Source organism: Stenotrophomonas sp. 89682_Sma, assembly GCF_056481405.1.
Window position 1 is genome coordinate 508,120 of record NZ_CM151147.1, and the last position, 111,902, is coordinate 620,021.

The window sequence follows — 111,902 nt, forward strand, 5'->3', positions numbered from 1 at the left end:
CGGTGCAGCTACCGGTGCCGGTTCCAGTTCCGTTGCGGGTCCCGGTACCCACCCCATCCCCATTCACTTGGCGTTAGCGGGCGTGGCCGGATCATCCGGCCGCCATGTCCCGTCGCCCCTTCCTGCTCGCACTGTTGCTGCTGTCCAGCCTGTGGCCGGGGCTGGCCGCCGCGCGCACCGTCTACCGCTGCGTGCAGGGCAACACCGTGAGCCTGGCCACTGCCCCGGAACCCGGCTCACGTTGCACCCCGAAGGAAATCGACGACAACGCCATCCAGGCCCCGAACCTGTGGGGCAACATGGGTGTGTTCAGTGGTGTGCTGTACGAGCGCGAGCAGGATGGCGTGCTGGTCTATTCCACCCGCAACCTGCCTGGTTCGCGGGTGTTCCTGAAGTTCACCGTGGCCACGCCGCCGGGTGAGCCCGCCCACGAGGGCCTTGGCAAGGTCGGCAAGCCGCAGCTGGCCCAGCATGCCAAGCAGTTCAAGGCCGCCGCCAAGGCCACCGGCGTCGACGACGCCTGGCTGCGTGCAATTGCCCATGCCGAGAGCAATTTCGATGCGCTGGCGGTCTCGAGCAAAGGCGCGCAGGGCGTGATGCAGTTGATGCCCGAGACCGCGCAGGAATTCGGTGTGCGCGATCCGTTCTCGCCGCAGCAGTCGATCGAGGGTGGCGCGCGCTACATGCGCGCGCTGCTGCGCCGCTACAACGGTGACAGGCCGCTGGCGGCAGCGGCCTACAACGCGGGCATCGGTGCGGTCACCCGCTACAAGGGGGTGCCGCCGTATGCCGAAACCCTGGCCTATGTGGACAAGGTGATGGCGCTGTACGCACGCTACCGCGAAGCGATGGGCATCCGCGCCGAGGTGCCCGCGCGCTAGGCAGGCGGTGCTGTGCGCGCGGTTGCGGGGGGTGTTGCAGAGCCGAGCATGGGCTCGGCTCTACACAAAAGCCGCTCAGCGCGAGGTCGAGGTACTGACCAGTTCGTAGCGCTCGATCCGGCCGACGCGTGCAACTTCGGCCTGCACATCGGCGCGTTGCTTGAGCGCACGCCAGGCCGCATCGATCTTCACGTCGCCCGGCAATGACGGATAGGTGCGCATCTCCTGCAGGCTGGCCAGCGTCTCGCCACGGTCGGTGGGGGAGCGCAGCTGTTCGATCAGCACTGCGGCTGCGCCGTCCAGGTTGCCTTCGTCCAGCAGCATCTCGCGATGGAACAGGCGCGCGTCGTCGCGCTGGGCGAGGATCACCGAGCGTGCGGCTTCCATTGCCTGGGCATCGCCGCGTTCGCGGGCGGCAGCGAACTGCACCAGGGCTTGTGCGGCTTTGCCGTAGGCGCCGAGACCGGGGAGGTCCTTCACGGCCTGCGCTGCATCCTGCATGCGGTCCAGCGAGGTGAACACGAAGGCGACATTCAGCCGGTGCTCGATGTCGTCCGGGCCGAGTGCGCCGATGCGGGCCGCCTGTTGCGCCGCCGCCAGGGCATCGTCGGTGCGGCCCAACCGGCGCAACGCGGTGAACCGGCTGTTGAGCAGCCACGCCACCCACTCGGCTTCCTCCGCCGACGGCGATTCACCTTCCGCGGCCGCACGGGCCATGCCGTCGGTCAGTGCCAGCACTTCTTCATTGCGGTCCAGCATCAGCAGCGTGACGCTGAACTGGGCCATGCGCGCGTCCAGCTTGCGATCAAGCAGGCCGGACACCCGCAGGTCGTCCAGGTGCTTCTGCGCGACCTGTACCGGGTCGAAGCGCGGATCGGCACGGTCGACATAGCGGTCGAAGCGCTTGTCGCTGCGCAGCTGGATGATCTCGGCGGGGCTGTCGATGCGGGCCAGCGTGGCCGGGATCGCATCGCCGCGACCGTTCTCGGCCTGCAGCGTGGCCAGCGCCAGCCACAGTCCGGCCGGCTCCAGGCCACCGCTCTTCCAGCCGTTGTCGAACAGCGCCTGCAGCAGGTCCATGCGCTGTCGTGGCTGATCGTGCAGGCGATACTGCAGGTAGCCGATCGTCTGGTGATCGAGTGGCACGGGCCCGTCGGCATGTTTCAGCGCCTGCACCAGATAGCGGGTGGCCGCCGCAGGCTGGTTCTCGGACAGTTCCACCGACATCAGGGTGAGCAGGATCTGCGTATCGTCGGGCAACGCTTCCATCGCCCGCTGCAGATAGCGGCGGGCCTGGGCCGGCTTCTTCTGCATCAGTGCGGTCCAGCCGGCCACCTGCGAGGCACGGCCCCGTCGCTCGGCGTCGAAGTCGTCCAGCAGCGGATCCTCCATCAGCCGCTCCATGGCAATCAGCGCCCCCAGCGTGTTGCCGCTGCGCGACTGCTGGATCGCCTCATCCCAGCGCGTGGCGTAGGCCATGTGTACCGCGTCGCTGGTAACCGACGGCTTCTGGGGTGCCACCGTGATCGAGGCGGACACGGGCGTGCTGGCCAGCGTGGCGATCAGCAGGGCGGCGAGGGGGAGCGTGCGGGGCATGGAGGTTCTCCATCCGTGGGAACCGCATTGAACCTGCTGTGGCCAACGAGAACAAGCGCGGTGCATGGAACTCTGGTATCCGGCCGCACGATTGGCCGTGGCGCATCCCGTGCGCAGCGTCTATTGTCGGTACCTCTTCAGACAGCAGCAGGTAGTGCAGCGCGATGGCACGGTGGCAATGGATGGCGGCAGGCGTGGCGTTGGCAACGGCAGTGGCACTGGCGGCGACCTGGTGGGAGGCACCGCTGCACACGCTGGCTGAACCCGCAGGCCCCGCGCCCACGCCGCTGGCCTGGACTGCGCAGATCGAGCCGCTTGCCGGCGATGGTCATCCGGGTGACCGCGACGGTGCCGCCGCGCAGGCCCGCTTCGCCGACCCGTATTCACTGCTGCGCGGTGCCGATGGCAGCATCTACTTCACCGATGCCGGCGACAACAACCGGATCCGCCGCCGCCTGCCCGATGGCCGCGTCGAAACCGTAGCGGGGCAGGGCGAGGGACGCGTTGATGGCCCGGCGTTGCAGGCCAGCTTCAATACGCCTTCGGGCATCGCGGCCGATGCGCAGGGCAACCTGTACGTGGCCGACACCGGCAACCATGCGATCCGCCGCATCGGCACCGATGGCCAGGTCAGCACGCTGGCCGGTGGCGAACAGGGCCATGCCGATGGAGTGGCCGCGCAGGCACGCTTCGATGCACCGATGGGCATCGCGGTGGACGCGCAGGGTCAGGTCTACGTGGCCGATACCTACAACGACCGTATCCGGGTGATCGGTACCGACGGCACGGTGCGCACCCTGGCCGGTGGTGAGCGCCCGGGAATGGCCGATGGCGTGGGCGCCGCGGCGCGCTTCGATACGCCGGTGGCAGTGGCCCTGGACGCGCAGGGGGCGTTGCTGGTGGCCGACCTGTTCAACAATGCGGTGCGCCGCGTCGGTGCCGATGGCACGGTCAGCACCGTGGTGGGTGGTGGTGGCGTGATCAACGGGCCGCTGTCGTTGGCCACCACCCACGATGGCGTGCTGTACGTGGGCGACATGGATGGCCGCATCGTGCAGGTGACGCCGCAGGGCCATCAGATCGCGCTGGTCGGCAACGGTCGACTGCCACGCCTGGCCCGCCCCAGTGGGCTGGCGATGGACGCCGACGGCAGCGTGCTGGTGGCCGACGCGACGGCCTATCGCCTGCACCGCCTGCGCCCGCTACCGGTGGGGGAACTGCCGGCGCCGGCGCTGGTCGGCCCGGCCGCCGATGCCGCGCTGCCCGATACCGGCGGACGCTGGCCGCTGGCGCCGCAGCAGGGCTGGCACGAAGTGGTCGGCACGCTCGGCGAAGTGCGTGGAAACTTCAAGGGCGAGAGTCGCCATCACCTGCACGGGGGCTTCGACGTGCGCGGTGATGTGGGCCAGACCGTGCTGGCGATCGCCGATGGCAAGATCAGCAGCCCGATGGCGGCCTGGAGTCTGGGTGAACAGGCCGAGGGCCTGGCGGTGGACCGCCTCAAGTACATCCACATGCGGGTGGGCCGCACCCCACGCAATGAACCGTTCGATGCGCGCTGGCAGGCGCTGTACGACGAACAGGGCAGGCTGGAGCGGATGCGCGTGCGGCGTGGCATGCGCATCCGCGTCGGTGACCGCCTGGGCAGCATCAACAACCAGGCGCACGTGCACCTGGCCGTCGGCACCGGAGGTTTCGAGACCAATGCCGTGGCACTGGGCTTCCACAACTACGCCGACCACTTCGCACCGCGCATCACCGATGTGGCGCTGCTGGACGACAACGACCAGCCAATGGCCGCAGGCAGCGATGGCGTGGTGATGGTGGCGCGCCAGGGACGCGGTGTGCAGATCGTGGTGGAGGCCTGGGACCAGGTCGACAACAATCTGCCACGACGCCGCCTGGGCATGTACCAGGTGGGTTACCAGATTCTCGATGCGGGCGGCCAACCGCTGCAGGGCTACGAGCAGCCACGCTGGAACATCGTGTTCAACCGCATGCCGCCGCAGCGGGAGGCCGTGCGCGTGGCCTACGCGCCGGACAGCGGCATCACCGTGCATGGCAGCGCGGTGACCCGTTTCCGCTATCTGGCGACCAACACCGTGCGCGATGGCCTGATGGAAACCGGCCGCTGGCAGCCGGCAGCGCTGCCGCCGGGCGAGTACGTCGTGCGTGCCAGCGTGCGCGATTACAGCGGCAACGAAGGCATCGGCCCGCGCGAGATCAGGGTGCGGCTGCTGCCATAGCCGCAGCCGGGGCACCGCAGCGTTCGCGCTCGGCGTCCATGTCTTCCAGCGGCCGCACTTCGATGCTGCCGAAGCGTGCCCACGGGAAGTCGCGGGCGATGCGCATGGCTTCGTCGCGGTCGCGGGCGACGATCAGGTTGAAGCCGGCCAGCAGTTCGCGGGTTTCGGCGAACGGGCCATCCAGTACGCGGCTGTGGCCATCGCGCACGCGCAGGGTCTGTGCGGTATCGACCGGCTGCAGTTTCTGCGCTACCAGCAGCGTGCCCTCGGCCTGCAGCTTGTCGGCGTGCGCGAGGCAGTCGCGCATCAGCGCATTGAATTCCTCGAGGGGCAGCGCCTGCAGCAGGGCAGGCTCGATGTAGATCAGAAGCAGGTACTGCTGCATGGCACGGTCCTGGCGGGGGCGGGGTGCCCATGATGGCGCAGGATTGCGCGTGGGCATGCTGCAGCGCGGGAGGCGCGCCTTCGGCGGATCGGCGAACGGCGAAGCCCCTCCGTGGTGGGGTTGGGTTGGTCGCTGAACGCTGGGTTTCTGGCGATTGGCCGGGTGGGGAGGCAGGGCAGGGGGCGCTGCAAGTACGTCCATGTAAGCTCGGTCGCCGCATCCATGCGGCTCACGCCCCTGCCCTGCCTCCCCACCCGGCCTTGGACAGATCTCTGCGGCTGACCCACCACGGGAAATCACAAGCAAGAGCAAAAGCGGGTCGCTTCGCTCACAAAGCCGAGGCCGCCAGCCATCCGCCGTTGCTGCTGACGTTGCTTTTGCTTTTGCCTTTTTTCCTTGATCTTCCCGTGGTGGGTACCGCAGGCAGGAAACTGTCCAGGGCCGGGTGGGTAGGCGGGGCGGGGGTGTCCGCGGCATGCATGCCGCGGTCAAGCCCCCAGGGATGGGTTTACGGCGTCCCCCGACCCGTCTACCCACCCGGCCAAACCCATGAACCCAGCGTTCAGCGACCAACCCAACCCCACCACGGAGGGGCTCCGCCGTTCGCCGACCCCCGCCGAAGGCACGCTTTCCGCGGAAGAAAAAAATTCCAACAGACCTGTCGATTCCCAGCCCCCTGGTTCGTTGTACCCAGTGAAGGGCACGCATCACGCGTCCCCACGGGAGACTGCAATGAAAGTAATGGTGATCGTGAAGGCCAACGCCGACTCCGAAGCCGGCCGCATGCCCAGCGAACAGGAACTGTCCGAAATGGGCGCCTTCAACGAACAGCTCGTGGCCGCCGGCATCATGCTGGCCGGTGAAGGCCTGCACGCCACCCAGCGCGGTCGCCGCATTCACTTCGGCAGCGGCGCGCCCAAGGTCGAGGCCGGTCCGTTCGGCCCCGCCGGCGACCAGATCGCCGGCTTCTGGCTGTGGGAGGTGCGCTCGCTGGACGAGGCCGTCGAGTGGGCCAGCCGCGCGCCGTTCGGCAGTGGCGGCACGCTGGAACTGCGCCCCCTGATCACCGCCGAAGACTTCGGTGAAGCCTTCACCCCCGACTTACAGCAGCAGGAACAGCGTCTGCGTGCACAGCTGGAAGGTTGATCCGATCCATTTCCCCGCCGGGCATGGCCCGGCGATGCCGCCCTGAAACCCTCAACGGAGTAGTGCCATGAAACTGATTCCCTTCCTCGGCTTCAGCGGCCAGGCCCACGATGCGATGGCGTTCTACGCCAAGGCACTCGGTGGCCAGGTCACGTCGGAAATGAAGTACCGCGACATGCCGCCCTCCGATGGCTCGCCGGGCTGCAACGAGATGCCGCCGGAAACCCTCGACCACGTCGCGCACAGCCAGCTGGAGATCGGCAACGCCATCCTGATGGCCGCCGATGGCCCCGGCGGTGGCGAGGGGGGCTCGACCACCATCAATGTCGATGTCGACAGCGTCGAAGAAGCCGAGCGCGTGTTCGCCGCGCTGGCCGAAGGCGGCCAGGTGCAGATGCCGATCGCCGAAACGTTCTGGGCGCACCGCTGGGGCATGTTGATCGATCGCTACGGCAAGCCGTGGATGGTCAACTGCATGAAACAGCCCTGATCCCTCTTTTCTTCATCCACAAGGAGCTTCACCGATGAGTACACCGCAACCGCAGATGATCTTCGTCAACCTGCCAGTGCAGGACCTGGAGAAGTCGAAGGCGTTCTTCACCGCGTTGGGATACAGCTTCAATCCAACCTACACCAATGACGATGCGGCCGGCATGGTCATCAGCGAGAGCATCTACGTGATGCTGCTGACCCAACCTTTTTTCCAGCAGTTCACCAACAAGCCGATTGCCGATGCGCACACCCACACGGAAGTGATCAATGCGCTCTCGGCACCCAGTCGCAAGGCCGTTGACGAGTTGGTGGACAAAGCACTGGCCGCCGGCGCCAGCGAACCGCAGCCGGCGCGCGACCTGGGCTTCATGTACCAGCGCGGCTTCCAGGATCTGGACGGCCATCTCTGGGAAATCGCACACATGGACGGCGAGCCGGGCTGACGGTCGCCGCAGGGAGAACCCTCATGGCTTACGTGGATGCTTACGTTCTGCCGTGCGCGCAGGACAAGGTGGCGGCTTACCGCCGCCTTGCCCGCAAGGCCGGCGCGGTGTGGAAGGACCATGGCGCGCTGCAGTACATGGAGTGCGTGGCCGACGACGTGGAACCAGGCAAGAGCACGTCGTTCCCGCGCGCGGTGAAGGCCAGGCCCGGTGAAACGGTGATCGTCGCCTTCGTGGTGTTCCGCTCGCGTGCGGCACGCGACCGCATCAACGCGAAGGTGATGGCCGACCCACGGTTGGCGTCGCTGGGCCCGAAGGACATGCCGTTCGATACCAGGCGCATGTTCTGGGGTGGCTTCAAGCCGATTGTGGAAGCGTGAGTTGCGGCGCTTGTGCGGGCCGGGCGTGCGTGCTGTGATCGGCGCATGCTCGATCCCGCACTGACACAGCGTCTGGAAACCCTCTGGCGGATGGAGTCGCCGGTGTTGATCGCGCGCCTGGCGCGGCTGCTCGGGGGTGATGTCGGCCGTGCCGAGGAGCTTGCCCAGGACACCTGGCTGGCCGCGCTGGAGCGCTGGCCGGAGCAGGGCATCCCGGACAATCCCGGAGCCTGGCTGATGACCACTGCGCGCAACCGTGCCATCGATGTGCTGCGCCAGCACCAGCGCGTGGCGCAGCAGCATGCGCAATGGGGCGAGGAACTGCATCCGGCACCCCTGCCAGCGCCGGATGACAGCCAGGCGCTGGAAGATGACCTGGGTGACGACCTGCTGCGCCTGATGTTCGTGGCCTGCCACCCGGTGCTGCCGGCCGATGCGCGCGTGGCACTGACCCTGCGCCTGCTCGGTGGCCTGACCACCACCGAGATCGCGCGCGGCTTCCTGCAGCCCGAACCGACCATCGCCCAGCGCATCGTGCGTGCCAAGCGCACCCTGGCGCAGAAGCAGGTGCCCTATGAAGTGCCGCGCGCGGAAGCGATGCCCGAGCGGCTGGCTTCAGTGCTGGAGGCGATCTACCTGGTCTTCAATGAAGGCTATGCGGCCAGCGCCGGCGATGACTGGATGCGACCGGCGTTGTGCGAGGAAGCGCTGCGGCTGGCGCGCATCCTGGCACATCGGCTGCCGGTACCGCCGGTTCTGGGCCTGCTGGCGCTGATGGAACTACAGGCGTCGCGCGCTGCGGCACGGACCGACGCGCAGGGCGCGCCGGTGCTGCTGGACCAGCAGAACCGAGCCCGTTGGGACTGGTTGCAGATCGAGCGCGGGCAGCAGGTGCTGGCGCGCGCGCTGGCGGCCGGTGGCGACGACGATCCCTACGTGCTGCAAGCGCGCATTGCCGCCTGCCATGCGGCTGCGCGTCGGGCTGAAGCCACCGACTGGCCGCGTATCGCTTCGCTCTATACCCAGTTGCTGCAGGTGATGCCTTCGCCGGTTGTCGCATTGAACCGGGTCGTGGCGGTGCTGCGCAGCGAGGGCGCGTTCGCTGCATGGGTACAACTGCAGCCGCTGCTGGTTGATGCACGCCTGCGCGACTATGTCCCTTTGCAGGTGGTCCGCGGGGAGGTACTACAGGCGCTGGGGCGTGACCTCGACGCACGTCACGCTTTTGCCGAGGCCGCCAGGCTCAGCCAGAACCAGGCGGAGCGGGGCCTGCTGCGGCAACGGGCCGGACTGCCGCCCCAGGAGTGACTGCGACGAACGCAGCACTTGTCGGCAGGCGCGTGAGCGGCTATGTTTCGCGCCCAGTGGGCGCATGAGCGTCCACGTTCCGTGCGTATTGACCGAGGAGCGGTTGGATGTATTCAAGGACGAAGAGCGCATCGCGCGCTTTTGCGCGCCTGCTTGCCTGTGCCCTGTGCCTGGCCGTATGGCCGATCGCCGCGCAGGCTGCAGACAAATCGCAGCAGGCCTACTGGGCCGGTTTTGCCTATACCGCTGATGCCGCTGCCGTGCAGGCGACCACGCCGCATGCGCATGCTGTGCTGGAAAAGCGCGGCCTGATTCCGCTGAACCAGACCCTGGCGCAGGCGCTCAAGCGCCGGCCGCCGGCGAACCTGGAACTGATCGACCAGCCGGTGGCGATGCTCGACGGCACCACCAGCGCGACTGTGCTGGCCGCCGCGCTGGACCGCGAGCTGGTTTCGGTCGAGCCGATCGGCAACCAGTACAAGGTCCTGGTGGAAGTGGCCCTGCAGGCGCTGTTCTTCGATTTCCGCGAGCGCCAGGTGATCGCGTCCTATCCGCTGACCCTGCAGCGCATCGACGTGCAGGATTACCGTCCGGACAACGACGATATCGACGCGATCGTCGCCGATCTGCTGTACGGCAATGCTGGCACCAGCCTGTCCCAGGTCCTGGCCACCAGCCTCACCCAGGCCCGCCTGCCCGACGCGGCGGTGCGCCGCCTGCAGGTAGGCGGCGTGACGCTGTCCGATGCGGCACGCGGCAAGCTGCCGGACCCGAAGTGGGAAGGCCCGCTGCGTGCAACGCTGGCCCATGAGCTGTCCAAGACGCTGTCGTCCAATACCGGCGTCGGCCTGCTGCCGCCGGCCTCGGGCCAGGCGATCGGCGGTGCGATGGCCGCGCGCTTTGCCGACGGCAAGGTCTACCAGCTGAAGATTCCCGAGCCCGACTACGTCATCAGCGTGCAGGTCGATGCGCTGAAGAACGGCGTGATTGAAGAAACCCCGGCGATGAAGACGATGCTGTTCGGCGCCTTCTTCACCGCGAAGGTGACCGAGCCGTTCTCCGGCAAGGTCTATTTCGAACAGCCGCTGCGCAAGGGGGCCACCAAGGTGGTACCGGTCACGCAGTGGCAGGTCGACCAGTGGTCGGCCAGCTACGAAACCCTGCTGGCCGGCTTCGACGCCTTCGCCGGCGCCGCCGCCAAGCGCGCCGATTCGCGTGCTTGGCTGGACGAACAGAAGCCGGGCGGCCGCCCGTTGCAGCAGCAGACCCAAGCCCTCCAGGAGTTGATCAAGTCATGTCGTTGATGCGTACCATCCTGCTCATCCTCATCGCCCTGGTGGTGGCCTCGCCGGTCGCCGCACAGACCGCCAGCTCGCGTGGTACCGGTTCGGCCAGCTATGGCCTGCGCCTGAGCGCCGATACCCGCGCCCAGGCCCTGAACAAGGCCAAGGTCAATGCACTGGAGGCGTACATCGCTGAAACCGGTGCGGCCAAGCTGCGCCTGTTCGAAGCCCGCCGCGCCGAGTTCATCGGCGAGATCGACCGCTATGTGCTCAGCGCCGTGCCGCTGTCGGACACCGAAGACAAGAAGGCCAAGACCTACACCGTCACCGTCCGCGCCGAGATCAACACCACGTTGCTGCAGACCAAGCTGGACGCGGGTTCGGCCGTGGCCGGTGCCACCGCCGCGCAGCGCTCGCTGCTGACCTTCCTGTTCATGGCACGCTCGCAGGACACCGTGCAGTCGTTCCAGGACAAGGAATACCGCCGCGTCGACGCCAGCAGCAGCTACAGCGAGAACACCCGTGAAGGCGACAGCTTCCGCGGCAACTCGGTCAGCACCAACGGCAGCATCAACCAGAACGGTTCGGTGTCGGTCACCAGCGGCGGCAGCACCACCCAGCGCAGCGACAACATCAGCTGGAAGGTGGCCAACGCGGCCGAGGTCAACACTGCGATGACCGGTGCCTTCAGCGCTGCCGGCTACGAAGTGGTTGAAGCCGAGTACGTGGAAGGCGAATCGCGCGGCCTGCTGAGCATCGAGCGCATCCGCAAGGATTTCAGCACCGGCAACGACCTGTCTGCCGCCACCCTGCGTGACACCGCCAACGGCATCCGTGCGGCCAACATCCCGTACATCGCCGTCGGTACCCTCGACGTCGGCATGCGCGACCGCGATCCGGCCAGCGGCAATACCCGCGTGTTCGTCACCGTCACCGGCAAGGTGCTGGACGTGACCGGTCGCTTCCCGCGCACCGTGTCGTCGGTGGGCCCGGTGCAGTTCTCCGGCACCGGCCCGAATGAAACCGTCGCCCGCACCAACGCCCTGCAGCTGGCCGCCGAGAAGGCCGCCCAGCAGATGATCAACGAACTGAACGTCAAGGCAGTCCGCTGATCCGCCACCCCGGTGGGTGCCGAGCTCGCTCGGCATCGCCCTGGGGTTACCGATTTCCCACGTGCCGCTTCGCGGTCGTCTCTCCCAAAGGACTCTTCCATGATCCGCAATACCGCTCTTGTCGTGGCCATCGCTGCCGCCACCCTGTCGATGCCGGCCCACGCTGGCCTGGGCAAGCTGAAGGACCTGGCTGGTGCCGCCACCGGTACCTCCAGCAGCAGCGCCTCCAGCGCCGCCGCTCCGGACGAAGCCGCGCAGGAAGCGCTGGTGCGCCGTTTCGTCAGCTCGCAGTCGCACTCGCTGCAGGCCCAGACCTCGTTCGCCCGCGCCTTCGGCCTGGCCGAACAGGTGCAGCTGCTGGAAGCCGAGCGCCAGGCGCTGTCGTCGGGTTCGGTCAGCGTCGATGCGATGAAGAAGTCGGTGTCGGTCAGCGAAGCTGCGCAGGCCGCGATCAACGAGCGCCAGGCCGCACAGCCGGAACTGAATGCTGAATCCAAGCAGCACTACGCCGAAGGCCTGGTCTCGCTGCTGTCTTCGGCTGCCGAAGCGCAGAAGCTGGGTGGCGAAGCCAGCAACTTCACCGCCGGCATGAAGAACCTGGGCGCGACCCAGATGGCCACCGTCGGCCGCAAGCTGGCCGCCGGTGCATGGGTGGCCAAGGAATCGCCGGGCTTCATCCAGGGCCTGTACGGTTCGACCAAGTCGGCCGTGACCTTTGCAAAGAAGAGCAAGGTGAAGGTGCCGTCCAACGCCGATTCGATGCTCGACTCGATCTGATCCGAGGCGAATCTCCATGCGTACGACAACCCGTTTGATCGGCCTGGGCCTGGTCGCCGCGCTGCTTGCAGCCTGCGGCAAGCAGGACACCCCGGCCACCGCGCCTGCACCCGCCAAGGACAAGGCAACCAGTGCGCTGGCCAGCAATGCGCCAGTGGAAGCAGCGCCCCTGCGTGGCACGCCGGATTTCGGCGGCACCACCCAGGTTGCGCGTGAAGCCGACGGCATCGGCAGCACCCCGGAACTGGCGGTGCTGGCAGCGCTGCAGTCGGCGGTGGCGCAGGTCAACGGCGTACGCGTGGCCAGCCAGATGCAGAGCCTGCGTGCAGGCCTGCATGTGGATGTGGATGGCGAACACGTCGGCGATATCCGCGCCGACGCGTTCACCCAGCAGATGATCGCCGGCTCGCAGGGCGCGGTGCTGGGTTATGAAATCCTGTCGCAGGATGAAGTGCGGCAGCTGGATGAGGAAACCATCGCCCGCGTGCGCGCCAGCGATGAAGGCTGGAGCTTCAAGGGCTCGGCGTCGGCCAATGCGTCCGGTGAAGCCTCGGCCAAGAGCGGTTCGGCCTCGGCCAGCGTCAGGGAAAGCTACGACGAGAAGGTCAACGTCGATGCCAAGCGTGGCGCCAGTTCGTTCGATTCCGACGTGACCCATCGCAGCATGCGCAGCTACTGGAAGGTGCGCGTGCGCGCGCAGATCGCCCAGTACCGTGCGCCGGACGAGCAGGGCAAGCCGAAGATCGTGGTCGCCCTGCCGCGTACCAAGGCCGGTAGCTACGCCGTGGGCGATGGCCGCGTGGATGCCGATGAAGTGGCCGACGCGATCCGTGCGCGCCTGTCCGACACGCTGACCCAGACCCAGCGCTTCATCGTGCTGGACCGCGAGTTCGGCGACGAACTGCAGGCCGAGATCGACCACATCAACAGCGGCAACGTGCGCCTGCAGGACACCGCACGCGTGGGCCAGCAGCTGGCGACCGACCTGATCCTGATCCCGACCATCGAACGCTTCGAGTACCCGCGCAGCGTGCGCAACCTGCGCATGTCCGACCGCCAGGTGACCTCGTATTCCGGTGGCGGCCGCATCACCCTGCGCCTGATCAACGCCACCACCGGCCAGGTGGTGATGTCCGACAGCTTCGACCACCAGCTGGCCTCGACCGGTCCGAGCACCCTGCCGCGTGTGGTCAACGGTCGCAACATGGCGGCGGCGATGATGGAGTCGCTGTCCGGCCAGATCGGCACCACCATCGTCACCACGCTGTTCCCGGTGTCGGTGGTCTCGGTGGACGGCGACCAGGTGGTGCTGAGCCAGGGCGGCGAAACGCTGCAGGCGGGCCAACGCTGGCAGGCCGTGCGCCTGGGCGAAGAACTGAAGGACCCGCAGACCGGCCGCTCGCTGGGCCGCAGCGAACACCCGTGCTGCACCATCCGCATCGACCGCGTGGCCGCACAGACGTCCTACGGCACCATCGAAGACGGCGTCGACGCGATGCGCGGCGGCTTCCGCCCGGGCCAGATCGAACTGCGCCAGAAGCTGGGCAGCAAGCCGGCAACGGCCGCCGCAGGCGCGACCGCCTCGGCCGCTCCCGCCGCCGCACGCCCGGCCGCCAAGCCGAAGCCCAAGGCGGCCGCCGCCCCGGCCGAAGACCCGAACTGGTAACAGACTCAAGCAACATACAGATGGGGTCAGAGCCCTTTCCCGGCGGGAAAGGGATCTGACCCCTTCGTGTTTCCGTCCGTGTCGACCAAGGTCGACACCCACCAACAGCAGCAGAAATCTGTCGAAGGCGGGGTGGGTCCGGTTGCGGGGGTGTCCGCGGCATGGATGCCGCGGCCAAGCCCCCATGGATGGGTTTACGGCGTCCCCCGCAATCGGACCCACCCCGCCATCCCACGGGATGCCGCTGTTGCTTTGGCTTTGGCTGCTGCCCTGGCCTCTGCAGGTGCAGGGCGCAGCCCCGCCGAATCCCATTACACTCCAGAGAGATTTCCCTGCTGGAGAGAGCAATGAAACGAGTAGCACTGGGCCTGCTGGCCCTGTCAGTGTCGAGCGCACTGATGGCGGCCACCCCGAAATTCGACGGCGCGCGGATCTCCGCCGACGTCAAGGAACTGGCCTCCGACGCCTACGAAGGCCGCTCCCCGGCCACCGCGGGCGAAGAGAAGACCATCGCGTACCTCAGCAAGCAGTTCGCCGATGCCGGCCTGCAGCCCGGCGGGGATCTCAAGGACGGCCAGCGCCTGTGGACCCAGGCTGTGCCGCTGCGCAAGGGCGACATCGTCGGCGCACCGCAGCTGGCGCTGCACCAGGGCGGCAAGACCCTGCCGCTGGAGCAGGGCAAGCAGATCGCCGTGCGCGCCGCCATGAACGGCGCCAGCAACGTCGACATCAGCAAGGCGCCACTGGTGTTCCTCGGCTACGGCGTGAAGGCGCCGGAGCGCAACTGGGACGACTTCAAGGGCGTGGATCTGAAGGGCAAGATCGCCGTGGTGCTGATCAACGACCCGGACTTCGAAACCGGCCAGGGCGATTTCGACGGCAAGGGCATGACCTACTACGGCCGTTGGACCTACAAGTACGAGGAAGGCGCACGCCAGGGCGCGCTGGGCGTGCTGATCGTGCACGAGACCGCACCTGCGTCGTATGGCTGGGCCACCGTGGCCGGCTCCAACACCAACACCATGTTCGATGTGGTGCGCGACAACCCGGCGGAAAGCCACCCGCTGCTGGAAGGCTGGATCCAGCGCGACCTGGCGGCGGAGCTGTTCCGCTCGGCCGGCCAGGATTTCGAGGCGCTGAAGAAGAAGGCGCAGCAGCGCGACTTCACCCCGGTTCCGCTGACCGGCGCCAGCCTGGACGCGAAGTATGCGGTGAAGACCGAAGTGATCACCTCGCACAACGTGGCCGCGCGCCTGGAAGGCACCCGCCATCCGGACGAGACCATCATCTACAGCGCGCACTGGGACCACATCGGCGTGGGCGAGCCGGACGCACGCGGCGACCGCATCTTCAACGGCGCACTGGACAATGCCAGTGGTACCGCCTCGCTGATCGAACTGGCCCGTGGTTTCGCCAAGGCCAAGCGCCCCGAGCGTTCGGTCCTGTTCCTGGCGGTGACCGCCGAGGAGAAGGGCCTGCTGGGTTCGGAGTATTACGCCACGCACCCGCTGTATCCGCTGGAAAAGACCGTGGCGGTGATCAACATGGACGGCATGGCGCCGTTCGGCCCGTCGCGTGACTTCGGCATCTACGGTGCCGCGCGCTTCGAGCTGCTGGACCAGCTGAAGGACGTGGCCAAGGGCTGGGACATCCGCTACACCCCGGACCCGAAGCCGGAAGCGGGCCTGTTCTTCCGCTCCGACCACTTCCCGTTCGCCAAGCGTGGCGTGCCGGCACTGTCGTGGTCGGCCGGCCAGGACTGGGTGGACGGTGGCGTGGCCGCAGGCAAGAAGGCCTCCGAGGACTACACCGCCAAGCGTTACCACCAGCAGGGCGACGAATGGCAGCCGGACTGGGTGTTCGCCGGTGCCGCCCGCGACCTGGAAGTGCTGTACACGCTGGGCAACCAGCTGGCCAACACGCGCAGCTGGCCGAACTGGAGCAAGGACGAATCGTTCCGCGCCGTGCGTGACGCCAGCGCCGACCAGCGCAAGTAAGGGCATGCGCCGGGTTCGCCCGGCGCCTCCCGGGTAGTGCCGGCCGCTGGCCGGCATCCCTGTGATGCATGCGGAGAAAGTGGGGAGCCGGCCAGCGGCCGGCACTACCAGATGGCCTTCCATCCCCGCTTTTCCCGCCTTCGTCGCAGCCCGCTTGTTTGCCCGGCGGGCCGCCCTATGCTCGCCTCACCCCCTTCCTCCAAGGCGCCGCCGTGTTCGCCAGCCTCTCTCTCCTGATCCGCCACCTGCTGGCCTGGGCCGCCGCGCTGGTTGTCGCCGGCATGGTCTGGAGCGGCATCTTCAGCGGCATGAACGATGGCCCCGGCTGGGTGTTCGGCCTGCTGGCGATGTTCCTGATGATTTCTGCGCTGGGCAGCGCGATCACCCACGTGCGGCGTGTCTGGCTGGTGGCCGGCCGGCTGGATTCGACCACGCTCTCGGGCCGCCAGCGCCGCCAGGTGGAACTGCCGATGGATGCCGGCCAGGCCTACGCCGTGGTGGAAGCGGCGATTGCCGAGCTTCCGCGCGTGGAGGATGTGGAAAGCTCGGCCGGCAGCCTGCAGGTACGCGCCTACGTGCGCCGGGTCGATCTCTGGAATGGCCGCCAGCCCTCGCGCTGGAACCTGCCGGCGCGGCTGGCGATCAAGCGCAACAGCGTGCTGGCCACGGTCACGCCGGGGCAGGGCACCAGCACTGTCACTCTGTTGTTCGAACCGGACGCTGGCTGGTGGGCCGATCTGCTCGCGCTGGATGAGGGCAGCAACTTCGAGAACGCCGAGGCGGTCACCCGCGCGATCAGCCGCCGCGTGGCCGACCAGCGCCGCGATGAGCAGGCGGCGGCCGAACAGACCCAGGTGGAAAAAGAACTGTCGGTGGCGCGCTTGAACCTGCTGCACGCGCAGGTGGAACCGCACTTCCTCTACAACACGCTGGCCAACGCGCAGGTACTGACCCGTACCGACCCCGCGCGCGCGGAGCAGATGCTCGGCCACCTGATCCAGTACCTGCGCAGCTCGTTGCCACAGGTGGATGAATCGGTGTCGACGCTGGGCGTGGAGCTGGAGCGTACGCGCGCCTACCTGGAGATCCTGCGCATCCGCATGGGCGCGCGGCTGGCGGTGGAGGTGCAGGTGCCGAATGAGCTGCACGGCGTGCACCTGCCGGCGATGGCACTGCAGACGCTGGTGGAGAACGCGATCAAGCACGGCCTGGAACCCAAGCCCGGCGGTGGCACGATCTGGATCCTGGCGCGTGGCTTCGATGACCACGTAACGGTGACCGTGGCTGACGATGGCCTCGGCTTCGGCCAGGGCACCAGTGGCACCGGCATCGGACTGAAGAACCTGCGCGAGCGCCTGCGCCTGACCTGTGGCGAGCAGGCCGGCGTGGCGATCGTTGCCAACTTCCCCAGCGGTGTGGCCGCGACCATGACCCTGCCGCAGACACACAAGGAGCGCAGCCATGCCGCTTGAAGCCCTCATTGCCGAAGACGAGGAACTGCTGCGGCAGTCACTGGTGGAACAGCTGCGCCGGTTGTGGCCGGAGCTGAAGCTGGTGGCCGAGTGCGAGGACGGCGCCAGTGCGCTGGAGCAGCTGGCCGAGACGCAGCCGGACATCGCTTTCCTCGATATCCGCATGCCTGGCATCAGTGGCATCGAAGTCGCGCGTTCGCTGTCCGAGCTGAGCCCGCGCACCCAGGTGGTGTTCGTCACCGCCTACGACCAGTACGCCATCGACGCGTTCGAGCAGGGCGCGATGGATTACCTGCTGAAGCCGGTCAGTGACGAACGCCTGCTGGCGACGCGTGAGCGCATCCTGTCGCGGCTGCCATCGACGCGTCAGGATGACGCCGTGCTTGAACGCCTGCTGCAGCGGCTGGGTCCATCGCAGGGTGCTGCCGAACGCCCCCCGCTGGCCTGGATCACAGCCAGCAACGGCCGCGAGACGCAGCTGATCATGCTGGAGGACGTTGCTTATTTTCGTGCCGACAACAAGTACACCACCGTGGTGACCGCGGCCGGTGAGAGCCTGCTGCGCACGCCGTTGCGCGAGCTGCTGGAAGTGCTCGACCCGCAGCACTTCCGCCAGATCCACCGGTCGACCATCGTCAACATGAAGGCGGTGGCGGCGGTCAGTCGCGACGATACCGGACGCGGTGTGCTGCGGCTGCGAGGTCGCACGGAAACGCTGGTGGTCAGCCAACCGTTCATGAGCCTGTTCCGCGGCATGTGATCCACCCAGGCCGCTGAAAGAACAATGCCACCGTGATCGCGCAGGGTGGCATTGTGGGTCCCCCCGCTTTCCTCAAGGGTCAGTAGGCAGGCTGCAGTGTCAGGTCGTGGTGGTGCTCGTTCTCGCCCACGTGGTTGAGGCGGCCGACCAGTTCGGAGTGCTGCTTCATGCGACCGATCTCGGTCATGATGCGGATGTCCTCGTGGCGCAGTTCGCGCTTGGCGGTGACCGCCTGCTTGTAATCGAGTACTTCCGGGTAATGCTCGGCCAGGTCCAGTGCTTCGGCCACGTGCTCGACACTGTCGGCCTTGGAGCTGATGCGGGCGCGGCTGTTGAACGCCTTCATCCAGCGTTCGAAACCGGCGGTGCGGTCGAACATGTTGGCCATGAACCAGATCACGAACAGGATCGAGATCCATGAACCGAACACGACGACCACGCGGGTGAAGGTGATGTGGTAGTCGTCGCGCCACAGGTAGTTGGTGATCAGGCCGAGGATCAGCAGCGAGGCCGCCTGCCAGCCGACGATCGAGGCGATCAGCCACTGGCACTTGGCCTGGGCCAGCACAGCCACTTCATCGCGGATCTGCTGCTCGCTGAGGCTGCGCCAGTGCGCGACCTGTTTTTCGAACGGGCTGCTGTAGAGCTCGTTGTCGCGAAGCAGTAGTCCCAAACCCTTGAACAAAGCAATCATGGCTGGCTCCTTGTGGAACGTGCGTCGATCAGCATTGGACGGTGTGGCGGGTTCAGTTCTAGCACTTCCAGCGAGCCGTGCAATGGGCGCAATGCCTAGCGGCGTAAGGGTTTTGTCTGAATGGGTGAATGTTGGTGCGCTGCAGCATCGCGGCCGCAGCCTGCGACAGGATGTCGCAGGGTGAAATGTGCTGCGGCCGCACATGAAACCGTGGCTGAGCGCGGAGACTCGCCGCCGGCGTCGTGATCGCCCAGAATCGGGGCCGACCGCGCAACGCGCGGCCGTACTTCCGCCGTTCCTGGACCTGTGATGCCGGCTCTGCTGCAGCGACTTTCCCGCCCCGTCACCGCGCCGATCCGGCGCTGGGTGCTGGAGGCCTTCCCCCGTGGCCAGAGCGGCATTGATTACGACCACCCCCTGGGTGACCCGGGCTGGTTCGGCCCCGACAGCGTCACCTGGCGGCTGCATGCGGAATTTCCGTCGATGCTGGCCGGCGGGTTGTGCGCGCTGATGCTGCAGACCCTGCACCCGCGCGCGCTGGCCGGGGTCTACGACCACTCCAATTTCCGCCAGGACCTGGTGGGGCGCCTGCGCCGCACCACCGCCTTCGTTGCCGGCACCAGCTATGCGCCCAGCGGCGAGGTGGAAGCGCTGGTGGCCAAGGTGCGCCGCATCCACGCGCAGATCCGTGGCCAGACCGCGCAGGGCGAGCCGTACGCCGCCGATGATCCGCAACTGCTGACCTGGGTGCACGTGACCGAGGCCTTCGGTTTCCTGCAGGGCTTCCGCCGCTACGGGCGCGGGGTGCCGGAGCACATCGCCGATCGCTACTACGACGAGTACCGCTGCGTGGCCGAGGCGCTGGGCGCGGTGGATGTGCCGCGCAGTGAAGCCGAGGTGGCGGCGTACTTCTGCGCACGGCAACCGGAGCTGCGTGTGGACGAGCGCTCGCGCGAAGTGCTGGAGGTGTTGTCCAGCGTGCGCCTGCCGGTACCGGTGCCGGGGCTGTCGCGCGAAGTGTTCCTTGGCGCGGGTGCGGCACTGCTGCCGGACTGGGCCGAGGGCATGCTGGAACGCACTGGCCGCCAGCGTGCGCAGGCCGCAGCCTCTGCGAAGCTGATGCAGGGCATGGCACCGTTGTTCCGCCGTGCGCTGCCCGATGGCCTGGCCAGTCGCGCCTGCACGCGCATGGGCGTGCCGGTGGACGTCCTGCGCGAGTGGCCCGAAATGCTCCGGTAGGTGCCAACCAAGGTCGGCCGCTACCGGAACGTGAAACGGGCGCCTTGCGGCGCCCGTTCCGTTACATCACCACACCTTGACCCGCTTGTCCGGGGCCAGGTACAGCTTCTGGCCTTCCTTCACTTCGAACGCCGGGTACCAGGCGTCGATGTTGCGCACGGTCAGTGCGCGGAACTGGCCCGGTGCATGCACATCGGTCAGCAGCGAATTGCGCAGCGCCTGCTCGCGGCTCTTGCTGCGCCAGGCCTGGGCGAAGCCGAGGAAGAAGCGCTGGTCCGGGGTGAAGCCTTCCAGGGTCTGGCCCGGCTTGCCCTGCAGCGACAGCTGGTAGGCGTCGTAGGCGGTGCCCAGGCCGGCCACGTCGGCGATGTTCTCGCCCAGGGTCAGCTTGCCGTTCACATGCACGCCCGGGAACGGCTCGTAGCTGCTGAACTGCGCGGCCAGCGCATCGCCAGCAGCGTTGAACTGCTTCAGGTCCTCGGCGGTCCACCAGTTGTGCAGTTTGCCGGTTTCATCGAACAGCGCACCGGCGTTGTCGAAGCCGTGGCTGATCTCATGGCCGATCACCGCGCCGATCGCACCGTAGTTCACCGCGTCGTCGGCAGCGCCGTCGAAGAACGGCGGCTGCAGGATCGCCGCAGGGAACACCAGGCGGTTCTCCAGCGGCACGTTCATCGCATTGATGGTCTGCGGCAACATCGCCCACTCGCTGTGGTCGACCGGCTTGCCCAGCTTGGCGATGTTGCGCTGGTACTCGAACAGCTCGGCGCGCTGTGCATTGCCCAGCGCGTCATCGCGGCGGATCTCCAGGCCGGTGTAGTCGCGCCACTTCTCCGGGTAGCCCATGCCCACGGTCAGGCCGGCCACCTTGGCCTTGGCATGTGCCTTGGTCTGCGGCGACATCCACGACAGTGCATCGATGCGCTTGGCGAAGGCGGCGATGATGTTCTTCGCCATCTCGTCTGCGCGCTCCTTGGTCTTCGCGTCGAAGTGCTTCTCGACGTAGCGCTTGCCGATGGCTTCGCCGACGGCATGGTTGGCATCATCCACGGCGCGCTTCCAGCGGTCGCTCTGCTGCGGTGTGCCGCTCAGCGCGGTGCCATGGAAGGCGAAGCGGGCATCGGCGAACTTCTTCGGCAGGTAGGCGGCGGCACGGTCCAGTGCGTGGAAGGCCAGGTAGTCCTTCCAGGCGTCCAGCGGCTCGGTGGCGACCAGCTTGGACAGGCCGGCCACGGCCTTGGGCTGCCACACGATGAAGTCCTGCTGGTCGCCCAGCGCGGCGGCATCAAGGAAGGCGTTCCAGTCCATGCCCGGTGCCTTGGCGTTGAAGTCGGCCTGGGTCCACGGGTTGGCACCCTTGGTCACGTCGTTGGTTTCTTCCTGGGTGGCATGCGCCTGCGCGATCTTCGTTTCCAGCGCGAGGATGCGCTGTGCCTTGCCGGCCGGGTCGGCCACGCCGGCCAGTTGCAGCATCTGTGCGATGTAGGCCTGGTACTGCTTGCGCAGCTCGGCCATGCGGCCGCCGCCCAGGTAGAAGTCGCGGTCGGGCATGCCCAGGCCACCCTGCACGAGGTACGGCGCGGTGCGGTCCGGCTGCAGCATGTCCACCGACACCCACAGGCCGAACAGGCGGTCGGTGTAGAAGTTGGTGGCGTTGAGCAGGTCGACGTCGGCGCGCATGTCGCCGCCGAGGGTGCGGGCCAGGCCGGCCTTGTCGGCGATCGCATCGATGGCCTTCAGCTGCGGCTGCACCGGGGCGATGCCATGCTGCTCGATGCCGGCTTCATCCATGTAGGCGGCGTAGTAGTCGCCAATCAGCTTGTCGTCACCGCTGGCCTGCGCATTGCCGGCCGCGCCTTCGAGGATGGCGCGGGTGTCGGCCAGGGTCTTTTCGGCGATGACGTTGAAGCTGCCGAAGCGCGAACGGTCGGCCGGGATCTCGGTGTTCTTCACCCAGGCGCCGTTGGCGAAGCCGAAGAAGTCATCGCCGGCGGCGATGCTGCGGTCCATGCCGCTGGCATCGAAGCCGAAGCTGCCCAGCATCGGCTTGGCCGCAGCGGGGGCGGCCTCGGCGGGCTTGGCGGTGCCAGCGGCCGGATCGGCCGGACGGTCGCAGGCAGCCAGGGACAGGCTGGCAACGATGGCCAGTGCCAGGGTGGGACGGCGCAGCTTGGACATGGACTTCTCTTGCAGCGGAAAACCCCAAGTCTAATCCGCCGCGGCCCGGCTGGCCGTCCCTGTGGCTGGCCGGTCCTGTGCAGGATCTGGCTGAACGCGCCCAAGCGATCTTCACGCCGTCACCGGGGTGGTGCATGCTGGGCCCTGGAGCCCTGCGCGGACACGGGGAGGTGGCCATGCAGGACGGGGTCAGGCGTCAAGAATGGCGTTCGCCGGCCGTTGAGGTCGGGGATGTGGAGGATTCGTTCGCGCATGAAGCCAGCCGACTGCACAAGGAAGATCGACCGATGCCCGCGTTGAAGCGGGCGTTGGCCCGTCCGTTGCGCGCCATCACCTGGGGCGGCGTGCTGCTTGGCCTGTTGCTGGTGGCCGGATTGGCCACCATGCTGGCCAACGACCATCACCGTCGCCTGGAGGCCGCGCAGCGGCAGAGCCGGGCGCTGGCGGTGGGCAGCGAGCGCCTGCTGGCGCTGGAGCTGCGCAACCTGGAGCGGGCGATGTCCGGCATCGCCGCCGATGCCGCTGAACTGTTCCGCACCGTGCCGTCACAGGCGCCGGCACTGCTGGATGCCGCCATCGGTGGCGTGCTGCGCCGCCACGCTGAACTGCACAGCATCGTGGTGCTGGACAGCCACGGGCGCGCGCTGACCGCCGGCCGCGGCGACCTGCAGCTGCCGCTGTGGACCGACCCGCTGCGCCGCGGGCAGGGCAGCGCGATGTACATCGGGCCGCCGCAGCGGGCCAACGATGGTGGCTGGGTGGTGCCGCTGGCACTGCCGATGGCCGGTGAACGCTGGCTGTTGGCGCGGCTGCGCTGTGGTGAACTGCAGCGCATCGCCGGTGGCCTGGATGTGGGGCCCAACGGGCTGGTCTCGATCACCGATGCCGAGGGTTACATGCTGGCGCGCGTGCCCGATCCGCATGGCACCGTCGGTCGCCGCTACGACCTGCCGCGGCGTGACCTGCTCGGCAAGCAGGCGGTGGTCGAGCTCGGCAGCCTGCCCGGCGTGGTCGATGGTGTGCCGCGCATCACCACCATCAGCACGCTCGACCGCAGTCCGCTGGCGGTGCAGATCGGCCTGGCCGATGAAGACGTGCTGGCGCCATGGTGGCCCTACCTGCAGGCGTCGGTGGTGATTGTGCTGGCCTACATCGCGGTGCTGCTGGTGCTGCTGTACGCGGTGCGCCGTACGACCCGGCGCCAGCAATCGATGGCCGAGGAACTGAAGGCGGGCCATGCCGAGCTGCGCCTGGCCCATCAGGTCGGGCGTGTCTGTACTTGGTACGTGGACGAGGATGCCGCGCTGCTGCGCTGGTCACCGCTGGCACGCGAGATCTTCGGTGTGCAGACCGATGCGCTGCCGGTAGCCGATTTCTTCGCACGCGTGCATCGCGATGATGCCGCGCGCCTGCAGCAGGCCTTTGACCAGGCCTTCGCCGGTGGTGCAGTGCTCGACCAGGTGTTCCGCCTGGTGCTGCCCGGTGGTGAAGTGCGCTGGGTGGGTGCGCGCGGGCAACGGGTGGAGGTGGCCGACAGCGAGCGCCGCATGATCGGCGCGCTGACCGACCTGAGCGAGCGCTACCAGGCGCGCGAGCAGATGAGCGAAGTGGAACGCCGCTTCCGCCTGCTGTTTGATCGCAACCCGGCGCCATTCTGGGTGTTCGACCCGGATACGCTGCGCTTCATCGAGGTCAACGACGCCGCGGTGCGCCAGTACGGCTACAGCCGCGAGGAATTCCTGGCGATGAGCATCCTCGACATCCGCCCGCGCGAGGGCTGGGACGAGGTGAAGGGGGCGATCGCCAAGGCCCGCGTTGGCGAGCTGCAGGATGCGGCCGTGCGGCTGCATCGGCGCAAGGACGGCAGCGTGTTCGAAGTGCGCGCGCACCTGTCCAAGCTCGATTTCGATGGCCAGCCGGCGTGCCTGGTGCTGGCCGAGGATGTCAGCGAACGGCTGGCCTACGAGCGTGACCTGGCCTACCAGGCGCGGCACAACCCGGCCACCGGCCTGCTCAACGTGCGTGCATTGACCGAACAGCTGGACGAGCAGGACGAGGGTTACACCATCGCCTTCGTGCAGCTGCGGGGCCTGCAGCTGGTGGCCGATACGCTGGGCCGCGAGATCGGCGATGCCGTGCTGCAATCAATGGCGACCCGCTTGGGCGGGTTGGGCGCACGCTGCGGCACGCTGGCCTTCCAGCCGGCCGAGGACTTCGTGTTCGCCATCGGTGCCGAACACGATACCCAGCGCGTGCTGGACGACCTGCTGCAGATCGTGTCGGCGCCGATGCGCGGCAAGGATTCACTGCACCAGTTCGAGCCGCGCATCGGCGTGGCAGTGCACGTCGCCGGTGACGGCCACAGCGCCGAGCAGGTGATCGGCATGGCCGCGCAGGCCGCGCATGCGGCGCGTGCCGAGGGCAACGTGGTGGTCTGGTTCGACGCAGCGGTGACCACGCGGCTGGCCGACCGGCTGCGCCTGGCTGGGCGCATCCATGCGGCCATCGACAACGAATTCCAGCTGTATTTCCAGCCGATCCGGCATGCCAGCGATGGCAGCCCTGCGGCGTTGGAGGCGCTGCTGCGCTGGCCGCAGGCTGATGGCAGCTTCATCCCGCCCAATGAGTTCATCCAGCTGTGCGAGGAGACCGGGTTGATCCTGGCACTGGGCCGCTGGGTGATCCGCGCGGCAGCGAAGGCGCAGCGGCGGTTGGTCGAGGCCGGCTGGGGCGAGCTGCCGATTGCCGTCAACGTCTCGGCCGTGCAGTTCTTCAACAGCGACCTGGTGACCGAGTTCACCCGCGCCCAGCAGGAGTTCGGGTTGGCGCGGGGTGCGCTGCATGTGGAGCTGACCGAGAGCAGCCTGATGCGCAAGCCGGCGCAGGCGATGCAGACCATGCAGCGCCTGCACGAGCAGGGCATCAGCGTGTCGCTGGATGACTTCGGCACCGGCTATTCCAGCATGTCCTACCTGCAGCACCTGCCGCTGGACATCCTGAAGATTGATCGGAGCTTCGTGGCGGACGTGGAAACCAATCCGCGCAATGCCTCGATCTGCCGCGCGCTGCTGTCGCTGGGCCACAGCATGGGGCTGACCATCATCGCCGAGGGCGTGGAGACGCCGGGGCAGCTGGACTGGCTGGCAGCGCACGGCTGCGACCAGGTGCAGGGCTACCTGCTGGGGCGGCCGGCACCGCTGGAGCGGATCATCGATGCGCTGGATGAAGTCCCCGCCTGATCGGGTTTCGTATTTGCCGGCCAGCGGCCGGCACTACCGGTCTGGTAGTGCCGGCCGCTGGCCGGCAAACGCCAGACTCGGCTACACCCCGGTTTCCACCAGGTGATCGATGAAACTGCGCACCTTCGGTGCCAGGTGGCTGCGGCTGGTGTAGACCGCGAAGATGCCGATCGGCGCGGCCTCCCAGTCCGGCAGGATGCGCACCAGCCGGCCATCGGCCAATGCGTCCTGCAGCAGGAAGTCCGGCTGCAGGATCACGCCCATGCCTGCAATCGCCGCTTCGCGCAGCACGTCGCCGTTGTTGGCGTGCAGCAGGCTGCTCACCGCCACCTTCACTTCACCGCCGGGCCCCTGCAGTGGCCAGTTGTTGCCTGCGGCCCAATAGCTGTAGCTCAGGCAGGCGTGCGCCTGCAGTTCCTGCGGGGTCTGTGGCGTGCCACGCGCGGCCAGGTAGGACGGTGCGGCGCACAGGCTCACCCGCGATTCGCCCAGGCGGCGCGCGATCAGCGTCGGGCTGGGTTCGCGGGTGATGCGGATGGCCACGTCGTAGCCTTCCTCGACCATGTCCACCAGTCGGTCGGACAGGGCCAGGTCGAGCTCCACCTGCGGGAAGCGCTGGCGGTAGCTGGCCAGCAACGGGCCGAGGCGGGCGATGCCCCAGCTGACCGGTGCGTTGATGCGCAGCGTGCCCGAAGGCTCCAGCGCCTGCGCGCCGATGCTGGCTTCCAGCGCGTCGAACTCGGCCAGCAGGCGCACGCACTGGGCGTAATAGGCAGCACCGGCGCTGGTGGGGCTCACCCGGCGCGTGGTGCGGTGAAGCAGGCGGGTGGACAGGCGCTTTTCCAGCGCGGCGACCTGGCGGGTCACCCCGGCAGTGGACATGTCCAAGGCCTGGGCGGCGGCACTGAAGCCGTTGCGTTCGACCACCGCCACGAACACGCGCATCGCCTCGAGGGTGTCCATTGTTGCGCCTTTTGAAATAAATACGGTCAAACGATCGTATTTATCGGTCCGTGAAGGCGCAATAACCTGTGCCTACTCCCTTCGAGGTGTCTCCCATGCACACCCCCTCCGCTCCTGTTTCTCCGCTGGCCCCATATGGTGCCACCCTGCTGCGCCTGGCCCTGGGCGTGCTGTTCCTGGTCCACGCGCTGACCAAGCTGCTGGTCTTCACCCCTGCCGGTACCGCCGCCTTCTTCGAATCGCTGGGCCTGCCCGGCGTGTTGGGCTACCTCACCATCGCCGTCGAGCTGGCGATCACCGCTGCGCTGCTGCTGGGCATCTACGCGCGTTGGGTCGGCCTGGTCGGCGTGCCGCTGCTGCTGGGCACCATCGTCACCGTGCACGGCGCCAACGGCTTCAGCTTCGCCAACGCGGGCGGCGGCTGGGAATATCCGGCGTTCTGGGCGTTGGCACTGGTGGTGCTGTTCCTGGTCGGCGACGGCAAGTGGACCCTGCGTTCGCGCTGATCGCCGCCTGATCCTGCATTTGGAGAATTCCATGACCCGTCTGCCTTCGCTGTACATCTCCCATGGCTCGCCGATGACCGCCCTGCATCCGGGCCAGGTCGGCGTGCGCCTGGCCGAGCTGGCGCAGGATCTGCCGACTCCGCGCGCCATCGTGATGGCCTCGGCGCACTGGCTGGGCCGGCAGCCGCTGGTCGGCGCGCATCCGCAGCCGCCGACCATCCACGACTTTGGTGGCTTCCCGCGCGCGCTGTTTGAACTGCAGTACCCGGCACCGGGTGATCCGGCGCTGGCCGAAGAGGTGGCCGGCCGCATCGCCGCCGCCGGGCTGCCGGTGGCCATCGACCCGCAGCGTGGCCTCGACCATGGCGCGTGGGTGCCGCTGCGCCTGCTGCGCCCGCAGGCCGATATCCCGGTGGTGCCGCTGTCGATCCAGCCGTTGCTCGGCCCCGAGCACCAGTTCGCGCTGGGTCGCGCGCTGGCGCCGCTGCGCGGGCAGGGCGTGCTGCTGGTCGGCTCGGGCAGCATCACCCACAACCTGCACGACTGGGGTGACTACCAGGACGGCAAGGAAGCGCCGTATGTGCGCCCCTTCATCGAGTGGGTGGAGCAGCGGCTGGCTGCCGACGACCGCCCGGCCCTGCTCGACTATCGCCGGCAGGCACCGTTCGCCGAGCGCGCGCATCCGACCGACGAACACCTGCTGCCGCTGTTCTTCGCGATGGGCGCGGCGGGCGAGGGCGGCTTCGGTGCACGTCGCATCGATGCCGGCATCGACGCCGGCTTCCTGGCCATGGACCTGTACCGCTTCGACGGGGCGGCATGAGCCGGGGCTGACGCCGGGCCATCCCCGTCGTCGCGCCTGCAGCCGCATGTGGTAGTTTTTTCCGGGTTTCCGGCGCTGGCTCCCGAGCCTCCCCACGCGCCGCTTCCTGGAAGAAGCATGCATACCATTGAAGTCGTCCTGGCGATGCTGGTGGCCGTTGTCGCCAGCGGCTACCTGGTTCGCGTCCTGCCGTTCTCGTTGCCGCTGCCACTGGTACAGATCGGCCTGGGCGCGGTCATCGCCGGGGTGTTCAACCGCGGCCACGCGCTGGAGCCGGAAGTGTTCTTCCTGCTGTTCCTGCCGCCGCTGCTGTTCCTTGATGGCTGGCGCATTCCCAAGCAGGGCCTGTTCCGCGACAAGGGCGCGATCCTCGAGCTGGCGTTCGGCCTGGTGGTGTTCACCGTCATCGGCGCCGGCTTCCTGATCCACTGGCTGATTCCGGTGATGCCGCTGGCGGTGTGCTTTGCACTGGCGGCGATCGTGTCGCCCACCGATCCGGTGGCGGTCGGTGCGATCGCCTCCAAGGCGCCGATCCCCAAGCGCCTGATGCACATCCTGGAAGGCGAGTCGCTGCTGAACGATGCATCGGGCCTGGTCTGCTTCCGCTTCGCGGTGGCGGCGGTGATGACCGGCACCTTTTCGCTGGCCACGGCGTCGCTGACCTTCGTGTGGGTGGCGGTGGCCGGCCTGGCGGTGGGCGTGGCGGTCACTTTGGGTGTGTCCACGTTCCAGCGCTGGCTGTGGCGCCGCTTCGGTGAAGAGCCCGGCGCGGCGATGCTGGTCAACCTGCTCATTCCGTTCGCGGCCTACCTGCTTGCCGAAGAGATCCATGCCTCGGGCATCCTCGCCGCGGTCGCCGCCGGCATCGCGATGAGCTATGTCGAGCTGACCGGCCGTGTCTCCGGCAGCATGCGCGTGCAGCGCGCCGGGGTCTGGAACATGCTGCAGTTCAGCTTCAACGGCATCATGTTCGTGCTGCTGGGCGAGCAGCTGCCGGGCATCGTCGAGCGCGCCACCACCACCATGAACGAGAGCGGCCACCAGAGTGCGTGGTGGCTGCTGGTGTACGTGGTGGTGATCAACCTGGCGCTGGTGGTGCTGCGCCTGTTGTGGGTGTGGCTGTCGCTGCGCTGGAACCTGCTGCGCGCGCGGCGCCGAGGCCTGGAGCGCGGCGAGGCGCCGAACTGGCGCATCGTGGTGGCGACCTCGGTGGCCGGCGTGCGCGGTGCGATCACGCTGGCGGGTGTGTTGACCCTGCCGCTGTTCCTGCCCGATGGCAGTGCGTTCCCGGCGCGTGACCTGGTGATCTTCCTGGCCGCGTCGGTGATCCTGTTCTCGCTGCTGGGCGCCAGCATCGCGCTGCCACAGCTGCTGAAGGGCCTGCAGCTGCCGGCCGATTCGGGCGAACGCAAGGAAGAGGACCTGGCGCGCCGGCTGTCGTCGAAGGCTGCGCTGGCCGGGGTCGAGCGCATGCGCCAGCAGCTGGTGATGAACCAGAACACCGAGAACGTGCAGCTGTACAACGACGCTGCGTCGCGGGTGAGCCTGCTGTACCAGCGCCACCTGGAGCGCGACAGCGAGGGGCCCGACGTGGACCCGGAGAAGGTGCGGCGCATGGAAATGGGCTACCGCCAGCTGCGCAGCGCCGGCCTCAATGCCGAGCGCGAGGAGCTGTTCCGGTTGACCCGGCGCGGGGTGATCTCCGATGAGATCTCGCGGCGCCTGATCCGCAACCTGGACCTGCTGGAGTCGCGCAAGCGCGAATGATGCCCGGGCCGGGCCCTGCTGGCGCCGATGCGGATCCGGCCTTGGAATGTAGAGCCGAGCCTATGCTCGGCTGCTCTTGCTTCAGGCGTCATGAACCCGGAACGAAAAGCAGCCGAGCATGGGCTCGGCTCTACATGCCGGTGCTGCTTACTCCGGCTTCTGGTCCAGGAAATACGCCTCGACCTTGCCCTTGACCTTGATGGTCATCGGGTTGCCGCGGCGGTCGCGGGCCTTGCCGGCCTGCACGCGGATCCAGCCTTCGCTGACCGAGTATTCCTCGACGTTGTCGCGCTCGACGTCGTTGAAACGCACGCCGACGCCGCGCTCCAGCGCCTGCGCATCGTGGAAGGGGCTGGCCGGGTTGATCGCCAGGTGGTCGGGAGGGGTATCGCTCATCGCTTCATTCACAGTGACGGCCACCAAGGCCGGCTTCAGCGGCACAGGATAAACCGTAGAATGCCGGCCTGCCCCAGAGGAAGCTCCGCCATGCCCGACAACAGCGACTATTTCGACTTCGAGGAAGACATCCACGACTTCGACGAAGATGGCTTCGAGGCGCGGGTCTGGAACCTGCTGGTGCTGATCAACCCGGGCGACGAGGAACTGGCCCTGCAGCAGTTCAACCGCTGGCGCGAGCATCTGGCCGAGGACGGGCAGCCGCTGGAAGCGGACAGCGACTGGCTGCCGGCGCTGTTCACGGCCATTGCCTGGCAGTCCGGTTTCGAGGTTGAACGTGATGACCTGGAATCGCTGCAGTCGGCGGTGAACGAGCTGTCGGCGCGCTTCAACCTGCAGCTGGACTGGGGCGGCGACCTGGACGACGAGGACTTCGCTGAAGGCCTGGACGGTGTGCAGCTGATGTCCACCGCCTTCGACCGCCTGCGCGAGCACAACTACACGCTGTGGAGCGTGGATGCAGGCAGCGACGGCTTCACCGGCGTAATGGCGCTGACCCGCGACGACGACGCGATGCTGGCGCTGTGCTCGCTGCTGAACGTGGAAATCCGGCTGGGCAGCGACCCGTTCTGAGCGATGCCGATCCGCCCGGCACGACCCGGCGGGGACGATCTGCTGGGCGCGGCCTGATGGGTTGATCCGCTGGAGACGACCCGACGGGGTAGAGTCGACTGTTAGTCGACTATCGCGCGCAGCGCGGGGTTCTCGCGGCCGGATGGGAGAGCAGTCGACTGACAGTCGACTCTACCCAGTCGGTGCCGGTTGGTGTCCGGCGAACCCGCGACGTGGCCTACGGCCGGTACTGCGCCCTGGCGTTGGCAATCACCGCTTTGACCAGGTCACGGTTGGTGTGCCGGGAAATGGCCCGCGCGCCGAGCGCGATCGCCTGTGCACGCAGCTCGGAAGTGACATCGTAGTGGGCACCGCTGGCCTTGTTCTGGAAGGCACGTGGTGGAATGCCGAGCTGCGCCGCCATCGCGTGCAGCTCGGGCAGGGTGTCGGCCATCAGGTGCGCCCAGCGCTGTCCGCGCCAGGGATGCACCGCGTCATCGACGTAGACCGTCACCGCCGCGGCCGGTTCAGGCCTGCGGCTTGCTGTCGCTGTCAGCGGCCGGGGTGGCCTCGGCATCGGCAGCAGCTTCAACCACGTCACCTTCGGCGGCCTCGGCGGCTTCGCCTTCCTCGCCTTCAGCAGCGTCGACGCCTTCGAACTCGGCGACCAGCTTGTCGAGGTACTCGTCAGCGGTCTGGCCGGACTCTTCGGCCAGGGTGTCCAGCAGCTTCTGCAGCAGTTCGGAATACTCCAGGTTGACCTTGCGGCCTTCCTTCTCCTGCACGTTGGACAGGTGCTTGAGCATGGCCAGCATCGGCACCGGGTTCTCGGCGTTGCCCATGGTCTGGCCGCCGATGGCCAGCAGCCACTCACGGCCCTGCAGGCCGATGGCCGCAACCACCTGGCCGTCTTCGTTGGTCAGCACGGCATGGTTCTGCACCTGCTGCTGGGCGTTCAGGCGCAGGAACGGACGCTTGGCCTGCTGCTTCTTGCGCTTGTCGCGCTTGGCCTTGGAGTTCTGGGACATGGGGTGGGGTCACCTGGAAACGGAAAGACCGCCATTGTAGCGGGTGCTGCAGGGTGCGCTCGCCGGGCATGGCTTTGGTGGGTGCGGACCTTGGTCCGCACGCTCTGTGCCCGATGTGCGGACCAGGGTCCGCACCTACCAATTACTTTGCCGGCCCCTGCGCCGCCTGCACGTCCGGGTCGACGGTCGGCGCCGACAGCCCCACCTGCGGGCCGGCACCGGCCAGGGCGGCCTCCTCGGCGGCCTGGGTCATTACTACGATGCTGATGCGGCGGTTGATCGGGTTCTGCGGGTCGGCCTTGTCGAACAGCACCGACGAGGACAGGCCGACCACGCGGGTGATCTTGCTGTCATCGAGGCCGCCATCGATCAGCGCGCGGCGTGCGGCATTGGCACGGTCGGCGCTCAGTTCCCAGTTGCCGTAGCCGCGCGCAGTGGAATAGGCGGTGATGTCGGTGTGGCCGGTGAGGCTGATCCGGTTCGGCACATGGTTCAGGTATTCGGCCAGCTCGTGCAGGATCTGCTGCGTGTACGGCTTCAGCGTGGCACTGCCAAGGTCGAACATCGGCCGGTTCTGCTTGTCCACGATCTGGATGCGCAGGCCCTCCGGTGTCAGGTCCAGCAGCAGCTGGTCCTTGAACGGTTCCAGCGCCTGGCTCTTGCTGATCGCTTCCTGCAGCTCCTTCATCAGCTGTTCCAGCTGCTGCTTGTCGCGCTGCTGCTGGTCCACCGGCTGTGGCACGGCTTCCTTCTGGTTCTGGAAGGGGTCGTTGCTGTTGCCACGCGAGATGTCGGTGGCACCGCCCAGCTTGATCATCGAAGTACTGGCGCCGCCCGGGCCGGCCATGCCGGGCGCCGGCGTGGCGTTCTGGCCACTCAACGGGCTGGGGTTGCGGAAGTACTCGGAAATGGCGGCACGGTCGTTCTTGTTGGTGGTGGCCATCAGCCACAGCACCAGGAAGAAGGCCATCATCGCGGTCACGAAGTCGGCGTAGGCCACCTTCCACGAACCGCCGTGGTGGGCGGCGTGGCCGGCCTTCTTGACCCGGCGGACGATGACGGTGGGCTTGTTCTCAGCCATGGCTTACTTGACCGTCTTCAGGTGCTGCTCGAAATCTGAGAAGGCCGGGCGCACGTTCGACGGCAACGTCTTGCGGGCGAATTCCAGCGCGATCTTCGGGTTGTAGCCGCGCAGGCAGGCCAGCAGGGCGGTCTTCACCGATTCGTAGATGCGGCTGTCCTGTTCGGCGCGGGCTTCCATCGCCGCCGCCATCGGGCCGACGAAACCGTAGCCCAGCAGGATGCCGAGGAAGGTGCCGACCAGCGCACCGGCCACGTGGCCGCCCACTTCGACGATGTCGCCGCCGATCGAGCCCATGGTGATGACGATGCCCAGCACCGCCGCCACGATGCCGAAACCGGGAAGTCCGTCGGCGACCTTGGTCAGCACCTGCGACGGCGCCATGGCTTCGGCGTGGTGCTTTTCCAGCTCCAGTTCCAGCAGCGGTTCCAGCTCGTGCGGCTCGATGTTGCTGCCGATCATCAGGCGCAGGCAGTCGGTGATGAAGTCGATCAGGTGGTGGTCGGCCTGCACCTTGGGGTAGTTGCCGAACAGCGCGCTCTCGGCTGGGCGCTCGACATGGTCTTCCAGTGCCATGAAGCCTTCGCGGCGCGCCTTGTTCAGCAGTTCATAGAGCAGGCTGAGCACATCGATGTAGTCCTGCTGCTTGTAACGTGGGCCCTTGAACACGCCCACCATCGCCTGCAGGGTCTGCTTGACCGTCTTGGCGGGGGTGCCGACCAGGAAGGCGCCGAGTGCGGCGCCGCCGATGATGACCAGTTCGTAGGGTTGCCAGAGGGCACCCAGGCGGCCGTGGGCACCGAGGTAGCCCCCGATCACGCTGATGATGACGACCAGGAATCCAACGATGATGAGCATGGCGCGACGCAAGGAGAGGGGATATCTCCTTGTCGGCCCGTCGCCTGGTTTTCTGAAGAGGGAATTCTGTGAAATCGGTCAGCGGGGTATTTCAGCCCGCCACGCCGGCCTCGGCACCGCCACGCTGCAGTGGATCGGGCCAGGGCTCGCCATTGCCGGTGAACGAAAGTGAGACGGAGTTCAGGCAGTGGCGCTCGTAGGTGGGCGGCGGACCGTCCGGGAATACGTGGCCGAGGTGGCTGCCGCAGCGCGCGCAGGTGATCTCGGTGCGCACCATGCCGTGGCTGGTATCGCGGATCTCGCGCACGTGCGCCGGATCGAACGGGGCAAAGAAGCTGGGCCAGCCAGTGCCGGAATCGAACTTGGTACTGGAGCGGAACAGCGGCAGCGCACACAACCGGCAGCAGTAGACGCCCTCGCGCTTGTTGTCGAGGAACACCCCGCAGAACGGTGCTTCGGTGCCGTGCTGCAGCAGCACGCGGCGCTCCTCGCTGCTGAGGCCGGCGACCAGCGCCTCGGTCTGGGTGGCGGTGGGGGGCGTCAGATCGAAGGCAGTCATGGCGGCGCTCCGTGGGGTCGATGGCCTGGGGATGCCGGAAAACGTGGGGGTGCCGGCGCGCGCTTGCAAGTGTGATGGCCGTTCATGGGCGGCACACAGGTGCAGGCGCAAGGTGAATGCGATCCACGCCGGAGCGTGACATGAAACCGAGCCTTCCCCTGCTGTTGATGGGCCTGCTGCCCCTGGTTGCGCAGGCCCAGGTACCGACGTCGTCGAGCCCGACCGCCACCCGCAGTGCCACCACCGTGGCACCGCAACCGGTGGCACCTCCGCCACAGGCCGCCCGCCCGCAGCCGCAGGTGCTGCCGTCGCCGCAGCCGGCACAGCCGATCAAGTCCACCGGCCCTGCCCGGATCGCGCCGGCGCCGGTACCGAAGCCGGCCGACAAGGTCTATGACCGCAATGGCCGCATCGTGCCTGGCGTGCGCCCGGCCGGCCCGAACCGCGTGTTCGACTCGCGTACAGGCCGTTATTACGACAGCGTGCCGGCCGGTGATGGCCAGCAGATCAAGCGCTGACCTATGGGCCAAGCAAGGTTGGCAGCTCCTGCGCGTCGTGCGGGCTGAACGCACGAAAACAGCCTCTTGGCGATCACTGCTTTTTCGCCTGCGATTAACCGTTCCGGGACCACCGTGGCCCTGCGCCGGCATTCCGCCGCCGCATGTCCTTCGTCCACTGGATCGCGATCATGAAAAACCAGCAGAACCGTCATCCCGGCAAGGAACCGCAGGGCCGCAACCCGCAACAGCAGCAACAGCAGCAACAGATGGAGCCGCAGCAGTCGCACAAGGGCGGCAGGCAGCAGGAGCAGCGCTCGCAGAAGCATCCGCAGCAGCGCTGACGGTCGCCATGGCCGGGGTCAGAGCCCGTTGCACGGGATCCGACCCCCTTGCCGATTCCTGATCGGGGTCGGATCCCGCACAGCGGGCTCTGACCCCACCCCCGCAGCGGCCTCAGTCCGGAATCGGCAGGCTCAGCGTTTCCTTCACCTCTTCCATCACGATGTAGCTCTTCGACTCACGTACATGCGGCAGCGTCAGCAACGTGCTGCCGAGCAGCTTGCGGTAGGAGGCCATCTCGCTGATCCGCGCCTTCAGCAGGTAATCGAAGTCGCCCGACACCAGGTGGCACTCCAGCACGTTGGGCAGCTTCAGGGCCGCGCGGCGGAATTCCTCGAAGATGTCGCCGGACTTGTAGGCCAGGCTGATCTCCACGAATACCAGCAGGCTGGCCTTCACCGCCGCAGGGTCGAGATGGGCGTGGTAACCGGTGATCACCCCCTCGCGCTCCAGCCGGCGTACGCGCTCGGTGCATGGGGTGGTGGACAGGCCGACCCGCTCACCCAGTTCGGTGAAGGAAATACGGCCCTCGGCCTGCAGGATGCGCAGGATCTTGCGGTCGATCTTGTCCAGTTCGCGGGTCCGGGTGGCCATGGTCGTCAACCTCGGGGAGTGAATTGCAGGAGAACATCCTGCCGGTTGATTGAAAATCAGGCAAATCAACTGGTATCGGCTGTCTATACTTCCCCAATTATGGCCCCGGCACGCTCCAGTGCAGGGAATGATCGGGTTGGAGAAGTCCCATGCGAGTCCTAGTTCTCGGCAGCGGCGTGATCGGCACCACCAGTGCCTGGTACCTGCGACAGGCCGGGTTTGAAGTCACGGTCATCGACCGCCAACCCGGCCCGGCGCTGGAGACCAGCTTCGCCAATGCCGGCCAGCTGTCGTTCGGCTATACCTCGCCGTGGGCGGCGCCGGGCGTGCCGAAGAAGGCGATCGGCTGGCTGTTCGAGAAGCACGCGCCGCTGGCGATCCGGCCGGGCATGGACCTGGCCCAGTACCGCTGGCTGTGGCAGATGCTGCGCAACTGCACCCACGAGCGCTACGCGATCAACAAGGCGCGCATGGTGCGCATGTCCGAGTACAGCCGCGACTGCCTGAACGAGCTGCGCGCGCAGATCGGCATCGAATTCGAAGGCCGCGACCTGGGTACGACCCAGTTGTTCCGCACCCAGCAGCAGCTGGACGCCTCGGCGCAGGACATCGAGATCCTGGCCCAGTACGGCGTGCCGTACGAGGTGCTGGACCGCGCCGGCATCATCCAGGCCGAACCGGCCCTGGCCCACGTCGACGGCCTGGTCGGCGCGCTGCGCCTGCCGCGTGACCAGACCGGCGACTGCCAGCTGTTCACCCGCCGCCTGGCACAGATGTGCGTGGATGCCGGCGTCGAATTCCGCTTCGACCAGGACATCACCGGCCTGGAGTTCGATGGCGACCGCATCACCGGCGTGCGCATCGACGGCAAGCTGGAAACCGCCGACCGCTTCGTGGTCGCGCTCGGCAGCTACTCGCCAGCGCTGGTCGCGCCGCTGGGCATGCGTCTGCCGGTTTACCCGCTGAAGGGCTACTCGCTGACCCTGCCGATCACCGACCCGGCGATGGCACCGACCTCGACCATCCTCGATGAGAGCTACAAGGTGGCGGTAACCCGCTTCGACGACCGCATCCGCGTCGGTGGCATGGCCGAAGTGGCCGGCTTCGACCTGTCGCTGTCGCAGCGCCGCCGCGAGACGCTGGAGCTGGTGGTCAGCGACCTGTACCCGAAGGGCGGCGACCTGTCGCGCGCGCAGTTCTGGACCGGCCTACGCCCGGCCACGCCGGACGGCACGCCGGTGATCGGCGCCACGCCGTTCCGCAACCTGTACCTCAACACGGGCCACGGTACGCTGGGCTGGACCATGGCCTGCGGCTCGGGCCGCTACCTGGCCGACCTGATGAGCGCGCGCCAGCCGCAGATCAGCACCGAAGGTCTGGATATTTTCCGCTACGGCCAGTACGGTCACGCGCCGCAACACGAGAACCGCACATGCGTCCTGCCCGCGCGCTGATCGATCTGGGCGCTCTGCGCAGCAACTACCGGCTCGCCCGTGAACTGGGCGGTGGCAAGGCCCTGGCGATCATCAAGGCCGATGCCTATGGCCATGGCGCGGTGCGCTGTGCACAGGCGCTGGAAGACGAGGCCGATGGCTTCGGCGTGGCCACCATCGAAGAAGCGCTGGAATTGCGCCAGGCCGGCATCCGTGCGCCGATCCTGCTGCTGGAAGGCATCTTCGAACCCAGCGACATGGCGCTGGTGGCCGAGCATGATTTCTGGTTCGCCGTGGGTTCGCCGTGGCAGCTGGAGGCCGTCGCCGCCTTCGACAGCCCGCGTCCGTTGACGGTGTGGCTGAAGCTGGACAGCGGCATGCATCGTCTCGGCCTGGACGTGGACAGCTTCCGCGCCGCGCATGCGCGCCTGTCGGCGCTGCCGCAGGTCGAGCGCATCGTGCTGATGACCCACCTGGCACGTGCCGATGAGCTGGACAGCGAACGGACCCACGAGCAGGCCGCGACCTTTGCCCGTGCCATCGATGGCCTGGAAGGCGAGACCAGCGTGTGCAATTCGCCGGCGCTGCTGGGCTGGCCGGATGTGCGCAGCGACTGGGTGCGTCCGGGCCTGATGCTGTACGGCGCGAACCCGCTGCCGGAGGCCTCGGAGATCACCGCGCGCCTGCGCCCGGTGATGACGATGCAGTCCAAGGTGATCGCCGAGCGTTGGATCGAGGCCGGTGAGCCGGTCGGCTATGGCGCCCGCTTTGTCTCGAAGGCTCGCACGCGCGTTGGCGTGGTCGCGCTGGGTTACGCCGATGGTTACCCGCAGTTCGCGCCGAACGGTACGCCGGTGCTGATCGACGGCCACCCCGGTGCGCTGATCGGCCGCGTGTCGATGGACATGCTGACCGTGGACCTGACCGCGCATCTGCAGGCCGGTATCGGCAGCGTGGTGGAACTGTGGGGCAGTGCACCGACGCTGTCGGAGCTGGCGCCGCGCTGTGGCGTGAGTGCGTACCAGCTGCCCTGCGCGGTCAAGCGCGTGGCGAAGGTGTACGTGTAGAGCCGAGCCTACGCTCGGCTCCGGGAACGCGTGTCGACCAAGGTCGACACCTACCGGTGGGTCGCGTCGCCCGGCATTACCGCGCGGCGGTCGCCTGGCTGGCCAGCTGGCGCTTCACCCAGTCGTTGAGCAGGCGCTTTTCGTAGCGCAGCGGATCGCTGTCGGTCAGCAACCCACTGCCCTGCAGGTAGCCGGAGTCGCTAAGGCGTGCGTCGCCTTCGCTCACAATACGGCCATCGGCATCCTTCAACGTGTACTGCAGGGCGATGCGGGGCGGGTAGATATCACGCATCACGCGGATGTCGCGCCCACGCGGGCCGTGCCACGGCTCGTAGTCACCTGCACGCTTGATGTCCACCAGGGTGACATCGAGTGTCTGTCCGGGCTGCAGCGGTTTGGCGGCGGTGGTCTGCAGATAGCGCGCCAACTGCCGCACCCAGTCGCCGCGTTCGGCCTCGAAACGGTTGCCGCTCTGGCGGATCTCGGTGAATTTGGCCGGATCGTCCCACTTCACGCTGACCGGGCCATCGGCCTGCAGTGCGCGAGGGGCTTGCGGATCGGTGACAGTACGCGGCGCAGCGGTCGAGCTGCCCGCCACGAGGGCGCCTGCCAGCAGCAGCGCGGTAGCAAGTGAGCGTTTCATGACGGTCTCCTGCGTCCCCGAAAGGGGGGACGGTGTTGATCACAGAGTGAGTGTGATCCCGCTCCGGGGCAACGGCAATGACCGAATGCGTCATGCGCAAGGGTGGTTGCCGCCAATTCATCGTCGTCAACCCTGACTGACGGCGCTTGACGCTGTGAATACGCTCTTTGGAAGATGCTGTGCCTCCAATCCGGCCCGTACAGACGCCCTTGTCCACACTGCCGCCCCTAGTGGAGCGCCCACCGATGATGGTGCCGGCGCCCGAACCCGACCTGCATCATGGCGTGCTTGAGCGCATCAACGCCGGTTTCTGCGTGATCCAGGTGCTGTTCGAAGGCGACCGCGCGGTGGACTATCGTTTCATCGAGGTCAACGACGCCTTCGAGCGCCATACCGGCCTGAAGGACGCCCGGGGCCAGCGCATGACGGCGCTGGAGCCGAACCACGAACAGGACTGGTTCCGCATCTACGGCGAGGTCGCACGCAGCGGCCGGCCGGCGCAGTTCGAAATGGAAGCGCGTGCGCTGGGCCGCTCGTTCGCGGTCGACGCGGTGCGCGTGGGACGGCCGGGAGAAGACAAGGTCGGCATCCTGTTCTTCGACATCACCGCGCGCAAGCAGATGGAAGTGGAGCTGGGCGAAAGCGAAGCCCGCTTCAGCGCACTGGCCGATGGCCTGCCGATGCCGGTGTGGGTGCTCGACGAGCGCGGCCACGCCCGCTTCGTCAACAGCGCCTTCAGCGAGTTCTTCGGTGGCGACGAAACCCGCGTTCCGGAGGATGTCTGGCGCGGCCTGGTGCACCCGGACGATGCGTCCGTATTCGAGTACGAGCTGCAGGAAGCACTGAAGGCGCAGCGTTCGATGCATGCGCTGGTACGCGCGCGGCGCGCCGATGGCCAGTGGCGCTGGCTGGAGATGAACGCGCGCCCGCGCTTCTCGCGCATGGGCCGCTTCATCGGCCTGGCCGGCAGCAGTCCGGACGTGACCGAGCGCCGCGAGATCGAACTGGCACGCGAGGAACTGCTGCAGTCCGAGCGCGCCGCACGCAGTGCCGCCGAGAACATGGCGCGGCTGAAGGACGAATTCCTGGCCACGCTGTCGCACGAGCTGCGCACGCCGCTGACCACCATCCTCGGTTGGAGCGAACTGCTGCTGCAGCGGGTGGACAACACCAGCCCGCTGTACAAGGGCCTGAACGTCATCGCCAACAGCGCCGGCGCGCAGAAGCGGCTGATCTCGGACATGCTCGACCTCAGCAGCATGCTGCTGGGCAAGGTACAGCTGGAGGTGGAAGTGCTGGACCTGCGCACGCTGCTTGGCGAAGCCATCGGCGCGCAGGAACTGGTGGCCGAGGGCAAGGCGCTGGACGTGCACCTGCAGTTGCCCGAGCAGCCAAGCCCCGTGCTCGGCGATGCCACCCGCCTGCAGCAGGTGTTCTGGAACCTGCTGTCGAACGCAATCAAGTTCACCCCGGCCGAAGGCCGCATCGACGTGCAGCTGCAGGCCGACGGCAACCACTGGGTGATTACGGTGCGCGATACCGGTGATGGCATCGCACCGGAGTTCCTCAACCACCTGTTCAGCCGCTTCCGCCAGGCCGATGGCACCACCACGCGCCGCCATGGCGGCCTCGGCCTGGGCCTGGCGATCGTGCAGCAGCTGGTCGAACTGCATGGCGGCACCGTTGCCGCCGCCAGCGAAGGCCATGGCCACGGCGCCACGTTCACCGTGCGCCTGCCCCAGCACCTGCCGGATGCCGAGCGCCGGCCGCTGCGCGAAGTCATCAGCGGGCCGATCCTGGAGCCGGTGATCGTCGAGCCGTATCCGCTGCGGGGCATGCATGTGCTGGCGGTGGAAGACCAGCCGGAGGTGCTGGAATACCTGCGGCGCATGCTGGAAGAGCAGGGCGCCAGCGTGTCGGCGGCCAGTTCGGCCGGCGAGGCACTGGCACTGCTGGCCGACACCGGCCACCTGCAGTACCACGTGATGCTGACCGACATCGGCATGCCGGGCATGGATGGCTACGGGCTGGTGCGCACGCTGCGCGAGGACATGGGCGTGGATGCCTCGATGCTGCCTGCGGTGGCGGTGACCGCGCTGGCGCGTGCCGATGACCGCCGCCGTGCGTTGGCGTCGGGCTTCCAGGAGCATGTCGCCAAGCCTTACTCGGTGGCGCAGCTGGTGTCCGCCGTGCGCAAGGTGCAGGTACCGCGCGCCGACAGCGCGCTGCACTGAGCATTCACGGCCGATCGGCGACCCTGCAGGCAGGAGGTCGCCGATGTCCCGCACAGCTCCCCGAATCCATACCGACCCGGCGCAGATCGCGCGCCTGGAAGCCCTGCTGCCGCAGCTGGAAGGCGAAACGCAGGTGGAACTGACCCTGCACGATGGCCGGCGCCTGCTCGGCACGGTGGCGGTGAAGCCGACCGTGCAGCAGTACCGCAACGACGCCGGCGATGAAGGCAGCAACGGCCAGTTGAGGCTGGACGACTACGACACGCCGGTGCAGCAGCACCATGTGTGGCTGGATGAGATCGCCAGCGTCAACCGTCTGCCACCCAGGGCGCCTTGATCGGATGTAGAGCCGAGCCCACGCTCGGCTGCGCCGTTGCCCGAGCGTGGGCTCGGGCGCTACCGGTGCGTCAATGCTCGAACAACGTCGGCGTCGCCTCGAACCGCCGCGCATAGGCGCGTTCCTCCGCGACCCTGGCCACCTCGTCATCGGCCAGGTCCGGCGCACCATACACCGCGTAGGCCACGCTGCCGTCGGCGCCATGGCCGACCTGATGCAGCCGGTAGCGTGAGTGGCCGCCGCCGGTATCCTCGGGGTAGTGCACGGGCGGATGGCTGCCTTCCAGGTCCATTTCACTGTTGTCGACCACGCCACCGACGAACAAGGCTCGCATGCAGGTTCTCCTGGGTTTCCGGGGGGAGCCTCTACCCTGAACGTTCCAATGTTGCTGGCGGATCAAGGCCCCGTTCGGGTTTCGCAAAGCGGCCTGGCGGGGCCGGCCCGGCCAAGCCGGTACAATGGACGGCCCTCACGCTTGAAGTACCCGCGCCGATGGCCTCCAGCGACGACGCCCCCCTGCAGACCCTGTTCCTGCCGTTCTCCCAAGGCGCCCTGCGCTGGCCGGAGGGCCCGGTGGCCTTCCTGCGTGCCCGCGACGGCTGGCCGCTGCGCGAGGCCGCTGGCAACCGCGAGGTGCACTGCGAGCAGAGTTTTGCACCGTTCGCGCAGCCGCTGCAGCAGGCTGCGGGCTGGACCGTCAGCGGCCAGCTGGACGATGCCGCAGGCAGGGGCCGCTACCCGCTGGTGCTGGTGCTGCCGCCGCGCCAGCGCGAAGAAGCCCGTGCACTGTTCGCCCGCGCGCTGGCGCTGGTCGCCGACGGCGGTCGCATCGTTGCCTGCCAGTCCAACAACGAAGGCGCGCGCTCGGGCGAGGGCGACCTCAAGCAGTTGGCCGGCCTCGGTGGCAGCCTGACCAAGAACCATTGCCGCGTGTACTGGACCGCCCCGCTGCAGGGCCAGCACGATGCCGACCTGGCAAAGCGCTGGTCGGCGCTGGATGCGGTGCGCCCGATTGTCGGGGGCCGTTTCCTCAGCCGCCCGGGCGTGTTCGCCTGGGACCGCATCGATCCGGCGTCGGCGCTGCTGGCCGAGCACCTGCCGGCCGACCTGGCCGGGCGTGCCGCCGACCTCGGCGCGGGCTACGGCTACCTGTCGCGCGAGCTGCTGGAGCGTTGCCCGAAGATCACCGCGCTGGACCTGTACGAGGCCGAGCAGCGCGCGTTGGCGCTGGCCGAGCTGAACCTGGCGCCGCCGCCGCGCGCGCTGCCGCTGCGCTTCCTGTGGCAGGACGTCACCGCCGGCATCGAGCCGGGCTACGACGTCATCATCAGCAATCCGCCGTTCCATACGCCCTCGCGTGCCGACCGCCCGGACATCGGCCAGCGCTTCATCGCCGTGGCCGCGCAGGCGCTGCGCCCGGGCGGGCGCCTGTACGTGGTGGCCAACCGCCATCTGCCGTACGAGCACACCCTCAACGACAGCTTCGGTGCGGTGCGCGTGATTGCCGAGCGCGATGGCTTCAAGCTGGTCGAAGCGGTGAAGGGGAGGGGCCGGTGAAACTGGTCAAGCACATCGCCAACCTGGGCTACGGCAGCCGCAAGCAGGTGCAGTGGATGTTCCGCGAGGGACGCGTCACCGACGCCGAAGGCGAGGTGCTGTACGCCGACGACCAGGTGCCGCACGAGGCCATCCGTGTCGATGGCGAGCCGCTGGACCCGCCGGCCGGGTTGTCAATCGCGCTGCACAAGCCGGCCGGCTACACCTGCTCGACCAAGGACACCGGCCGCCTGATCTACGACCTGCTGCCGCCCCGTTTCCGCGACCGCGATCCGGTGCTGTCCACGGTCGGCCGCCTCGACCGCGACACCAGTGGCCTGCTGCTGCTGACCGACGACGGTGGCCTGCTGCACCGGATCATCTCGCCGAAGTCGAAGCTGCCCAAGGTCTACGAGGTGGAGCTGAGCGACGACCTGCGCGGCGACGAGGTGGCGCTGTTCGCCAGCGGTACGCTGATGCTGGAGTCCGAGAAGACGCCCCTGCTGCCGGCTGAACTGGAGGTGCTGGATGCGCGTTGTGCGCGCCTGGTGCTGCACGAAGGCCGCTACCATCAGGTACGCCGCATGTTCGCTGCCACCGGCAACCACGTGCAGGCCCTGCATCGCAGCCGCGTTGGCGGGCTGGACCTGCAGGGGCTGGACGAGGGGCAATGGCGGCAGCTCACTTCCACCGATCTGGATACGCTGTTCGCTCCATGACCCCCATCGCTGCGCTGCCGTTCCTCCCCGACGCCGTCATCTTCGACATGGACGGCCTGATGATCGACAGCGAGCGGGTCTCGCTGGCCTGCTGGAGCCAGGCCGCCGACGAGTTCGGACTGGGCCTGGACGAGGCAGTGTTCCTGCGCATGGTCGGCCTCGGTGACCGCGACACGCACGCGCTGCTGCGTGCGCAGGGCATCGAGGAGAGCGTGATCGAGGCGGTGGCCGCGCGCTGCCACGAGCTGTATGAAGCACGCACGCAGACCGGCCTGCCCTTGCGGCCGGGCATCCTGGAGCTGCTTGAACTGCTGAAGGCGCATGCGGTTCCGCGCGCGGTGGCGACCACCACGCGGCAGCCACGGGCCAACCGCAAGCTGGCGGCGGCCGGGCTGCTGCCGTATTTCGATGCGGTGATCACCAGTGGTGATGTTGCGCGGCCGAAGCCGGCGCCGGATATCTACCTGCTGGCGGCACAGCGGCTGGGGCAGGCGCCCGAGCGATGCCTGGCGCTGGAAGACTCCCCGGCCGGTACGCGCGCGGCGCTGGCCGCCGGCATGACCGTGATCCAGGTACCGGACCTGGTGCATCCGGATGAAGAGTTGCGTGCACTCGGCCACCGCATCGTTGGTTCGCTGGTGGACGCGCACGCGCTGCTGCTGCCGTTGTTGCCGAGGTAGCGGTGGGTGCCAATCGTCCCTGACGGTGGGGGTCAACTACCCCTGACGGTGGGTGCCAACCTTGGTTGGCACTCTTTACTACTGCCCTGGTGGGTGCCGACCGTTGGTCGGCACACCTGTCCCCATCACACCCGCCCGAACACCAGCGCGGCGTTGGTGCCACCGAAGCCGAAGCTGTTGGACATCACCGTATCCAGCTGCTGCTCGCGGCTTTCGCGCAGGATCGGGAAGCTCTCCACCTTCGGGTCCAGCTCGCCGATGTTGGCCGAACCAGCGACGAAGCCGTCGCGCATCATCAGCAGGCAGTAGATCGCCTCATGCACGCTGGCCGCGCCCAGCGAGTGGCCGGACAATGCCTTGGTCGACGACAGCGGCGGTACTGCATCGCCGAACACTTCGCGGATCGCGTTGAGCTCGGTGACATCGCCCAGCGGCGTCGAGGTGCCGTGGGTATTGAGGTAGTCCAGCGGGCGATCGACGCCCTGCAGCGCCATCTTCATGCAGCGCACCGCGCCTTCACCGGACGGGGCAACCATGTCGGCACCGTCGGAGGTGACGCCATAGCCGATCAGCTCGGCATGGATGTGCGCGCCGCGGGCTACGGCGTGGTCGTAGTCTTCCAGCACCAGCATGCCGCCGCCACCGGCGATGACGAAGCCGTCGCGGTCCTTGTCGTATGGACGCGAAGCGCTGGCCGGGGTCTCGTTGAAGCTGGTCGACAGTGCGCCCATCGCGTCGAACATCACGCTCATCGACCAGTGCAGGTCTTCACCGCCACCGGCGAACATGATGTCCTGCGCGCCATGACGGATCATGTCCGCTGCGGCGCCGATGCAGTGTGCCGACGTCGCGCAGGCGGCCGACAGCGAGTAGCTGACGCCCTTGATCTGGTAGGCCGTGGCCAGGCAGGCCGAGACGGTCGAGCACATCGTGCGCGGCACCATGTACGGGCCGACCTTGCGCACGCCACGTTCGCGCAGCAGATCGACCGCGCCGATCTGCCATTCGCTGGAGCCGCCACCGGAACCGGCGATCAGGCCGGTACGCAGGCTGCTGACCTGCTCGGCGCTGAGCCCGGCATCGGCGATGGCATCGCGCATGGCCAGATAGGCGAAGGCCGCCGCATCGCTCATGAAGCGCTTCTGCTTGCGGTCGATCAGCGCGTCCAGGTCGAGGTCGACGCGGCCGCCGATCTGGCTGCGCAGGCCGGCCTCGGCATGGTCGGCCAGTGCGGTGATGCCGGAACGCCCTTCGCGCAGCGCGGCCGAAACAGTATCCAGATCATTGCCGAGGCAGGACGTGATGCCCATGCCGGTGATGACGACGCGACGCATCAGAAGCTCCCGGTTTCAGTGAACAGGCCGACGCGCAGGTCGCGCGCGCTGTAGATTTCGCGGTCATCCACATACATGCGGGCATCGGACTGGGCCATCACCAGCTTGCGGTTGATGACGCGGCTGATGTCGATCTCGTAGCGCACGAGCTTGGCGTCCGGCAGCACCTGGCCGGTGAACTTCACTTCGCCACAGCCCAGCGCGCGGCCCTTGCCGGGGGCGCCCAGCCAGGTCAGGAAGAAGCCGGTCAGCTGCCACATGGCATCCAGGCCCAGGCAGCCGGGCATCACCGGGTCGCCGATGAAGTGGCAGCCGAAGAACCACAGGTCCGGGCGGATATCCAGTTCGGCGCGTACCATGCCTTTGCCATGCGGTCCGCCGTCCTCGCGGATGTCGGTGATGCGGTCGAACATCAGCATCGGGTCGTTGGGCAGACGGCCGGCGGCGGTGCCGAACAGTTCACCGCGTGCGCTGGCCAGCAGCTGTTCGCGGTTGAACGCGTGGAGACGGGTCATGAAGCACAATCCTGGAAGCGAAGAACAGGGAAACAAGCGCCCGAGAATGCCCGTGGAAACTGCGCCGATCAAACATTTCAACCGTACGCAACCGTAGTGTTTTCAAGGGAATACGCGCATCCTGTTGATGTGCAACGACCATACTTCGGCGTGTGGCCCGCCCGGCCTGCCCCCGCCTTTTCCACCTGACATGACCCGACTGCGCAAGATCATCCACGTTGACATGGACGCGTTCTACGCGTCGGTGGAGCAGCGCGACGATCCGTCACTGCGCGGCAAGCCGGTGGTCGTGGCATGGCGTGGCGCCCGCTCGGTGGTGTGTGCGGCGTCCTACGAGGCGCGCGTGTTTGGCGTGCGTTCGGCGATGCCCGCCGTGCGTGCCGAGCGCCTGTGCCCGGACGCGATCTTCGTGCCGCCGGACTTCGCACGTTACAAGGCGGTGTCACAGCAGGTACGCGCGATCTTCCTGCGTCATACCGACCTGGTCGAGCCGTTGTCGCTGGACGAGGCCTACCTGGACGTGACCGAGCCGAAGAGTGGCATCGAACTGGCCACCGACATCGCCCGTACCATCCGCGCGCAGATCCGCGAGGAAACCCAGCTGACTGCTTCAGCCGGGATCGCACCGAACAAATTCCTGGCCAAGATCGCCTCGGACTGGCGCAAGCCCGATGGCCAGTTCGTGATTCCGCCGCAGCGCGTGGATGCCTTCCTGCTGCCACTGCCGGTGAACCGGGTGCCCGGCGTCGGCAAGGTGATGGAAGGCAAGCTGGCCGCACGCGGCATCGTCACCTGCGGTGATCTGCGGCAGTGGGCGCTGATCGATCTGGAAGAGGCGTTTGGCAGCTTCGGCCGCAGCCTGTACAACCGCGCACGCGGCATCGACGAGCGGCCGGTGGAGCCGGACCAGCAGGTGCAGTCGATTTCCTCGGAGGACACCTTCGCCGAAGACCTACTGCTGGAAGACCTGACCGAGGCGATCGTGCAGCTGGCAGGGAAGACCTGGAACGCCACGCGCAAGACCGAGCGCGTCGGCCACACCGTGGTACTGAAACTGAAGACCGCGCAGTTCCGCATCCTCACCCGCAGCTTCACCCCGGAGCGCCCGCCGGAATCGATGGAAGAGCTGCGCGACATCGCCCTGTCGCTGCGCGCGCGGGTGGATCTGCCGGCCGAGACGCGTTACCGCCTGGTCGGCGTAGGGCTCGGCGGCTTCCGCGAGAAGGAGCCGGTGGTGCAGGGGGAATTGTTCGAGCACACCCAGACCGATCCCCTCTGATCGTTCATCCACGCATTGCGTGGATCTACGTGTCGACCATGGTCGACACCCACCAAGAGCAGGTCATTCCATCCAGACAGATCGCACAGAACTGTCGAGGGCGGGGTGGGTCCGGTTGCGGGGGCGTGAGCCGCATGGATGCGGCGACCGAGCTTACATGGACGTACTTGCAGCGTCCCCCGCAACCGGACCCACCTCGCCATCCCACGGATAGCCAGCTGTTGCTGTTGCTGTTGCTGTTGCTTCGGCTGTTGCCGTTGCATTGAGCAGGTGCAGGGCGCAGCCCTGCAAAAGACCCCCTACCTCATGGCCACTGCATCTCGCCCTTGGCCACCTTCGCACTCAACTCCAGCGACGCCACGCCCGCCAGCTTCGGGTAGCGCGCCTGCATCGCCTTCACCAGCGCCGCACTGTCCTTGGCCTTGGCCGCCTGGGCATCGAACGCGCGGATGTAGTCCGCCGTGAACGCCAGCGCACTCGCATCCAGCGCCGCACCCGGTGCGTAATGCCCCGGCACCACCACCTTCGGCTTCAGCGCCTGCAACCGCTGCAGGGTCTGCAGCCAGTCGGCATGCGACTTCGGCGTCTGCGTATCGGCCATCCACACGTGTTCGCCGGCCACCACCGGAATGCCACCGACGATCGCGCGCAGCGACGGTACCCACAGCACCGTGCGGTCCGGGGTCGGGCCATCCAGGCCGATCAGCGGCAGGTGCTGGCCTTCCAGCTGCAGGGCGTCGCCGTCCAGCACCTGCGGCACCACGATGCGGGCCGGCACGTCGGCACCCATCTTCGGGCCCCAGTAGGCCAGCTTGCCGGCCTGTGTCTGCTGGATGTGGGCAACGGTCTGCGCGGTGGCGACGATGCGCGCCTTCGGGAACGCATCCTGCAGCGTGGCCAGGCCGAAGTAGTAGTCCGGATCGCCGTGGCTGATGTAGATCGTGGTCAGCTGCTTGCCGCTGGCGCGGATCAGCTCGACCAGCTTGCTCGCGTCGCTGGCGCCGAACTGCGCATTGACCAGGATCGCGTCGTGGCGACCTTCGATCAGTACTGAAGACACCGAGAACATCGCCTGCGGGCCGGGATGGAAGGTTTGCAGGTGCAGCTGGGATTTCGGTGCCGTGGCCGCTGCATCGGCAGCGGCGGCCGGCGCGGCGAGCAGTGGCGCACTGGTGGAGCTGGCGGCCAGGGCGAGGGGAAGCAACAGGGCAGCGGTGCGCATGGGAAACTCCTTGTGTCGGATGGGGCGCCGAGCGTGGGTTATGCCGGGCGTCCTTGCCCGGCCCCCTGCGGGCCGTCGCAAGCGACGTTGGCAACGGCTCCTGCCGTTGCCTTCGGCTCTACAGCTGGGTAGCGCCGGGCCATGCCCGGCGGGCGCCGTAATCAGTACGCGGCCGTGATGATCTGCTTCGGGTACTGGTGCGCTTCCAGCTCGGCGACGAACGCAGCGCCGTAGTCGGCGTAGCTGATGCGGCTATGGCCGCTGGCGTCGGCCAGGAAGGCCTTGGACTGCACGCGGTACTGGCCGCGCTCTTCGCCCGGGCCGATTTCGGCGGCCGGCGAGAAGAAGGTCCAGTCCAGGTCGTCCACCGCCTGCAGGCGATTGAAGGCTTCACGATGGGCCAGGGCGTACGCCTTGTAGGCCTCCGGGAAGTTGGGGGTATCGACCAGCTGCACGCCGGGCGCGACTTCCAGGCTGCCGGCGCCACCCACCACCACCAGGCGCGGTACACCGGCCTTGCGTGCGGCGGCGGCCAGCTGCGCGGCCACTTCGCCGACGCGGCCGATGTCATCGCCCGGACGCGGGCCGTAGGCGCTGGCCAGCACGTCGTGGCCGGCGATGGCGGCGACCAGCGCGTCCTGGTCGTCCAGCGAGGCGATCACCGGATGGGCACCGGCCAGTTCTGCCGGAAGATCCTGCGCGCTGCGCACGATGACGGTGAGTTCGTGGCCGTTGGCCAGCGCGTGGCGGGCGATCTGGCGGCCGATGTTGCCGGTGGAACCAACGAGGGCGATCTTCATGGCAGGACTCCGTGGGACGGTGTGGGGTGGGAATGGGGCCACTCTAGGCCGCTGCAGTCGCTCGAAAAACAGCGTATAACGCGCTTGTTTGTTGCATGGATCGAGCATATGGACCGATTGACCGCCATGACTGTGTTCGTCGAGGTGGCCGAGCGCGGCAGCCTCACCGCCGCCGCCGAGGTGCTGGACATGTCGCGGGCGATGGTTACCCGCTACCTGGCCGAGGTCGAGGGTTGGCTGGGCGCGCGCCTGCTGCACCGGACCACGCGCCGGGTCAGCCTGACCGGCCCCGGCGAGGCGGCGCTGGCGCGCTTCCGGCAGATGCTGGCCATCGGCGAGGAACTGCAGGGCGAGCTGGCCAGCGACGATCCCGAGCCGCACGGCACGCTGCGGGTAACCGCCAGCGTCTCGTTCGGGCAGAGCCATCTGGCGCGAGCGGTGGCTGGCTTCGTTACCCGTCATCCGGCGGCACGCATCGAACTGCTGCTGGTCGACCGCATGGTGAACCTGGTGGAAGAGCGGGTGGACCTTGCGGTGCGCATCGCCCGCCAGATCGATCCCAGCCTGATTGCACGGCGGCTGGCCACCTGCCGCTCGGTGCTGTGCGCGACGCCGTCCTACCTGCAGGCGCGCGGCACGCCGACTGCACCGGAACACCTGGCCGCGCACAACTGCCTGACCCATCACTACGTGGGCAAGAGCCTGTGGCAGCTGCACCGCGATGGCCGTTCGCTGTCTGTGGCGGTGGGCGGCAACATCAGCGCCAACGAAGCCTCGCTGTTGCTGGAAGCCGTGCGTGCCGGCGCCGGCATCGCCATGCTGCCGACCTACCAGGTGGCGCCGCTGCTGCGTAGTGGCGAGCTGATCGAGTTGTTGCCCGAGTTCAGTCTGGACGAACTCGGCATTCATGCCGTGTACGCATCACGGCGCCAACAGCCCGCTATCATGCGGCGATTCCTGGACTTCCTGGCCGAGTGTTTCGCCAGCCCGGCCTTCCAGGATCTGGATTGGCGCCCACCGGGCAAGGAGAACACATGAACCATGGACAGGCCTTGATCGACCACAACCGTGCTGCCTGGGACCGCCAGGCCAGCGAAGTGCGCGAATGGTCGCGCCCGGTGGAAAGCTCAACGATTGCCGCCGCGCGCGATGGCCGCTGGCAGGTGCACCTGACCCCGCGCGCGCTGCCGCTGGACTGGCTGGGTGATGTGCGCGGCCGCCGCATCCTGTGCCTGGCCTCGGGCGGTGGCCAGCAGGCACCGGTGCTGGCGGCGGCCGGTGCGGAGGTGACCGTGTTCGATCTGTCCGACGGGCAGCTGGAACAGGACCGCAGGGTCGCCGCGCGCGATGGCCTGCAGCTGCGCACCGTGCAGGGCGACATGCGCGATCTGCACGCCTTCGCCAACGACAGCTTTGATGTGGTCTTCCACCCGATCTCCAACCTGTACGTGCCCGACGTCCGGCCGGTGTGGACCGAATGCCGCCGCGTGCTGGCGCGCGATGGCATGCTGATGGCCAGCTTCTACAACCCGGTGCTGTTCGTCGGTGCGCGCGATCCGCAGCTGGATGCCCAGGGCCTGATCCGGCCGCAGTACGCCATTCCCTATTCGGATCTGGAAGACCTGCCACCGGCCGAGCGCGAGGCGAAGCTGGCGCGGGGCGATGCGCTGACCTTCGGCCACAGCCTGACCGAACTGATCGGTGGCCAGCTCGATGCCGGCTTTGTCATCGATCGCTTCATGGAAGACTGGCAGCCGCAGCCGCGCTTCCTGATCGACCGCTATCTGCCCACGTTCCTGGCCACCCGCGCACGCAGGATCGGATGAGGCGGAGCCGCTGAAAACGCGCGGCGTACAATGGACGGCCCCACGTCATGCAGGTGCCGTCCCTTGTCGTATCCGTATCCGCTGGTCGTGTTCGACCTTGATGGCACGCTGGTCGACAGCGCTGCCGATATCGCCGAAGCGCTGAACCGCACGCTTGAGGACATCGGCATGGCACGCGTGCCGGAAGCCACCGTGCTCGGCTGGATCGGCGACGGTGTGCGCCGCCTGGTCGAACAGGCGGTGCAGGCCGCCGGCCGCGAGGTGGACCTGGCCGAGGTGATGCCGGTGTTCATGGTGCACTACCGTGAGTGCCTGCTGCGCAGCCCGCGCCTGTTCGATGGCGTGGGCGAAGCGCTGGCGCAACTGCGAGCGCGCAATGTGCCGCTGGCGATCTGCACCAACAAGCCCGAAGCACTGGTGCCACCGCTGCTGCAGCACCTGGGCATCGGCGATGCGTTCGCGCTCGTGCTGGGCGGCGACTCGCTGCCGCAGCGCAAGCCCAGCGGTGAGCCACTGCGGCACATCGCCGCGCATTTCGGGCTGCCGGTGGAGTCCTGCCTGATGGTGGGTGATTCGTTGACCGACTACCGCGCCGCCGAAGATGCCGGCATGCCGATCGCACTGGTGCGCTACGGCTATCCGCGCGGCCTCGACCTGGCCACCGCGCATGCGGTGGCGGTGATCGACGACCTGCGTGAACTGCCGGGGTTGGCCGCCGGCATTCCGGTGTAGAGCCGAGCCCATGCTCGGCTGCTTTGCTGCCTGAGCCGAGCATGGGCTCGGTTCTACAGAGAAGGCGCCGGGCAATGCCCGGCGCCTTCTCTCACTTCGGCTGGTAACGCACGCTCAACTGGTACTCACGGCCGGGCTGGTTGAACCACGCCACGGTCTCGTAGTTGCGGTCGAACACATTGGCGGCACGCGCCAGCAGCGACCACGACGGCGTCAGCGCGTACTCGGCGCGCAGATCCAGCGTGCCGTAGCCGCCAACCTTCACCGAGTTGCTGGCGTTGTCAAAGCGCTTGCCCGCGCCCTGTACGGTCAGGCCGGCGCGGAAATCGCCGAAGCGGCGGTCGATGTCCAGGCGCGCGGTCTGCTGTGCACGGCGCGGCAGCCAGTTGTCGAACTGGGTACTGCCGTGGGTGCGGTTGCGCGGGTCGGTGTAGCTCAACTGCGCGTTGATGTCGAAACCGGCCAGCAGCACGCCACCGGTCAGCTCGGCACCACGGATGCGGGCCTTCTCCACCTGCTGCATTTTCATCGTGGACGCATCGTAGGTGATCAGGTCATCGATGCGGGTTTCATACACGTCCAGGCCCCAGTGCCAGCCCTGGCCCTGCTGCGAAACGCCGAGGTTGGCGCTCTTGGACTTCTCCGGCTTCAACGTCGGCACGCCGCTCCACGGGTCGTACAGATCGCTGAAGGTCGGTGCCTTGAACGCCGTGCCATAGCTGGCGTTGACGCGCAGGCCGTGGCCCAGTTCCATCGCCCAGCCAACGCTGCCGGTAGCGTGGTTGCCGAACTGCTGGTTGTCGTCGTTGCGTGCGCTGGCCTGCAGCTGTTGGCTGCCGAAGCGGCCCTGGTACTGCACGAACACGCCGGTGTTGCGGCGGCTGTCGACGAGATACCCGGCGCTGCTGCCGTCCAGATTGTCTTCGCTCCAGTCCACGCCGGCACTCAGCAGCTGGCCCTCGGCCACACCGAAGTCACCCTGCAGCGAGGCGCTGTCACGATGGGTCTGCGCGCTGCCAAACACCCCCGGTGCGCCGAAGTTGTCGGATTCATTGTCGCTGCGGCCGACGTTGGCGGTGAACGCCAGGCGCTCCGACGGGGTGTAGCGCACCTTGCCGGCCAGCACCTGCTGGCGGGTCTCGGAGTAGTTGTAGTAGCCGTCGTAATGGTTCTTGCCGTCGGCGCGCAGTGCGCTGCCTTCCACGTTCCACTGCTCGTTGAAGCTGTAACCGCCGCGCAGGCTCTTGGACAGGTTGCGGTAGCCGTCGCGGTCGTGCTCGTCGGCAAAGCAGCCCGCGGTGAACACCGCGGAAGACCCGCGGCAGGCATCGATGCCATCGGAATGCTGGTAGGCGATATCCGCACCGAACCAGCCGCGCTCGGTGCTGCCGCCGATGCCGCCGCTGGCTTCGCGCAGGCCGTTGCTGCCACCGCCAAGCTGGAAGTGCGGGGCGAAGTCCCCCTGGTTGCGGCGGGTGAAGATCTGGATCACACCACCGATGGCGTCGGCGCCGTACAGGCTCGACTGCGGGCCGCGCACGATTTCCACGCGTTCGATCTGCGCCAGCGGCAGGTCCTGGTACATGGCCAGGCCGAGGTCGGCACTGTTGATGCGCACGCCATCGACCAGCACCACGGTGTGGCCGGAATTGGTACCGCGCAGGAACAGCGAGCTCTGCTTGCCGAGGCCACCGGCATTGGTCAGGTTGATGCCGGCACGCCCGCGCAGCAGTTCCTGCAGCGAGGTGGCCTGGCTGGATTCGATCTGCGCGCGGTCGATCACCTGTGCCGGCGCGATGCTGTCCTGCAGGGCGATCGGGGTGCGGGTGGCGGTGACCAGGATCTGGTCGAGCGCGGTGGTGTTCTCGTTGGCCTGTGCCAGCGCGGGCAGGGCGGCCAGCACGGCCAGGGACAGCATTCGGGACTGCAGCTTCATGGGGGGACTCCAGGTGCCACGCACGCCCGCGTGGCGAAGGGGAGGAGCCGCGAAGGCAGGCACGCGCCGATGCCGCAGCATGGGCTGCGGTCATCCAGCGCCATGCCCACCGCATCGCGACCTGAGGCTTCCGGGCCGGTCTCCGGGCTCGCCGCCGGGTGGCGCGAGGCCACCGTCCAGGCGCCTTCCCATGCCTGCGGCACAGTGGCGGTGTTGCCTGGAACTGACGTGCTTACCGTTGCGGGGGCAGCGCCGGCCTGGCGTGGAATCACGCGTCACCGGCTTCCCGTTTCAACCTGCCGGCCGTGGCCGCAGGTCACCTGGAAGTGCGCGCAGTCTACGGCATCGCAGGCAGTCCCGTTGCGCCACGCCTGCTCGACTGCCTCGGCCGTGCCTTTAGAATGGTTGTTCGATCCCGTGGTGCCGTTGCCGATGTCCGCCCGTTTTCCGCTGTACCTGTGTCGCCCGTCCGGGACGCACGCATGATCCTCGACCTGGTCCGCCATGCCGGCAATGGCCGTGATGAATACCTTGATGGCCGCAGCGACCCACCGCAGCTGGCCGGCCTGCCGCAGGAACTGATCGAGGCCTATGCCGGGCAGTGCTGGGAGCGGGTGATCAGTTCGCCGCGATTGCGCGCGCTGCACACCGCCATGGCGCTGGCCACGCCGCGCGGGCTGGATGTGGAAGCGGATGAGGAATGGGAAGAGCTGGATTTCGGCGACTGGGACGGGCAATCGCTGTTCGACCTGCCGGAAGATGCGCTGGCCGCCTTCCACGCCGATCCGCATGCGTTCCCGCCGCCGAACGGCGAGAGCTGGGGACATTTCGAGCGGCGCATCGCGCGCGCGCTGGATCGCCTGCTTGATGATGATGACCCGGTGCCGACGCTGGTGGTCAGCCACGGTGGCCCGTTGCGCATGGTGCTGTCGCAGGTCTGCGGCCTGCCGATGTCGCTGTGCTGGGCCCTGCGCATCGACCACGGCACGCGCCTGCGGGTGTGGTTGGAACGCGGTGAGGTCGGGCTGGTGGGCGAGCTGCTGGAGCTGCAGCAGCCTTGAGCGCGCTCGCCGGGCATGGCCCGGCGCTACTGATCCCGCTCGACATGGGTAGCGCCGGGCCATGCCCGGCGAGCGCGTGCGCGGAGCCCTCAATCCTCGTCCACACCCTCGGTCACGCTGTCCTCAGCGTCATCGTCGGCATCGAAGCGCTGCTCATGCACCGGGCCCGAGGCCGGGCCAGCCGCCTTCAGCGGGTGCGCAGCGATGCGCGCTTCGTAATCCTGCACCAGTGCCTCGCGCTGTGGCTCGCTCAGCTCCTGCCAATGGCAGTCCAGCAACGCGCCTTCCAGCGAGTACAGCAGGTTCAGGCTGGGCTTGAAGCCGGCGCGCTTGACCTTGACGAAGGCACCGACCGCACCGATCGCGACCAGGTCGTCGCGGCTGCGCAGGCCGACCTGGCGCAGCCAGGCTGCACTTTTGGGGCCGATGTTGCGCAGCTTCGGTGCGTTCATCCCAACGCCTCGACGAACACGCGGGCAATGGCTTCCAGCCCGGCCTGATCCTCGGCGTCGAAGCGGCCGACCTTCGGGCTGTCGATGTCGAACACGCCGATCAGTTCATGACCACGCAGCAGCGGCACCACCAGTTCCGAACGCGAGGCCGAATCGCAGGCGATATGGCCGGGGAAGGCATCGACGTCCTCCACGCGCTGGGTCACGCGCTGGCTGGCGGCGGCACCGCACACGCCCTTGTCCAGCGGGATGCGCACGCAGGCCGGCAGGCCCTGGAACGGGCCGACCACCAGCTCCTGGCCGTCATACAGGTAGAAGCCCACCCAGTTCAGGTCGGGCAGGGCGTGGTAGACCAGTGCGGAGAGGTTGGCCGCGTTGGCGATGCGGTCGGACTCGCCGTAGACCAGGCCACGGGCCTGTTCCAGCAGCTGGGCGTATTGTTCCGGCTTGCTGCCGGTGAGCGAGGCATTGGCGAACATGCCCGCAGTCTAGCAAGCGCGCCGGGCCGGCGATAATGCATGCTCTGTTGCCCCGTTGGAGCCGATCAATGTCGTTGCCCGCTACGCTGCCGCCTGCCCTGTTCGTCACCGGCACCGATACCGAGATCGGCAAGACCACGGCCAGCACCGCGCTGCTGCACGCGCTGCGCCGGCGTGGCCTGCGCGCGGTGGGCATGAAGCCGGTGGCCAGTGGCAGCGAGGACCGGGGGCAGGGCCTGCGCAATGAGGACGCGCTGGCGCTGCAGGCGGCCAGCTGGCCGGTGCCGGACTACACCGACCTGAATCCGTATGCGCTGCGGCAACCGCTGGCACCGGAACTCGCTGCTGCCGAGGACGGCGTGCAGGTGGAACTGGCGCCGATCGTGGCTGCGTTCGCGCGGCTGCGTGCGCAGGCCGATATCGTGGTGGTGGAGGGTGTAGGCGGCTGGCTGGCGCCGGTCTCGGCTTCGCTGGACCAGCTCGACCTGGTGCGCGCGCTGCAGCTGCCGGTGCTGCTGGTGGTGGGCATGCGGCTGGGCTGCGTGAACCATGCGCGGCTGACCGCGCAATCACTGCAGGCCGGTGGCGTGGACTGCCTGGGCTGGATCGGCAACCACATCGACCCGGCCATGCAGCGCCAGGACGAAAACTTCGCCACGCTGCAGCAGCGCCTGCCGATGCCGTGCTGGGGGCGCTTGCCGCATCTGCCGGGTGCGGATGGCGAAGCGCTGAGCGCGCATCTGCTTGATTGATGCTGGGTAGTGCCGGCCGCTGGCCGGCAACTGCATCCACCCGGTGATCCCGATGTTGCCGGCCAGCGGCCGGCACTACCGTGTTGCAGCCGCCAGCGCCCGCGCGATCGCGCCCAGCCGCTCCACCGCTCCGATGAAGCGCGCATCAAGGGTCTGGCAGCACGACAGCCGCAGGCAATGGCGATACCGCGCGCCACGTGAATACACCTGGCCAGGCATGAACACGATGTCCTCCTGCAGTGCACGCTCGAACAGTTCGCGCGTATCGATGCCTGGCAGTTCCAGCCACAGCAGGAAGCCGCCCTGCGGTTCAGTGGCGCGGGTGCCGGCTGGGAAGTGCTCGGCCACCAGCTGGCGCAGCCGTCCGACCTGTTCGCGATACAGGCGACGCATGCGATGCAGGTGGTGCTCGTAGCTGCCCGCTTCCAGATAGGCCGCCACCGCGTCACCCAGCAGCTGCGGCTCACCGCCAGTGGACTGGAATTTCAGCAGCGCGATGCGTTCGGCGAAGCGGCCACCATCGAGCCAGCCGATGCGATAGTCCGGCGCCAGCGTCTTGGAGAAACCACCGACCACCATCACCCAGCCGTCGCGATCAAACGCCTTCAGCAGTGGCGCCGGCGGCTCGCAGAACTGCAGTTCTGCGTACACCGCATCCTCGATCAACGGCAGCTGGCGTGCGTTGACCAGCTCGGCGAGGTGTTGCTTGGCGTCCATCGGCATGGTGCAGCCCAGCGGGTTGTGCACGGTCGGCATCACCACCAGCGCGGCCAGCGGTGTGTGCTCCAGCAGCGCGTCCAGGGCATCGACATCCAGGCCCTGCTGCGGATGGGTGGGCAGTTCGATGGCCTGCAGGCCGAGGTTGGCCAGCAACGGGTACAGATTGAAGTAGGAGGGCGCTTCGATGCCGACCGCGTCGCCTGGTTGGGTTACTGCACGCAATGCCAGTTGCAGCGCCTCCATCGCGCCGTGGGTCAGCAACAGGCGCTCGGAGTGGGTGTGCAGGCCCATGCGCGGACCGCGGCGCACGATCTGCGCAAGCAGCCGCGGCGAACCATTCGGGCGCGCGTAGGTCTCCACCGTCTGCTGGCCATGGCGCAGTACCTGCGCGGTGTGCTTGGCCAGCTGCGCGCCGGGGTAGAACTGGCGACCGCGCGGGCCGGCAAAGGCCAGATCGATCACGCCCAGGCGGCGCTGCGCCTCAAGCACGCGCGCCATCAGCACCTGCTGCAGCGGTGCGGTGGGCGCCGAGGGCACATCGCGCAACGACCGTTCCGGCACCGACAGCCGTGGCGCGACCTCGAAGCCAGCCTTGGGCCGGGGAATCACCAGGCCGGCGTCTTCCAGCTGACGGTAGGCGGCGATCACCGTGTTCAGGCTGAGCCGGCGCTGCGACGCCATCTGCCGCAGCGAGGGCAGGCGGCTGCCTACTGGAAGCCGGCCGCCGTGGATGGCATCGGCCAGTTCATCGGACAGCCGCTGGTAGCGGGGGGGAATCATCGAGGCCTGGTCATCTGTATCCATCGAATATCCCGTCATCTGGTGCTGTACCCATGAAGATGACGAGCCTAGCATGTCGTTGTCGGCCGGGCCTGATCGGGGCACGGCCGGTACTTTCCAAGCGCACGGCTGGATGGCCGTGCGTCTTTTTTTTGGAGGTAGTGCCGGCCGCTGGCCGGCAATCCCTGGAACCGCAGGAGCCGGCCAGCGGCCGGCACTACCCGGGGCGTTACCGCATCGGCAGGCGCCCCACCGAGCGCCGGTCAGCCCCACGCAAATGCCGTCAGCGCATCGGCACCAGCACCGCATCGCGCCGGTACAGCGCCGGGAACTGCTTGCCCAGGGCGGCCAGCTTCGGCGCGTCGTAGTAGCGGATGTAGGCCGCCTGCGGGTAGTTGGTCATGTAGTTCTGGTGGTAGCTCTCGGCCGGGTAGAAACGCTGGCCGCTGATCAGCTGGGTGACGATCGGTGCGCGGTAGCTGCCGGCCTGGCCGAGCTGGGCGATGTAGGCGCGGCTGGCTGCCTGCTGGCGGGCGTCGTCAGTGAAGATCGCCGAACGGTACTGGCTGCCATGGTCGGGCCCCTGGCGGTTGAGCTGGGTCGGATCGTGAGCCACCGAGAAGAACACCTGCATCAGCTGCCCATAGCTGACCTGGCGCGGGTCGTAGTCGATCTTCACCGCCTCGGCATGGCCGGTCTGGCCTCCGCTGACGCGCTCATAGCGTGCATTGGCAGCGCTGCCACCGATGTAGCCGGACACCGCGTTGCTCACGCCTTTCACGTGCTGGAAGACGCCCTGCACGCCCCAGAAGCAACCGCCGGCGAACACGACGCTGGCGTGGGTGGCGTCATCGCGGAATGCGGCATCGCCGCTGGTTGCTGGCAGTGCCTGGATCTGCGCGCTGGCTTCTATCGGCGCCGCGACCGCGCCGTGATCGACCAGCAGCACGCCGGCGATCAATGCGGTGGCCACCAGTCCGGCGACACCGGCGGCGATGCCCTGTTCAAAGGAGAGTTTCATCATGGCCTCCCGTTTCAACCAAAAGTGAAGGCATAGGCCTGCACGCCCGCATCGAGGAATTCGATCTCGAAGCGGTGCGGACCGACCGTGCCGCGCTGGCGCACCAGCTGGTACAGGCGGTGCTCGTTGACCACGCCGCTGCCATCGGCGCCGACATCACTGCCGGCATCAGCAGCCGGCAGCGGCTTGCCATCCAACAGCACGCGGAAGCGCACCGGCTTTCCTTCCTGGCCCGGCGCCAGCACCAGGTGCAGGTCGCGCGCATGGAACTGGAAGGCGATGCGGCCACCGGCCTGCTGCAGCTGCGCAGCCTCGTCGGTGACGGTCCAGCGCCCGGACAGGCCCCACTGGTTCAACGCGAGCGTGGTGGGCAGCGCGTAGTCGAAGGCGGTATCCGCACGTTGTCCACCGGGTGAAGCGAACTGCTCGGCACGGGCGTGGCCCAGGTAGGTTTCCGGCGAACGCAGGTTGCCCATGTCGGCCTGCGCGGCGACGCCCTGCAGGTCCGCTGCGGCGGGGTCGGCCGGGGGCGGCAGATTGGTCTGGCCCGCTCCGGTCAGCAGGCGGCGGATCACCTGTTCCGAACGCGCGTAGTTGCCTTCGCCGAACTGGTGGCCGCGGATGTTGCCCTGTGCATCGACGAAGTACTGCGCTGGCCAATAGCGATTGTTGAACGCGCGCCAGATCGTGTACTGGTTGTCGAGCGCCACCGGGTACTCGACCTTCAGCTGCTGCACCGCCTTCATGACGTTGCGCGGGTCACGCTCGAAGGCGAATTCCGGGGTGTGCACGCCGATCACCACCAGGCCGTGGTCGCGGTAGCGGCGTTCCCATTCGTGCACGAACGGCATCGCGCGCAGGCAGTTGATGCAGGAGTACGTCCAGAAATCGACCAGCACCACCTTGCCGCGCAGCTGCCGGGCCGTCAGCGGCGGACTGTTGAGCCAGCCTGTGGCACCGTCCAGCGCGGGCAGGGTGCCTTCGACCGGTAGCGGTGCATCGGCACCCGCATCGGGGCCAGCCATCATCATCATCGGAGGTGCTGCCGGCTGCGCACCGGGAACGGCATCCAGCAGGCCCTGTTCGATGCGCACGGTGCTGACCGTGGACAGGCGGGTCAGCAGGCCGGTATCCCAGCCCAGCCCGATCGCCACCACCGCCAGCAGCGCCGCCACGCCCAGCACCTTGCGCAGTACGTCGCCCAGCCCAAGCCGCGCCTGCAGCGCGCGGAACACGCGGCCACCTACCCATACCGCCAGCGCCAGCGCGGTGATCGCACCCAACGCGTAGGCCAGCAGCAGCGTGCTGGTGCCGACGCTGGCGCCGTGCAGCGCGGCACCGGTCAGCACCAGGCCAAGGATCGGACCTGCACACGGCGCCCACAGCAGGCCGGTGGCGATGCCGATCAGCAGCGAGGTCCACGCGCCGCCGTGCCCCGCGGCATCCGCCGCATCGGCACGCGCGCTCAAGCGGGCACCCACGCGCTGGAACGGCGCCAGCAGATGGTCGGCCAACCGCGGCCACAGCAATGCCACTGCGAACAGCGCCATCAGCAGGAGTGCGATCCAGCGCCCGACCTGGTTGGCCTGCGCCACCCATTGGCTGCCCACCGCGGCCAGGCTGGCGACCACGGTGAAGGTGAGTGCCATGCCCAGCAGCAGCGGCAGCGTGCTGCGCGCGAAGGGGCGGTCGGCACGTGCGAACACGAACGGCAGTACCGGCAGGATGCACGGGCTGAGCAGGGTCAGCGCGCCCCCCAGATAGGCAAGCAGCAACAGCAGCATCGTCAGGCTCCGGAAGTGGTGGAAGAACCGACCGGCACGCGCCAGCCGTCAGCGGTGCCCTCTCCGGCACCGGGAACGAACACCATGGCCGCACCGTTCATGCAGTAGCGCAGCCCGGTCGGGCGCGGGCCGTCGTTGAACACGTGGCCGAGATGGCCGCCGCAGCGGCGGCAGTGCACTTCCACCCGCAGCATGCCGAAGGTGACGTCGCGGTCTTCGCCGATGGCGTTGTGCAGCGGCGCCCAGAAGCTGGGCCAGCCGGTGCCGCTCTCGAACTTGGTGGAGGAGGAGAACAGGGGCAGCGCACAGCCGGCGCAGGCAAACGTGCCCTGCCGGTGCTCCTTGTTGAGCGGGCTGCTGTACGGGCGCTCGGTGGCCTGCTGGCGCAGCACCGCGTACTGCGCCGGGGTCAGGCGCTGGCGCCAGTCGGCATCGCTGTGCATGACCTCGAACTGTCGTGCCGGACGTGCTTCAGCGGCGGCCGGGGCGGCACGGCTGCAGGCCCCCAGGCCGAGCAGGCCGGCGGCGGTGGCAACACCGCCCAGGCCCAGCAGGTGGCGGCGGGTGAGGGACATGGCGGACTCCGGGATGGGGCGACGGGGCCATGCTGCGCCCGCCCGGGTCAACGAATCCTCACGCAGGATTCAATTTTTCGTGAGGTATCGACGGCCGTCCCGCGCCACAATGCAGCCAGCCTCCCCACTGGCCCCGAGCTGCCGATGTCCACCAAACGCGTGCTGATCGTTGAAGACGACGCCCACATCGCCGACCTGCTGCGCATGCACCTGGGCGATGAGGGCTACGACGTCGCCCATGCCGCCAGCGGCGATGCCGGCCTGCGCCTGCTTGAGCAGGAAGGGCCATGGGATGCGCTGGTGCTGGACGTGATGCTGCCCGGCGTGGACGGCCTGCAGGTCTGCCAGCGTGCACGCGCGATGGCGCGCTATGTGCCGATCATCATCATCAGCGCGCGTGGCAGCGAAACGCAGCGCATCGTTGGCCTGGAACTGGGTGCGGATGACTACCTGGCAAAGCCCTTCTCGATGCCGGAACTGGTGGCCCGCGTACGTGCGCTGCTGCGCCGGGCCGAGGCGATGGCGCAGAGCGCGCGCATCGATGCCGGTGCGATCGAGCTGGGCGGGCTGCAGCTGGACCCGGTCGCGCGCACCGCTTCGGTGGATGGCAACGCGCTGGAGCTGACCCCGCGTGAGTTCGACCTGCTGTTGTTCTTTGCCCGTCATCCGGACCAGGTGTTCGCGCGCATGGAGCTGCTCAACCAGGTCTGGGGCTACCAGCACGACGGTTACGAGCACACGGTCAACACCCACATCAATCGGCTGCGCAGCAAGATCGAGCCGGACCCGGCCAACCCGCGGCGGCTGCTGACGGTGTGGGGACGCGGCTACAAGCTGGTCGATCCGGCCGGGGCGGCGGCATGATCAAGCCGAACCTGTGGCAGAAGCTGGCGGCGGTGATCGCCGCGCTGATGCTGATGTGCTGCATGGCGTTGCTGGCGCTGCAGATGCGCGCCAATACACGCCACGAGCAGGAAGTGGTGCAGCGGTTGTCGCTGGGCCTTGCCGAGCACATCGCCCAGCGCAGCGAACTGATGGACACCAGCGGCATGCGCGATGCCGCGGTGCGCGCGTTGTTCGGCCAGCTGATGGCGGTCAATCCCAGCGTCGAGGTCTACCTGCTGGACGACCAGGGGCGCATCCTCGGCCACGATGCGCCCACAGGCCATCTGGTGCGCAACCGGGTGGACGTGGCACCGCTGCGCCGGCTGCTGGCCGGTGCACCGTTGCCGATCCTCGGCGATGACCCGCGCAGCGCGGATGGCCGCAAGGTGTTCAGTGCCGCGCCGCTGATCGTGCAGGGTCGCCAGGCCGGTTATGTGTACGTGGTGCTGGTCGGCGAACACCGTCAGATGTTGTCCGACGACCTTGCCGCCGGCACCCAGTGGAACACCACGCTGTGGTCGGTGATGCTGGTCGGCAGCCTGGGCCTGCTGGCCGGGCTGGTAGCGTTCTATTGGGTGACCCGCCCGTTGCGTCGGCTGACCCGGCGCATCCAGGCCTTCGACATCGATGCGCCGACGCCGCTGCCGCCGCCGGAGCCGCTGCGCCCCGGTGAACGCGACGAACTGGTGATCCTGGAACACGCGCACGCGCAGATGGCTCAGCGGCTGGGCGAGCAATGGCAGCAGCTGCGCCAGCAGGACCTGCAGCGGCGCGAGCTGGTCGCCAACATCTCGCACGATCTGCGCACGCCGCTGTCGTCGCTGCACGGCTACCTGGAAACGCTGGCGTTGAAGGACGCCACGCTGTCACCGGACGAGCGCCGCCGCTATCTCGGCATCGCCCTGGCGCAGAGTGCCAAGGTCGGTCGGCTGGCACGCGCGCTGTTCGAACTGGCGCGGCTGGAGCACGGCGAAGTGCGGTTGGAGTGGGAAGTGTTCGCGCTGCCGGAACTGCTGCAGGACGTACTGCAGAAATTCGAGTTGGCGGCGCAGGCCCGCAACCAGCGCCTGCACGCGGATTTCCCGCCAGGCCTGCCGCTGGTTCGCGCCGATCTGGGCTTGGTGGAGCGGGTGCTGACCAACCTGCTCGACAACGCGCTTCGGCATGCGCCCGAGGGGGGCCGGATCGAAGTGCGCCTGTGCGCGACGCCGGACAGCGTGGAGGTGAGCGTGGCCGATGATGGTCCAGGTGTTGCCCCTGCACTGCGCACGCAGCTGTTCCAGGCACCGGCCGCGCTCGGCGCGAGACGTGGCGAGAACGGCGGGTTGGGCCTGCTGATCGTGCAGCGCATCGTGCAGCTGCACGGCCGTCGCATCGAACTGCGTGACAGCGAGCGCGGCGCGCTGTTCGCGTTTGCGTTGCCGCGCGCGGCACTGGCGGCCTAGCAGGCCGCCTCGCACTCCACCACGCCGCCGCTTTCCAGCGGCAGGTGCAGGCGGATGCAGGCACCGCCCAGCTCCGAATCGGTCACCTCGACGTGGCCGCCGTGCTTGTCGGCCACCACCTGCACCAGGGCCAGGCCGAGGCCGAAACCGGGGCTGCCCGGGTCAAGGCGCACATAGGGTTGCATTACCTGGCCGCGCAGCTCGGGCGCGATGCCGGGGCCATCGTCCTCCACCTGCAGGCACAGCCAGCCGTCGTTGACGGTGCTGGCGATGCGGATCTGGCGTCGTGCGTAGCGCATGGCATTGCCGAGCAGGTTGCGCAATGCCAGTTCCAGCATGTGCCGGTTGACGTTGACCAGGCCGACCGGCGACAGCGCCTGCTGCACGGGCATCGGCAACGGCGCGAACTGGGCGACCACACCGCGTACCAGTGCGGCCAGCTGCAGGCGCTGCCGGGTCAGCTGATGGCAACGGCCGAGTGCGGCGTACTCGACGCCGGCATCGGTGAGGTGCTGCAGCCGATCGACATCGGTGCGCAGGCCGCCCAGGGCATCACGCTGGATCTCGTCCAGCGCGGTGTCCTCCAGGTCGGCGAGGCCGAAGCGCATCCGTGCCAGTGGTGTGCGCACTTCATGTGCCACCGCCTGCGCCAGTACGCGCTGGCTTTCCAGCAGCTGCTGCAGCTGCTCGGCCATGTGGTTGAAGGCATTGGCCAGCGGCCGCACCAGCGCGGTGCCGGCGCGCGGGGCGCGCGTGTCCAGCTGTCCGTCCCGCATCTGCCGGGCGGCCTGGGCCAGCTGCGAGACGTCACGCCACAGGCGGTAGACCATCACGTACATCGGCAGTGCCACGGCCACCATCAGGATCAGCAGCAGGATGGCCACGCCGGACACTTCGCTGTCCTGCCAGCCCTCGTCGGGTAGCGCTTCGTCCAACGGCCCCAGCATCACCGCATAGTCGCTGTCGCCGATCCGCTGAAGGCTGCGCATGTGCTCCAGGTCGATCTGCACGCGGCCGTTGTTGAAAGGGGGACGCTGGCTGGCCGGCAGCTCCTTCATCGCCTCGGCCATCGGCACCATGCGCAGGGCATAGGCGAAGTCGGCGTCCAGTTCGCGCGCCAGCGCTGGCCACTGCTCGCGCGGGGTTTCGGCGAAGCGGTGCTGCAGCAGGGCATGGGTGCCACGCATTTCGGCCTGGAGCCCGGCTTCGGTGCGGTCTTCCAGCAGCGCGTCCCAGGCCCACAGGCCGAGCACGATCAGCAGCAGATGGGCGACCAGGAAGCCGATGCCGTAGCGCAGGAAGTGGAAGGCGTGGCCGCGCATCGCCGAGGGCGTACGCTTCATCCCCATGCCGATCGGCTGAACAGGTAGCCGCGGCCCCGCACGGTCTTGATCCGTTCCGGCTGCTCCGGGTTGTCGCCCAGCTTGCGGCGCAGGCGCGAGATGCGTGCATCGATCGAGCGGTCCAGTCCGTCGAAAGCGATCCCGCGCAGGCCGCGCAGCAGCGCGTCGCGGTCGAGGATCTGCCCCGCGTTGCTGGCCAGCAGGAACAGCAGGTCGAACTCGGCGGTGGTCAGTTCCAGCAGGGCGCCCTGCAGGTGCACGTTGCGGGTGGACGGGTCGATGTTCAGCTCGCCGAAGCGCAGGCTGCCGTCGCGTGGCTCGACCCGGCGGTGGCGGCGCAGGTGGGCGCGCAGGCGGGCCAGCAGCACCCGTGGTTCGATCGGCTTGCCGATGTAATCGTCGGCGCCCAGTTCCAGTCCCAGCACCTGGTCGATGTTGTCGGTGCGGGCGGTCAGCACGCAGATGATGCCGTCATAGTGGGGCCGGATCTGCCGACACACTTCGAAACCATCCTGGTCGGGCAGGCCGACATCGAGCAGGACCAGAGCCGGCTTCTCGGCCAGGATCCGGGTCACCGCACGCTCACCGCTGCGCTCGTGGGCCACCTGGTAGCCATGCCGCTGCAGATAGTCGCTGACCATCGTACCCAGGCGGGCATCGTCTTCGACCAGTACGATATCCAGCATTTTCAAGGCCTCCGTGGACGCAAACGTACCGCCACGGCACGAGCGCGGCGATGCTATCCCAGCCTTCGGGCCGCCCGGGTCCCGGGGGCGGGCGCCATTCAGCCGGGGTTGCTGGCGCACGGGCCGAGCCTCAGGCCCGGCAACAACTTGGCGCCCAGCATAGCCTTTTGCTGTTACAAAGCGTTACCTTCGTGATACATGCGGTGACCATCGCTGACAGCAAAGCGACTGACGCGGGGCCGGGGGCGGGCCGAGCATGGAGTCTCCTCCGCTCCGCGTGCCGTTCCCATGTCGCCCGCCGCCGCCTGCCTGCTGACCCCGTCCCGCCGCTGCCGCTGCGGAGGTGCCCGATGAGCGGCGTGGTCGGGGCCTGGCTGCCGCCCGCCGAGGACGAACACCTGCTGCAGCAGCTGGCGCCGATGCTGCGCGCCCTGCAGCAGCGCGGCCGGGGCCGCATCGGCTACTGGACCGACGCCGAGGCCGGCCTGGCGTTGGGCCATTGCCGGGCGCCCACCGATACGCCGTTGCAGCCCCTGAGTTCAGACTGTGGTCGTTACGTGCTGTGCCTGGATGGCCGGTTGTACAACCGGGCCGACCTGCAGTCGCAGCTGCGCGATCTGCCGCGCAGCTGCAGCGATGCCCGGCTGCTGCTGCAGGCGATCGTCGAATGGGGCGTGGAGCGGGCGCTCTCCCGCATCGAGGGCGCATTCGGTTTCAGCGTATGGGACCGCGAGTCGCGCGAACTGTGGCTGGCCCGCGACCCGGTCGGCGAGCGGCCGCTGTACTACGGCTGGTACCAGGGCCAGTTCCTGTTTGCCTCGGAAATGAAGGCGCTTCAGGCCTTCGCCGGCTTTGCCCCGAGCATCGACCAGGATGCGCTGAGCCTGCTGCTGCGCCATGACTATGTGCCGGCACCACACACCATCTACCGCGGCATCCACAAGCTGGTGGCAGGCGCGATGCTGCGCATCGATCTGAATGACCATGCGGCTGGCGGTTCCAGCCAGGCCGCACAGGGCGGCTCACGCTACTGGTGCGCACGCGATGCGATGCAGAGCGCACTGCAGGAACCACTGCAGCCGGCACCCAGCCTGGAGCAGGCCACCGACCAGCTGGAAGCGGTACTGCAGAAGGCCATTGCCGCACGCATGCACTCGCCGCTGGCCTGCGGCGCGTTCCTGTCCGGTGGCACCGATTCTTCATTGGTAACCGCAATGATGCAGGCGCAGTCGACCCTGCCGATCGAAGCCTGGACGGTCGGTTTCGACGATCCCGGCCATGATGAGAGCGACTGGGCCTCGCAGGTCGCGCGTCACCTGGGCGTGCAGCATCACCTGCACCGCATGGACGCGCGCCAGGGCCTGGACCTGCTGCAGCGCCTGCCGCAGGTCTGGTGCGAGCCGTTCGCCGATGCCTCGCAGCTGCCGACCCTGCTTGCCAGCGAACTGCTGGGCGCTCGCAAGCCGGTTGCACTGACCGGTGATGGTGGCGATGAACTGTTCTTCGGTCACCCCAGCTACGGCCGCGCGCTGCGCAATGCACGCCTGTGCGGCGGCCTGCCGGACTGGGTGCGTGACCTGGCACGGCGCAGCGGCACCCGCATGAACGTGGAGCGAGGCCGCCTCGGCGGCTGGCGTGCGCTGGTGGCGGAAGTCGCCGCCAACGACGTGGAAGGCCACTACCTGCAGCGCGTGACACGCTGGCGGCAGCCGGCGCAGGTGGTGCTGGGTGCACGCGAGCCGATGACGATCTTCCAGCAGCAGGACACCGCGCTGCCGGCCGAGGCGCGCATCCAGCTGCTGGATTTCCGCATGGACCTGGCCGAGGGCATTCTCGCCAAGGTTGATCGTGCCGGCATGGCGGCGGGTGTGGAAACGCGTGCACCGCTGCTGGACATGGAGGTGGTGCGGTTGGCCTGGCGCCTGCCGCAGCACCTGAAGTACCACGATGGCGAGCACAAGCTGATCCTGAAGCACCTGCTGGCGCGCTACCTGCCCGAACCGCTGGTGTACCGCCCCAAGCGTGGCTTTGGCCCGCCGATGGCGCGATGGCTGGCGGGTCCGCTGCGCGATTGGGCGGAGGCGCTGCTGGATCCGCAGCTGCTGCGCAACCAAGGGTGCTTCGATGCCGCACGCGTGCGCGGTATCTGGGACGCGTTCCTGCGCGGCGAGCGCAAATGGCACACGCACCTGTGGAACGTGTTGATGTTCCAGGCGTGGCACCAGCACTGGCACGGTAATCGCGGGCGCTGAGGTTCCCTCGCGGTGTGTTGTGCGTAGCGCAGGGCGGAGGCCCTTGCGTACGAATGTCCTCCGGCGCCGGCCGTTGGCCGTCACCTCCCCCTTTACTTCGTACGCAAGGGCCTACGCCCTGCGTTCGGAGTTCGTCGACGCCTCGTTGAAAGGCGCCGCGAGCGCTGCGCTTTTCCTTTCCTGCCGCAAGCCGAGCCTCGTCGGGGCGGGCAGGGGTTTGGGCAAAGTAAAGGAGGAGGTGACGGCCAACGGCCGGCGCCGGGGGACATTTGCCCAGGCCCCTGCCTGTCCCGGCGGGGCCCTTCAGTTCGCGGCGAATCCAGACGAGGAAGCGCTCTTCAATGCAGACGCCAGGCAAAAAAAGACCCGGCAGAGGGAGGGATCTGCCGGGTCCGGATTGCGTGGGGGGAGGGACCCACGCAATGAGCGTTGCGTCGCGTCAGTGGTTGTTCGCGTCCGCCGTTGATTCGTTGTAGCCCTGCACCAGTTCGGACCAGGCCTTGCCGGCCTGCAGGCCGAGACCGACCACGTCCTGCTGGGCCTGGCTCAGCCGCTGCAGGTTGTCCTGCCACAGCTGTGCGCCCTTGTTGAGCATCCCGGCCGTGTCGTCACTACGGGCCAGTTCACCCAACCAGCCGCCGGTCGCGGTCAGGTTGCGCTCCATCACCTTCAGCTGCACGCCGAACATGCTTTCCGCGTTCTCCAACGCCAACCGGTTCGCGCGCGTTGCCGCGGCTGCGAGCTGGCGGGTGGCATCACTGAAGCGATCGCTGAAGGCGGCGGCCATGGGCATCAGGAAGTGGCTTGATGCATTGCAGCATACGCCCTTGATGCCGCATTGCAACAAAAATAACAAAGGCGCCCAGGGCACCTTTGAAAAACCTTTCAGATCAATGGCTTGATCAGACGGCAGGGCCGCGGTAGCGGCAGCCCGAGGTGCAGGTTTCGTGCACGGTGATCTCGCTCAGCGCCGGCAGGCTGGGCTTGAGTTCATTCCAGATCCACACTGCCAGGTTCTCGCTGGTGGGGTTCTCCAGGCCGGGAATGTCATTGAGGTAGTGGTGGTCCAGGCGGTCGTAGATCGGCTGGAAGGCCGCCTTCACGTCGCCGAAGTCCATGATCCAGCCGGTCTGCGCTCCGGGCTCGCCCTCGACCTTCAGTTCCACCCGGAACGAGTGGCCGTGCAGGCGCGCGCACTTGTGCCCCGGCGGCACGTTGGGGAGGCGGTGCGCCGCCTCGAGCATGAAGACTTTGAAGATTTCCATGGCGCGATTGTACGCCGCGGGCAGCAGGGCAGCCTGAGTGGATGTTGGTCTTTCGTGAAGAAAGTCTTTTCATCCGGATGAAGAGATGATAGCTTCTCTTATATCCGTATGAAGAGATGTTATTGGCCGGACCCCGGCCAGGCATGGACTACTGCGGAACTTCATCGCCCTTACCACCTCCCCACATCGTCATGCCCAAGCACACCCTGCTCGTGGCGGCCCTGGCCGTCGCTCTGGCCGCGCCTTTGTCCGCCGCCGCCGAAAACTCCGCCGATGCCAGTGGCGAAGCCAGCACCCTGGCCGCCGTGCGCGTCACCGGTTCCAACATCAAGCGCACCGATACCGAGGCCTCCAACCCGGTGCAGGTGATCGGCCGCCAGCAGCTGGAACAGTCCGGCAAGGCCACCGTGGCTGACGTGCTGCGTTCGATCTCGGCCAACACCGGCAACGCCAGCAACGAAACCACCAACAATGGTTGGGCGTCCGGCTCGGCCGGCATCGGCCTGCGCGGCCTGTCGCAGAAGAACACGCTGGTGCTGCTCAACGGCCGCCGCCTGGCCAACTATGGTTTCCCGGCCGGTGGCCTGTCCGACACCTTCGTCGATCTCAACGCGCTGCCGCTGGTCGCGGTCGAGCGCATCGAAGTGCTCAAGGACGGCGCCTCGGCGGTGTACGGCTCCGACGCCGTGGCCGGCGTGGTCAACATCATCACCCGGCAGAACTTCGAAGGCGCCGAGATCGGCGGCAGCTTCGGCGGCGCCGACCAGGGCGGCCTGCACGAGCAGAACCTGAAGTTCGTCGGTGGCCTCGGTGACCTCGACACCGATGGCTACAACATCCTCTTCAGCCTGCAGGGTTACAACCGCGAGCGCCTGGACCAGGACGAGCGCAACCTGACCAGGAGTGGCATCTACACCGACCAGCCGGGTGGCCGCTGGAACGGCTGGTCGGCCAAGGGCGCGCGCTACCTGGTCAACGGCGTGTCGGTGCCGATGCTCGACGCCAACGGCAACTGCCCGGCCGGTACCATCCGCGTCGCCAGCGCACCGATCGACGGCCTGAGCGGCGATACCTGCGGCTTCAACCAGGCACCGTTCACCACGCTGATCCCCTCGACCAAGCGCTACCAGGCCTATGCCAATGGCACCTTCCGCCTGAGCGACAGCGTCGAAGCCTTCGGCGAAGTGCTGTACAGCCAGATCAAGAGTGCCGCGTGGTTCGGCAGCAGCCCGTTCTTCACCCTGGAGAGTGGCCGCTTCGCACTGAACGCGAACAGCGGCCTGGCCGAGCCGGTGTCGTCGCTGCTGCCGGCCAACAGTCCTTACAACCCGTACGGCCGTGCGATCCCGATCGAGTACACCTTCTTCGACCTCGGCGGCACGATCAAGACCAACCGCTCCACCGCCTACCGCGGCGTGTTCGGCCTGCGTGGCACCACCGCGTCGTGGGACTGGGAAGTGGCTGCGTTCGGTGCACGCAGCAGCGAGCGCGAGAGCGTCTCTGGTGGCTTCGCCAACCGCTGGGCGCTGGCCGATGCACTGGCCTCGGGGAGCTACAACCTGCTGAACCCGGCGGCGACGCCGCAGTCGGTGCGCGACTCGATCAACATCGCCACGCTGCGCCCGGCCGAATCCAAGCTGCAGGGCATCGACGCGAAGATCTCCGGCAGCCTGGGCCACACCTGGGCCGGCGAGATCGGCTTCGCTGCGGGTGCCGAGTGGCGCCGCGAGAAGCTCGATTCCAACAACCCGTGGCAGATCGATGCCGGCCTGCAGGTGCGCCCGGCCATTGCCGAAGTGCACGGCAAGCGCCAGGTCAGTGCGGCCTACGCCGAAGTGAACGTGCCGCTGGCCTCGACGCTGGAGCTGTCCGCCGCCGCACGCGCCGACCACTACGACGATTTCGGCGATGCCTTCTCGCCGAAGATCGGCCTGCGCTGGCAGCCGCTTGACTTCCTGCTGGTGCGTGCGTCGGCCTCGAAGGGCTTCCGTGCACCGTCGCTGTCGGAGAACTCCAACAGCACCAGCATCGCCTACGGCAGCGTGGTCGACCCGCGTGACCCGGACGTGCCGGGCTCGCGCCAGAACCCGACCTTCTTCACCGTCGGCAACAACGAACTGAAGCCCGAACGCACCAAAAGCGTGAACTTCGGCGTGGTGCTGTCGCCGTGGGCCAACACCAACCTGAGCGTGGACTACTACCGTATCCAGCTGGACAACCTGGTCGGCACCAACAACACCCAGACCCTGGTCAACGACAACGTGGCCGGTGCCGTGCAGCGCGATGAGCGCGGCAAGCTGCAGGCGGTCTACAACCGCTACCAGAACCTGAGCGAGCTGAAGACCTCGGGCATCGACGTTGAACTGCGCCAGCGCATCCCGACCGCTGCGCTCGGCGACTTCACCGTATCCTCGGCCTACACCCACGTGCGCGACTACCGTCGCCCGACCGTGGTCGGCGGCCCGCTGGTCGACTACGCCGGCAGCAACCTGGGCGCGACCCTGCCCAAGGACAAGGCCACCACCACGCTGGACTGGAAGTACGGTGACTTCAACGCAGCGGTGACCTGGTACTACACCAGCGGCTATCGCCAGGAAGCCAGCACCGCAGCGAAGGCCGTGCAGCAGCGCGTCGGCAGCTACAGCCAATACGACCTGTACCTGGCCTACACCGGCATCGACAAGCTGACCGTGTACGCCAAGGTGCAGAACCTAGCCGACAAGACGCCGCCGTACGACGCCTCGTTCCCGGGCATCCGCGCGCCGTACGACTTCAGCCAGTACGACCTGCGTGGCCGCTACTTCACGCTGGGCTTCGATTATCGCTTCTGATCCATCCGCCGCGGCCGGTCACCTGAGGGGACCGGCCGCGCGATCGTCTGCCGTTGTGTTCCAGGGGAGTCACCGTGTCCTTGCATCGCCGTGCCGTTCTTCCGTTGCTGCTTGCCGCCGCCACCGCACTGTCCTCGCCGCAGCCGGCGCAGGCACAGAGTGCGTATTTCTTCCCGCAGTCCACCGAAGTGGCCGCGTTCGATACGTCCATTCCCACGCCGGAACAGTTCCTCGGCTATCCGATCGGCAGTCGCTACACCCGGCACGACCAGTTGGTGGCGTACTTCCAGGAACTGGCGAAGCGCTCGGACAAGATCAGTGTGCGCGAGATCGGGCGCAGCTACGAAGGTCGCCCGCTGTTGATTGCAACGGTCACCGCCGCCGGCAACCACGCGCGGCTGGAGCAGCTCCGCCAGCAGCATGCGACCCTGGCAGATCCGGCGCAGCCACGCAGCGCGGCCGGCGACAGCCCGGTGGTGGTGTGGCTGGGCTACAGCGTGCACGGCAACGAAACCTCCAGCGCCGAAGCGGCGATGCTGACCGCTTACTACCTGGTGGCCAACCGCAGCGCAGAAACCCAGCAATGGCTGCAGCAGGCGGTGGTGCTGTTCGATCCGGCGCAGAACCCTGACGGCCGCGACCGCGCGGCCAACTGGCACAACGCCTGGGCGTCCGATCCAGCCTCGGCCGACCCCGCCGACAAGGAACACGTCGAGCCGTTCCCGCAGGGCCGTACCAACCACTACTTCACCGATCTCAACCGCGACTGGCTGGCACTGACGCAGCAGGACTCACGGCCGAAGGTGGAGGTGTTCCATCAGTGGTATCCGAACGTACAGATCGATTTCCACGAAATGGGCAAGGACAGCACGTACTACTTCGAGCCTTCGCCGAAGAGCATGCACAGCCCGTTGATTCCGGCGGCATCGTATGAATTCAACAAGACCCTGGCCAAGTACCACGCACAGGCGCTGGATGCGCTCGGTTCGCTGTACTACACGGGCGAGAACTTCGACAACTTCTCGCCGGTGTACGGCTCCACCTATCCGGACTTCCACGGCGCGGTCGGTGTGACCGTCGAGCAGGCCAGCTCGCGTGGCCGCGTCCAGGAATCGGTGAACGGCCTGCTGACCTTCCCGTTCACCATCCGCAACCAGGTCGCCACCGGGCTGGGCACCGTGCGTGGCGCGGTGACCGAGCGCACTGGGCTGTTCGACCTGCAGAAGCAGTTCTTCCAGAGCGCGCTGAAGCAGGCCGCGCAGCAGTCGGTGAAAAGCTTCGTGTTTGGTGATGCGCATGATCCTGCGTTGACCCGCCGCCTGCTGGAACTGTTGCTGCTGCACCGGATCGAAGTGCGCGCGCTGGATCGTGCGGTGGCCATCGATGGGCAGCGCTTCGAGGCGGGCAGTGCCTATGTGGTGCCAGTGCAGCAGGCACAGTTCCGCCTGGTGCATTCTATCTTCGCAGAAACACCGCCGATCAAGGGGGATGTGTTCTACGGCAGCACCAGCTATGCAATCGCACCGGCCTACGGCGTGGCCTTTGCGGGCAGCCGCAGCCGCATCGAAGGCGGCGCACGCGTGGCCGCGCTGCCGGTGGAGCAGGGCGCAGTGCTGGGTGGCCAGGCTGGCTTCGCGTACGCGATCGACTGGCGCGACTACAACGCCGGGCGCGCACTGGCCGCGCTGCAGGGCAAGGGCGTGAATGCACGCGCGGCATTCCAGCCGTTCACCACCGCGACCGCGCATGGCGACATCAGCTTCGCCGCCGGCAGCCTGGTCGTTCCGGTTGCCGGGCAATCGCTGCAGGGCGCGGCGCTGCTCGAGGCAGTGACGTCCGCCGCGCGCGAGGCGGGTGTGCAGGTCCACGCGCTGTCCAGCGGCCGCAGCCGCGAAGGCATCGACCTCGGCAGTGACGGCATCAAGGCGCTACGGAAGCCTGCGGTGGCACTGGTGATGGGCGAGGGCGTGGCGGCCACCGAGATCGGCTCGGCCTGGTTCCTGCTTGACCAGCAGTTGCGCCTGCCGGCCAGCAAGCTGGATCCGCAGCAGTTGGGCAAGGTGTCGCTGGACCGCTACACCACGATCGTCCTGTCCGGTGGCACCTATACCGGCGTTGATGCCAAAGCGGTGGATGCGCTGAAGCGCTGGGTGCAGGCGGGTGGCTCGCTGGTGACCTACGGCAGTGCGTCGAAGTGGGCGATCGAACAGAAGCTTGCCGACGGCGAGAAGCTCGGCAAGGAAGAGGACGCCGCTGACGAAAGCCGCCGCGCGTTCGGTGACCAGCGTGACATCGCCGCGATCGAACGGGTCAGCGGCAACATCCTCAGCGCCGACGTCGATACCAGCCACCCGTTGGCGTTCGGTGTGCCGCGCCGGCAGCTGGCGATCAACAAGGAGAACACGGTGACGCTGCAGCCGAGCGCGAACCCGTTTTCCACGGTGGTGCGCATCGACACGCCGCCGCGGGTGAACGGTTACCTGTCCGAGCGCAACCGTACGCGGGTGGCGGGTAGTGCGTGGCTGCTGGTGTCGGCGCAGGGGCAGGGCAATGTTGTGCTGTTCGCCGATGATCCGGCGCATCGCAAGTACTGGCATGGCACGGATCGGCTGCTGATCAACGCGATCTTCTTCGGGAATCTGGTGAATCCGAGTAAAGCGCGGGGTTGAGGCGTTTGGCGCCTTGACTGATGCGTGTGGGGGCGGCCGGGCGGGCTGCGCAGGACACGCCGTAAACCCGTCCTTGGGGGCTCGATGGCGCCATCCATGGCGCCAACGGTCCTGCGCAGCCCGCCCGGCCGCCCCTCGACGGTTTCCTGCGGGCGCGGACGCATCAGACCCCAAGACGGGAGCAAAAGCAAAAGCGGGCACTGCGGCTTCGGCTTTTGCCTTTGAATTTGAATTTGAATTTGATCTTTCTTCTCCCGACTACCCGGCGGGAGAAGAAGGCGCAGGCAATGCTTGAAGCGGATGGGCGTGGGGCCAGCGCAAAACCGTGAGGCGCATGGATGCGCCGACCGAGCCCCCATGGATGGGTTTACGGCGTGTTTTGCGCTGGCCCCACGCCCATCCGCCCTCAGCGCAGCACACCGCCGGCTTCTACTCACGGTAGTCAGCAACAAAAAAGGACGGCGCGTCAGCGCCGTCCCTCGATAAGCCCCCCGCGCAGCGGGAAGCACCAACCACGTCAGCTGGGATCAGCCGGCGCGACCGCCGCCGTTGCCACCCTGGCCGCGGCCACGGCCGCCACCATTGCCGCCGCCACCACGACGCTGGCCCTGGCCGGCACCGGCGCCTGCACGCTGCTGGCCGTTGCCACCGCCCTCGCGACGGCCGCCACCGGCCTTCTTCGGGCCCGCATGCGCATGGCGCGGTGCATCACCGTGCGGACGGCGTGCATGGCTCTTGCGCGGTGCGCGCTCGCCGGTATCGTGCTCGGCCTTGCCCGGTGCACTGTTGCCCCAGCGGATCGGCACCTGCAACTCGAAGCCCGGCACATCACGGATGTCCATGTCGCGGCCCAGCAGGCGCACGATCGCGCGCAGCAGCTTCACTTCATCCTGCGCCACCAGCGAAATCGCCTGGCCGGTCGCGCCGTTGCGGCCGGTACGACCGATGCGGTGCACGTAGTCCTCGGCCACCATCGGCAGGTCGAAGTTGATCACCTTCGGCAGCTCGTTGATGTCGATGCCGCGCGCGGCGATATCGGTGGCCACCAGCACGGTCACGCGGCCGGCCTTGAAGTCGCCCAGCGCACGCAGGCGCTGGCCCTGGCTCTTGTTGCCGTGGATCGCTGCGGTCTTGATACCGGACTTTTCCAGGAACGTGGCCAGCTTGTCGCTGCCGTGCTTGGTGCGGGCGAATACCAGCGTCTGCTCACGGCTGTCCTGCGCCAGCAGGTGCAGCAGCAGGTCACGCTTGCGGCCGGCATCGACCGGGTGCACGCGGTGGGTGATGGTTTCGGCCACGGTGTTCTTCGGCGTCACCTGGATCTGTTCCGGGTTGCGCATGAACTCCAGCGCCAGCTGGCGGATGTTGTCCTCGAAGGTGGCCGAGAACAGCAGGGTCTGGCGGTTCTGCTTCGGCAGCTTGGCCAGGATGCGCTTGATCGACGGCAGGAAGCCCATGTCGAGCATGCGGTCGGCTTCGTCCAGGATCAGAACTTCGATGCCGGACAGGTCGACGCTGCGGCGCTCAAGATGGTCGATCAGGCGGCCCGGGCAGGCCACCAGCAGGTCCACGCCACGGCGCAGGATGTCCAGCTGGTTGCCCATGCCGACACCGCCGTAGATGCAGGCGCTGGGGATGCGCAGGTACTTGCTGTAACCACGCAGGCTGTCATGCACCTGGGTGGCCAGCTCGCGGGTCGGGGCCAGGATCAGCGCGCGCGGCTTGCGCGGGCCGGCGCGCACTTCCTGCGAGGCGGTGCCCAGGTGCTGCAGCAGCGGCAGGCCGAACGCAGCGGTCTTGCCGGTGCCGGTCTGTGCGCCGGCCAGCAGGTCGCGACCGGCCAGCGCCAGCGGGATCGCCTGCTGCTGGATCGGGGTCGGGTTTTCGTAGCCCTGCTCGGCAAGCGCACGCAGCAGGAAGGGCGCCAGGCCCAGCGATTCAAAAGACATTGAGTTTGCTCCAAGTACAAGAAACGCCTGTCCGAACGGACAGACGGGGGCAGATCAAACTGATCGGCTGACTCGGAGCGTTCCCGTGAACCGCGCTGCGAGAAGTTGGGTGCAGCCGGCGCGGAGCGCAGGCTGGAATGCGTGACGAACGGTGTCGGAGTGGGGGCGGGCGACGGGGCGGACCCCGGACGCCGGCGATCCCGAAGGGAAACGGACGGCCGCTGCAGACCCGCCTAGTCTAACCGATGGCTGAGACCTCGCGCAAAAAGCCCCGTTCAGGTAGGGGGTCTCTGCAGGGCTGCGCCCTGCACCCGCAGAGGCCGAAGCGACGTCAACGTCAACGTCAAAAGCGGGCTTGCTGAGGGTAGGCGGGGTGGGTCCGGTGGCGGGAGACGCCGTAAACCCATCCATGGGGGCTTGGCCGCGGCATCCATGCCGCGGACACTCCCGCCACCGGACCCACCCCGCCTTCGACAGTTTCCCGCGATCTGCGGTAGATCCACGCCGTGCGTGGATGCTCTTCGTTCAATTGTCGAAATATTCGATTTCAATGGAGATTCATCCACGCATGGCGTGGATCTACTGGCCACCGGCCTACAGTCGAAGGCGGGGCACTGTGGGTTTGCGGGGTGTGAGCGGCATGGATGCCGCGACCAAGCCCCCAGGGACGGGTTTACGGCGTCCCCGCAAACCCACAGTGCCCCGCCATCCCACGGAATGCCCGTTGTTGCTGTTGCTTCGGCCGTTGCCTTGGCTTGAAGCAGGTGCAGGGTGCAACCCTGCCGAACCCCCCACTACGGTAGTGTGGGCCGATGCCGCGCTGCAGCTTGGCGTCGCCGCAGATTTGATTACACTTGAAACTTGTTTGCCAACGACTCCGGACACCCACCCATGAAGCTTGGTTCTTTGAAGGAAGGCGGCCGCGACGGCACCCTGATCGTCGTCTCGCGTGACCTGCGCCACGGCGTGCGCGCCACCGGCATTGCCGCCACCCTGCAGCAGGCCCTGGAGGACTGGAGCCACATCGCGCCGCGCCTGAACGCGCTGTCCGAATCGCTCAATGCCGGCGACGCCGACGGCGTGTTCGACCTGGATCCGCAGGCGCTGGCCGCGCCGATGCCGCGCGCCTATGAATTCGTCGACGGCAGCGCCTACCTGCCGCATGTCGAGCGCGTGCGCCGCGCCCGTGGCGCCGAAGTGCCGGAGAGCTTCTACACCGACCCGCTGATGTACCAGGCCACCAGCGCCGGCTTCTACGGCCCGCGCGATGCGGTCAAGGTGGTCAGCGAGGAGTACGGTATCGACCTCGAAGCGGAGATCGTGGTGATCACCGACGACGTGCCGATGGCGGCCACCCCCGAACAGGCGGCGGGCCACATCCAGCTGGTCGGTCTGGTCAACGATGTGTCGCTGCGCAACCTGATTCAGGGCGAGCTGGCCAAGGGCTTCGGCTTCCTGCAGTCCAAGCCGCGCTCGGCGCTGTCGCCGGTGTTCGTTACCCCCGACGAGCTGGGTGCCGCCTGGCAGGACAGCAAGGTGCACCTGCCGCTGCTGACCCACATCAACGGCCAGTGGTTCGGCGCGCCGGAAGCAGGCGTGGACATGCAGTTCAATTTCGCCCAGCTCGTCGCGCATGCGGCCAAGACCCGCCCGCTGGGTGCTGGCACCATCGTCGGCTCCGGCACCATCGCCAACGAAGACACCAGCAAGGGTGCGTCGTGCTTCGCCGAGCAGCGCGTGGTCGAAACCCTGCGTGATGGCAAGCCGAGCACGCCGTTCATGTCGTTCGGCGATGTGGTCCGCATCGAGATGCTCGATGCCGCGGGCAACAGCATCTTCGGTGCGATCGAGCAGCGCATCGAACAGGCGGCCAAGCCCTGAGCATGGAGGCGGCGATGGACATCCTGGTTGACGACGGCCCGGTCGACGACGGCATCGTGCTGTACACCTACTGGAGATCCAGCGCCGCCTACCGCGTGCGCATCGGCCTGGAGCTGAAGGGCCTGGCCTGGGAGGCCCGGCCGGTGCACCTGGTGCGCGACGGCGGCGAGCAGCACCTGGACGCCTATCGCGCGCTCAATCCGCAGCAGCTGGTGCCGACCCTGCTGCATGACGGCCATACGCTGACCCAGTCGCTGGCGATCGTGGAATACCTGGACGAGCGCTTCCCCCAGGTGCCGCTGCTGCCGGCCGACGCCGCCGGCCGCGCGCGGGTGCGTGCACTGGCCCAGCTGGTGGCCTGCGATATCCACCCGATCAACAACCTGCGGGTGATGCAGTACCTGGAGCGCAGCCTGCAGCTGCCGGCCGATGCCCGCACGCAGTGGACCCTGCACTGGATCGCCGAGGGCTTCCAGGCAATGGAAACGATGCTGGCCAACAGCCGTGACACCGGCACCTTCTGCCACGGTGACCGTCCCGGCCTGGCCGATATCTGTCTGCTGCCGCAGCTCTACAACGCGCACCGCTTCGGCCTGGACCTGACGCCGTTTCCAACGTTGCGCCGGATTGAAGCGGCCTGCCAGGCGCTGGATGCCTTTGAGCGCGCGCGCCCGGAAAACCAGCTCGACGCCGCTTGACGGGCCGCTTCGCTCGCCGGGCGCGGCCAGGCGCTACCGGTTCCTGGCCCGTGGAAGCGCCGGGCCATGCCCGGCGGATTCCCCATCCCCTCGCAGCATCAGCCGAAGGTCCTCCCGGAACAGCCGATAGCCGGCCTCGCGGCGTGCATCATCGCCCTGCCGCAGCACCCACGCCGGATGCACGGTGGCGTAGCCGCGGGTGCCGTCCTCCAGCGTGTGCCAACGTCCACGGTCGTGCGACAGATTGAAATCCCGGCCAAAGACCGAGGCTGCCGCGGTTGCGCCCAGGCAGACGATGATCTGCGGCCGCACCCGCGCGATCTCGCCCATCAGCCACGGCCGGCAGGCCTGGATGTGGCGGCTTTCCGGACGCTTGTGCAGCCGGATCTTGCCGCGGCGCTCATGGTGGAAGTGCTTCACCGCATTGGTCAGGTACAGCGTGGCGCGATCGATTCCCAGCTCGGCCAGGGCACGGTCCAGCAGTTGGCCAGCCGGGCCGGCGAACGGCTGGCCGCGCAGATCCTCGACGTCGCCCGGCTGCTCGCCGACCATCATGATCCGGGCATCGACCGGGCCTTCACCGAACACCACCTGCGTGGCCGCTTCCCACAGCGGGCACTGGCGGCAGGCCAGCGCCTGTTGGCGTAGTGTCTGCAATCCCCTGGTGTCGGCGGCGGGCATTGGCGCCAGCGCCCGCGCAGGTATCTTCCGTTGCGGTGCCTGCGCTGGCCGGTCATGCATTTCCTGCACGCGATCGCCCGCATCGCGCACCAGGCGCGGCAGCAGCTGCGCCTCGGGCAGGTGGCGCCAGTACTTGGCCGGCATCTCCTGCATCATCATCCGGGTGTTGAGCCGCGCCGGATTGAAGATGCTGGCGTAATAGGTCCGCCACAGGGCCTCGCGCGCATCCTCGGCCGGGGCGTCCTCGCGCCGTGCGCCGGGGCCGAACGCCAGTGCCTGCCCATCCCATGCCACGCTGCGTGACGGTGTCAGGATGGCCCAGCGCATGCCGGTGAAGCGGCGCGCGAAGAACGGCGCCACCCGATCGACGATGTGATGCTGTGGTTCGAACCACGCGATGAACGCCTCGGGCTGGCCGGGGACTTCGCGGAAGCGCACGAACGCCTTCATCTTGTGGGTATCGCGGCGAACGGCCTGGGCGAGCGCGGTTGCGCGCAGCACGTCGGCATCCGCGGGATTGGACAGCACCGAGCGCTCGCCATGGGTGATGCGCCACAGCAGCCGGTACAACAGGGCCATGCGTTGCATATCGCGGTGGCACAGGCAGGTGGCCGCCCGTTCAAGGAAGTCGCGCGGTACGTTCGGTACGCCGGCATCGGCCAGCACGGGCGCGGAGCTGACCGCCGGCGCATCCAGCAGTGATGCGTCGCTGCCCTCCAGCCAGTCCAGCTGTTCCGGTGCGATGCCGCGCAACAGGGCATCACGCGCACCGTTGCGCCAGGCCTCCAGCGACCACGGCGGGTCCACCCGCAGCGACCAGCGCTGTGCATCAGGCTGACGGTGGGGCATCGAACAGCGATCCCTGACGGGGCGGTGGGGCCAATTGGGCGCGCAGCGCCGCCGGATCGTCCAGCGCCCTGCGCGGGTGGTGGTCGGCCAGCAGCACGAATGGCAGCAGTTTGCTCATCGGCGCCTTCAGGCGTGCCACATCGGCAACCCGCAGGCGACCGTGGCGGCGCGCCATCAGCACCCGCTTCACATTGCGCACGCCCAGCCCGGGTACGCGCAGCAGCATTTCCTTCGGCGCGCGGTTGAGATCCACGGGGAAGCGTTCTGGGTGGCGGATCGCCCAGGCCATCTTCGGGTCGATGTCCAGATCGAGCATGCCGGCCTGGGTGGTATCGGTGATTTCATCCACGCCATAGCCGTAGAAGCGCAGCAGCCAGTCGGCCTGGTAGAGGCGGTGCTCGCGCTGCAGGGGCGGAGGCTGCAGCGGCAGCTGGCGGCTGGCATCCGGAATCGGGCTGAAGGCGGAGTAGTACACCCGGCGCATCCGGTAGTTGCCGTAGAGCGCATCGGCGCTGGCGAGGATCTGCCGGTCGTTGGCGCCGTCAGCGCCGACGATCATCTGCGTGCTCTGCCCGGCCGGTGCGAAGCGGGGAGGGCGCGGACGCGCGCTGCGGGTGGGCACCGGCGCGACCACCGCTGGCGCCTTGCGCGCTTCCCTGGCTTCCTCGATGCGCCAGCGCAGCTCGCCCATTGCACCGCGGATCGACTGTACGGTTTTCTCCGGTGCCAGCGCGCTCAGCCCGGCTTCGGTGGGCAGCTCCACGTTGATCGACAGCCGGTCGGCGTAGCGCCCGGCGCTGGCCAGCAGTTCCGGCGACGCTTCGGGAATGGTCTTGAGGTGGATGTAGCCGGCAAAGCGGTGTTCCTCGCGCAGGCGCCGGGCGACCTCCACCATCTGCTCCATCGTGTAGTCCGCATTGCGGATGATGCCGCTGGACAGGAACAGGCCTTCGATGTAGTTGCGTTTGTAGAAATCCAGGGTCAGCGCGACCACCTCGTCCACGCTGAAACGCGCGCGAGCCACGTTGCTGGAAACCCGATTGACGCAATAGGCGCAGTCGTAGACGCAGAAGTTGGTCAGCAGGATCTTCAGCAGCGATACGCAGCGGCCATCCGGCGTGTAGCTGTGACAGATGCCCATGCCCTCGGTACTGCCGATGCCGCCGCTGGCACGTGAGTCGCGCTTGCCCGAGCCGCTGGAGGCGCAGGAGGCATCGTACTTGGCGGCGTCGGCCAGAATGGCCAGCTTGCGGATGGTTTCCATTGCGGAAACCTACGGATGAGCGGTCTCAATGGATGAGATCGGCCCTGAATCCTTCAGGCTTGCGCCGGGCACGGCCCGGCGCTACCGGTGTCGAAAGAGCTGCGCGGATCAGAACCCGTGGGTGATGCTGGGTGCGCCGGCCGAGAAATCCGCGTACGGGTCATGCTCGCCGCTGCTGCCTTCGGACAGGCGGAACTTCAGCGCCAGGCCGTCGCGCGAGTCGGCGGCGCGCAGCGCTTCCTCCTGCTCGATGGTGCCGGCCTTGGCCAGCCGGAACAGGCACTGGTCGAAACTCTCCATGCCCTCTTCCAGCGATGCTTCCATCGCCGCCTTGATCTCGTGCACCTGGCCGCGACGCAGCAGGTCGCGGATCATCGGCGTGTTGAGCAGCACTTCGGTGGCCGGCAGGCGACGGCCTTCCTTGTTCTTCACCAGGCGCTGGCTGATCACCGCACGCAGGTTCAGCGCCAGGTTCATCAGCACGTTCTTGTGCGCGCTTTCCGGGAAGAAGTTAAGGATGCGCTCGATGGTCTGGTCGGCGTTGTTGGAGTGCAGGGTGGCCAGGCACAGGTGGCCGGTCTCGGCGAAGGCGATCGCCGCCTCCATCGTTTCCGCGTCCAGGATCTCGCCGATCAGGATCACGTCCGGTGCTTCACGCATCGCGTTCTTCAGCGCGTTGTGGAAGGCATGGGTGTCCAGCCCGACCTCGCGCTGGTTGACGATCGACATCTTGTGCTTGTGCAGGTACTCGATCGGGTCCTCGATTGTGAGGATGTGACCGGTGGTGGTGCTGTTGCGATGGTCGATCATCGATGCCAGCGAGGTGGACTTGCCCGAGCCGGTGGACCCCACCACCAGCACCAGCCCGCGCGGGGTCATGATGACGTCCTTCAGCACCTGCGGCAGGTTCAGCTCTTCGATGCTCGGAATCCGGCTGCGGATGGCACGGATGACCATGCCGACCTCGCCACGCTGCTTGAACACATTGACGCGGAAGCGACCGGCATCGGGCAGGGCGATGGCCATGTTGAGTTCCAGCTCGCGCTCGAACTGCGGCACCTGGCCCTCGTCCATCAGCGAGTAGGCGATCTTCTTGACCATGCCCGGCGGCAGGCCGGTATTGCCCAGCGGATAGAGCTTCCCCTCGATCTTGATGTAGACCGGTGCCCCGGTGGTCAGAAACATGTCCGAAGCGTTCTTTTCGGTCATCAGCTTCAGGAAGTAGCCGATATCCATTGCGAATTTTCCCCAACGAAACGGCCGACGCCCGTTGCCAGCACGGTGTCGGCTTGACGACAATGGCCGTGAACCGACAACCGGTACGGCCTCCCCAATGAAACGACTTAGCTTCGCACGAATGCGCCACAGCCTGTATGTGATGGCGTTTGCATTCGCACTGTCTGCCCCCGCCTGGGCGCAGGATGGCGCGATGGAACTGGCCCAGGCCCGGCAGGCGGTCGACAAGGCCACCCAGGCCGATGCCGACCAGTACGCCCCGGACCTGATCGGGCTGGCCCGGCAGGGGCTGGAGCAGGCCCAGCGCGCCGCCGGCGACCGCCGCGAGCGCAAGAACGCCCCGGCAATGGCCCTGCGTGCCGCCGCCGATGCCGACCTGGCCCGCGTGCGCAGCGAGGAAGCCACCGTGACCGCCCAGCTGCAGCTGCGCCGCAACGAGGTCAACCAGCTGCAACGCCAGCTGTCGACCGGGGAGGATCGCCGGTGAAGCCGATGACTGCCGCAACCCTGGCCGCGCTGCTGGCGCTGCCTACGCTGGCCGTGGCCGCTGACAACCCGATGGTGGCGCAGCTGAGCCAGCGCCTGATGGCCATCCAGGCCAAACCGGATACCGCTGAGCTGGGCGCCTTCGAGCGCATGCAGGCCCAGCAGGCCATCGCCACCCTGGACAAAGCCAAGCGCCGCGACCAGGAACTGGCCACCTACCTGGCCGAGCGCCGGGTGGAGATCGCCGAGACGGCCGTGCGTACCGCGCTGGCCGCCCGCGAGGTCGACCGCCTGGAGCGGACCCGCAGCGACCTGCTGATCGAGGCCAGCCGCCGCGACGCCGCGCGCGCGCGCCAGGAAGCCGAACAGCTGCGCATGCAGGCACAGATGCAGGCCGAGGAGGCTGAACGACTGCGCCAGGCTGCCGAGGCCGAGACCCTGGCCCGCCAGGACGCCGAGAACGCTCTGACCAGCGTGGCCGGCAAGCAGCAGCAGCGCCTCAGCGCCGCCCAGCAGAACGCCGCCAAGCTGGCCCGCGAGGAAGCCGAGCTGGTGTCCGGGCAGAAGCTGCCGGGTTCGAAGTTCGATGGCCGCGGCGAGGTCTTCACCTTCCGTGGCGATGCGTTTGCCGCCGGCGCCTCCAGCCTGTCCGGCGGCGCCCGCAACCAGGCCAAGGCGTTGGCCGAATACCTGAACATCGGCAAGAAGGGCCGCTTGCGCATCGAGGCCTACGACAGTGCCAACGGCGTAGGCCAGAAGCGTGCCGAGGCCCTGCGTGACGCACTGGTTGCTGCGGGTGTCGCGAGCAACCGGATCCAGCTCGCCGGCAAGAAGGCGGCCTCCACCCAGGCACGTTCGGCCGAGGTCATCATCGCCCTGTAATTGCTTGATATCGTTTGTTTTTCGTTGTGATGAGCATTCAGCCTGAACCCCGCCCCGGCGGGGTTCGGTCTTTTTGACGCAGGGGTCTTGTACCCCGCCTTGAGCAGGCGTAGGGTCAATCGTCCGGGACGCAATGCCGCGGACCGGACGATGGGAGGGCCGGGCCGATGCAAGCAGGGCGCGAACCGCAGCAGATCGACGTGCGCAGGCCAGTGCCGCAGGTCGTTGCAGGCGTCCAGGTGGCCATCGACCGGCACTCCTCCATGAACAACGCCCCGTGCCTCGCGGCCGGGGCGTTCGTGTATCTGTCGAAGGAGGTCCATCATGTTTGAAGATCAGCCCCAGAGCGAGATCGACGCACGTCGCGCGCGTGATCCGGAGTTCAGGGCACTCCATGACCAGCACCGCAAGTTGAACAAGAAGTGCATGGACGCGGAGTTGGGTGTACTCCCGATCGATGATGTCACCCTGGGTCGCATGAAGCGCGAGAAGCTGCTGGCCAAGCAACGACTTCTGCGAATGTACGAAACACCGCTCCCAACGACGTCCCCCACGCTTTGACGCACCCCGTCACGCCCGGAACGGCGTGACCCGGCCATCGATGGCCCCCGCCGGGCGCTCCTGCCCCGGCATCGCGGCACCGCCGATGAGGCGGCCGCGCCAAGGCACCACAGGCGGTGGTGCCTTGGCCTGCAGGCACAACTCACCGATGCGGGCGGTACCGGTCTCCTCGTCGATCCGGGGCCGTCCGCATCTCTTTTTGCGGGCTCGCGGTCCATCTCCGCGCCGACCTGACATTCATCGCCATCCGACGGATAATCACCGGTCCGGCCCTCCGCGGCGCGAACCGAAAGTTCTCCGAATGCCCATTCATTCTTCCGTCCTCGAACTCATCGGCCAGACCCCGATCGTCAAGGCCCAGCGCCTGGACACCGGCGTCTGCGAGCTCTACCTGAAGCTCGAAAGCGCCAACCCGGGCGGATCGATCAAGGATCGCATCGGCCTGTCGATGATCGAGGCGGCGGAGCAGCGCGGCGACCTGAAGCCGGGTGCGACCCTGGTTGAGGGCACCGCCGGCAACACCGGCCTGGGCCTCGCCCTGGTCGCGCAGCAGAAGGGCTACAAGCTGATCCTGGTCGTTCCCGACAAGATGAGCCGCGAGAAGATCTTCAACCTGAAGGCGATGGGCGCCGAAGTACGCTTGACCCGCTCGGATGTGGCCAAGGGCCATCCGGAGTACTACCAGGACCTGGCCAAGACCATCGCCGAGCAGACCCCGGGTGCCTACTTCATCAACCAGTTCGGCAACCCGGACAACCCGGCCGCGCATGAATTCGGTACCGGCCCGGAGATCCTGGAGCAGATGGGCGGCGACCTCGACGCCATCGTGTTCGGCTGCGGCAGCTCCGGCACCATGACCGGCCTGTCGCGCGCGTTCGCCAAGCTGTCGCCCAAGACCGAGCTGGTGCTGGCCGATCCGGTTGGCTCGATCTTGGCCGAATACATCAATGACGGCGTGCTCAACGACAAGTCGGGCAGCTGGCTGGTGGAGGGCATCGGCGAGGACTTCCTGCCGTCGATCTCCGACTTCAGCCGCGTGAAGAAGGCCTATGCCATCAGCGACGCCGAGAGCTTCCACACTGCGCGTGAACTGCTGGGCAAGGAAGGCATCCTCGGTGGCTCGTCCACCGGCACCCTGCTGGCCGCTGCGCTGAAGTACTGCAAGGAGCAGACCACGCCGAAGAAGGTGCTGGTGCTGGTCTGCGATACCGGCAACAAGTACCTGTCGAAGATGTACAACGACTACTGGATGCTGGACAACGGCTTCCTGGAGCGCCCGCAGCACGGTGACCTGCGCGACCTGATCCTGCGCCCGTACGGCCAGCGCGACACCGTGGTGATCGGCCCGAACGACCTGCTGACCACCGCCTATCAGCGCATGAAGCTGTACGACGTGTCGCAGCTGCCGGTGATGGACGGTGACCAGCTGGTCGGCATCGTCGACGAAAGCGACGTGCTGCTGCACGTCTATGGTGACGAAGCGCGTTTCCGCGACACCGTCGCCACGGCGATGGTCAGCAAGCTGGACCGGCTGGACGTGAAGTCGCCGATCGAGGCGCTGCTGCCGGTGTTCGACCGCGGCCAGGTGGCGATCGTGATGGACGGCAATGCCTTCCTGGGCCTGATCACCCGCATCGACCTGCTGAACTATCTGCGCCGTCGCGTGCAGTAAGCCGTTGATCGCAGACGTTCGCCGCTGAATCCCGGTTTATCCGCGTCAAAGGTCGTTAAGGCCGCGCTGGTAGACTTCCGCACCTTCGATGGCGCCGCGTGTCGGCGCCCCTCAGGAAAGAACATGTCCAACGCTACTTCCCAGGATCGCGCCCTGGCCCTGGCCACGCTGGCCATCCACGGCGGCCAATCGCCCGACCCCAGCACCGGCGCGGTGATGCCGCCGATCTACGCCACCTCGACCTATGCGCAGTCCAGTCCCGGCGAGCACCAGGGCTTCGAGTACTCGCGTACCCACAACCCGACCCGCTTCGCCTACGAGCGCTGCGTGGCGTCGCTGGAAGGTGGCGCCCGCGGCTTCGCCTTCGCCTCGGGCATGGCGGCCAGCTCGACCGTGATCGAGCTGCTGGACGCCGGCAGCCACGTGGTGGCGATGGATGACATCTACGGCGGCAGCTTCCGCCTGTTCGAGCGCGTGCGTCGCCGCACCGCCGGACTGGATTTCAGCTTCGTCGACCTGACCGACCTGGCTGCGTTTGAAGCCTCCATCACGCCGAAGACGAAGATGGTGTGGATCGAGACCCCGACCAACCCGATGCTGAAGATCGTCGACATCGCCGCGGTGGCCGCCATCGCCAAGCGCCATGGCCTGATCGTGGTGGTCGACAACACCTTCGCCTCGCCGATGCTGCAGCGCCCGCTCGAACTGGGCGCGGACCTGGTCCTGCATTCGGCCACCAAGTACCTCAATGGTCACTCGGACATGGTTGGCGGCATGGTGGTGGTCGGCGACAACGCCGAACTGGCCGAGCAGATGGCCTTCCTGCAGAACTCGGTGGGTGGCGTGCAGGGCCCGTTCGACAGCTTCCTGGCCCTGCGTGGCCTGAAGACCCTGCCGCTGCGCATGAAGGCCCACTGCGCCAATGCGCTTGCGCTGGCGCAGTGGCTGGACAAGCACCCGGCGGTGGAGAAGGTGATCTATCCGGGCCTGCCCTCGCACCCGCAGCATGAACTGGCCGGCAAGCAGATGGCTGGTTACGGCGGCATCGTCTCGATCGTGCTCAAGGGCGGGTTCGAGGCGGCCAAGCGCTTCTGCGAGAAGACCGAGCTGTTCACCCTGGCCGAGTCGCTGGGCGGCGTGGAAAGTCTGGTCAACCACCCGGCGGTGATGACGCATGCCTCGATCCCGGTGGCGCGCCGCGAGCAGCTGGGCATCAGCGATGCGCTGGTAAGGCTGAGCGTGGGTGTTGAGGACCTGGGGGATCTGCAGGTGGATCTGGAGAGGGCGCTGGGTTGATGCACGATATCTCCTTGACTATGACTATGCAGATCGGGTGCCGCTGATGAGTGGGCGTATTGGAAAGCTGCTGCATACGCTTGTGCTGGGTCCGTGGGCCCAGCTGTGGCGGAACAAGACGTTCACCCTTTCGCTGGTAAGGCGCGAAATTGAAGGGCGTTACCGCGGGGCCTATGGTGGCCTGCTGTGGTACATCATCAATAACCTGATGTTGCTGACCATCTACAGCTTCGTGTTCGGGACGATCTTCAAGGCACGCTGGAACATCCCCGGTGCGGAGGGCAATTTCTCGGTGCCGCTGTTCCTGGGCATGATCATGTTCAACGTGTTTGCCGAGTGCATTTCGCGGGCGCCGATCTCGATCACCGGCAATGCGAACTATGTAAAGCGGGTGGTGTTCCCGCTGGAAGTGCTGCCGGTCGTCAACATGGGGGCCGCGCTGTTCAACTTCATGGTGGGTGTGGTGGTACTGGCGTGCTTGGCGTTCGTGCTCGGCGCACACATCCATTGGCAGATCGTCTGGCTTCCCGTCCTGCTGATTCCGGTAGTGCTGCTGGTACTGGGGCTGTCCTGGTTCCTGGCGGCCATTGGCGTGTATGTGCGTGACGTAACCCATATCGTCGGCTTCGTGGTCATCAGCACGATGTTCATGTCGCCGATCTTCTTCCCGGGCAGCGCTTTCCCGGAGAAGTTCAAGTCGTGGATGCTGGCCAATCCGATGACCTTCCCGATCGAGGCGGGCCGGGCAGCCGCGCTGCAAGGACAGACCCCCGACCTGTTGATCCTGGGCATCATGAGCCTGGTCGGGCTGGTCGTGGCGCATCTGGGTTACACCTTGTTCCAGGCCACCAGAAAGGGGTTTGCCGATGTCCTTTGACAGCGTCTTCGAGCACGATCCCGCGCACGAGATCAAGCGCATCATCCCGCCGGAAGAGGTGGTCATTGCCGCGCACGATCTGGGCAAGGCCTATGCGATGTACGCCAAGCCCTCGGATCGCCTGAAGGAAATGTTCATGCCGCCGCTCAGGCGCGTGCTGGGCATGAATGAGGTGGCTTATCACCGCGAGTTCTGGGCGCTGCGTGGCCTTTCCTTTGAGGTCGGCAAGGGCGAGACCGTCGGCATCATCGGCCGCAATGGTTCGGGCAAGTCGACCCTGCTCCAGCTCATCTGCGGCACCCTGCAGCCCACCGAGGGCTCGGTGCGGACCAAGGGGCGGGTTGCCGCGCTGCTGGAGCTGGGCGCGGGCTTCAATCCCGAGTTCACTGGGCGCGAGAACCTGTTGCTGAATGGGCAGGTGCTGGGCTTGACCCGGAGTGAGATCGATCAGCGATTCGACGAGATCGTCGGATTCGCCGACATCGGGGAGTTCCTTGACCAGCCGGTCAAGACGTACTCCAGCGGCATGTACGTCCGCCTGGGCTTCTCGGTTGCCATCCATACCAGCCCTGAGCTGTTGATCATCGACGAAGCACTTGCCGTGGGTGATGCGAAGTTCAATGCCAAGTGCATGGCACGCATCAAGAAACTCCGCGAGTCCGGTCTTTCGATTCTGTTCGTCTCCCACGATGTTGGCGCGGTGCGCTCGCTGTGTGATCGCAGCATCTGGCTGGACAAGGGTCGCCCGCGGATGTCCGGTTCGGTGTTCGCGGTCACCGCGCAGTACATGCAGAACCTGTTCGAGGAGGATTCGGCACGCCTGGAACACGAGCGCGAAGAGGCGGTGGCCAATGCGACCCAGGAAATCGCCGATGACAAGGCGCAGGAACAGCTGCGCGCGCGCAAGCCGGTCAATCACTGGGGCAGCCATGTCGGCTCCATTCTCGCGGTGGAAACCGAGGCGGCCGATGGCCAGCGTCGCAACATGTTCTTCACCGGCGAGAAGCTGTGCATCCGCATCAAGGCCAGGATTCCGCCATCGGCGAATCGGGAGTGCCTCAGCATGGCGTTCTCGCTGAAGGACATGGCCGGCAGCGACCTGGTGGTGGGTACCACATGGGATTCGCCACGGCTGCGCCTCGATGTGCAGGGCGATACCGTGGAAGTTGCGTTCACGCTTGACTGCAATCTGCGCGAAGGTGACTACGTGCTGGTTGCAGCGCTGGAAGACCGTTCCTCCGACAGCATCCAGTACTTTGAGTACATCGAAGGTGCGCAGTATTTGAAGATATTCATGAAGGAGTTCCGCTACGGTACCTTCATTGTGCCCATCGAGAAGAAGGTGCTTTGATTTCATGAAGTTCATGGGAAATCCGCTATGACAAGCATCGACATCAACGGGCAGGACTACTGGGAATCGCGTTTCCAGCAGGACTGGATCCAGAACGAAGGCCAGAAGCAAAGCCAGTTCTTCGGGATGGTTGCCTGCCGCCTGTTGCCGGCCTGGTTTGTGGATGATGTGAAACACAACGACTTGGGTCTGTGCGACTGGGGCTGTGCGATGGGTGACGGCACGCAGGTGATCAAGTCCGAGTTGGGACTTGATCAGGTGGCTGGCCTGGATTTCTCTGCGTCCGCCATCGAGCAGGCACGTCGCAACTATCCGCAGATCGCATTCGCCACTGACGATCTCCTGGCGGAAGGGGTGGACCTCGGCTACGACGTGATCTTCTCCTCCAATACGCTCGAGCATTTCCACGAACCGTGGGACGCGGCAGCCAAGCTGACCGCTCATGCTCGCGAGTATTTCGTCATGCTGGTTCCGTTCCAGGAGTCGCTTGAAGAGCGCCACGAGGAACACTTCTACAGTTTCCACTGGCACAACCTGCAGCGCGATCTTCCCAATGGCTTCCGCCTGGTCCACGTGGGCGTCATCGATGTCGGGCTGCTGCCGGATCCGCAGTACAGTGGCAAACAGCTGCTGGCGATCTATGCATCCGAATCGGCGGCGCAGCGTGTCGTGCCTGGGCTGGTGGAGCAGGGGCTGGATCTGCTGGGGCGCTATGGCCATATGCATGATCGTCTTGCGTCTATTGGGATGGAGCTGGAGGCCACCATCCGGCAGCGCAACGAACTGGGCGCGAAGCTTGATGATGCGCTGCGGCAAGGTGACGCGATCCGGGCGGATGTGGAGCGCCTCGCGGCCGAGCAGGCACGTCAGCTGAACCTCATCGCGGGCCTGGAGCAGGGGCGCAGTGAATTGCGCGATCGGGTGCTGGAGGTGGAGACGCAGCTGAGCAACGCACAGACCGCTGAGCATCAGGCCACATTGCGCGCGGAGGCGGGTGAACGCCGGCATTCCGAGGCTGAGCGCCGGCACACCGAGGCAGAGAAGGCGTTGCAGAACCTGCAGAAGGAGAACGAGGAGATTGCTCGTCGCCTGGAGCAGGTTTACGCCTCCCACTCCTGGCGCCTTACCGCACCCTTCCGTTCAATCCGTCGCCTTTTCTGACGTCGATAAGAAATAAATCAAAGGAATTTCAGTAGATGGCCAAGAAGCGCCAATTGACCATAGTCTCGCCGTATCCCGCAAATGATCGTTACATGGACGGCTGGATGAGCCGTATCAAGACCATTGACGGCGTGTTCGAAGACTATCCGCGCACCTACATTGACTTCCAGGAATGGTACCCGGCTGCGCAGGAGCCGGAAGTGGTGTACGCGGACGAGCTGATCAAGGCGTATCGGGTCAATCCCCATTCCAAGGCCCATTCCGATTTCGTGGCACGCATCTTCGATGCGGCGGATTTCGTCTACATCCACACGATGCATCAGTGCGAGTACATGCTTCCGCACTTTGACGCGTCCAAGATGTACGTGGACATCCACGGCGTGGTTCCGGAGGAAGAGCTGATGCTCGGTTCGCCCGAGCGCTCGCGGATCTTCGCCGAGGTCGAACGGCAGATTATCTCCAAGCTCAAGCATGCTTCGGTTGTGACGCTGGCCATGAAGGAGCACTTCCTGGCCAAGTACCCTGACGCTGCAAACGTCGATTTCATCCACGTTCCGGTCTTCGACTTCGGCTCGCTTGGCCAGTCGGTGCAGCGCGTGGCTGCGTCGCGTATCGCGCGGCGGCAGAACGCGCGGCCGACCGCTGTCTATGCCGGTGGTGCCCAGGTCTGGCAGCGGGTGGACGAGATGGCCGACATCATGGCCGCCGCACCGTTCTGCAATTACGAGATCTACTCCCACGATGTGGAAGCATTTGCCCCGAAGCTTTCCAGCCGCGGCATCCCGGTGGAGGTTTTCAAGGGCTACGCCAGCAAGGAAAAGCTGGAGCAGGTCTATCGGTACTCGAACTTTGGATTCGCCCTGCGTGAAGCCTGTACGGTGAATCGGGTGGCGTCGCCGACAAAGCTGTGTGACTACTTCGCGCATGGCGTGCTTCCGGTGGTTGATTTCCACCTGATCGGCGATTTCGACGCCTATGGTTACGCCTATGTCGATCATGCCGATTTTCGAGAGGGCTACATTCCCGACCTGCAGACTCAGGACTGGATGATCGACAGGAACCTTGGATGCCTGGAGACGATGTATTCAGATTTCAAGAAGGGAATCACGGCAGTCAAGGATCTGGTGGAAACGGTATGAATCCAATCATCGGCAACAATCAGGCAGCGCATCTGGTCGACATTTCCGCAATGCTCGATGCCGTGCTCGGCTGGGCGTCCGACAAGCTGGGCGACCCGGTTGAGGGCTACAGCACGGATCTGCTCGGCAGTGACCTGACCCGCCTGGCTGCGCATTCGGCACGCCGTATCGGTTGGGCCCCTTCCCGTGACCCGGGTCGCCTGGATATCGCGCTGATCGACGGTACCGAGCCGGGGGCCTCGCAGGACAACGGCGCAACGCCTGCGGCCGAAAACCGCCTGCATGTGTTCTTTGCCTTCCCGGGCATGTCCGGCCACAAGTCGGACGAACTGCTGGCCGGCTACTCGCAGCTGTTCAAGGCCGAGATGGTTGCGGCGACCTGCCTGGAGGCACCTGAAAGTGCCGCGATGATGCTGGCAGTGATCACCTCGTCGCGTGCGGTGTCGTCCGCGGAATCCTGGTGGGAGTTCGCAGACGCACTCAACACCTTCGGCTCGTTCAAGCTTTCCGACATGTCGCGCAAGCTGCAGTCGGCCTCGGCCGGCCTGAAGCACGCCGCCCTGCTGGCCGATGAAATGGTCAACGAAATCTCGACGTTGGCAGTCGAGCGCACCCGCGACCGGCATTCGCTGTGGCGCATCGCCCGCAATCTGCGCCAGGAAGTGCTGGAGCATCGATTCCGCAAGCTGGAACGACCGGTGGTTACGCCGCGCGAGGGTTACTTCCGCAGTGCTGCCGGCCGCCTGCTCAAGAATGCGGGCATGATCCAGGCCAACGCGCATGCCGATAGCAGCGTGCTGCAGTCGCTGGCGGTAAGCGCGGTGCGCACCCGATGCGCATTGCTTGTTGCCGAGGACCATACCTTCGGTGGGCTTGAGCAATGGGTCTGTGATTTCGCACGGCACCTGCGTACCAAGAATTTCGTGCCTTACCTGATTGTGCTGGGATCGCCTTCGCTCAACAGCCGCATCGCGCAGCAGTTCCCCGGCGAGCTGGTGTACCTGGATGGGCAGTCGGTGTTGCTGGGCGAGACGGTCGCGCGCGGGCGCTTCGAGTCGCTGGTGGTCAGCCATGCCTACGATGGCCTGCACACGATCGAACCCGGTTGCAAGGTCGTCGAGGTGCTGCACAACATCTATTTCTGGCAGCTGCAGGATCCGGCGCTTGAGCGCGAGCGTGCTCGCGTCGACGAGTACATTGCCGTTTCGAGCGAAGTGGCCGACTACGCGTGCGTGTACCAGAAGCTGGCGCGTTCGAAGGTGACAACGGTGCCGCATGGACTGAACATCGTTGACCTGTATCGTCCGCCGGCCGACTACCTGCGCAGGGCGCGCGGGAAGCGCGATGCGTTCAGGATTCTGTTCGTGGGCAATCTCTATCCGCAGAAGAACGTGATTTGCCTGCTGGAGGCATTTGCCAGGCTCAGGCAGGAGGCGCCGCAGGCGACGCTGCGCATCGCAGGTGCGCTGGCTGAATCGGGGAACGCCGCCAAGGTCGAGGAGGCCATTCGCCGGCTGGATCTTGCCGGTTCGGTGGAACTGCTGGGCTCGCTCAAGCGCCGCGAACTGAGCCGTGAGTATTCCCATGCACACCTGTTCGTGCTCCCCTCCCTGTTCGAAGGCTATGGGTTGGTGAACCTGGAGGCAGCCCACTTCGGCCTACCGATGGTACTGTCCAATACCGGCTGCGCAGCCGAACTGTCTGCGGGAACACCGGCTTGCCGGGTTGCCCCCATCGCGGTCAGGCACGACAAGCTCAGCCACAAGGAAGTCGCGGAACGCAGCCGCGCGCCGGCCGAGAAGGATGTGGCGGCCCTGTACGGTGAGTTGTCGCATGCCATGCGGAATTATCCGGAGCTGATGGAAGCGGGATTGGCGATGATCGAAGCGCCTCCCTTCAGTACGCTGCAGCAGTCGGGCGATGCGATGCTGGACGTCGTTACGCGGGCGTCCTGAGCAGGTTACGGGTTGGAGCAGGAACAGGACTGCGATCGCATGGGTAGCGTCGATCAAACCATGACGAACGGTGGCATGCAGGCCGTGCGCATCCTGATCTGCGCGCACGACTTCCAGCCCAACCCGTCACCGCAATCATTGCGGGTAACCCAGCTGGCCAGCGGACTGGCCAGTCTTGGGCATGATGTCCATGTCCTGACCCGGACATGTGGTGCCGGCATGCGACGGATGGAGGACCCACCCGGTCTGCAGGTGCATCGGACCTCGCCCCAGGGCGTCGAGGCTCTGATTGATGCGACGTCGCGCGTACTGGGCCATCTGCGCCGTCTGAGGCGCCAGGACGCGGTTGCGGGAACGCGCCCCTCCCCACAGGTGGCTTCACAGGCCGCGCCGACGGTTGGGACGGCGGCGTTGAACCGGAAGGGGCGCGCGATTGCAAGGCTGCGCTCGTTCCTGGATGCGCGGGTTTTCCCGGATGGCCGCTCGCGTTGGATCGGCGGTGCTCTGCGTCATGGCCGGCAACTGATCAGCCAGTGGTCGCCGCAGGTGATCATCGGATCACATGAGCCTGTGGCAGGACTGCTGTTGGCGTCTGCGCTCTCACGCGAGTCTGGCATTCCTTTCGTTGCCGAACTTGGTGATCCCGTGCTGACGTCCTATACCCCCGAACGCTGGAGGGCGGCATCGCTCGAGCTTGAAAGGCGGGTTTGCCAAGAGGCGGGCGCTATTGTCGTTACTTCCGAGGCCACCGCGGCCCTGATGCAGGAGCGGCATGGTCCCGGGATCGCGCCGCTCAGCGTGATTCCGCAGGGATTCGCCAGGGTGGAACCGCCGCTGCCCGAGGTTGTCAGGTCGGCCGGCGGGTTGCAGCTGGTCTACACGGGGCGTTTCTATCCGTTCCGCGACCCCATGCCGCTGGTCCGCGCGGTGCTGGCATCGCCCGGCTGCACGCTCACCATCGCTGGCCCTGGTCTGCCACCAGAACTGGCGAAAGCGTGCGCGGAGCATCCGCAGGTCCTGCGATTTGCCGGAAGCCTGGATCATTACCAGGCCATCGAGCTCCAGCGCGGTGCGGATGTCCTGGTCAACATCGGCAACGCAGGCATGACCCAGATCCCGGGCAAGCTGCTGGAATACTTGGGTTCGGGCCGGCCGGTACTGCATCTGCAGCCGGATGCCGCCGATCCGGCGGCCGCCATCATCGGCAGGGAGCGTTGCGGGTTTCTGGCCGCCAATGAGGTTGCTGCGATCAGCGCGCTTCTGCACGAACTGCTGCAGCGCAAGCAGCAAGGGCGGCTGGATGAAGGCCTGCGCCTGGGGCCGGATGCTTTCGCCGAGTATCGTTGGGATCGCCTGGCTGAGCGCCTGGCCGCGGTCTGTCGTAATGCGGCGATGGCGGGTCAACGACAAGCCTAGCTTGCCGTTGCCCACGCATCGGGTCAGGCCTGCATCGCCTCGCCCTGGATCAAGGCAGCGATGCGTACAGCGGCCTTGCCATCACCATACGGATTATGGGCATGTGCCATTGACTGGTAGGCGGCTTCGTCGTCGAGTAGGCGGGTGGCCTCAGTCACGATCCTGCCAGCATCGGTGCCAACCAGCAGTACGGTGCCTGCGTCCACCGCCTCAGGACGCTCGGTGGTATCGCGCATCACCAGCACCGGCTTGCCCAGCGACGGCGCTTCTTCCTGCACGCCACCGGAGTCGGTGATGATCAGCGTCGCCTGGGTCATCAGGTACACGAACGGCAGGTAGTCCTGCGGTTCGATCAGGAACACGCCCGGGGCATCGGCGAGGATGCGGTTGACCGGGCCCTGCACGTTGGGATTGAGGTGGACCGGGTAGACGATCTGGGTGTCGCCGCGCGCGGCCAGGGCCTTCAGTGCCTCACAGATGCTCTCGAAACCACTGCCGAAGTTCTCGCGGCGATGGCCGGTCACCAGCACCAGCCGCTTGGAAGCGTCGAGGAACGGGAAACGGGCCCGCATCGATTCAATCAGCGCGGTGTCGTGCTTCAGCTTGTCGGCGACGTTGAGCAGGGCATCGATCACGGTGTTGCCGGTGACGTGGATGTCATCGCTCGAAGTGCCTTCGGCCAGCAGGTTGTCGCGCGAGCGGGTGGTCGGCGCGAAGTGCAGGCGGGTCAGCGGTCCGGTCAGGCGACGGTTGGCTTCTTCAGGCCACGGCGCATAGATGTCGCCGGTACGCAGCCCGGCCTCCACATGGCCCACGGCCACGCGGTTGTAGAACGCAGCCAGCGCACTGGCCAGCGTGGTGCTGGTATCGCCATGCACCAGCACGAGGTCCGGTTTGTGCTCGGCGATGACGGCGGTCATGCCGGTCAGGATCTTGGCGAACAGGCCTGCCAGGGTCTGGCCAGGTTCCATCACGTTGAGGTCGACGTCCGGCGCGATGCCGAACAGGTCCATGACCTGATCGAGCATCTGCCGATGCTGCGCGGTAACTGCAACGATCGTCTCAATCTCAGGCCGGGCCTTCAGCGCTTCCACCACCGGGGCCATCTTGATGGCTTCCGGACGGGTGCCGAAGACAACCATTACCTTCTTGTAGGGAGTACTCACGATTACCTGCTTGGATTCAGAGGGACAGTGCCGCTGGCCGGAGCCAGCGGCAGGTGCACGTCAAAGCGCCTTTTCCAGCTCCGGCAGGATCGCAAACAGATCCCCCACCAGTCCGATATCGGCAATCTCGAAGATCGGCGCATCGCCGTCCTTGTTGATCGCCACGATCGTGCCGGCGTCCTTGATGCCGGTCAGGTGCTGGATGGCACCGCTGATACCCACGGCCACATACAGTTCCGGCGCGATGATCTTGCCGGTCTGGCCGACCTGCAGGTCGCTGGGCACGTAGCCGGCATCGACGGCAGCGCGCGAGGCACCGACGGCGGCACCGAGCTTGTCGGCCAGCTGGAAGATCACCTTGAAATTCTCTTCCGAGCCGACGCCGCGGCCACCGGAGACCACGCGCTTGGCACTCTGCAGGTCCGGGCGGTCGCTGGTACCGGCGGCCAGGCCGATGAAGCGGGTATGGGTCGGCAGGGCAGCATCGACGCTGGCCGCTTCGATGGCGGCACTGCCGCCCTGGGCGGCTTCCGGCCACGACGCGGCGCGCACGGTGGCGACCACGATCTGGTCGGTCGGTGCTTCCACGGTGATGATCGCGTTGCCGGCGTAGATCGGGCGCTTGAAGGTGTGGCTGCCTTCGACGGTCATCAGGTCGGAGACCTGGTTGACGCCGAGCAGGGCGGCCACGCACGGCATCAGGTCCTTGCCGAAGGTGGTCGATGGGCCGAACACATGGGTATAGCCCTTGGCCAGCTGTGCGATCTGCGGCGCGAGCACCTGGGCGATGGCCTGCGCGTTGGCGGCGTTGGCCACGGTCAGGACCTTGGCAACGCCGGCGATCTTCGCGGCTTCAGCGGCGACCGCGGCCGGATCGGCGGCCAGCACCACCACATCGATGCTGGCACCGCTGATGGCAGCGGCGGCACTGACGGTCTTGGCGGTGGCGGCGTTGAGCTTGCCGTCGTGGTGCTCGGCGATGACGAGAATCTTGCTCATTACAGCAGCCCCTTCTGCTTGAGTGCAGCAACCAATTCGGCCGCGTCCTTGACCATCACGCCCTTGCTGCGCTTGGACGGCGCGGCGTAGTGGGTGGTCTTGAAGGTGTCGGCGGCTTCAACCCCGAGGTCGGCCAGCTGCAGGGTCTCCAGCGGCTTGGCCTTGGCCTTCATGATGTCCGGCAGCTTGATGAAGCGCGGTTCGTTCAGGCGCAGGTCGGTGGTGACCACGGCCGGGAGGTCCACTTCCAGCGTTTCCAGACCGGCGTCGACTTCACGGGTGACCGTGGCCTTGCCGTCGGCAATCTCCAGCTTGCTGGCGAAGGTCGCCTGCGGACGGCCCCACAGCGTGGCCAGCATCTGGCCGGTCTGGTTGGCGTCGTCGTCGATGGCCTGCTTGCCGAGGATCACCAGGTCCGGCTGATCCTTCTCGATCAGCTTCAGCAGGGTGCGCGCGGCGGTCAGCGGCTGGATGGCCTGGTCGGTCACCACGTGGATGGCGCGGTTGGCGCCCATGGCCAGGCCGTTGCGCAGGTGGGCCTGGGCGTCGGCCGGGGCGATGGTGGCAACCACCACTTCGCTGGCGATGCCCTTGTCGCGCAGGCGGAGGGCTTCTTCCAGGGCGATTTCGTCGAAGGGGTTGGGGGACAGCTTGACGCCGTCGGTGACCACGCCGGAACCGTCCGGCTTGACCTGAATGCGGACGTTGTAGTCCACCACGCGCTTGTACGCGACGAGGATTTTCATCTGGTACGGGGTCCTTCAATAACGGGGAGAACGTCCGGTCCTCGCACAGCAACCGGTTCGGGGGTGGGACCCCGATTCTAACTGGCTGGAAGCGACCATGCGAATGCGTATGGTTTTGCTGCGATGCAGAAGAAAAGGAGGGCAGGGGGGGCTCATTCACGTGCGGATGTCAGCCGTGAAGGGGGCGACATGTATCCTGTCGCGCTGTATCCGGTGCTGTTCGAGGCCGGTGTGATCGGTCGAACAGGAGAACAGGTAGTGCCCACATGGCTTGTCACCGGCGGCGCCGGATTCATTGGCGGTAACTTCGTTCTCGAGGCCGTCGCGCGCGGCGTCAAGGTCATCAACCTCGATGCTCTGACCTACGCCGGCAACCTGAAGACCCTGTCCAGCCTGGACGGCAACCCGAACCACGTGTTCGTGCAGGGTGACATTGGCGACAGCGCCCTGGTCGCCCGCCTGCTGGCCGAGCACCAGCCGGATGCGGTGCTGAACTTCGCCGCCGAGAGCCATGTGGACCGTTCCATCGACGGTCCGGGCGCCTTCATCCAGACCAACGTCGTGGGTACCCTGGGCCTGCTGGAAGCGGTGCGCGACTACTGGAAGGCGCTGCCGGCCGAACCGGGCGCGGCCTTCCGCTTCCTGCACGTGTCCACCGACGAGGTGTACGGCACCCTGGGTGAGACCGGCAAGTTCAGCGAAACCACCCCATATGCCCCGAACTCGCCGTACTCGGCGTCGAAGGCGGCTTCGGATCACCTGGTGCGCGCGTTCCACCACACCTACGGGCTGCCGGTGCTCACCACCAACTGCTCCAACAACTACGGCCCGTACCATTTCCCGGAGAAGCTGATCCCGCTGGTGATCGCCAAGGCGCTGGCCGGTGAGCCGCTGCCGGTGTACGGCGATGGCAGGCAGGTACGCGACTGGCTGTTCGTGTCCGACCACTGTGAGGCGATCCGCACCGTGCTGGCCAAGGGCCAGGTCGGCGAGACCTACAACGTCGGCGGCAATTCGGAAAAGCAGAACATCGAAGTGGTGCAGGCGATCTGCGCACTGCTAGACCAGCGCCGCCCGCGCGCGGATGGCCAGCCGCGCAGCAGCCAGATCACCTACGTCACCGACCGTCCCGGCCATGACCGCCGCTATGCGATCGATGCGTCCAAGCTGAAGAACGACCTGGGCTGGGAACCGGCCTACACCTTCGAGCAGGGCATCGCCTTCACCGTCGACTGGTACCTGGACAACCAGGACTGGGTCAACGGCGTGCTGGATGGCAGCTACCGCCTGCAGCGCATCGGCACCACGGCCTGAACCCAGGAGACACCATGACCCAGCGCAAGGGCATCATCCTCGCCGGTGGTTCCGGCACCCGGCTGTATCCGATCACCAAGGGCGTCAGCAAGCAGCTGCTGCCGGTGTACGACAAGCCGATGATCTACTACCCGCTGAGCGTGCTGATGCTGGCGGGTATCCGTGAGGTTCTGATCATCAACACCCCGCACGAACAGGTGTTGTTCCAGCAGCTGCTGGGCGATGGTTCGCAGTGGGGCATGGACATCCAGTACGCGGTGCAGCCAAGTCCGGATGGCCTGGCCCAGGCCTACCTGATCGGCCGCGACTTCGTCGCCGGCAAGCCGAGCTGCCTGGTACTGGGCGACAACATCTTCCATGGCCACGGCCTGCGCGAAGTGCTCAAGCGCGCCGATGAACGCGTTCGCGGTTCGACCGTGTTCGGCTACTGGGTGAATGATCCGGAACGGTACGGCGTGGCCGAGTTCGACAAGAGCGGCAAGGTGATCGATCTGGTCGAGAAGCCGGCAGCGCCACGCTCCAACTATGCGGTGACCGGCCTGTACTTCTATGACGGCAACGCCAGCGATTACGCGGTTGAACTCAAGCCGTCGCCGCGTGGCGAGCTGGAGATCACCGATCTCAACAAGCGCTACCTGGAAGAAGGCAACCTGCATCTGGAGGCGCTCGGCCGTGGCTATGCGTGGCTGGATACCGGCACCCATCAGTCACTGCTGGAGGCCTCCAACTTCATCGAGACCATCCAGACCCGTCAGGGCCTGCAGGTCTGCTGCCCCGAGGAAATCGCATTCGGGCAGGGATGGATCACTGCCGAACAGCTGGAAGCACTGGCCGCGCCGCTGATCAAGAATGGCTACGGCCAGTACCTGCACAAACTCGCCCTGCGTGGAGTCGTTCCGTGAAAGTGATTGAAACCAGGTTGCCCGGTTGCGTGGTGATCGAGCCGGCCGTGTTCGGCGATGCCCGCGGCTATTTCTTCGAGACCTGGAATGCCGAGCGCTTTGCCGCGTTGGGCCTGCCGGACCGCTTCGTGCAGAGCAATGTCTCGACGTCCGCGCAGGGCGTGCTGCGCGGCCTGCATTACCAGTGGCCGCGCCCGCAGGGCAAGCTGGTCAGCGTGCTCGAAGGTGAGGTCTACGACGTGGCCGTGGACATCCGTCGTGGCTCGCCGACCTTCGGGCAGTGGGAAGCGGTGGTGCTGAGCGCGGAGAACAAGAAGCAGTTCTGGATTCCGGAGGGCTTCGCCCACGGTTTCGCCGTGCTGTCCGAGCGTGCGGTGTTCAGCTACCTGTGCACCGAGGTCTACCTCAAGGACTTTGATGCCGGCGTGCGCTGGAATGATGCCGACATCGCGGTGGATTGGCCGGTCAGCGCACCGACGCTGTCGGCCAAGGACGAGAGCGCACCCTTCCTGAAGGACATTGCCGAAGACCGCCTGCCGGTCTACGTGCCATGACCGTGCTGGTGTTCGGTGGCAACGGCCAGGTCGGCCAAGAGCTGCTGCGCGCGCTGGCACCGCTGGGCAAGGTGGTCGCGACCACCCGCAGTGGCGTCCTGCCCGACGGAAGTGCCTGTGAAACGGCCGATTTCGGCCAGCCCGACAGCCTGCCGGTATTGCTGGACCGTGTGCAGCCGTCGCTGGTGGTCAATGCGGCTGCTTACACCGCCGTTGACCGCGCAGAACAGGATGTTGATGCCGCCTTCGCCGCCAATGCGCAGGCGCCGGGCTTCATCGCGCGCTGGTGTGCGGCGCATGGCGTGCCGTTCGTACATTACTCCACAGACTACGTCTTCGATGGCGAGGGCACCGCGCCCTACCGCGAGGACGAGCCGACCGCACCGCTGGGTGTATATGGCACCAGCAAGCGAGATGGCGAGGAGGCCGTACGCGCGGCCGGTGGTCGCCACCTGATCTTCCGCACGGCCTGGGTCTATGCCTCGCATGGCGCGAACTTCCTGCGCACCATGCTGCGCGTGGGCGCCGAGCGCGATGTGTTGCGGGTGGTGGCCGACCAGATCGGTACGCCCACGCCGGCCGCGCTGATTGCCGATGTGACCGCGCAGGCATTGCAGCACCCGGGCCGTCTGTCCGGCACCTGGCATCTGACCGCCAGTGGCCAGACCAGCTGGCACGGCTTTGCCGAGGCGATCTTCGCCGAAGCGTTGGCCACTGGCGCGCTGGTCAAGGTGCCGGCCGTCGAGGCGATTCCCAGTTCCGAGTATCCGACCCCGGCCAAGCGCCCAGCCTGGTCGGTGCTGGACAACCGCAAACTGCAACAGGATTTCGGCATCGTGCTGCCGGCATGGCAGGATGGCCTGAAGCGGGTGATGGCAGAGATTGCCCGATAAGGGTAGCGCCGGGCCACGCCCGGCGGATGCTTGCAAGCCGCTGCGCTCGCCGGCCATGGGCCGGCGCTACCGTGGGGCGCAGGCGTTGATGCCTCAACTGCGCCCGTACGTATCCTCGAACCGCACGATGTCATCCTCGCCCAGGTAGCTGCCCGACTGCACTTCGATCAGTTCCAGTGGCAGCTTGCCGGGGTTGCGCAGGCGATGCGTCACGCCCAGCGGGATGTAGGTGCTCTGGTTCTCGCTGAGCAGGATCACCTCGTTGCCGCGGGTCACCTCGGCGGTGCCGCTGACCACGATCCAGTGTTCGGCGCGGTGGTGATGCATCTGCAGGCTGAGCGTGCCGCCGGGCTTGACCGTGATCCGCTTGACCTGGAAGCGCTCACCGTTGTCGATCGAGTCGTAGGCACCCCAGGGGCGGTACACCTTGCGGTGCCAGGTGGCTTCGCTACGGCCTTCGGCCTTCAGCTTTGCCACTACCGTCTTGACCTCCTGCATGCGGTCGGCCTTGCCGACCAGCACGGCGTCGTCGGTCTCGACCACGATCACGTCGTCCAGGCCGACCAATGCCACCAGGCGCTGCGCATAGGCGTACGTGTTGCGGCAGTCGATGGCGATCACATCGCCCTGGTGGGCATTGCCGTCGCCATCCTGCTGCGAGACATCGCGCAGTGCGGTCCACGAGCCGACATCGTTCCAGCCGGCATCGAGCGGGATCACCACCGCGTCGGCGGTCTTTTCCATCACCGCGTAGTCGATCGAGTCCGACGGCACCGCCGTGAAGGCATCCTTGTCCAGGCGGGTGAAGTCGGCATCGCGGCGCGCCTGCTGCCAAGCCTGGCGGCTGCGGGCCAGCATTTCCGGCTGGAAGCGCTCCAGCTCCTGCAGGTAACGCGACGCCTTGAACAGGAACATGCCGCTGTTCCAGTAGTACTGACCGCTGCTGACGTAGCCGGTGGCGGTCTCCAGGTCGGGCTTTTCGACGAAGCGTTCGACGGCTCGCAGGCCCTGGCCGTCGGCAGCCTTGATGTAGCCGTAGCCGGTTTCCGGGCCGGTCGGCACGATGCCAAACGTGACCAGCTTGCCGGCTTCAGCGGCGGCGGCGGCGGCCTGCACCGCGTTGCGGAAGGCGCCTTCGTCGATGATCACATGGTCGGAGGGCAGCACCAGCAGCAGCGCGTCGGCGCCGTCCCGGGTGGCTTCCAGCGCAGCCACGGCGATGGCCGGCGCTGTATTGCGGCCCACCGGTTCAAGGATGATCGCGGCCGGTTCGGCGCCGACCTGCTGCAGCTGCTCGGCGGCGACGAAGCGGTGCTCTTCGTTGGCGATCACGAGCGGGCCACGCGCGGTAAGCGGGGCGACGCGCTGCCAAGTGGCCTGCAGCATCGTCAGCTCGCCGGCCAGTGGCAGGAACTGCTTCGGGTAGGCCTCGCGCGAAAGCGGCCACAGGCGGGTACCGGATCCACCGGACAGGATGACGGGCTGGATGCTGCTCATGCGGGCCTCGGTTACTGCTGGATCAGACGGGAAACTTCGTCGGTGCGCGCCTGCATGAACGCAGCGTCACCGCGTGCTTCGACGTTCAGGCGCAGCAGCGGTTCGGTGTTGGAGCTGCGCAGGTTGAAGCGCCAGTTGCCGAAGTCGGCACTGATGCCGTCGGTGTGGTCCAGTGTGGGCGATTGCGCGGCGAAGTGCTCCATCACGCGCGCAACGGCGGCCTTGGCATCGGCGACCTTGAAGTTGATCTCGCCACTGCACGGGTAGGCGGCCATGCGATCTTCAACCCAGTCGGCCAGCGAACGGCCGCTCTCGGAAACCAGCTGGGCGATCAGCAGCCACGGAATCATGCCCGAGTCGGCGTAGGCGAACTCGCGGAAATAGTGGTGCGCGCTCATCTCGCCGCCGTACACCGCGTCTTCGGCACGCATCTTTTCCTTGATGAAGGCATGGCCGCTCTTGCACTGCACCGCGACACCGCCGGCCTGCTCGACCATGTCCACCGTGTTCCAGACCAGGCGCGGGTCATGCACGATCTTGCCGCCGGGATGGCGCGCCAGGATTGCCTTGGCCAGCAGGCCAACCAGGTAATAGCCCTCGATGAAGCGGCCGCTGTGGTCGAAGAAGAAGCAACGGTCGAAGTCACCGTCCCAGGCGATGCCGAAGTCGGCACCGTGTTCGCGCACCGCGTCGGCGGTGGCGGCGCGGTTCTCCGGCAGCAGCGGGTTGGGAATGCCGTTGGGGAAGCTGCCGTCCGGCTCGTGGCAGATGCGGATGAACTCGAACGGCAGGTGCGGTGCCAGCAGGTCGACGATGGCGCCTGCGCCGCCGTTGCCGGCATTGGCCACCAGCTTCAGCGGCTTCAGCTTGCCGGCATCGACATAGCTCAGCAGGTGCTGGATGTAGGCGCTCTTGTCGTGCTGGGCGGCCTGGCCGGCGCGCGCTGGCTCGGCCCCGGAGGTATCGGCGGCCACCGCATCGGAAATCGCGAACAGGCCGGTATCAGAGCTGATCGGCCGTGCGTTTTCCTTGACCAGCTTCATGCCGTTGTAATCCATCGGGTTGTGGCTGGCGGTGACCATCACGCCGCCGGCTGCGCCCAGGTGGTCGGTCTGGAAATAGACTTCCTCGGTGCCGCACAGGCCGATGTCGATCACCTCTCGGCCGGTCCCACGCAGGCCTGCGGCCAGCGCATCCTGCAGTGCCGGGCTGGTCAGGCGCACATCGTGGCCGAGGACCACCGGACCGGGAGCGAGCTGCGCGGCCAGGGCGACGCCGATGCGACGGGCCAGGTCCTCGTTCAGTTCTTCCGGCACACGGCCGCGGATATCGTAGGCCTTGAAAGCGGGCAGGGGCATCGAAGCAGTCCATCCGGATAGAGAAACCTGATTATAGCGGGAGGGTTTGCAAACGGCCGGTGAGCCAGGGACGCCCGGCCGCTAGTGCCGACATGGGAGTGGGGCCGGCCGATTCCCCGTCGATGGGCCATGGCCAGCAGGCAGTTCGCATACAATTGCGCGCTGACGACCGAGGACATGGCCCGCGTGGCCATCGCCGATTGGCCTGCTGTTCCAGAAGGATCGAGGTTTGCTTTGAAATTTACTCACGATCAGAAACGCGTGCTGGTGACCGGTGGCGCGGGCTTCCTCGGGTCGCATCTGTGCGATCAGCTCATCGCGGGCGGCCATGACGTCCTCTGCGTGGACAACTTCTACACCGGCAGCAAGGCGAACGTGGATGGGCTGCTGGGCCACCCACGGTTCGAGCTCATGCGCCATGACGTGACGTTCCCGCTTTATGTGGAAGTGGACCGGATCTTCAACCTGGCCTGCCCGGCGTCACCGATCCACTACCAGCAGGACCCGGTGCAGACCACCAAGACCAGCGTGCATGGGGCGATCAACATGCTCGGCCTGGCCAAGCGCCTGCGCGCGCGCATCCTGCAGGCCAGCACCAGCGAGGTGTATGGCGATCCGGAAATCCACCCACAGGTGGAAGGCTACTGGGGCCGGGTCAACCCGATCGGCATCCGCAGCTGCTATGACGAGGGCAAGCGTTGCGCCGAAACGCTGTTCTTCGACTACTGGCGCCAGCACCAGTTGGAGATCAAGGTCATGCGCATCTTCAACACGTATGGCCCGCGCATGCATCCCAATGACGGCCGGGTGGTCAGCAACTTCATCGTGCAGGCGCTGAAGGGCGAGTCGATCACCATCTATGGTGATGGCAGCCAGACGCGCAGCTTCTGCTATGTCGATGACCTGATCGAGGGCATGTTGCGGCTGATGGACTCGCCGGCTGATCTCACTGGTCCGATCAATATCGGCAATCCGTCCGAGTACACCATGCTGGAACTGGCCGAGACCGTGCTCCGCCTGGTCGGCGGCGCGTCGAAGATCGAGTACCGCCCGCTGCCCTCGGATGATCCACGCCAACGCCAGCCGGATATCAGCCTGGCCAAAGCGGATCTGGGCTGGGAGCCCAAGGTCGGCCTGGAGGACGGACTGAAGGAGACCATCGCCTATTTCCGCCATCGCTTGCAGGCCTGAGGTGGCGACGATGCGCAAGATCGTGGTGATGCCGGTCTACGAAGACCTGGAAGCCTCCTCAAAGCTGTTCGTCGAGCTCGCCCGCACCCAGGGCCCGGACACCTATGTGGTGGCCGTGGACGACGGCTCGGTGCGGCAGCCATTGCCGATCAGCGCCATTGAGGCTTCGGGGTTGGAGGGCGTGGTGATCCGCCTGCGTCGCAATGTCGGGCATCAGCGTGCGATCGCCATCGGCCTGGGCTATGTGGCCGAACACTTCGATGGCAATGACATTGTCGTGGTGATGGATTCCGATGGCGAGGATACGCCGGAGAGCATCACCGAGCTGGTGGCGGGCCTGGATTCGGCCGATGTCGACGTGGTGGTGGCCAGCCGTCGCAGCCGGGTCGAATCGCTGAAGTTCAAGTCGTTCTACATCGTCTACAAGCTGCTGTTCTCGCTGCTCAGCGGGCGCCAGATCAGCTTCGGCAACTTCATGGCGGCGAAGATGCCGGCGGTGCGCCGGTTGGCATCGATGCAGGAGCTGTGGATCCACGTTGCCGCCTGCGTGCTGGGCTCGAAGCTGCGCGTGCAGACCTGTGCGCTGGATCGTGGTCCGCGCTATGCCGGCCGCAGCAAGATGAACTTCGTCGGCCTGGCCCTGCACGGATTCCGTGCACTGATGGTGTTTGCCGAGGATGTGCTGGTACGCGTGGGCATCGCCTGCACCATGGTGGCGGCACTGTCGATCATCGGCGGCATCGTCGCCACCGGGCTGAAGATGCTGGGCTTTGCATCACAGGGCTGGTTCTCGCTGGCATTCGGCATCCTGGTGCTGGTGTTCCTGCAGACCGCGGCACTGACGCTGATCATCCTGATGTTGTCGGGGATGATGCGCGGCGGTGGCGTCATGAGCGTGGGCAGCTATCGCGAATTCGTTGACGAGGTCCTGCATGCCGGCCGTCGCAGTGGCTAAGGATGCGCTGGGCGGACAGGCCGTCCGCTACGTGATCAATGGCCTGGTCGCCACCGCGGTGCACTATGGAGTGCTGCACTTCAACATCGAGGTGCTGCACGTCCCGCTGGCCGCGATGGCCAACGCGATTGCAGCGGTCTTTGGCATCACCGTGTCGTTCCTCGGCAGCCGCTACTTCGTTTTCCATGGCAGGCAGGGCAGCCTGGCGCGGCAGGGTTCGCTGTTCCTGCTGATCTACGCCGCGATCGCTGTGCTGCACGCGCTGGTGATGTACGTCTGGGCCGATCGATGGGGCCTGGACTACCGCGCAGGATTCGTGCTGGCGACCGGAATGCAGATGGCCGTCAGCTTCGTCGCCAACAAGTTCCTGGTGTTCAAATGAACAAATATCTGCGTGCCGCGCTGGCAACCCTTGCATTCATTGCCGCCCTGCTGCTGGTCTACTACGTCCACATGCGCCAGTTCCGTGTGAACGTGGTGCTGTATGCCAGCATCCTGGACGCGGTTATCGCAGTGGTGGTGGTGTTTGCTGGCCTGTATGCATTGAAGTGGTTCAGGGATTTCAGCCGCCTCGAGCTGATCCAGCTGGCCGCCATCTGGTTGCTGGGAGGCTATGTGTTCGCGATCTCGGTCCCGACCGTCATCGACCGCTCGTTGTCCTTCTACATCCTGGAGAAGCTGCAACAGCGTGGTGGTGGGATACGCGAAGACGCGTTCCGCCAGGTGTTCACTGAAGAGTACGTCCGCGAGCATCATCTGGTGGAAGTGCGCCTGACCGAGCAGCTGCAGTCCGGAACCGTGCAGATCCATGATGGTTGTGTGCGATTGACCGAGCGCGGCGAGCGCCTCGCATCGTTCGGCCGCTTCTACCGGCAGAACCTGCTGCCGACCCACCGCCTGCTGATGGGGCAGTACACCGATGCGCTCACTGATCCTTTCCGCGACAGCCGGATGCCGTCCGACTACCGTTGCCAATAGCCCGGGTGCTGCTGGCGCATTGGTTTTTCCGTTGGTTCCTTGAAACGTTTCATGGATGACATGACCTCCACCTCTCCCCCCCTGCGCACTACGCGCCGGGATCTGGCGATTGCCGGGATCCTGGCGCTGCTGTTGGCCGCTTCCCTCGTATCGGTCGCCAAGCGATCGGACTATCAGGCGTCGCTGCTGCGCCAGGCCTTCGCTGAGGACGCGGGATTCGAGGCATCCGTACCACGCGAGGTGGTGGATGCACGTGATCTGGTGCGCGCGCAGCCGATCGCTCCCTCGATGCTTTCACTCGGGCAGGGGCTGAAGGACGATCCCTTGATCCAGCAACGCATGTGGGAGGCGCTGTATCCGGTCCGGTTCAGCGATACCGATACCCCGCAGCGCCTGCTGAGGGCCGGTGATCCGCTGGTTGACCAGTGTCATGTCCAGGGGAGGAAGGGAGATGTCGTTCTTGTCGACTGCCGCTGAATCAGGGCGCCGTGCGGCGCTGGCCATGCTGGTCTCCATTCTTCTCTGCTATGGCCTGGCTGCCGTGGGCCTGATGGGCTGGCCGGTGCAGGTGGCGTTCGGCGCGGTCGTGCTCAGCGCGCTGCTCGCCCTGCCGGCTGTGCGTGACCTGCGTACCGCCCCTCTGGTCCTGGCCGTGCTGGTGCTGGTGTTGATCGCACTGGGAAGCCCCAGCGATGGCTGGGACCCGCGTTCCATCTGGCTCTTCCATGCCAAGCGGATCTACCTGGAGGGCACGTTGTACGCCCAGCTGGATGACTACGCGCCGTGGAGCCACAACGACTATCCCGCGCTGGTTCCGTTGTTGATGGCCTGTGCAGCAGGTTTGGCCGGGCACTGGAACGAACTGCTGCCCAAGACGGTGGCACCGCTGCTGCTGCTGCCGGCACTGCTGCTGATCGCACCGAGTTTCCGCTGGCGCTGGTGCGGCGTGCTGTTCGCAGTGCTGCTGCTGCGCCTGGGGCGCGACATGCTGATCAACGGCTACATGGATCCCCTGGTGGCGGTCTACGCCGTCGCTGCCGTGGCGACAGCGATGCGTCACCGCACGCGCGAGGGGCATGGTGGCAGCTGCGAGTTGGTCGCATTCACCTTGCTGGTGGCCGTGTTGTCGATGTTGAAGAACGAGGGCGCGGTGCTTGCGGCCCTGTTGACGGCCGTGGTGCTGGGCGAAGGCGTGCTGCGTGAGCGTCGCCTGGGCTGGCGCATCCTCCTGGCCGGGATTGTGGCCCTGCTGCCACTGCTGGCATGGAAGCTGGCCGTCGGGCAGGCAGGGGTTGGCAATGACCTGGCGGGAAGCGACATGAAGGCGCAGCTGTTGGCGCGGCTCGGCAGCGAGGGCGGTACCCTGCCGATCCTCGGTCGCCTGCTGCTGGATGTCTGGGTGATGGTGCCGTTGCTGGTGCTGGCGGTGCTCTGGCGTCCGGTGCTGCGGATTCCGGCGGCATCGGCTGCCGTGCTGGCGGCGCTGGTGTACGCAGCGGTGCTGTTCCTGGTCTACCTGGGAACGCCGCATGACCTGGACTGGCACCTGCGCACCAGTGTCGACCGTGTCCGCATGCCGGTAACACTGCTGCTGGGGTTTGCGGTGCTGCTGGCGCTGGAACATCGCGCCACGGCGAAGACGCTGCGCGCTCACTGAGCCGGAACGCGCCGTGGCGTCATGCTGCGGCGCATCCCAGCGGTATGCAGGTGTAGCGCTAGAATGCGCTCATTCTTCCCGTGTGGGGCTGTAGAAATGGAACACGTGACTTCCACCGGCAAGCGCAACAAGCGCTTCGCCAGCGCGGCGGAGGCCCTTCAGGGCGTCATCGCCGATGGCCAGACCCTGGCCGTCGGAGGCTTCGGCCTGTGCGGCATTCCCGAGGCGCTGATCGCCGCGCTGCGCGACAGCGGGGCCAAGGGCCTGACCGTGATCTCCAACAACGCGGGGGTCGATGGCTTCGGCCTGGGCCAGCTGCTGGAGACGCGGCAGATCAGGAAGATGATTTCGTCCTACGTCGGCGAGAACAAGGAGTTCGAGCGGCAGTTCCTGGCCGGCGAACTGGAACTGGAGTTCAATCCGCAGGGAACCCTGGCCGAGCGCCTGCGCGCCGGCGGTGCCGGCATTCCGGCGTTCTTCACCGCCACCGGCTATGGCACGGTGGTGGCCGAAGGCAAGGAAACCCGCGAGTTCGACGGCAAGCACTACGTGATGGAAACCGCGCTGCGCGCCGATGTGGCGCTGGTCAAGGCGTGGAAGGCCGACGAGGCCGGCAACCTGGTGTTCCGCAAGACCGCGCGCAACTTCAACCCTGCCTGTGCGATGGCCGGCAAGGTCTGCATCGTGGAGGTGGAGGAGGTGGTACCGGTCGGTGCCATCGATCCGGACCAGGTGCACCTGCCGGGCATCTACGTGCACCGCATCGTGCACAACGCGCATCCTGAAAAACGCATCGAACAGCGCACCATCCGCGCGGAGGGCAACTGACATGGCGTGGACCCGTGACGAGATGGCGGCGCGCGCTGCCCAGGAACTGACCGACGGTGCCTATGTGAACCTGGGCATCGGCCTGCCGACCCTGGTCGCCAACCATATTCCCGAAGGCGTGGACGTATGGCTGCAGTCGGAGAATGGCCTGCTGGGCATCGGCCCGTTCCCGACCGAAGCCGAAGTCGACGCGGACCTGATCAATGCCGGCAAGCAGACCGTCACCGCGCGTGCCGGTGCCAGCTATTTCGGCAGCCATGACAGCTTCGCGATGATCCGTGGCGGCCACGTCAACCTGGCCATCCTCGGCGCCATGCAGGTGACCGACAAGGGCGACCTGGCCAACTGGATGGTCCCCGGCAAGATGGTCAAGGGCATGGGCGGCGCGATGGACCTGGTGGCCGGGGTGCAGCGCGTGGTGGTGCTGATGGAGCACACCGCCAAGAACGGCGAGCACAAGATCCTGGCCGGATGCACGCTGCCGCTGACCGGCGTCGGCGTGGTCGACCGCATCATCACCGACCTGGCTGTATTCGACGTCACCGATGCCGGTCTGGTGCTGGTGGAAACGGCGCCGGGTGTCAGCGATGACGAACTGAAGGAAAAAACGGGCGTGGCGTTCGCCCGAGGTTGAATCGGCGTTCGCGCCGGAGTGATCAGTCGCGCAGGAGTGCTTCCAGACTCCTGCGCGCCGCATCGCTGGAGAAGTGCTCGCGGATGTTGTGGTAGCCCTGTTCGGAGATGTGGGACCACAACGCCTCATCCGAGTACAGGCGCAGGATGGCGTTGCTGAACGCCTCGGTATCTGCCGCGATCAGTGCATTCTGACCGTCGACCAGGAACATGCCTTCGGCAGCAATGGGCGTGGCCACTACCGGAACACCGTGGCTCATGGCC

104 protein-coding genes and 1 riboswitch (1 of these 105 running past the window's edge) are annotated in these 111,902 nt (G+C 66.9%); of the genes, 65 read left to right on the top strand and 39 right to left on the bottom strand.

The window, feature by feature from the left end; translation table 11 throughout:
• Positions 1–104 precede the first annotated feature (104 nt).
• The gene (locus tag ACZK29_RS02290; protein WP_459047929.1) at positions 105–881 is read left to right on the top strand and encodes a lytic transglycosylase domain-containing protein; all 777 of its coding nucleotides are present in this window, start codon (positions 105–107) and stop codon (positions 879–881) included.
• A gap of 75 nt (positions 882–956) precedes the next feature.
• Here ACZK29_RS02290 and ACZK29_RS02295 read toward each other — a convergent pair whose 3' ends face one another.
• Complete coding sequence (locus ACZK29_RS02295) at positions 957–2,477, bottom strand: tetratricopeptide repeat protein (RefSeq protein ID WP_478446612.1); 1,521 nt, start codon at positions 2,475–2,477, stop codon at positions 957–959.
• 164 nt (positions 2,478–2,641) lie between these two features.
• On the opposite strand from ACZK29_RS02295, the gene ACZK29_RS02300 reads away from it, so the two are divergent.
• On the top strand, positions 2,642–4,723 hold the full coding sequence (locus ACZK29_RS02300) for an NHL repeat-containing protein (protein ID WP_478446613.1): 2,082 nt from the start codon (positions 2,642–2,644) through the stop codon (positions 4,721–4,723).
• Here ACZK29_RS02300 and ACZK29_RS02305 read toward each other — a convergent pair.
• A complete protein-coding gene (locus ACZK29_RS02305) occupies positions 4,701–5,108 on the bottom strand; it encodes a YciI family protein (RefSeq protein ID WP_111205277.1) in 408 nt (135 codons plus the stop codon). The two genes, ACZK29_RS02300 and ACZK29_RS02305, sit on opposite strands and share 23 nt — an antisense overlap.
• A gap of 732 nt (positions 5,109–5,840) precedes the next feature.
• On the opposite strand from ACZK29_RS02305, the gene ACZK29_RS02310 reads away from it, so the two are divergent.
• The 12 genes from ACZK29_RS02310 to ACZK29_RS02365 all read left to right on the top strand — a co-directional run bounded on the left by ACZK29_RS02310 (position 5,841) and on the right by ACZK29_RS02365 (position 17,944).
• Positions 5,841–6,254: a YciI family protein gene (locus ACZK29_RS02310; RefSeq protein WP_111204919.1), complete on the top strand. Its 414-nt coding sequence runs from the start codon at positions 5,841–5,843 to the stop codon at positions 6,252–6,254.
• Positions 6,255–6,321: 67 nt separating this feature from the next.
• Positions 6,322–6,744 carry a VOC family protein gene (locus tag ACZK29_RS02315; protein WP_111204920.1) on the top strand — a complete coding sequence of 141 codons (423 nt, stop codon included), beginning with the start codon at positions 6,322–6,324 and terminating at the stop codon, positions 6,742–6,744.
• Between the two features lie 34 nt (positions 6,745–6,778).
• Positions 6,779–7,189, top strand: a complete 411-nt coding sequence (locus tag ACZK29_RS02320) for a VOC family protein (RefSeq protein ID WP_111204922.1) — start codon at positions 6,779–6,781, stop codon at positions 7,187–7,189.
• 23 nt (positions 7,190–7,212) lie between these two features.
• A complete protein-coding gene (locus ACZK29_RS02325; RefSeq protein ID WP_111118363.1) occupies positions 7,213–7,569 on the top strand; it encodes a DUF1428 domain-containing protein in 357 nt (118 codons plus the stop codon).
• 45 nt (positions 7,570–7,614) lie between these two features.
• On the top strand, positions 7,615–8,877 hold the full coding sequence (locus ACZK29_RS02330) for an RNA polymerase sigma factor (RefSeq protein ID WP_111204924.1): 1,263 nt from the start codon (positions 7,615–7,617) through the stop codon (positions 8,875–8,877).
• Positions 8,878–8,984: 107 nt separating this feature from the next.
• Positions 8,985–10,181: a hypothetical protein gene (locus ACZK29_RS02335; RefSeq protein WP_478446614.1), complete on the top strand. Its 1,197-nt coding sequence runs from the start codon at positions 8,985–8,987 to the stop codon at positions 10,179–10,181.
• Positions 10,172–11,272 carry a hypothetical protein gene (locus ACZK29_RS02340; RefSeq protein WP_005407892.1) on the top strand — a complete coding sequence of 367 codons (1,101 nt, stop codon included), beginning with the start codon at positions 10,172–10,174 and terminating at the stop codon, positions 11,270–11,272. The genes ACZK29_RS02335 and ACZK29_RS02340 overlap by 10 nt, the downstream gene beginning before the upstream one ends.
• A gap of 99 nt (positions 11,273–11,371) precedes the next feature.
• Positions 11,372–12,049 carry a hypothetical protein gene (locus tag ACZK29_RS02345; RefSeq protein ID WP_111204928.1) on the top strand — a complete coding sequence of 226 codons (678 nt, stop codon included), beginning with the start codon at positions 11,372–11,374 and terminating at the stop codon, positions 12,047–12,049.
• Between the two features lie 16 nt (positions 12,050–12,065).
• A complete protein-coding gene (locus ACZK29_RS02350; RefSeq protein ID WP_459047924.1) occupies positions 12,066–13,715 on the top strand; it encodes a CsgG/HfaB family protein in 1,650 nt (549 codons plus the stop codon).
• A 347-nt stretch (positions 13,716–14,062) separates the two neighbouring features.
• The gene (locus ACZK29_RS02355; protein WP_164146897.1) at positions 14,063–15,712 is read left to right on the top strand and encodes a M28 family metallopeptidase; all 1,650 of its coding nucleotides are present in this window, start codon (positions 14,063–14,065) and stop codon (positions 15,710–15,712) included.
• Between the two features lie 212 nt (positions 15,713–15,924).
• Positions 15,925–17,184: a sensor histidine kinase gene (locus ACZK29_RS02360; RefSeq protein ID WP_005407896.1), complete on the top strand. Its 1,260-nt coding sequence runs from the start codon at positions 15,925–15,927 to the stop codon at positions 17,182–17,184.
• Complete coding sequence (locus ACZK29_RS02365) at positions 17,174–17,944, top strand: LytR/AlgR family response regulator transcription factor (protein WP_005407897.1); 771 nt, start codon at positions 17,174–17,176, stop codon at positions 17,942–17,944. Before ACZK29_RS02360 ends, ACZK29_RS02365 begins: the two co-directional genes overlap by 11 nt.
• Positions 17,945–18,023: 79 nt before the next feature.
• On the opposite strand, the gene ACZK29_RS02370 is transcribed toward ACZK29_RS02365, so the two are convergent.
• The gene (locus ACZK29_RS02370; protein ID WP_049432369.1) at positions 18,024–18,638 is read right to left on the bottom strand and encodes a hypothetical protein; all 615 of its coding nucleotides are present in this window, start codon (positions 18,636–18,638) and stop codon (positions 18,024–18,026) included.
• 309 nt (positions 18,639–18,947) lie between these two features.
• Between ACZK29_RS02370 and ACZK29_RS02375 the strand changes: the two genes are divergently transcribed.
• A complete protein-coding gene (locus tag ACZK29_RS02375) occupies positions 18,948–19,877 on the top strand; it encodes an oxygenase MpaB family protein (protein ID WP_111204343.1) in 930 nt (309 codons plus the stop codon).
• Between the two features lie 66 nt (positions 19,878–19,943).
• Here the strand turns inward: ACZK29_RS02375 and ACZK29_RS02380 are convergent, their stop codons facing one another.
• Positions 19,944–22,055: a M13 family metallopeptidase gene (locus ACZK29_RS02380; RefSeq protein ID WP_111204344.1), complete on the bottom strand. Its 2,112-nt coding sequence runs from the start codon at positions 22,053–22,055 to the stop codon at positions 19,944–19,946.
• A gap of 176 nt (positions 22,056–22,231) precedes the next feature.
• On the opposite strand from ACZK29_RS02380, the gene ACZK29_RS02385 reads away from it, so the two are divergent.
• Positions 22,232–25,294: a bifunctional diguanylate cyclase/phosphodiesterase gene (locus tag ACZK29_RS02385; protein WP_478446615.1), complete on the top strand. Its 3,063-nt coding sequence runs from the start codon at positions 22,232–22,234 to the stop codon at positions 25,292–25,294.
• An 81-nt stretch (positions 25,295–25,375) separates the two neighbouring features.
• Here the strand turns inward: ACZK29_RS02385 and ACZK29_RS02390 are convergent, their stop codons facing one another.
• On the bottom strand, positions 25,376–26,257 hold the full coding sequence (locus ACZK29_RS02390) for a LysR family transcriptional regulator (protein WP_111202433.1): 882 nt from the start codon (positions 26,255–26,257) through the stop codon (positions 25,376–25,378).
• A gap of 95 nt (positions 26,258–26,352) precedes the next feature.
• Between ACZK29_RS02390 and ACZK29_RS02395 the strand changes: the two genes are divergently transcribed.
• The 3 genes from ACZK29_RS02395 (at position 26,353) to ACZK29_RS02405 (ending at position 29,353) form a co-directional block, all read left to right on the top strand.
• Complete coding sequence (locus ACZK29_RS02395) at positions 26,353–26,763, top strand: DoxX family protein (RefSeq protein WP_478446616.1); 411 nt, start codon at positions 26,353–26,355, stop codon at positions 26,761–26,763.
• Positions 26,764–26,794: 31 nt separating this feature from the next.
• Positions 26,795–27,586, top strand: coding sequence for a dioxygenase family protein (locus ACZK29_RS02400; protein ID WP_478446617.1), 792 nt, complete (start codon positions 26,795–26,797; stop codon positions 27,584–27,586).
• A 117-nt stretch (positions 27,587–27,703) separates the two neighbouring features.
• A complete protein-coding gene (locus ACZK29_RS02405; RefSeq protein ID WP_111202436.1) occupies positions 27,704–29,353 on the top strand; it encodes a Na+/H+ antiporter in 1,650 nt (549 codons plus the stop codon).
• A 147-nt stretch (positions 29,354–29,500) separates the two neighbouring features.
• Here ACZK29_RS02405 and ACZK29_RS02410 read toward each other — a convergent pair whose 3' ends face one another.
• A complete protein-coding gene (locus tag ACZK29_RS02410; RefSeq protein ID WP_032128750.1) occupies positions 29,501–29,749 on the bottom strand; it encodes a DUF3297 family protein in 249 nt (82 codons plus the stop codon).
• A gap of 90 nt (positions 29,750–29,839) precedes the next feature.
• Between ACZK29_RS02410 and ACZK29_RS02415 the strand changes: the two genes are divergently transcribed.
• Positions 29,840–30,382 carry a DUF6630 family protein gene (locus ACZK29_RS02415; protein WP_012479021.1) on the top strand — a complete coding sequence of 181 codons (543 nt, stop codon included), beginning with the start codon at positions 29,840–29,842 and terminating at the stop codon, positions 30,380–30,382.
• Positions 30,383–30,599: 217 nt separating this feature from the next.
• Here the strand turns inward: ACZK29_RS02415 and ACZK29_RS02420 are convergent, their stop codons facing one another.
• From ACZK29_RS02420 to msrB (ACZK29_RS02440), 5 genes are all read right to left on the bottom strand, one after another.
• The gene (locus ACZK29_RS02420; protein ID WP_111202437.1) at positions 30,600–30,875 is read right to left on the bottom strand and encodes a DUF4031 domain-containing protein; all 276 of its coding nucleotides are present in this window, start codon (positions 30,873–30,875) and stop codon (positions 30,600–30,602) included.
• 13 nt (positions 30,876–30,888) lie between these two features.
• A complete protein-coding gene (locus tag ACZK29_RS02425) occupies positions 30,889–31,389 on the bottom strand; it encodes a hypothetical protein (RefSeq protein ID WP_111202438.1) in 501 nt (166 codons plus the stop codon).
• A gap of 142 nt (positions 31,390–31,531) precedes the next feature.
• The gene (gene motB, locus ACZK29_RS02430; protein ID WP_459047918.1) at positions 31,532–32,470 is read right to left on the bottom strand and encodes a flagellar motor protein MotB; all 939 of its coding nucleotides are present in this window, start codon (positions 32,468–32,470) and stop codon (positions 31,532–31,534) included.
• Positions 32,471–32,473: 3 nt separating this feature from the next.
• Positions 32,474–33,328, bottom strand: a complete 855-nt coding sequence (motA, locus tag ACZK29_RS02435) for a flagellar motor stator protein MotA (protein WP_005407915.1) — start codon at positions 33,326–33,328, stop codon at positions 32,474–32,476.
• A gap of 91 nt (positions 33,329–33,419) precedes the next feature.
• A complete protein-coding gene (msrB, locus tag ACZK29_RS02440) occupies positions 33,420–33,887 on the bottom strand; it encodes a peptide-methionine (R)-S-oxide reductase MsrB (RefSeq protein WP_049432331.1) in 468 nt (155 codons plus the stop codon).
• A gap of 140 nt (positions 33,888–34,027) precedes the next feature.
• Between msrB (ACZK29_RS02440) and ACZK29_RS02445 the strand changes: the two genes are divergently transcribed.
• Together ACZK29_RS02445 and ACZK29_RS02450 are read left to right on the top strand one after the other, a co-directional pair.
• The gene (locus ACZK29_RS02445; protein WP_019337991.1) at positions 34,028–34,405 is read left to right on the top strand and encodes a hypothetical protein; all 378 of its coding nucleotides are present in this window, start codon (positions 34,028–34,030) and stop codon (positions 34,403–34,405) included.
• Positions 34,406–34,548: 143 nt separating this feature from the next.
• Entirely contained in the window at positions 34,549–34,728 is a 180-nt protein-coding gene (locus ACZK29_RS02450; protein ID WP_106549763.1) for a lana protein, read from the top strand.
• A 112-nt stretch (positions 34,729–34,840) separates the two neighbouring features.
• Here ACZK29_RS02450 and ACZK29_RS02455 read toward each other — a convergent pair whose 3' ends face one another.
• The gene (locus ACZK29_RS02455; protein ID WP_005407919.1) at positions 34,841–35,320 is read right to left on the bottom strand and encodes a winged helix-turn-helix transcriptional regulator; all 480 of its coding nucleotides are present in this window, start codon (positions 35,318–35,320) and stop codon (positions 34,841–34,843) included.
• 149 nt (positions 35,321–35,469) lie between these two features.
• On the opposite strand from ACZK29_RS02455, the gene ACZK29_RS02460 reads away from it, so the two are divergent.
• Positions 35,470–36,774 carry a D-amino acid dehydrogenase gene (locus tag ACZK29_RS02460; RefSeq protein ID WP_099552571.1) on the top strand — a complete coding sequence of 435 codons (1,305 nt, stop codon included), beginning with the start codon at positions 35,470–35,472 and terminating at the stop codon, positions 36,772–36,774.
• Entirely contained in the window at positions 36,753–37,820 is a 1,068-nt protein-coding gene (gene alr / locus ACZK29_RS02465; protein ID WP_111202441.1) for an alanine racemase, read from the top strand. The genes ACZK29_RS02460 and alr overlap by 22 nt, the downstream gene beginning before the upstream one ends.
• Before the next feature lie 76 nt (positions 37,821–37,896).
• On the opposite strand, the gene ACZK29_RS02470 is transcribed toward alr, so the two are convergent.
• Complete coding sequence (locus ACZK29_RS02470) at positions 37,897–38,463, bottom strand: DUF3016 domain-containing protein (protein WP_111202442.1); 567 nt, start codon at positions 38,461–38,463, stop codon at positions 37,897–37,899.
• 245 nt (positions 38,464–38,708) lie between these two features.
• Between ACZK29_RS02470 and ACZK29_RS02475 the strand changes: the two genes are divergently transcribed.
• Positions 38,709–40,697 carry a hybrid sensor histidine kinase/response regulator gene (locus tag ACZK29_RS02475; protein ID WP_111202443.1) on the top strand — a complete coding sequence of 663 codons (1,989 nt, stop codon included), beginning with the start codon at positions 38,709–38,711 and terminating at the stop codon, positions 40,695–40,697.
• Between the two features lie 43 nt (positions 40,698–40,740).
• Entirely contained in the window at positions 40,741–41,034 is a 294-nt protein-coding gene (locus ACZK29_RS02480) for a DUF3247 family protein (protein ID WP_111202444.1), read from the top strand.
• Between the two features lie 70 nt (positions 41,035–41,104).
• Here ACZK29_RS02480 and ACZK29_RS02485 read toward each other — a convergent pair whose 3' ends face one another.
• Positions 41,105–41,368 (bottom strand): hypothetical protein, encoded by a 264-nt coding sequence (locus tag ACZK29_RS02485; protein WP_005407925.1) that lies wholly within the window; start codon positions 41,366–41,368, stop codon positions 41,105–41,107.
• 158 nt (positions 41,369–41,526) lie between these two features.
• Between ACZK29_RS02485 and ACZK29_RS02490 the strand changes: the two genes are divergently transcribed.
• Genes ACZK29_RS02490 through ACZK29_RS02500 form a run of 3 tightly spaced genes read left to right on the top strand, consistent with a single transcriptional unit; the run spans position 41,527 to position 43,969 of the window.
• A complete protein-coding gene (locus ACZK29_RS02490) occupies positions 41,527–42,591 on the top strand; it encodes a class I SAM-dependent methyltransferase (protein ID WP_111202445.1) in 1,065 nt (354 codons plus the stop codon).
• Entirely contained in the window at positions 42,588–43,289 is a 702-nt protein-coding gene (locus ACZK29_RS02495; RefSeq protein WP_111202446.1) for a pseudouridine synthase, read from the top strand. Before ACZK29_RS02490 ends, ACZK29_RS02495 begins: the two co-directional genes overlap by 4 nt.
• On the top strand, positions 43,286–43,969 hold the full coding sequence (locus ACZK29_RS02500) for an HAD family hydrolase (protein ID WP_111202447.1): 684 nt from the start codon (positions 43,286–43,288) through the stop codon (positions 43,967–43,969). Before ACZK29_RS02495 ends, ACZK29_RS02500 begins: the two co-directional genes overlap by 4 nt.
• A gap of 125 nt (positions 43,970–44,094) precedes the next feature.
• Here ACZK29_RS02500 and fabB read toward each other — a convergent pair whose 3' ends face one another.
• Both fabB and fabA read right to left on the bottom strand, forming a co-directional pair.
• Positions 44,095–45,303, bottom strand: a complete 1,209-nt coding sequence (fabB, locus tag ACZK29_RS02505) for a beta-ketoacyl-ACP synthase I (RefSeq protein WP_106549771.1) — start codon at positions 45,301–45,303, stop codon at positions 44,095–44,097.
• Positions 45,303–45,818, bottom strand: coding sequence for a 3-hydroxyacyl-[acyl-carrier-protein] dehydratase FabA (gene fabA, locus ACZK29_RS02510; protein ID WP_005415130.1), 516 nt, complete (start codon positions 45,816–45,818; stop codon positions 45,303–45,305). Before fabA ends, fabB begins: the two co-directional genes overlap by 1 nt.
• Before the next feature lie 190 nt (positions 45,819–46,008).
• Between fabA and dinB the strand changes: the two genes are divergently transcribed.
• Positions 46,009–47,097, top strand: a complete 1,089-nt coding sequence (gene dinB, locus ACZK29_RS02515) for a DNA polymerase IV (RefSeq protein WP_478446618.1) — start codon at positions 46,009–46,011, stop codon at positions 47,095–47,097.
• Positions 47,098–47,401: 304 nt separating this feature from the next.
• Here dinB and ACZK29_RS02520 read toward each other — a convergent pair whose 3' ends face one another.
• The gene (locus ACZK29_RS02520) at positions 47,402–48,319 is read right to left on the bottom strand and encodes an MBL fold metallo-hydrolase (protein WP_111202557.1); all 918 of its coding nucleotides are present in this window, start codon (positions 48,317–48,319) and stop codon (positions 47,402–47,404) included.
• A 161-nt stretch (positions 48,320–48,480) separates the two neighbouring features.
• Positions 48,481–49,119: an NAD(P)-dependent oxidoreductase gene (locus ACZK29_RS02525; protein WP_111202556.1), complete on the bottom strand. Its 639-nt coding sequence runs from the start codon at positions 49,117–49,119 to the stop codon at positions 48,481–48,483.
• Positions 49,120–49,227: 108 nt separating this feature from the next.
• Between ACZK29_RS02525 and ACZK29_RS02530 the strand changes: the two genes are divergently transcribed.
• From ACZK29_RS02530 to gph, 3 genes are all read left to right on the top strand, one after another.
• Positions 49,228–50,157, top strand: a complete 930-nt coding sequence (locus tag ACZK29_RS02530; protein ID WP_111202555.1) for a LysR family transcriptional regulator — start codon at positions 49,228–49,230, stop codon at positions 50,155–50,157.
• Positions 50,154–50,945 (top strand): class I SAM-dependent methyltransferase, encoded by a 792-nt coding sequence (locus tag ACZK29_RS02535; RefSeq protein WP_111202554.1) that lies wholly within the window; start codon positions 50,154–50,156, stop codon positions 50,943–50,945. The genes ACZK29_RS02530 and ACZK29_RS02535 overlap by 4 nt, the downstream gene beginning before the upstream one ends.
• A gap of 63 nt (positions 50,946–51,008) precedes the next feature.
• Positions 51,009–51,677: a phosphoglycolate phosphatase gene (gene gph, locus ACZK29_RS02540; RefSeq protein ID WP_111202553.1), complete on the top strand. Its 669-nt coding sequence runs from the start codon at positions 51,009–51,011 to the stop codon at positions 51,675–51,677.
• Between the two features lie 91 nt (positions 51,678–51,768).
• On the opposite strand, the gene btuB is transcribed toward gph, so the two are convergent.
• Entirely contained in the window at positions 51,769–53,613 is a 1,845-nt protein-coding gene (gene btuB, locus ACZK29_RS02545) for a TonB-dependent vitamin B12 receptor (protein WP_478446619.1), read from the bottom strand.
• A gap of 116 nt (positions 53,614–53,729) precedes the next feature.
• Positions 53,730–53,952, bottom strand: a riboswitch (cobalamin riboswitch).
• Positions 53,953–54,095: 143 nt separating this feature from the next.
• On the opposite strand from btuB, the gene ACZK29_RS02550 reads away from it, so the two are divergent.
• Entirely contained in the window at positions 54,096–54,674 is a 579-nt protein-coding gene (locus ACZK29_RS02550; protein ID WP_164146899.1) for a histidine phosphatase family protein, read from the top strand.
• An 89-nt stretch (positions 54,675–54,763) separates the two neighbouring features.
• Here the strand turns inward: ACZK29_RS02550 and ACZK29_RS02555 are convergent, their stop codons facing one another.
• Together ACZK29_RS02555 and ACZK29_RS02560 are read right to left on the bottom strand one after the other, a co-directional pair.
• A complete protein-coding gene (locus ACZK29_RS02555; protein WP_111202411.1) occupies positions 54,764–55,126 on the bottom strand; it encodes a TfoX/Sxy family protein in 363 nt (120 codons plus the stop codon).
• Positions 55,123–55,605: a GAF domain-containing protein gene (locus ACZK29_RS02560; protein WP_111202410.1), complete on the bottom strand. Its 483-nt coding sequence runs from the start codon at positions 55,603–55,605 to the stop codon at positions 55,123–55,125. Before ACZK29_RS02560 ends, ACZK29_RS02555 begins: the two co-directional genes overlap by 4 nt.
• A 68-nt stretch (positions 55,606–55,673) precedes the next feature.
• Here ACZK29_RS02560 and bioD point away from each other — a divergent pair, with 68 nt between their 5' ends.
• The gene (gene bioD, locus ACZK29_RS02565; protein WP_478446620.1) at positions 55,674–56,357 is read left to right on the top strand and encodes a dethiobiotin synthase; all 684 of its coding nucleotides are present in this window, start codon (positions 55,674–55,676) and stop codon (positions 56,355–56,357) included.
• 75 nt (positions 56,358–56,432) lie between these two features.
• Here bioD and ACZK29_RS02570 read toward each other — a convergent pair whose 3' ends face one another.
• From ACZK29_RS02570 to msrB (ACZK29_RS02585), 4 genes are all read right to left on the bottom strand, one after another.
• Positions 56,433–57,881: an aminotransferase-like domain-containing protein gene (locus tag ACZK29_RS02570; RefSeq protein ID WP_478446621.1), complete on the bottom strand. Its 1,449-nt coding sequence runs from the start codon at positions 57,879–57,881 to the stop codon at positions 56,433–56,435.
• Positions 57,882–58,140: 259 nt separating this feature from the next.
• Complete coding sequence (gene msrA, locus ACZK29_RS02575; protein WP_478446622.1) at positions 58,141–58,878, bottom strand: peptide-methionine (S)-S-oxide reductase MsrA; 738 nt, start codon at positions 58,876–58,878, stop codon at positions 58,141–58,143.
• A gap of 14 nt (positions 58,879–58,892) precedes the next feature.
• Positions 58,893–60,662 carry a cytochrome c biogenesis protein DipZ gene (locus ACZK29_RS02580; RefSeq protein ID WP_164146902.1) on the bottom strand — a complete coding sequence of 590 codons (1,770 nt, stop codon included), beginning with the start codon at positions 60,660–60,662 and terminating at the stop codon, positions 58,893–58,895.
• A gap of 2 nt (positions 60,663–60,664) precedes the next feature.
• Positions 60,665–61,237: a peptide-methionine (R)-S-oxide reductase MsrB gene (gene msrB, locus ACZK29_RS02585; protein ID WP_049432259.1), complete on the bottom strand. Its 573-nt coding sequence runs from the start codon at positions 61,235–61,237 to the stop codon at positions 60,665–60,667.
• A 144-nt stretch (positions 61,238–61,381) separates the two neighbouring features.
• Between msrB (ACZK29_RS02585) and ACZK29_RS02590 the strand changes: the two genes are divergently transcribed.
• Entirely contained in the window at positions 61,382–62,101 is a 720-nt protein-coding gene (locus tag ACZK29_RS02590; RefSeq protein WP_005407947.1) for a response regulator transcription factor, read from the top strand.
• On the top strand, positions 62,098–63,567 hold the full coding sequence (locus ACZK29_RS02595) for a sensor histidine kinase (RefSeq protein ID WP_478446623.1): 1,470 nt from the start codon (positions 62,098–62,100) through the stop codon (positions 63,565–63,567). Before ACZK29_RS02590 ends, ACZK29_RS02595 begins: the two co-directional genes overlap by 4 nt.
• Here ACZK29_RS02595 and ACZK29_RS02600 read toward each other — a convergent pair.
• A complete protein-coding gene (locus ACZK29_RS02600; protein ID WP_478446624.1) occupies positions 63,564–64,910 on the bottom strand; it encodes an ATP-binding protein in 1,347 nt (448 codons plus the stop codon). The two genes, ACZK29_RS02595 and ACZK29_RS02600, sit on opposite strands and share 4 nt — an antisense overlap.
• On the bottom strand, positions 64,907–65,596 hold the full coding sequence (locus ACZK29_RS02605) for a winged helix-turn-helix domain-containing protein (RefSeq protein WP_004154050.1): 690 nt from the start codon (positions 65,594–65,596) through the stop codon (positions 64,907–64,909). The genes ACZK29_RS02600 and ACZK29_RS02605 overlap by 4 nt, the downstream gene beginning before the upstream one ends.
• A 350-nt stretch (positions 65,597–65,946) precedes the next feature.
• Between ACZK29_RS02605 and asnB the strand changes: the two genes are divergently transcribed.
• Positions 65,947–67,848: an asparagine synthase (glutamine-hydrolyzing) gene (gene asnB / locus ACZK29_RS02610; protein WP_478446625.1), complete on the top strand. Its 1,902-nt coding sequence runs from the start codon at positions 65,947–65,949 to the stop codon at positions 67,846–67,848.
• Between the two features lie 439 nt (positions 67,849–68,287).
• On the opposite strand, the gene ACZK29_RS02615 is transcribed toward asnB, so the two are convergent.
• Both ACZK29_RS02615 and queD read right to left on the bottom strand, forming a co-directional pair.
• Positions 68,288–68,635 carry a phasin family protein gene (locus tag ACZK29_RS02615; RefSeq protein ID WP_478446626.1) on the bottom strand — a complete coding sequence of 116 codons (348 nt, stop codon included), beginning with the start codon at positions 68,633–68,635 and terminating at the stop codon, positions 68,288–68,290.
• Positions 68,636–68,750: 115 nt separating this feature from the next.
• Positions 68,751–69,113, bottom strand: coding sequence for a 6-carboxytetrahydropterin synthase QueD (gene queD, locus ACZK29_RS02620; RefSeq protein WP_164146906.1), 363 nt, complete (start codon positions 69,111–69,113; stop codon positions 68,751–68,753).
• Positions 69,114–69,304: 191 nt separating this feature from the next.
• Between queD and ACZK29_RS02625 the strand changes: the two genes are divergently transcribed.
• Positions 69,305–71,944: a TonB-dependent receptor plug domain-containing protein gene (locus tag ACZK29_RS02625; protein ID WP_478446627.1), complete on the top strand. Its 2,640-nt coding sequence runs from the start codon at positions 69,305–69,307 to the stop codon at positions 71,942–71,944.
• A 74-nt stretch (positions 71,945–72,018) separates the two neighbouring features.
• Complete coding sequence (locus tag ACZK29_RS02630) at positions 72,019–74,613, top strand: M14 family zinc carboxypeptidase (RefSeq protein WP_164146908.1); 2,595 nt, start codon at positions 72,019–72,021, stop codon at positions 74,611–74,613.
• Positions 74,614–75,140: 527 nt separating this feature from the next.
• Here ACZK29_RS02630 and ACZK29_RS02635 read toward each other — a convergent pair.
• The gene (locus tag ACZK29_RS02635) at positions 75,141–76,562 is read right to left on the bottom strand and encodes a DEAD/DEAH box helicase (protein ID WP_111202400.1); all 1,422 of its coding nucleotides are present in this window, start codon (positions 76,560–76,562) and stop codon (positions 75,141–75,143) included.
• An 891-nt stretch (positions 76,563–77,453) separates the two neighbouring features.
• Between ACZK29_RS02635 and ACZK29_RS02640 the strand changes: the two genes are divergently transcribed.
• Both ACZK29_RS02640 and maiA read left to right on the top strand, forming a co-directional pair.
• Entirely contained in the window at positions 77,454–78,443 is a 990-nt protein-coding gene (locus ACZK29_RS02640) for a fumarylacetoacetate hydrolase family protein (RefSeq protein ID WP_478446628.1), read from the top strand.
• 14 nt (positions 78,444–78,457) lie between these two features.
• Positions 78,458–79,141, top strand: coding sequence for a maleylacetoacetate isomerase (gene maiA, locus ACZK29_RS02645; RefSeq protein WP_478446629.1), 684 nt, complete (start codon positions 78,458–78,460; stop codon positions 79,139–79,141).
• Positions 79,142–79,174: 33 nt separating this feature from the next.
• Here the strand turns inward: maiA and ACZK29_RS02650 are convergent, their stop codons facing one another.
• The 3 genes from ACZK29_RS02650 to ACZK29_RS02660 form a co-directional block, all read right to left on the bottom strand.
• A complete protein-coding gene (locus ACZK29_RS02650) occupies positions 79,175–80,671 on the bottom strand; it encodes a UdgX family uracil-DNA binding protein (RefSeq protein WP_478446630.1) in 1,497 nt (498 codons plus the stop codon).
• Positions 80,652–81,935, bottom strand: a complete 1,284-nt coding sequence (locus tag ACZK29_RS02655) for a putative DNA modification/repair radical SAM protein (protein ID WP_478446631.1) — start codon at positions 81,933–81,935, stop codon at positions 80,652–80,654. The genes ACZK29_RS02650 and ACZK29_RS02655 overlap by 20 nt, the downstream gene beginning before the upstream one ends.
• Positions 81,936–82,043: 108 nt before the next feature.
• Positions 82,044–83,171, bottom strand: a complete 1,128-nt coding sequence (locus ACZK29_RS02660) for a PilT/PilU family type 4a pilus ATPase (RefSeq protein WP_004141526.1) — start codon at positions 83,169–83,171, stop codon at positions 82,044–82,046.
• A gap of 121 nt (positions 83,172–83,292) precedes the next feature.
• Here ACZK29_RS02660 and ACZK29_RS02665 point away from each other — a divergent pair, with 121 nt between their 5' ends.
• From ACZK29_RS02665 to ACZK29_RS02715, 11 genes are all read left to right on the top strand, one after another.
• Positions 83,293–83,658, top strand: a complete 366-nt coding sequence (locus ACZK29_RS02665) for a DUF4398 domain-containing protein (RefSeq protein WP_005407961.1) — start codon at positions 83,293–83,295, stop codon at positions 83,656–83,658.
• Positions 83,655–84,539, top strand: coding sequence for an OmpA family protein (locus ACZK29_RS02670; RefSeq protein ID WP_478446632.1), 885 nt, complete (start codon positions 83,655–83,657; stop codon positions 84,537–84,539). Before ACZK29_RS02665 ends, ACZK29_RS02670 begins: the two co-directional genes overlap by 4 nt.
• A gap of 324 nt (positions 84,540–84,863) precedes the next feature.
• Positions 84,864–85,100 (top strand): HP1242/YdcH family protein, encoded by a 237-nt coding sequence (locus ACZK29_RS02675; protein WP_005407964.1) that lies wholly within the window; start codon positions 84,864–84,866, stop codon positions 85,098–85,100.
• Positions 85,101–85,401: 301 nt separating this feature from the next.
• Entirely contained in the window at positions 85,402–86,772 is a 1,371-nt protein-coding gene (locus tag ACZK29_RS02680) for a pyridoxal-phosphate dependent enzyme (RefSeq protein ID WP_005407965.1), read from the top strand.
• A gap of 123 nt (positions 86,773–86,895) precedes the next feature.
• Positions 86,896–88,068, top strand: a complete 1,173-nt coding sequence (locus tag ACZK29_RS02685; RefSeq protein ID WP_111204269.1) for a cystathionine gamma-synthase — start codon at positions 86,896–86,898, stop codon at positions 88,066–88,068.
• Positions 88,069–88,114: 46 nt separating this feature from the next.
• On the top strand, positions 88,115–88,945 hold the full coding sequence (locus ACZK29_RS02690; RefSeq protein ID WP_146268062.1) for an ABC transporter permease: 831 nt from the start codon (positions 88,115–88,117) through the stop codon (positions 88,943–88,945).
• Positions 88,935–90,296 (top strand): ABC transporter ATP-binding protein, encoded by a 1,362-nt coding sequence (locus tag ACZK29_RS02695; RefSeq protein WP_111204267.1) that lies wholly within the window; start codon positions 88,935–88,937, stop codon positions 90,294–90,296. Before ACZK29_RS02690 ends, ACZK29_RS02695 begins: the two co-directional genes overlap by 11 nt.
• Positions 90,297–90,323: 27 nt before the next feature.
• Positions 90,324–91,457, top strand: coding sequence for a class I SAM-dependent methyltransferase (locus ACZK29_RS02700; protein ID WP_478446633.1), 1,134 nt, complete (start codon positions 90,324–90,326; stop codon positions 91,455–91,457).
• Between the two features lie 35 nt (positions 91,458–91,492).
• Entirely contained in the window at positions 91,493–92,596 is a 1,104-nt protein-coding gene (locus ACZK29_RS02705) for a glycosyltransferase family protein (RefSeq protein ID WP_146268060.1), read from the top strand.
• On the top strand, positions 92,524–94,551 hold the full coding sequence (locus tag ACZK29_RS02710; protein ID WP_111204264.1) for a glycosyltransferase family 4 protein: 2,028 nt from the start codon (positions 92,524–92,526) through the stop codon (positions 94,549–94,551). The genes ACZK29_RS02705 and ACZK29_RS02710 overlap by 73 nt, the downstream gene beginning before the upstream one ends.
• A 39-nt stretch (positions 94,552–94,590) precedes the next feature.
• A complete protein-coding gene (locus ACZK29_RS02715) occupies positions 94,591–95,967 on the top strand; it encodes a glycosyltransferase (protein ID WP_111204263.1) in 1,377 nt (458 codons plus the stop codon).
• A gap of 23 nt (positions 95,968–95,990) precedes the next feature.
• On the opposite strand, the gene wecB is transcribed toward ACZK29_RS02715, so the two are convergent.
• The 3 genes from wecB to ACZK29_RS02730 are packed head-to-tail and all read right to left on the bottom strand — an operon-like array spanning position 95,991 to position 98,878.
• Entirely contained in the window at positions 95,991–97,133 is a 1,143-nt protein-coding gene (gene wecB / locus ACZK29_RS02720; RefSeq protein ID WP_343126077.1) for a non-hydrolyzing UDP-N-acetylglucosamine 2-epimerase, read from the bottom strand.
• A gap of 60 nt (positions 97,134–97,193) precedes the next feature.
• Entirely contained in the window at positions 97,194–98,132 is a 939-nt protein-coding gene (locus ACZK29_RS02725; RefSeq protein WP_478446634.1) for an electron transfer flavoprotein subunit alpha/FixB family protein, read from the bottom strand.
• Positions 98,132–98,878, bottom strand: coding sequence for an electron transfer flavoprotein subunit beta/FixA family protein (locus ACZK29_RS02730; protein WP_478446635.1), 747 nt, complete (start codon positions 98,876–98,878; stop codon positions 98,132–98,134). The genes ACZK29_RS02725 and ACZK29_RS02730 overlap by 1 nt, the downstream gene beginning before the upstream one ends.
• Before the next feature lie 258 nt (positions 98,879–99,136).
• On the opposite strand from ACZK29_RS02730, the gene rfbB reads away from it, so the two are divergent.
• From rfbB to rfbD, 4 genes are read left to right on the top strand one after another with little or no spacing between them, the layout of a single operon-like run.
• Complete coding sequence (rfbB, locus tag ACZK29_RS02735) at positions 99,137–100,192, top strand: dTDP-glucose 4,6-dehydratase (RefSeq protein ID WP_478447063.1); 1,056 nt, start codon at positions 99,137–99,139, stop codon at positions 100,190–100,192.
• 14 nt (positions 100,193–100,206) lie between these two features.
• Positions 100,207–101,094, top strand: coding sequence for a glucose-1-phosphate thymidylyltransferase RfbA (gene rfbA, locus ACZK29_RS02740; RefSeq protein WP_478446636.1), 888 nt, complete (start codon positions 100,207–100,209; stop codon positions 101,092–101,094).
• Positions 101,091–101,648: a dTDP-4-dehydrorhamnose 3,5-epimerase gene (gene rfbC, locus ACZK29_RS02745; RefSeq protein ID WP_313147977.1), complete on the top strand. Its 558-nt coding sequence runs from the start codon at positions 101,091–101,093 to the stop codon at positions 101,646–101,648. Before rfbA ends, rfbC begins: the two co-directional genes overlap by 4 nt.
• A complete protein-coding gene (gene rfbD, locus ACZK29_RS02750; protein ID WP_478446637.1) occupies positions 101,645–102,541 on the top strand; it encodes a dTDP-4-dehydrorhamnose reductase in 897 nt (298 codons plus the stop codon). Before rfbC ends, rfbD begins: the two co-directional genes overlap by 4 nt.
• Before the next feature lie 93 nt (positions 102,542–102,634).
• Here rfbD and ACZK29_RS02755 read toward each other — a convergent pair whose 3' ends face one another.
• Positions 102,635–104,038, bottom strand: coding sequence for a mannose-1-phosphate guanylyltransferase/mannose-6-phosphate isomerase (locus tag ACZK29_RS02755; RefSeq protein WP_111204258.1), 1,404 nt, complete (start codon positions 104,036–104,038; stop codon positions 102,635–102,637).
• 11 nt (positions 104,039–104,049) lie between these two features.
• Positions 104,050–105,396: a phosphohexomutase domain-containing protein gene (locus ACZK29_RS02760; RefSeq protein ID WP_478446638.1), complete on the bottom strand. Its 1,347-nt coding sequence runs from the start codon at positions 105,394–105,396 to the stop codon at positions 104,050–104,052.
• A 129-nt stretch (positions 105,397–105,525) separates the two neighbouring features.
• Here ACZK29_RS02760 and ACZK29_RS02765 point away from each other — a divergent pair, with 129 nt between their 5' ends.
• The 8 genes from ACZK29_RS02765 (at position 105,526) to ACZK29_RS02800 (ending at position 111,639) form a co-directional block, all read left to right on the top strand.
• On the top strand, positions 105,526–106,587 hold the full coding sequence (locus ACZK29_RS02765) for a UDP-glucuronic acid decarboxylase family protein (RefSeq protein WP_478446639.1): 1,062 nt from the start codon (positions 105,526–105,528) through the stop codon (positions 106,585–106,587).
• 10 nt (positions 106,588–106,597) lie between these two features.
• A complete protein-coding gene (locus ACZK29_RS02770; RefSeq protein WP_005412175.1) occupies positions 106,598–107,542 on the top strand; it encodes a glycosyltransferase in 945 nt (314 codons plus the stop codon).
• Positions 107,520–107,924: a GtrA family protein gene (locus tag ACZK29_RS02775; RefSeq protein ID WP_100438856.1), complete on the top strand. Its 405-nt coding sequence runs from the start codon at positions 107,520–107,522 to the stop codon at positions 107,922–107,924. The genes ACZK29_RS02770 and ACZK29_RS02775 overlap by 23 nt, the downstream gene beginning before the upstream one ends.
• On the top strand, positions 107,921–108,520 hold the full coding sequence (locus tag ACZK29_RS02780) for a hypothetical protein (RefSeq protein WP_111111820.1): 600 nt from the start codon (positions 107,921–107,923) through the stop codon (positions 108,518–108,520). The genes ACZK29_RS02775 and ACZK29_RS02780 overlap by 4 nt, the downstream gene beginning before the upstream one ends.
• A 51-nt stretch (positions 108,521–108,571) precedes the next feature.
• A complete protein-coding gene (locus ACZK29_RS02785; RefSeq protein ID WP_111204255.1) occupies positions 108,572–108,997 on the top strand; it encodes a hypothetical protein in 426 nt (141 codons plus the stop codon).
• The gene (locus tag ACZK29_RS02790) at positions 108,972–110,177 is read left to right on the top strand and encodes a hypothetical protein (protein WP_111204254.1); all 1,206 of its coding nucleotides are present in this window, start codon (positions 108,972–108,974) and stop codon (positions 110,175–110,177) included. Before ACZK29_RS02785 ends, ACZK29_RS02790 begins: the two co-directional genes overlap by 26 nt.
• A 96-nt stretch (positions 110,178–110,273) precedes the next feature.
• Positions 110,274–111,005, top strand: coding sequence for a CoA transferase subunit A (locus ACZK29_RS02795; protein WP_111204253.1), 732 nt, complete (start codon positions 110,274–110,276; stop codon positions 111,003–111,005).
• Between the two features lies 1 nt (position 111,006).
• Entirely contained in the window at positions 111,007–111,639 is a 633-nt protein-coding gene (locus tag ACZK29_RS02800; RefSeq protein ID WP_111204252.1) for a CoA transferase subunit B, read from the top strand.
• Positions 111,640–111,661: 22 nt separating this feature from the next.
• Here the strand turns inward: ACZK29_RS02800 and ACZK29_RS02805 are convergent, their stop codons facing one another.
• Positions 111,662–111,902, bottom strand: the end of a protein-coding gene (locus ACZK29_RS02805; protein WP_164147139.1) for a glycosyltransferase. 1,058 nt of this gene lie beyond the right edge of the window; only the last 241 of its 1,299 coding nucleotides appear in the window; the start codon falls outside the window, past its right edge; its stop codon occupies positions 111,662–111,664.

Bases quoted from the DNA above. Each gene is read 5' to 3' on its own strand.
- ACZK29_RS02290 (WP_459047929.1), top strand. From the start codon at position 105: ATGTCCCGTCGCCCCTTCCTGCTCGCACTGTTGCTGCTGTCCAGCCTG.
- ACZK29_RS02295 (WP_478446612.1), bottom strand. From the start codon at position 2,477: ATGCCCCGCACGCTCCCCCTCGCCGCCCTGCTGATCGCCACGCTGGCC.
- ACZK29_RS02300 (WP_478446613.1), top strand. From the start codon at position 2,642: ATGGCACGGTGGCAATGGATGGCGGCAGGCGTGGCGTTGGCAACGGCA.
- ACZK29_RS02305 (WP_111205277.1), bottom strand. From the start codon at position 5,108: ATGCAGCAGTACCTGCTTCTGATCTACATCGAGCCTGCCCTGCTGCAG.
- ACZK29_RS02310 (WP_111204919.1), top strand. From the start codon at position 5,841: ATGAAAGTAATGGTGATCGTGAAGGCCAACGCCGACTCCGAAGCCGGC.
- ACZK29_RS02315 (WP_111204920.1), top strand. From the start codon at position 6,322: ATGAAACTGATTCCCTTCCTCGGCTTCAGCGGCCAGGCCCACGATGCG.
- ACZK29_RS02320 (WP_111204922.1), top strand. From the start codon at position 6,779: ATGAGTACACCGCAACCGCAGATGATCTTCGTCAACCTGCCAGTGCAG.
- ACZK29_RS02325 (WP_111118363.1), top strand. From the start codon at position 7,213: ATGGCTTACGTGGATGCTTACGTTCTGCCGTGCGCGCAGGACAAGGTG.
- ACZK29_RS02330 (WP_111204924.1), top strand. From the start codon at position 7,615: ATGCTCGATCCCGCACTGACACAGCGTCTGGAAACCCTCTGGCGGATG.
- ACZK29_RS02335 (WP_478446614.1), top strand. From the start codon at position 8,985: ATGTATTCAAGGACGAAGAGCGCATCGCGCGCTTTTGCGCGCCTGCTT.
- ACZK29_RS02340 (WP_005407892.1), top strand. From the start codon at position 10,172: ATGTCGTTGATGCGTACCATCCTGCTCATCCTCATCGCCCTGGTGGTG.
- ACZK29_RS02345 (WP_111204928.1), top strand. From the start codon at position 11,372: ATGATCCGCAATACCGCTCTTGTCGTGGCCATCGCTGCCGCCACCCTG.
- ACZK29_RS02350 (WP_459047924.1), top strand. From the start codon at position 12,066: ATGCGTACGACAACCCGTTTGATCGGCCTGGGCCTGGTCGCCGCGCTG.
- ACZK29_RS02355 (WP_164146897.1), top strand. From the start codon at position 14,063: ATGAAACGAGTAGCACTGGGCCTGCTGGCCCTGTCAGTGTCGAGCGCA.
- ACZK29_RS02365 (WP_005407897.1), top strand. From the start codon at position 17,174: ATGCCGCTTGAAGCCCTCATTGCCGAAGACGAGGAACTGCTGCGGCAG.
- ACZK29_RS02370 (WP_049432369.1), bottom strand. From the start codon at position 18,638: ATGATTGCTTTGTTCAAGGGTTTGGGACTACTGCTTCGCGACAACGAG.
- ACZK29_RS02375 (WP_111204343.1), top strand. From the start codon at position 18,948: ATGCCGGCTCTGCTGCAGCGACTTTCCCGCCCCGTCACCGCGCCGATC.
- ACZK29_RS02380 (WP_111204344.1), bottom strand. From the start codon at position 22,055: ATGTCCAAGCTGCGCCGTCCCACCCTGGCACTGGCCATCGTTGCCAGC.
- ACZK29_RS02385 (WP_478446615.1), top strand. From the start codon at position 22,232: ATGCAGGACGGGGTCAGGCGTCAAGAATGGCGTTCGCCGGCCGTTGAG.
- ACZK29_RS02390 (WP_111202433.1), bottom strand. From the start codon at position 26,257: ATGGACACCCTCGAGGCGATGCGCGTGTTCGTGGCGGTGGTCGAACGC.
- ACZK29_RS02395 (WP_478446616.1), top strand. From the start codon at position 26,353: ATGCACACCCCCTCCGCTCCTGTTTCTCCGCTGGCCCCATATGGTGCC.
- ACZK29_RS02400 (WP_478446617.1), top strand. From the start codon at position 26,795: ATGACCCGTCTGCCTTCGCTGTACATCTCCCATGGCTCGCCGATGACC.
- ACZK29_RS02405 (WP_111202436.1), top strand. From the start codon at position 27,704: ATGCATACCATTGAAGTCGTCCTGGCGATGCTGGTGGCCGTTGTCGCC.
- ACZK29_RS02410 (WP_032128750.1), bottom strand. From the start codon at position 29,749: ATGAGCGATACCCCTCCCGACCACCTGGCGATCAACCCGGCCAGCCCC.
- ACZK29_RS02415 (WP_012479021.1), top strand. From the start codon at position 29,840: ATGCCCGACAACAGCGACTATTTCGACTTCGAGGAAGACATCCACGAC.
- ACZK29_RS02425 (WP_111202438.1), bottom strand. From the start codon at position 31,389: ATGTCCCAGAACTCCAAGGCCAAGCGCGACAAGCGCAAGAAGCAGCAG.
- motB (WP_459047918.1), bottom strand. From the start codon at position 32,470: ATGGCTGAGAACAAGCCCACCGTCATCGTCCGCCGGGTCAAGAAGGCC.
- motA (WP_005407915.1), bottom strand. From the start codon at position 33,328: ATGCTCATCATCGTTGGATTCCTGGTCGTCATCATCAGCGTGATCGGG.
- msrB (WP_049432331.1), bottom strand. From the start codon at position 33,887: ATGACTGCCTTCGATCTGACGCCCCCCACCGCCACCCAGACCGAGGCG.
- ACZK29_RS02445 (WP_019337991.1), top strand. From the start codon at position 34,028: ATGAAACCGAGCCTTCCCCTGCTGTTGATGGGCCTGCTGCCCCTGGTT.
- ACZK29_RS02450 (WP_106549763.1), top strand. From the start codon at position 34,549: ATGTCCTTCGTCCACTGGATCGCGATCATGAAAAACCAGCAGAACCGT.
- ACZK29_RS02455 (WP_005407919.1), bottom strand. From the start codon at position 35,320: ATGGCCACCCGGACCCGCGAACTGGACAAGATCGACCGCAAGATCCTG.
- ACZK29_RS02460 (WP_099552571.1), top strand. From the start codon at position 35,470: ATGCGAGTCCTAGTTCTCGGCAGCGGCGTGATCGGCACCACCAGTGCC.
- alr (WP_111202441.1), top strand. From the start codon at position 36,753: ATGCGTCCTGCCCGCGCGCTGATCGATCTGGGCGCTCTGCGCAGCAAC.
- ACZK29_RS02470 (WP_111202442.1), bottom strand. From the start codon at position 38,463: ATGAAACGCTCACTTGCTACCGCGCTGCTGCTGGCAGGCGCCCTCGTG.
- ACZK29_RS02475 (WP_111202443.1), top strand. From the start codon at position 38,709: ATGATGGTGCCGGCGCCCGAACCCGACCTGCATCATGGCGTGCTTGAG.
- ACZK29_RS02480 (WP_111202444.1), top strand. From the start codon at position 40,741: ATGTCCCGCACAGCTCCCCGAATCCATACCGACCCGGCGCAGATCGCG.
- ACZK29_RS02485 (WP_005407925.1), bottom strand. From the start codon at position 41,368: ATGCGAGCCTTGTTCGTCGGTGGCGTGGTCGACAACAGTGAAATGGAC.
- ACZK29_RS02490 (WP_111202445.1), top strand. From the start codon at position 41,527: ATGGCCTCCAGCGACGACGCCCCCCTGCAGACCCTGTTCCTGCCGTTC.
- ACZK29_RS02500 (WP_111202447.1), top strand. From the start codon at position 43,286: ATGACCCCCATCGCTGCGCTGCCGTTCCTCCCCGACGCCGTCATCTTC.
- fabB (WP_106549771.1), bottom strand. From the start codon at position 45,303: ATGCGTCGCGTCGTCATCACCGGCATGGGCATCACGTCCTGCCTCGGC.
- fabA (WP_005415130.1), bottom strand. From the start codon at position 45,818: ATGACCCGTCTCCACGCGTTCAACCGCGAACAGCTGCTGGCCAGCGCA.
- dinB (WP_478446618.1), top strand. From the start codon at position 46,009: ATGACCCGACTGCGCAAGATCATCCACGTTGACATGGACGCGTTCTAC.
- ACZK29_RS02520 (WP_111202557.1), bottom strand. From the start codon at position 48,319: ATGCGCACCGCTGCCCTGTTGCTTCCCCTCGCCCTGGCCGCCAGCTCC.
- ACZK29_RS02525 (WP_111202556.1), bottom strand. From the start codon at position 49,119: ATGAAGATCGCCCTCGTTGGTTCCACCGGCAACATCGGCCGCCAGATC.
- ACZK29_RS02530 (WP_111202555.1), top strand. From the start codon at position 49,228: ATGGACCGATTGACCGCCATGACTGTGTTCGTCGAGGTGGCCGAGCGC.
- ACZK29_RS02535 (WP_111202554.1), top strand. From the start codon at position 50,154: ATGAACCATGGACAGGCCTTGATCGACCACAACCGTGCTGCCTGGGAC.
- btuB (WP_478446619.1), bottom strand. From the start codon at position 53,613: ATGAAGCTGCAGTCCCGAATGCTGTCCCTGGCCGTGCTGGCCGCCCTG.
- ACZK29_RS02550 (WP_164146899.1), top strand. From the start codon at position 54,096: ATGATCCTCGACCTGGTCCGCCATGCCGGCAATGGCCGTGATGAATAC.
- ACZK29_RS02555 (WP_111202411.1), bottom strand. From the start codon at position 55,126: ATGAACGCACCGAAGCTGCGCAACATCGGCCCCAAAAGTGCAGCCTGG.
- ACZK29_RS02560 (WP_111202410.1), bottom strand. From the start codon at position 55,605: ATGTTCGCCAATGCCTCGCTCACCGGCAGCAAGCCGGAACAATACGCC.
- bioD (WP_478446620.1), top strand. From the start codon at position 55,674: ATGTCGTTGCCCGCTACGCTGCCGCCTGCCCTGTTCGTCACCGGCACC.
- ACZK29_RS02570 (WP_478446621.1), bottom strand. From the start codon at position 57,881: ATGGATACAGATGACCAGGCCTCGATGATTCCCCCCCGCTACCAGCGG.
- msrA (WP_478446622.1), bottom strand. From the start codon at position 58,878: ATGAAACTCTCCTTTGAACAGGGCATCGCCGCCGGTGTCGCCGGACTG.
- ACZK29_RS02580 (WP_164146902.1), bottom strand. From the start codon at position 60,662: ATGCTGCTGTTGCTGCTTGCCTATCTGGGGGGCGCGCTGACCCTGCTC.
- msrB (WP_049432259.1), bottom strand. From the start codon at position 61,237: ATGTCCCTCACCCGCCGCCACCTGCTGGGCCTGGGCGGTGTTGCCACC.
- ACZK29_RS02590 (WP_005407947.1), top strand. From the start codon at position 61,382: ATGTCCACCAAACGCGTGCTGATCGTTGAAGACGACGCCCACATCGCC.
- ACZK29_RS02595 (WP_478446623.1), top strand. From the start codon at position 62,098: ATGATCAAGCCGAACCTGTGGCAGAAGCTGGCGGCGGTGATCGCCGCG.
- ACZK29_RS02600 (WP_478446624.1), bottom strand. From the start codon at position 64,910: ATGAAGCGTACGCCCTCGGCGATGCGCGGCCACGCCTTCCACTTCCTG.
- ACZK29_RS02605 (WP_004154050.1), bottom strand. From the start codon at position 65,596: ATGCTGGATATCGTACTGGTCGAAGACGATGCCCGCCTGGGTACGATG.
- asnB (WP_478446625.1), top strand. From the start codon at position 65,947: ATGAGCGGCGTGGTCGGGGCCTGGCTGCCGCCCGCCGAGGACGAACAC.
- ACZK29_RS02615 (WP_478446626.1), bottom strand. From the start codon at position 68,635: ATGGCCGCCGCCTTCAGCGATCGCTTCAGTGATGCCACCCGCCAGCTC.
- queD (WP_164146906.1), bottom strand. From the start codon at position 69,113: ATGGAAATCTTCAAAGTCTTCATGCTCGAGGCGGCGCACCGCCTCCCC.
- ACZK29_RS02625 (WP_478446627.1), top strand. From the start codon at position 69,305: ATGCCCAAGCACACCCTGCTCGTGGCGGCCCTGGCCGTCGCTCTGGCC.
- ACZK29_RS02635 (WP_111202400.1), bottom strand. From the start codon at position 76,562: ATGTCTTTTGAATCGCTGGGCCTGGCGCCCTTCCTGCTGCGTGCGCTT.
- ACZK29_RS02640 (WP_478446628.1), top strand. From the start codon at position 77,454: ATGAAGCTTGGTTCTTTGAAGGAAGGCGGCCGCGACGGCACCCTGATC.
- maiA (WP_478446629.1), top strand. From the start codon at position 78,458: ATGGACATCCTGGTTGACGACGGCCCGGTCGACGACGGCATCGTGCTG.
- ACZK29_RS02650 (WP_478446630.1), bottom strand. From the start codon at position 80,671: ATGCCCCACCGTCAGCCTGATGCACAGCGCTGGTCGCTGCGGGTGGAC.
- ACZK29_RS02655 (WP_478446631.1), bottom strand. From the start codon at position 81,935: ATGGAAACCATCCGCAAGCTGGCCATTCTGGCCGACGCCGCCAAGTAC.
- ACZK29_RS02660 (WP_004141526.1), bottom strand. From the start codon at position 83,171: ATGGATATCGGCTACTTCCTGAAGCTGATGACCGAAAAGAACGCTTCG.
- ACZK29_RS02665 (WP_005407961.1), top strand. From the start codon at position 83,293: ATGCGCCACAGCCTGTATGTGATGGCGTTTGCATTCGCACTGTCTGCC.
- ACZK29_RS02675 (WP_005407964.1), top strand. From the start codon at position 84,864: ATGTTTGAAGATCAGCCCCAGAGCGAGATCGACGCACGTCGCGCGCGT.
- ACZK29_RS02680 (WP_005407965.1), top strand. From the start codon at position 85,402: ATGCCCATTCATTCTTCCGTCCTCGAACTCATCGGCCAGACCCCGATC.
- ACZK29_RS02685 (WP_111204269.1), top strand. From the start codon at position 86,896: ATGTCCAACGCTACTTCCCAGGATCGCGCCCTGGCCCTGGCCACGCTG.
- ACZK29_RS02690 (WP_146268062.1), top strand. From the start codon at position 88,115: ATGAGTGGGCGTATTGGAAAGCTGCTGCATACGCTTGTGCTGGGTCCG.
- ACZK29_RS02695 (WP_111204267.1), top strand. From the start codon at position 88,935: ATGTCCTTTGACAGCGTCTTCGAGCACGATCCCGCGCACGAGATCAAG.
- ACZK29_RS02700 (WP_478446633.1), top strand. From the start codon at position 90,324: ATGACAAGCATCGACATCAACGGGCAGGACTACTGGGAATCGCGTTTC.
- ACZK29_RS02705 (WP_146268060.1), top strand. From the start codon at position 91,493: ATGGCCAAGAAGCGCCAATTGACCATAGTCTCGCCGTATCCCGCAAAT.
- ACZK29_RS02710 (WP_111204264.1), top strand. From the start codon at position 92,524: ATGCCTGGAGACGATGTATTCAGATTTCAAGAAGGGAATCACGGCAGT.
- ACZK29_RS02715 (WP_111204263.1), top strand. From the start codon at position 94,591: ATGGGTAGCGTCGATCAAACCATGACGAACGGTGGCATGCAGGCCGTG.
- ACZK29_RS02725 (WP_478446634.1), bottom strand. From the start codon at position 98,132: ATGAGCAAGATTCTCGTCATCGCCGAGCACCACGACGGCAAGCTCAAC.
- ACZK29_RS02730 (WP_478446635.1), bottom strand. From the start codon at position 98,878: ATGAAAATCCTCGTCGCGTACAAGCGCGTGGTGGACTACAACGTCCGC.
- rfbA (WP_478446636.1), top strand. From the start codon at position 100,207: ATGACCCAGCGCAAGGGCATCATCCTCGCCGGTGGTTCCGGCACCCGG.
- rfbD (WP_478446637.1), top strand. From the start codon at position 101,645: ATGACCGTGCTGGTGTTCGGTGGCAACGGCCAGGTCGGCCAAGAGCTG.
- ACZK29_RS02755 (WP_111204258.1), bottom strand. From the start codon at position 104,038: ATGAGCAGCATCCAGCCCGTCATCCTGTCCGGTGGATCCGGTACCCGC.
- ACZK29_RS02760 (WP_478446638.1), bottom strand. From the start codon at position 105,396: ATGCCCCTGCCCGCTTTCAAGGCCTACGATATCCGCGGCCGTGTGCCG.
- ACZK29_RS02765 (WP_478446639.1), top strand. From the start codon at position 105,526: ATGGCCAGCAGGCAGTTCGCATACAATTGCGCGCTGACGACCGAGGAC.
- ACZK29_RS02770 (WP_005412175.1), top strand. From the start codon at position 106,598: ATGCGCAAGATCGTGGTGATGCCGGTCTACGAAGACCTGGAAGCCTCC.
- ACZK29_RS02775 (WP_100438856.1), top strand. From the start codon at position 107,520: ATGCCGGCCGTCGCAGTGGCTAAGGATGCGCTGGGCGGACAGGCCGTC.
- ACZK29_RS02780 (WP_111111820.1), top strand. From the start codon at position 107,921: ATGAACAAATATCTGCGTGCCGCGCTGGCAACCCTTGCATTCATTGCC.
- ACZK29_RS02785 (WP_111204255.1), top strand. From the start codon at position 108,572: ATGGATGACATGACCTCCACCTCTCCCCCCCTGCGCACTACGCGCCGG.
- ACZK29_RS02790 (WP_111204254.1), top strand. From the start codon at position 108,972: ATGTCGTTCTTGTCGACTGCCGCTGAATCAGGGCGCCGTGCGGCGCTG.
- ACZK29_RS02795 (WP_111204253.1), top strand. From the start codon at position 110,274: ATGGAACACGTGACTTCCACCGGCAAGCGCAACAAGCGCTTCGCCAGC.
- ACZK29_RS02800 (WP_111204252.1), top strand. From the start codon at position 111,007: ATGGCGTGGACCCGTGACGAGATGGCGGCGCGCGCTGCCCAGGAACTG.